110 protein-coding genes, 1 tRNA gene and 1 pseudogene (2 of these 112 cut by a window edge) are annotated in these 112996 nt (G+C 63.3%); 35 read left to right on the top strand and 77 right to left on the bottom strand.

Annotated elements, in window-relative coordinates:
* The 3 genes from leuA to WG900_RS04475 form a co-directional block, all read right to left on the bottom strand.
* Window positions 1–1591: the 5' portion of a 2-isopropylmalate synthase gene (leuA, locus tag WG900_RS04485; protein ID WP_339964992.1), read on the bottom strand. Its footprint begins 80 nt before the window's first position; the window shows 1591 of its 1671 coding nt (coding positions 1–1591); its start codon is at window positions 1589–1591; the stop codon falls past the left edge of the window.
* A 368-nt stretch (window positions 1592–1959) separates the two neighbouring features.
* Window positions 1960–2760, bottom strand: a complete 801-nt coding sequence (locus WG900_RS04480; RefSeq protein WP_339964989.1) for a sterol desaturase family protein — start codon at window positions 2758–2760, stop codon at window positions 1960–1962.
* Between the two features lie 94 nt (window positions 2761–2854).
* Window positions 2855–4105 (bottom strand): MFS transporter, encoded by a 1251-nt coding sequence (locus WG900_RS04475; protein WP_339964987.1) that lies wholly within the window; start codon window positions 4103–4105, stop codon window positions 2855–2857.
* Window positions 4106–4244: 139 nt separating this feature from the next.
* On the opposite strand from WG900_RS04475, the gene WG900_RS04470 reads away from it, so the two are divergent.
* Window positions 4245–5390: an epoxide hydrolase family protein gene (locus tag WG900_RS04470; RefSeq protein ID WP_339964984.1), complete on the top strand. Its 1146-nt coding sequence runs from the start codon at window positions 4245–4247 to the stop codon at window positions 5388–5390.
* Window positions 5391–5456: 66 nt separating this feature from the next.
* Here WG900_RS04470 and ilvC read toward each other — a convergent pair whose 3' ends face one another.
* The 4 genes from ilvC to miaA form a co-directional block, all read right to left on the bottom strand.
* The gene (gene ilvC, locus WG900_RS04465; RefSeq protein WP_339964982.1) at window positions 5457–6476 is read right to left on the bottom strand and encodes a ketol-acid reductoisomerase; all 1020 of its coding nucleotides are present in this window, start codon (window positions 6474–6476) and stop codon (window positions 5457–5459) included.
* Window positions 6477–6536: 60 nt separating this feature from the next.
* Entirely contained in the window at window positions 6537–7052 is a 516-nt protein-coding gene (gene ilvN / locus WG900_RS04460; protein ID WP_310530877.1) for an acetolactate synthase small subunit, read from the bottom strand.
* A 13-nt stretch (window positions 7053–7065) separates the two neighbouring features.
* On the bottom strand, window positions 7066–8808 hold the full coding sequence (gene ilvB / locus WG900_RS04455; RefSeq protein ID WP_339964980.1) for a biosynthetic-type acetolactate synthase large subunit: 1743 nt from the start codon (window positions 8806–8808) through the stop codon (window positions 7066–7068).
* A 150-nt stretch (window positions 8809–8958) separates the two neighbouring features.
* A complete protein-coding gene (gene miaA, locus WG900_RS04450) occupies window positions 8959–9918 on the bottom strand; it encodes a tRNA (adenosine(37)-N6)-dimethylallyltransferase MiaA (RefSeq protein ID WP_417596907.1) in 960 nt (319 codons plus the stop codon).
* A gap of 16 nt (window positions 9919–9934) precedes the next feature.
* Between miaA and serB the strand changes: the two genes are divergently transcribed.
* Together serB and WG900_RS04440 are read left to right on the top strand one after the other, a co-directional pair.
* Window positions 9935–10786: a phosphoserine phosphatase SerB gene (gene serB, locus WG900_RS04445; RefSeq protein WP_339964979.1), complete on the top strand. Its 852-nt coding sequence runs from the start codon at window positions 9935–9937 to the stop codon at window positions 10784–10786.
* A gap of 50 nt (window positions 10787–10836) precedes the next feature.
* Window positions 10837–11667: a Coq4 family protein gene (locus tag WG900_RS04440; protein WP_339964977.1), complete on the top strand. Its 831-nt coding sequence runs from the start codon at window positions 10837–10839 to the stop codon at window positions 11665–11667.
* Between the two features lie 274 nt (window positions 11668–11941).
* On the opposite strand, the gene purL is transcribed toward WG900_RS04440, so the two are convergent.
* Window positions 11942–14101 carry a phosphoribosylformylglycinamidine synthase subunit PurL gene (purL, locus tag WG900_RS04435; RefSeq protein ID WP_339964976.1) on the bottom strand — a complete coding sequence of 720 codons (2160 nt, stop codon included), beginning with the start codon at window positions 14099–14101 and terminating at the stop codon, window positions 11942–11944.
* 33 nt (window positions 14102–14134) lie between these two features.
* Complete coding sequence (locus WG900_RS04430; RefSeq protein WP_339964975.1) at window positions 14135–14533, bottom strand: DUF2177 family protein; 399 nt, start codon at window positions 14531–14533, stop codon at window positions 14135–14137.
* A 60-nt stretch (window positions 14534–14593) separates the two neighbouring features.
* Here WG900_RS04430 and WG900_RS04425 point away from each other — a divergent pair, with 60 nt between their 5' ends.
* From WG900_RS04425 to tgt, 6 genes are all read left to right on the top strand, one after another.
* Window positions 14594–14833 carry an exodeoxyribonuclease VII small subunit gene (locus WG900_RS04425; protein WP_339964973.1) on the top strand — a complete coding sequence of 80 codons (240 nt, stop codon included), beginning with the start codon at window positions 14594–14596 and terminating at the stop codon, window positions 14831–14833.
* 9 nt (window positions 14834–14842) lie between these two features.
* Window positions 14843–15739 carry a polyprenyl synthetase family protein gene (locus WG900_RS04420; RefSeq protein ID WP_339964972.1) on the top strand — a complete coding sequence of 299 codons (897 nt, stop codon included), beginning with the start codon at window positions 14843–14845 and terminating at the stop codon, window positions 15737–15739.
* Between the two features lies 1 nt (window position 15740).
* On the top strand, window positions 15741–16265 hold the full coding sequence (gene coaD / locus WG900_RS04415; protein WP_339964970.1) for a pantetheine-phosphate adenylyltransferase: 525 nt from the start codon (window positions 15741–15743) through the stop codon (window positions 16263–16265).
* Between the two features lie 122 nt (window positions 16266–16387).
* The gene (locus WG900_RS04410; RefSeq protein ID WP_417596847.1) at window positions 16388–17092 is read left to right on the top strand and encodes a peptidylprolyl isomerase; all 705 of its coding nucleotides are present in this window, start codon (window positions 16388–16390) and stop codon (window positions 17090–17092) included.
* Window positions 17093–17187: 95 nt separating this feature from the next.
* Window positions 17188–18216, top strand: a complete 1029-nt coding sequence (queA, locus tag WG900_RS04405) for a tRNA preQ1(34) S-adenosylmethionine ribosyltransferase-isomerase QueA (protein ID WP_339964966.1) — start codon at window positions 17188–17190, stop codon at window positions 18214–18216.
* An 8-nt stretch (window positions 18217–18224) separates the two neighbouring features.
* Window positions 18225–19352, top strand: a complete 1128-nt coding sequence (gene tgt, locus WG900_RS04400; protein WP_339964965.1) for a tRNA guanosine(34) transglycosylase Tgt — start codon at window positions 18225–18227, stop codon at window positions 19350–19352.
* Between the two features lie 43 nt (window positions 19353–19395).
* Here the strand turns inward: tgt and WG900_RS04395 are convergent, their stop codons facing one another.
* From WG900_RS04395 to rpiB, 7 genes are all read right to left on the bottom strand, one after another.
* Complete coding sequence (locus WG900_RS04395; protein WP_339964964.1) at window positions 19396–19563, bottom strand: hypothetical protein; 168 nt, start codon at window positions 19561–19563, stop codon at window positions 19396–19398.
* A gap of 167 nt (window positions 19564–19730) precedes the next feature.
* Window positions 19731–20345, bottom strand: coding sequence for a 30S ribosomal protein S4 (rpsD, locus tag WG900_RS04390; protein ID WP_339964962.1), 615 nt, complete (start codon window positions 20343–20345; stop codon window positions 19731–19733).
* Between the two features lie 153 nt (window positions 20346–20498).
* On the bottom strand, window positions 20499–21290 hold the full coding sequence (locus WG900_RS04385; protein ID WP_339964959.1) for an RNA methyltransferase: 792 nt from the start codon (window positions 21288–21290) through the stop codon (window positions 20499–20501).
* On the bottom strand, window positions 21274–21735 hold the full coding sequence (nrdR, locus tag WG900_RS04380; RefSeq protein ID WP_339964957.1) for a transcriptional regulator NrdR: 462 nt from the start codon (window positions 21733–21735) through the stop codon (window positions 21274–21276). The genes WG900_RS04385 and nrdR overlap by 17 nt, the downstream gene beginning before the upstream one ends.
* 6 nt (window positions 21736–21741) lie before the next feature.
* On the bottom strand, window positions 21742–21969 hold the full coding sequence (locus WG900_RS04375; protein ID WP_339964956.1) for a hypothetical protein: 228 nt from the start codon (window positions 21967–21969) through the stop codon (window positions 21742–21744).
* A 3-nt stretch (window positions 21970–21972) separates the two neighbouring features.
* A complete protein-coding gene (glyA, locus tag WG900_RS04370) occupies window positions 21973–23265 on the bottom strand; it encodes a serine hydroxymethyltransferase (RefSeq protein ID WP_339964955.1) in 1293 nt (430 codons plus the stop codon).
* A 13-nt stretch (window positions 23266–23278) separates the two neighbouring features.
* Window positions 23279–23716, bottom strand: a complete 438-nt coding sequence (gene rpiB / locus WG900_RS04365; RefSeq protein ID WP_339964954.1) for a ribose 5-phosphate isomerase B — start codon at window positions 23714–23716, stop codon at window positions 23279–23281.
* A 158-nt stretch (window positions 23717–23874) separates the two neighbouring features.
* On the opposite strand from rpiB, the gene WG900_RS04360 reads away from it, so the two are divergent.
* Window positions 23875–25587, top strand: coding sequence for a M20/M25/M40 family metallo-hydrolase (locus WG900_RS04360; protein ID WP_339964953.1), 1713 nt, complete (start codon window positions 23875–23877; stop codon window positions 25585–25587).
* Between the two features lie 132 nt (window positions 25588–25719).
* Here WG900_RS04360 and rpoD read toward each other — a convergent pair whose 3' ends face one another.
* The 3 genes from rpoD to WG900_RS04345 form a co-directional block, all read right to left on the bottom strand.
* On the bottom strand, window positions 25720–27735 hold the full coding sequence (gene rpoD / locus WG900_RS04355) for an RNA polymerase sigma factor RpoD (RefSeq protein WP_339964952.1): 2016 nt from the start codon (window positions 27733–27735) through the stop codon (window positions 25720–25722).
* Window positions 27736–27910: 175 nt separating this feature from the next.
* Window positions 27911–29740, bottom strand: coding sequence for a DNA primase (dnaG, locus tag WG900_RS04350; RefSeq protein WP_339965323.1), 1830 nt, complete (start codon window positions 29738–29740; stop codon window positions 27911–27913).
* A 5-nt stretch (window positions 29741–29745) separates the two neighbouring features.
* A complete protein-coding gene (locus WG900_RS04345; protein WP_339964950.1) occupies window positions 29746–30198 on the bottom strand; it encodes a GatB/YqeY domain-containing protein in 453 nt (150 codons plus the stop codon).
* A gap of 158 nt (window positions 30199–30356) precedes the next feature.
* Between WG900_RS04345 and carA the strand changes: the two genes are divergently transcribed.
* The 4 genes from carA (at window position 30357) to greA (ending at window position 35822) form a co-directional block, all read left to right on the top strand.
* On the top strand, window positions 30357–31523 hold the full coding sequence (gene carA / locus WG900_RS04340; protein ID WP_339964948.1) for a glutamine-hydrolyzing carbamoyl-phosphate synthase small subunit: 1167 nt from the start codon (window positions 30357–30359) through the stop codon (window positions 31521–31523).
* Window positions 31520–31900: a hypothetical protein gene (locus WG900_RS04335; RefSeq protein ID WP_339964946.1), complete on the top strand. Its 381-nt coding sequence runs from the start codon at window positions 31520–31522 to the stop codon at window positions 31898–31900. The genes carA and WG900_RS04335 overlap by 4 nt, the downstream gene beginning before the upstream one ends.
* Window positions 31901–31910: 10 nt before the next feature.
* A complete protein-coding gene (carB, locus tag WG900_RS04330; RefSeq protein ID WP_339964945.1) occupies window positions 31911–35237 on the top strand; it encodes a carbamoyl-phosphate synthase large subunit in 3327 nt (1108 codons plus the stop codon).
* A gap of 108 nt (window positions 35238–35345) precedes the next feature.
* A complete protein-coding gene (greA, locus tag WG900_RS04325) occupies window positions 35346–35822 on the top strand; it encodes a transcription elongation factor GreA (protein ID WP_339964944.1) in 477 nt (158 codons plus the stop codon).
* Window positions 35823–35917: 95 nt separating this feature from the next.
* On the opposite strand, the gene WG900_RS04320 is transcribed toward greA, so the two are convergent.
* The 5 genes from WG900_RS04320 to WG900_RS04300 all read right to left on the bottom strand — a co-directional run bounded on the left by WG900_RS04320 (window position 35918) and on the right by WG900_RS04300 (window position 37938).
* A complete protein-coding gene (locus WG900_RS04320) occupies window positions 35918–36133 on the bottom strand; it encodes a DUF4170 domain-containing protein (RefSeq protein WP_339964943.1) in 216 nt (71 codons plus the stop codon).
* Between the two features lie 91 nt (window positions 36134–36224).
* On the bottom strand, window positions 36225–36641 hold the full coding sequence (locus tag WG900_RS04315) for a tellurite resistance TerB family protein (protein WP_339964941.1): 417 nt from the start codon (window positions 36639–36641) through the stop codon (window positions 36225–36227).
* Between the two features lie 2 nt (window positions 36642–36643).
* The gene (locus tag WG900_RS04310) at window positions 36644–36955 is read right to left on the bottom strand and encodes a hypothetical protein (protein WP_339964940.1); all 312 of its coding nucleotides are present in this window, start codon (window positions 36953–36955) and stop codon (window positions 36644–36646) included.
* Entirely contained in the window at window positions 36952–37281 is a 330-nt protein-coding gene (locus tag WG900_RS04305) for a phage holin family protein (RefSeq protein WP_339965322.1), read from the bottom strand. Before WG900_RS04305 ends, WG900_RS04310 begins: the two co-directional genes overlap by 4 nt.
* Before the next feature lie 69 nt (window positions 37282–37350).
* The gene (locus WG900_RS04300; protein ID WP_339964938.1) at window positions 37351–37938 is read right to left on the bottom strand and encodes a hypothetical protein; all 588 of its coding nucleotides are present in this window, start codon (window positions 37936–37938) and stop codon (window positions 37351–37353) included.
* 180 nt (window positions 37939–38118) lie between these two features.
* Between WG900_RS04300 and eno the strand changes: the two genes are divergently transcribed.
* Window positions 38119–39405, top strand: a complete 1287-nt coding sequence (eno, locus tag WG900_RS04295) for a phosphopyruvate hydratase (RefSeq protein ID WP_339964935.1) — start codon at window positions 38119–38121, stop codon at window positions 39403–39405.
* On the opposite strand, the gene WG900_RS04290 is transcribed toward eno, so the two are convergent.
* Both WG900_RS04290 and WG900_RS04285 read right to left on the bottom strand, forming a co-directional pair.
* Entirely contained in the window at window positions 39406–39969 is a 564-nt protein-coding gene (locus WG900_RS04290; RefSeq protein ID WP_339964934.1) for a MarR family transcriptional regulator, read from the bottom strand.
* Between the two features lie 76 nt (window positions 39970–40045).
* Entirely contained in the window at window positions 40046–40285 is a 240-nt protein-coding gene (locus WG900_RS04285; RefSeq protein WP_339964932.1) for a hypothetical protein, read from the bottom strand.
* 195 nt (window positions 40286–40480) lie between these two features.
* Here WG900_RS04285 and WG900_RS04280 point away from each other — a divergent pair, with 195 nt between their 5' ends.
* A complete protein-coding gene (locus tag WG900_RS04280) occupies window positions 40481–42565 on the top strand; it encodes a M13 family metallopeptidase (protein WP_339964929.1) in 2085 nt (694 codons plus the stop codon).
* A 9-nt stretch (window positions 42566–42574) separates the two neighbouring features.
* Here WG900_RS04280 and WG900_RS04275 read toward each other — a convergent pair whose 3' ends face one another.
* From WG900_RS04275 to WG900_RS04180, 20 genes are all read right to left on the bottom strand, one after another.
* Window positions 42575–43528: an aldo/keto reductase gene (locus WG900_RS04275; protein WP_339964927.1), complete on the bottom strand. Its 954-nt coding sequence runs from the start codon at window positions 43526–43528 to the stop codon at window positions 42575–42577.
* A complete protein-coding gene (ribH, locus tag WG900_RS04270; RefSeq protein WP_310532065.1) occupies window positions 43521–43943 on the bottom strand; it encodes a 6,7-dimethyl-8-ribityllumazine synthase in 423 nt (140 codons plus the stop codon). The genes WG900_RS04275 and ribH overlap by 8 nt, the downstream gene beginning before the upstream one ends.
* Before the next feature lie 8 nt (window positions 43944–43951).
* Window positions 43952–44800, bottom strand: coding sequence for a DMT family transporter (locus WG900_RS04265; protein ID WP_339964924.1), 849 nt, complete (start codon window positions 44798–44800; stop codon window positions 43952–43954).
* Window positions 44800–45798 carry an acyltransferase family protein gene (locus WG900_RS04260; protein WP_339964923.1) on the bottom strand — a complete coding sequence of 333 codons (999 nt, stop codon included), beginning with the start codon at window positions 45796–45798 and terminating at the stop codon, window positions 44800–44802. The genes WG900_RS04265 and WG900_RS04260 overlap by 1 nt, the downstream gene beginning before the upstream one ends.
* A gap of 32 nt (window positions 45799–45830) precedes the next feature.
* A complete protein-coding gene (cobA, locus tag WG900_RS04255; RefSeq protein ID WP_339964921.1) occupies window positions 45831–46628 on the bottom strand; it encodes a uroporphyrinogen-III C-methyltransferase in 798 nt (265 codons plus the stop codon).
* Window positions 46625–49204, bottom strand: a complete 2580-nt coding sequence (locus tag WG900_RS04250) for a nitrate reductase (protein ID WP_339964919.1) — start codon at window positions 49202–49204, stop codon at window positions 46625–46627. The genes cobA and WG900_RS04250 overlap by 4 nt, the downstream gene beginning before the upstream one ends.
* 3 nt (window positions 49205–49207) lie before the next feature.
* A complete protein-coding gene (gene nirD / locus WG900_RS04245; protein WP_339964917.1) occupies window positions 49208–49549 on the bottom strand; it encodes a nitrite reductase small subunit NirD in 342 nt (113 codons plus the stop codon).
* The gene (gene nirB / locus WG900_RS04240) at window positions 49546–52044 is read right to left on the bottom strand and encodes a nitrite reductase large subunit NirB (RefSeq protein ID WP_339964915.1); all 2499 of its coding nucleotides are present in this window, start codon (window positions 52042–52044) and stop codon (window positions 49546–49548) included. Before nirB ends, nirD begins: the two co-directional genes overlap by 4 nt.
* A 244-nt stretch (window positions 52045–52288) precedes the next feature.
* Entirely contained in the window at window positions 52289–53542 is a 1254-nt protein-coding gene (locus WG900_RS04235; RefSeq protein WP_339964914.1) for an alginate export family protein, read from the bottom strand.
* A gap of 54 nt (window positions 53543–53596) precedes the next feature.
* On the bottom strand, window positions 53597–55279 hold the full coding sequence (locus tag WG900_RS04230) for an ABC transporter ATP-binding protein (protein WP_339964913.1): 1683 nt from the start codon (window positions 55277–55279) through the stop codon (window positions 53597–53599).
* A 2-nt stretch (window positions 55280–55281) separates the two neighbouring features.
* Complete coding sequence (locus tag WG900_RS04225; protein ID WP_339964911.1) at window positions 55282–56256, bottom strand: ABC transporter permease; 975 nt, start codon at window positions 56254–56256, stop codon at window positions 55282–55284.
* Window positions 56257–56324: 68 nt separating this feature from the next.
* Window positions 56325–57755 (bottom strand): CmpA/NrtA family ABC transporter substrate-binding protein, encoded by a 1431-nt coding sequence (locus tag WG900_RS04220; RefSeq protein WP_339964910.1) that lies wholly within the window; start codon window positions 57753–57755, stop codon window positions 56325–56327.
* A gap of 217 nt (window positions 57756–57972) precedes the next feature.
* Window positions 57973–59181 carry a CmpA/NrtA family ABC transporter substrate-binding protein gene (locus WG900_RS04215; RefSeq protein WP_339964908.1) on the bottom strand — a complete coding sequence of 403 codons (1209 nt, stop codon included), beginning with the start codon at window positions 59179–59181 and terminating at the stop codon, window positions 57973–57975.
* Entirely contained in the window at window positions 59181–59759 is a 579-nt protein-coding gene (locus WG900_RS04210) for an ANTAR domain-containing response regulator (protein ID WP_339964907.1), read from the bottom strand. Before WG900_RS04210 ends, WG900_RS04215 begins: the two co-directional genes overlap by 1 nt.
* Window positions 59760–59844: 85 nt before the next feature.
* A tRNA-Lys gene (locus WG900_RS04205) sits at window positions 59845–59920 on the bottom strand.
* 126 nt (window positions 59921–60046) lie between these two features.
* Window positions 60047–61162, bottom strand: coding sequence for a rod shape-determining protein RodA (gene rodA / locus WG900_RS04200; protein ID WP_339965320.1), 1116 nt, complete (start codon window positions 61160–61162; stop codon window positions 60047–60049).
* Window positions 61162–63270, bottom strand: coding sequence for a penicillin-binding protein 2 (mrdA, locus tag WG900_RS04195; RefSeq protein ID WP_339964906.1), 2109 nt, complete (start codon window positions 63268–63270; stop codon window positions 61162–61164). Before mrdA ends, rodA begins: the two co-directional genes overlap by 1 nt.
* A complete protein-coding gene (locus WG900_RS04190; RefSeq protein WP_339964904.1) occupies window positions 63270–63824 on the bottom strand; it encodes a rod shape-determining protein MreD in 555 nt (184 codons plus the stop codon). Before WG900_RS04190 ends, mrdA begins: the two co-directional genes overlap by 1 nt.
* Window positions 63824–64726, bottom strand: a complete 903-nt coding sequence (locus WG900_RS04185; protein WP_339964903.1) for a rod shape-determining protein MreC — start codon at window positions 64724–64726, stop codon at window positions 63824–63826. Before WG900_RS04185 ends, WG900_RS04190 begins: the two co-directional genes overlap by 1 nt.
* A 77-nt stretch (window positions 64727–64803) precedes the next feature.
* Entirely contained in the window at window positions 64804–65850 is a 1047-nt protein-coding gene (locus WG900_RS04180) for a rod shape-determining protein (RefSeq protein WP_310532056.1), read from the bottom strand.
* A 188-nt stretch (window positions 65851–66038) separates the two neighbouring features.
* Here WG900_RS04180 and mutL point away from each other — a divergent pair, with 188 nt between their 5' ends.
* Window positions 66039–67832: a DNA mismatch repair endonuclease MutL gene (mutL, locus tag WG900_RS04175; protein WP_339964901.1), complete on the top strand. Its 1794-nt coding sequence runs from the start codon at window positions 66039–66041 to the stop codon at window positions 67830–67832.
* Here mutL and WG900_RS04170 read toward each other — a convergent pair whose 3' ends face one another.
* The 12 genes from WG900_RS04170 to WG900_RS04115 all read right to left on the bottom strand — a co-directional run bounded on the left by WG900_RS04170 (window position 67833) and on the right by WG900_RS04115 (window position 76895).
* The gene (locus WG900_RS04170) at window positions 67833–68279 is read right to left on the bottom strand and encodes a MaoC family dehydratase (RefSeq protein ID WP_339964899.1); all 447 of its coding nucleotides are present in this window, start codon (window positions 68277–68279) and stop codon (window positions 67833–67835) included.
* A gap of 4 nt (window positions 68280–68283) precedes the next feature.
* Window positions 68284–69663 carry a hypothetical protein gene (locus tag WG900_RS04165; RefSeq protein WP_339964896.1) on the bottom strand — a complete coding sequence of 460 codons (1380 nt, stop codon included), beginning with the start codon at window positions 69661–69663 and terminating at the stop codon, window positions 68284–68286.
* A gap of 61 nt (window positions 69664–69724) precedes the next feature.
* Window positions 69725–70045 (bottom strand): hypothetical protein, encoded by a 321-nt coding sequence (locus WG900_RS04160; RefSeq protein WP_339964895.1) that lies wholly within the window; start codon window positions 70043–70045, stop codon window positions 69725–69727.
* Window positions 70046–70062: 17 nt separating this feature from the next.
* Window positions 70063–71163, bottom strand: a complete 1101-nt coding sequence (gene ychF, locus WG900_RS04155) for a redox-regulated ATPase YchF (RefSeq protein ID WP_339964894.1) — start codon at window positions 71161–71163, stop codon at window positions 70063–70065.
* A gap of 73 nt (window positions 71164–71236) precedes the next feature.
* Window positions 71237–72262: an SDR family NAD(P)-dependent oxidoreductase gene (locus WG900_RS04150; protein ID WP_339964893.1), complete on the bottom strand. Its 1026-nt coding sequence runs from the start codon at window positions 72260–72262 to the stop codon at window positions 71237–71239.
* A gap of 65 nt (window positions 72263–72327) precedes the next feature.
* On the bottom strand, window positions 72328–72834 hold the full coding sequence (locus WG900_RS04145) for a P-loop NTPase family protein (protein ID WP_339964892.1): 507 nt from the start codon (window positions 72832–72834) through the stop codon (window positions 72328–72330).
* A 5-nt stretch (window positions 72835–72839) separates the two neighbouring features.
* On the bottom strand, window positions 72840–73409 hold the full coding sequence (gene pth, locus WG900_RS04140) for an aminoacyl-tRNA hydrolase (RefSeq protein WP_339964891.1): 570 nt from the start codon (window positions 73407–73409) through the stop codon (window positions 72840–72842).
* 99 nt (window positions 73410–73508) lie between these two features.
* Window positions 73509–74114 carry a 50S ribosomal protein L25/general stress protein Ctc gene (locus tag WG900_RS04135; RefSeq protein ID WP_339964890.1) on the bottom strand — a complete coding sequence of 202 codons (606 nt, stop codon included), beginning with the start codon at window positions 74112–74114 and terminating at the stop codon, window positions 73509–73511.
* Window positions 74115–74258: 144 nt separating this feature from the next.
* Complete coding sequence (locus tag WG900_RS04130) at window positions 74259–75113, bottom strand: TraB/GumN family protein (protein ID WP_339964888.1); 855 nt, start codon at window positions 75111–75113, stop codon at window positions 74259–74261.
* A gap of 2 nt (window positions 75114–75115) precedes the next feature.
* Entirely contained in the window at window positions 75116–76024 is a 909-nt protein-coding gene (locus WG900_RS04125) for a TraB/GumN family protein (RefSeq protein WP_339964885.1), read from the bottom strand.
* A gap of 45 nt (window positions 76025–76069) precedes the next feature.
* Complete coding sequence (locus tag WG900_RS04120; RefSeq protein ID WP_339964883.1) at window positions 76070–76714, bottom strand: hypothetical protein; 645 nt, start codon at window positions 76712–76714, stop codon at window positions 76070–76072.
* Entirely contained in the window at window positions 76701–76895 is a 195-nt protein-coding gene (locus WG900_RS04115; RefSeq protein ID WP_310531695.1) for a helix-turn-helix transcriptional regulator, read from the bottom strand. Before WG900_RS04115 ends, WG900_RS04120 begins: the two co-directional genes overlap by 14 nt.
* A gap of 130 nt (window positions 76896–77025) precedes the next feature.
* Here WG900_RS04115 and WG900_RS04110 point away from each other — a divergent pair, with 130 nt between their 5' ends.
* The 3 genes from WG900_RS04110 to ppdK all read left to right on the top strand — a co-directional run bounded on the left by WG900_RS04110 (window position 77026) and on the right by ppdK (window position 83107).
* Window positions 77026–77928, top strand: a complete 903-nt coding sequence (locus WG900_RS04110) for a glycine--tRNA ligase subunit alpha (protein ID WP_310531694.1) — start codon at window positions 77026–77028, stop codon at window positions 77926–77928.
* Window positions 77925–80180 (top strand): glycine--tRNA ligase subunit beta, encoded by a 2256-nt coding sequence (glyS, locus tag WG900_RS04105; protein ID WP_339964881.1) that lies wholly within the window; start codon window positions 77925–77927, stop codon window positions 80178–80180. Before WG900_RS04110 ends, glyS begins: the two co-directional genes overlap by 4 nt.
* 257 nt (window positions 80181–80437) lie before the next feature.
* A complete protein-coding gene (gene ppdK / locus WG900_RS04100) occupies window positions 80438–83107 on the top strand; it encodes a pyruvate, phosphate dikinase (RefSeq protein WP_339964880.1) in 2670 nt (889 codons plus the stop codon).
* On the opposite strand, the gene WG900_RS04095 is transcribed toward ppdK, so the two are convergent.
* Window positions 83091–83825 carry a class I SAM-dependent methyltransferase gene (locus tag WG900_RS04095; RefSeq protein ID WP_339964879.1) on the bottom strand — a complete coding sequence of 245 codons (735 nt, stop codon included), beginning with the start codon at window positions 83823–83825 and terminating at the stop codon, window positions 83091–83093. The genes ppdK and WG900_RS04095 overlap by 17 nt on opposite strands.
* Between WG900_RS04095 and WG900_RS04090 the strand changes: the two genes are divergently transcribed.
* From WG900_RS04090 to WG900_RS04065, 6 genes are all read left to right on the top strand, one after another.
* Window positions 83824–84387, top strand: a complete 564-nt coding sequence (locus WG900_RS04090; protein ID WP_339964877.1) for a ComF family protein — start codon at window positions 83824–83826, stop codon at window positions 84385–84387. The genes WG900_RS04095 and WG900_RS04090 overlap by 2 nt on opposite strands.
* Complete coding sequence (locus tag WG900_RS04085; RefSeq protein ID WP_339964875.1) at window positions 84270–84641, top strand: ComF family protein; 372 nt, start codon at window positions 84270–84272, stop codon at window positions 84639–84641. Before WG900_RS04090 ends, WG900_RS04085 begins: the two co-directional genes overlap by 118 nt.
* A 289-nt stretch (window positions 84642–84930) precedes the next feature.
* The gene (gene hisI / locus WG900_RS04080; RefSeq protein WP_339964874.1) at window positions 84931–85302 is read left to right on the top strand and encodes a phosphoribosyl-AMP cyclohydrolase; all 372 of its coding nucleotides are present in this window, start codon (window positions 84931–84933) and stop codon (window positions 85300–85302) included.
* A gap of 36 nt (window positions 85303–85338) precedes the next feature.
* Window positions 85339–85782, top strand: a complete 444-nt coding sequence (locus WG900_RS04075; protein WP_339964873.1) for a MerR family transcriptional regulator — start codon at window positions 85339–85341, stop codon at window positions 85780–85782.
* 20 nt (window positions 85783–85802) lie between these two features.
* Window positions 85803–87605 (top strand): acyl-CoA dehydrogenase C-terminal domain-containing protein, encoded by a 1803-nt coding sequence (locus WG900_RS04070; RefSeq protein ID WP_339964871.1) that lies wholly within the window; start codon window positions 85803–85805, stop codon window positions 87603–87605.
* Window positions 87606–87705: 100 nt separating this feature from the next.
* Window positions 87706–88989 (top strand): cytochrome P450, encoded by a 1284-nt coding sequence (locus WG900_RS04065; protein WP_339964869.1) that lies wholly within the window; start codon window positions 87706–87708, stop codon window positions 88987–88989.
* Here the strand turns inward: WG900_RS04065 and WG900_RS04060 are convergent.
* The 5 genes from WG900_RS04060 to tyrS all read right to left on the bottom strand — a co-directional run bounded on the left by WG900_RS04060 (window position 88986) and on the right by tyrS (window position 93608).
* Entirely contained in the window at window positions 88986–89702 is a 717-nt protein-coding gene (locus WG900_RS04060) for a dienelactone hydrolase family protein (RefSeq protein WP_339964867.1), read from the bottom strand. The two genes, WG900_RS04065 and WG900_RS04060, sit on opposite strands and share 4 nt — an antisense overlap.
* Window positions 89699–90616, bottom strand: coding sequence for a cysteine synthase A (gene cysK / locus WG900_RS04055; RefSeq protein WP_339964866.1), 918 nt, complete (start codon window positions 90614–90616; stop codon window positions 89699–89701). Before cysK ends, WG900_RS04060 begins: the two co-directional genes overlap by 4 nt.
* Window positions 90613–91884 (bottom strand): MFS transporter, encoded by a 1272-nt coding sequence (locus tag WG900_RS04050; protein ID WP_339964864.1) that lies wholly within the window; start codon window positions 91882–91884, stop codon window positions 90613–90615. The genes cysK and WG900_RS04050 overlap by 4 nt, the downstream gene beginning before the upstream one ends.
* A gap of 68 nt (window positions 91885–91952) precedes the next feature.
* The gene (locus WG900_RS04045; protein WP_339964862.1) at window positions 91953–92291 is read right to left on the bottom strand and encodes a PilZ domain-containing protein; all 339 of its coding nucleotides are present in this window, start codon (window positions 92289–92291) and stop codon (window positions 91953–91955) included.
* A 90-nt stretch (window positions 92292–92381) separates the two neighbouring features.
* Window positions 92382–93608: a tyrosine--tRNA ligase gene (tyrS, locus tag WG900_RS04040; RefSeq protein WP_339964860.1), complete on the bottom strand. Its 1227-nt coding sequence runs from the start codon at window positions 93606–93608 to the stop codon at window positions 92382–92384.
* Window positions 93609–93653: 45 nt separating this feature from the next.
* On the opposite strand from tyrS, the gene WG900_RS04035 reads away from it, so the two are divergent.
* Complete coding sequence (locus WG900_RS04035; RefSeq protein WP_339964858.1) at window positions 93654–94196, top strand: DOMON-like domain-containing protein; 543 nt, start codon at window positions 93654–93656, stop codon at window positions 94194–94196.
* Window positions 94193–95389 carry an exo-beta-N-acetylmuramidase NamZ family protein gene (locus WG900_RS04030; RefSeq protein WP_339964856.1) on the top strand — a complete coding sequence of 399 codons (1197 nt, stop codon included), beginning with the start codon at window positions 94193–94195 and terminating at the stop codon, window positions 95387–95389. The genes WG900_RS04035 and WG900_RS04030 overlap by 4 nt, the downstream gene beginning before the upstream one ends.
* On the opposite strand, the gene ygiD is transcribed toward WG900_RS04030, so the two are convergent.
* From ygiD to WG900_RS04005, 5 genes are read right to left on the bottom strand one after another with little or no spacing between them, the layout of a single operon-like run.
* Window positions 95386–96189 carry a 4,5-DOPA-extradiol-dioxygenase gene (gene ygiD, locus WG900_RS04025; protein ID WP_339964854.1) on the bottom strand — a complete coding sequence of 268 codons (804 nt, stop codon included), beginning with the start codon at window positions 96187–96189 and terminating at the stop codon, window positions 95386–95388. The genes WG900_RS04030 and ygiD overlap by 4 nt on opposite strands.
* Window positions 96190–96245: 56 nt before the next feature.
* Window positions 96246–97427 carry a vWA domain-containing protein gene (locus WG900_RS04020; protein WP_339964852.1) on the bottom strand — a complete coding sequence of 394 codons (1182 nt, stop codon included), beginning with the start codon at window positions 97425–97427 and terminating at the stop codon, window positions 96246–96248.
* A 4-nt stretch (window positions 97428–97431) separates the two neighbouring features.
* Window positions 97432–98274, bottom strand: a complete 843-nt coding sequence (locus WG900_RS04015; protein ID WP_339964850.1) for a DUF817 domain-containing protein — start codon at window positions 98272–98274, stop codon at window positions 97432–97434.
* Between the two features lie 3 nt (window positions 98275–98277).
* A complete protein-coding gene (locus tag WG900_RS04010; protein WP_339964849.1) occupies window positions 98278–98706 on the bottom strand; it encodes a GFA family protein in 429 nt (142 codons plus the stop codon).
* Window positions 98706–99548, bottom strand: a complete 843-nt coding sequence (locus tag WG900_RS04005; protein WP_339964847.1) for an AAA family ATPase — start codon at window positions 99546–99548, stop codon at window positions 98706–98708. Before WG900_RS04005 ends, WG900_RS04010 begins: the two co-directional genes overlap by 1 nt.
* 86 nt (window positions 99549–99634) lie before the next feature.
* On the opposite strand from WG900_RS04005, the gene WG900_RS04000 reads away from it, so the two are divergent.
* A complete protein-coding gene (locus WG900_RS04000; protein ID WP_339964845.1) occupies window positions 99635–100072 on the top strand; it encodes a nuclear transport factor 2 family protein in 438 nt (145 codons plus the stop codon).
* On the opposite strand, the gene parE is transcribed toward WG900_RS04000, so the two are convergent.
* Together parE and WG900_RS03990 are read right to left on the bottom strand one after the other, a co-directional pair.
* Window positions 100069–102069, bottom strand: a complete 2001-nt coding sequence (parE, locus tag WG900_RS03995) for a DNA topoisomerase IV subunit B (protein WP_339964844.1) — start codon at window positions 102067–102069, stop codon at window positions 100069–100071. The genes WG900_RS04000 and parE overlap by 4 nt on opposite strands.
* A gap of 84 nt (window positions 102070–102153) precedes the next feature.
* Window positions 102154–103308, bottom strand: coding sequence for a penicillin-binding protein activator (locus WG900_RS03990; RefSeq protein WP_339964843.1), 1155 nt, complete (start codon window positions 103306–103308; stop codon window positions 102154–102156).
* Window positions 103309–103346: 38 nt separating this feature from the next.
* On the opposite strand from WG900_RS03990, the gene rsmI reads away from it, so the two are divergent.
* The 3 genes and pseudogenes from rsmI to gshB all read left to right on the top strand — a co-directional run bounded on the left by rsmI (window position 103347) and on the right by gshB (window position 105494).
* On the top strand, window positions 103347–104174 hold the full coding sequence (gene rsmI, locus WG900_RS03985) for a 16S rRNA (cytidine(1402)-2'-O)-methyltransferase (protein WP_339964842.1): 828 nt from the start codon (window positions 103347–103349) through the stop codon (window positions 104172–104174).
* Window positions 104171–104517, top strand: a pseudogene (locus tag WG900_RS03980) (YraN family protein). Before rsmI ends, WG900_RS03980 begins: the two are co-directional and overlap by 4 nt.
* A gap of 14 nt (window positions 104518–104531) precedes the next feature.
* Window positions 104532–105494, top strand: a complete 963-nt coding sequence (gene gshB / locus WG900_RS03975; protein WP_339964840.1) for a glutathione synthase — start codon at window positions 104532–104534, stop codon at window positions 105492–105494.
* On the opposite strand, the gene WG900_RS03970 is transcribed toward gshB, so the two are convergent.
* The 5 genes from WG900_RS03970 to rph all read right to left on the bottom strand — a co-directional run bounded on the left by WG900_RS03970 (window position 105491) and on the right by rph (window position 109505).
* A complete protein-coding gene (locus WG900_RS03970; RefSeq protein WP_339964839.1) occupies window positions 105491–106003 on the bottom strand; it encodes a glycine cleavage system transcriptional repressor in 513 nt (170 codons plus the stop codon). The two genes, gshB and WG900_RS03970, sit on opposite strands and share 4 nt — an antisense overlap.
* Window positions 106000–106896: a tyrosine recombinase XerC gene (locus WG900_RS03965; protein WP_339965319.1), complete on the bottom strand. Its 897-nt coding sequence runs from the start codon at window positions 106894–106896 to the stop codon at window positions 106000–106002. The genes WG900_RS03970 and WG900_RS03965 overlap by 4 nt, the downstream gene beginning before the upstream one ends.
* Before the next feature lies 1 nt (window position 106897).
* Window positions 106898–108061, bottom strand: coding sequence for a radical SAM family heme chaperone HemW (gene hemW, locus WG900_RS03960; protein WP_339964838.1), 1164 nt, complete (start codon window positions 108059–108061; stop codon window positions 106898–106900).
* A 9-nt stretch (window positions 108062–108070) separates the two neighbouring features.
* Complete coding sequence (gene rdgB / locus WG900_RS03955) at window positions 108071–108694, bottom strand: RdgB/HAM1 family non-canonical purine NTP pyrophosphatase (protein WP_339964837.1); 624 nt, start codon at window positions 108692–108694, stop codon at window positions 108071–108073.
* Window positions 108695–108788: 94 nt separating this feature from the next.
* Window positions 108789–109505: a ribonuclease PH gene (gene rph / locus WG900_RS03950; RefSeq protein WP_339964835.1), complete on the bottom strand. Its 717-nt coding sequence runs from the start codon at window positions 109503–109505 to the stop codon at window positions 108789–108791.
* An 85-nt stretch (window positions 109506–109590) separates the two neighbouring features.
* On the opposite strand from rph, the gene hrcA reads away from it, so the two are divergent.
* The 3 genes from hrcA to WG900_RS03935 all read left to right on the top strand — a co-directional run bounded on the left by hrcA (window position 109591) and on the right by WG900_RS03935 (window position 112127).
* Window positions 109591–110631 (top strand): heat-inducible transcriptional repressor HrcA, encoded by a 1041-nt coding sequence (gene hrcA, locus WG900_RS03945; protein ID WP_339964834.1) that lies wholly within the window; start codon window positions 109591–109593, stop codon window positions 110629–110631.
* A 39-nt stretch (window positions 110632–110670) separates the two neighbouring features.
* Complete coding sequence (locus WG900_RS03940; RefSeq protein WP_339964833.1) at window positions 110671–111243, top strand: nucleotide exchange factor GrpE; 573 nt, start codon at window positions 110671–110673, stop codon at window positions 111241–111243.
* A gap of 83 nt (window positions 111244–111326) precedes the next feature.
* Window positions 111327–112127 (top strand): SDR family oxidoreductase, encoded by an 801-nt coding sequence (locus WG900_RS03935; protein ID WP_339964832.1) that lies wholly within the window; start codon window positions 111327–111329, stop codon window positions 112125–112127.
* On the opposite strand, the gene WG900_RS03930 is transcribed toward WG900_RS03935, so the two are convergent.
* A protein-coding gene (locus WG900_RS03930) for a PrnB family protein (RefSeq protein WP_339964831.1) crosses the window boundary here: on the bottom strand, window positions 112124–112996 show its 3' portion. 294 nt of this gene lie beyond the right edge of the window; only the last 873 of its 1167 coding nucleotides appear in the window; the start codon falls outside the window, past its right edge; the stop codon is at window positions 112124–112126. The two genes, WG900_RS03935 and WG900_RS03930, sit on opposite strands and share 4 nt — an antisense overlap.

Genomic DNA, 112996 nt, shown 5'->3' with positions numbered 1-112996 from the left:
TCACCTGACCATCCGGTCCGACGCATTCGACATAGGCCGCAGCGCGCGCATCGGCACCTTTGCCCATCGCGTGTTCGGAATAGTCGCGCACTTCAAGCTGGATTCCAAAAGATTCGGCCAGCGTGGCGCAGACTGACGAGATCAGGCCGTTGCCACGCCCCGACACCGATTGTTCGCGGCCATCGACGCCAATCTTGCCAGCAAACAGCCGTGAGCCGTCGGCGGCCTTGGTTTCCTCGTAATCGACCAGCTGGAGGTGCTGCGGATCGTCAAGGCGATAGACCTTGCGGAACACATCCCAAATGTCCGGCGCCTGCAGCTCGCGGCCCAGTTCGTCGGCCAGATCCTGCACGTGGCGGCTGAAATGCGCCTGCATCCGCTTGGGCAGTTTCAGGCCCTGATCCTGCTCAAGTACCCAGGCGAAACCGCCCTTGCCGCTCTGCGAGTTCACGCGGATCACGGCTTCATAGGAACGGCCAAGATCCGCCGGATCGATCGGCAGGTAAGGCACCGACCACAGCGGATCGTTGCGCGTTTCCTGCGCCGCAAAGCCCTTCTTGATCGCGTCCTGATGGCTGCCGGAAAAGGCCGTGAAGACAAGTTCGCCGCCATAGGGATGGCGCTCGGGCACTTTGAGCTGGTTGCAGTATTCGACCGTCTGAATGACCTCGTCGATGTCTGAGAAGTCCAGTTCCGGATCGATGCCCTGCGTGTAAAGGTTGAGTGCGACAGTCACCAGGCAGCAGTTGCCAGTGCGCTCGCCGTTGCCGAACAGGCAGCCTTCAACACGGTCGCCGCCAGCCATCAGGCCCAGTTCCGCCGCCGCAACTCCGGTTCCCCGGTCGTTGTGGGTGTGCAGCGAAATCACGGCGCTCTCGCGGTTGGGCAAGTTGCGGCAGAAGTATTCGATCTGGTCGGCGTAGATGTTGGGAGTCGAAGCTTCCACGGTCGCCGGCAGGTTGAGGATGATCGGCTTTTCTGGCGTAGGCTGAAGAATGTTCATCACGGCCTCGCAGCACTCGATAGAGAAGTCGAGTTCAGCGGTGGAGAACGTCTCCGGAGAATATTCGAATTGCCAGTCGGTCTGCGGGAAGCGCGCGGCATTGTCGCGCAGGTACTTCGCGCCGTTCTCGGCGATGGCGCGGATATCGGCCTTTTCCATGCCGAACACGACCTGCCGCCACAACGGCGACACTGCGTTGTAGACATGGACGATGGCCGCCTTCGCACCAGCAAGGCTTTCGAATGACGTCCGGATGAGGTCTTCGCGCGACTGGGTCAGGACCTGGACCAATACGTCTCCCGGGATACGGCCGTTATCAACGAGGCCGCGAATGAAGTCATATTCCGTCGCGCCGGCGGCGGGGAAACCAACTTCGATTTCCTTGAGGCCCAACTTGATCAGCAGGTCAAAGAACCGCGTCTTCTTTTCCGCGCCCATCGGATCGATAAGCGACTGGTTGCCATCGCGAAGGTCAGTCGAAAGCCAGCGCGGAGCTTTCGTGATCGTGCGGGAAGGCCAATGCCGGTCAGGCAGGTGGATTTGCGGGAAGGGCCGATACTTGGCCGAAGGGTCTTTCAACATGGTCATGGCGTTACTCGGAAAAATCGGTTGCGATACTGTCGGCAATTTATCCCTTGAGCGCTGGCCGCGACGGGAGAGCCGACACAGCCGTTCACGCCCAAGGGCGTGTAAGTCGCAGGATTAGGCCGTTCTTCCGGGTCATGGCCAAGGCCTATGGGGAAGGGCGCGGAGCTTGTAAAGCCCCCGTTTCAGCAAGTTGCAAGGTTTGCAAGTTGATGAAACACACTCTGTTCGCCACGTGAGTATTTTCCATATGAAGCCGCCCGAATAGACGAAAGCCACGCGGGTGGCGCGGCTTGTGAAGCTGATAGCTGGCGAACTCCCGGTAACATGCGGGGAAGAGGATACACCCCGACCCCGCATGTAGGAAAGCATCACGCCTCGACCTTTTCCCGCTTCGGCCGGGCATGGACGACCTTGCCATAGCCTTTGCCGTAATCGAGCGTGCCGAACATCCAGTCATAAAGCAGGCTGATCGTCGCGAAGTTGCCGCCGGTGAAATGGGCGTGGTGGTTGTGGTGCATGACCGACATCGTGTTCAGGTATTTGTATGGGAACTTGTCGGTCGGCCACAGATCGTGGTTGTGCTGGTTGATCTCGGAAAAGGCGATCCAGGTGATGACGACGGTTGGCACTGAGAATGCGCCGAGCACGAAGGACAGACCAAGGATCGTCCCGACATAAAGGCCAAGACCGCCTGCCACTTCAATCGGATGGATGAAGCTGGAATCGCCGCGGCAAGGGTTGTGCTGGCGGTGGTGGACGGCATGGACCCACATCAGCGGGCCTTTGAAATAGCCGCTATCGTGAAACAGGAAGCGGTGCACGAGGTAGTAGAAGAAATCATAGACCAGCAGGATGATCACGCAGTCGCGCAGCACCCGGCCAATCGAATGCAGCTCTGTCGATATCGCGAACGGAACGATGGCGGCAAAGATCACCACCCAGAAAAACATGCCCCATTTGCGGTTCCAGGCCTGATTGGCGGCATAGGTCGGTCGCTGCATCTTTTCGATGTAGCTGGCCTTGTTGATCCGCGCCGATTCGCGGAACGTGGGGACCAAGGCGGTGCCCAGCGCGCGGAGCACCATGGTGATGGCGATGATGGCGACGGCGGCGATCAGCGATTGCTGCCAGTTGTAACTGGCAAGCAGGCTGGCAGGTATCTGGTCCATTGTCTTGTCCTTCGGATATTGCTGAGAACGCTGTTCTCATTCCACCGTCTAGACGAATTATGCCGGTGCCATCCTTGATCGAGCGCAAAAACAATCAGGCGATCGGCTCCGCCTCCATCGATGGCTTGGCCGCCCCCAGTCGGACAACAGGCACGAGCAGCAACATCATAACGGCAAGCGCCGCAAACAGACCGAAGATCACGTCATAGCTCCCTGTGATGTCATAGATCCTTCCAAACAGCGGCGGCGAGATCAGCAGGAACGAGAGGATAACCAGATTGAGCATGCCCCCAACGCGCCCGACGACTTCACGGCCCCATATGCGCGGGATAAGGAAACTTTCCATCGGCATCATCATTCCGCCAAAGAACCCCATCAGCATGACCCCCAGCGCAATCGCGGAAAAGCCGGCGTCGGCCCAGATCATTGCAACGCAGCCGACTGCATAGCCAATCAGGCTGACCGACATCAAATGGCGCGGGTTCATCCGGTCGGCCATGGCGGCAAAACCGAGCTTGGCGACGAAACCACTTGAGGCATAAATCGAGATGAGAAACGCCGCCGAACCCGCTGCGATGCCGACATCTGTCGCCAGCGAGACGAGGTTCGTCACCATGCCCTTGAGGCCGGCGGTGACCGTCGCCACCAGCACCGCAACCATCCAGAACGATGGATCGCGCAGCAGGGTACTTGCCGCGATCGTGCGCACCTTGTTGACCTCTACTGCGGCCTCGGGATCTACCGACGCACCATCCGGATGAAATCCGCGCTCGCCCGGATAATTCACCACGAAAGCGGCCGCGGCGAGGGTGATGGCGAGGACGATGAGCGACAGCAGTCGCAGCCCCATTCGCCATTCAAACTCCGTGAGAAGATACTGGATGATCGGCGGAAAGATGACACCCCCCAACGCAATACCGGCGATCGCCACACCTAACGCTGCACCACGCCGTTTGGCGAACCAGCGCGTCAGCAGCACGGTGCAGGCCAGCGGACCGATCAGCAGGTTGGCTGGGGCGACAAGCACGCCGTAAACGATCAGTACGTGGTTAAAGGTCTGGGCAAAGCTGATGGCAATGAATCCCAGCGCGAGAAGCACTCCGCCAAGAGCCATCGCGGCCTGCAGCGACACCCGGTCAAGCAACTTGCCGACGCTGGGAGATATGATTGCGGACACGCCGGACAGGACCGTCATCGAAAGCATGAGGACCATGCGGCTCGGCTGGAATTCCTTGCCCAGCGGAACGGCGAGCACGCTGTATGACGAGGTGATCATCGCCGTGACCGCCAACAGGACCATGCAGGCCCCAACTTGCCGCCAACCGACTGCGAATGATCGTTCCATGCCGTCTCCCTGTACTCAGGCGATGTTTGCCCGATTGCGGCTGATTATGAACGTCGCGGCGGGAAAGGAAAGATGACCAAGCGGGCGAAATGCCATGCAGGGCGTCGCGGAATATTCATCGCCGGGGCATGGTGCGGCGATGACAGCGATTCGGCCGTTCGCGCTCCTGGTTGGCCAGGGGGAACTTGACGATTTGGCGGATCGGCTTGCCCGCATACGCTGGCCAGAGCGCGAGTGCGTCGACGATTGGTCTCAGGGAGTACCGCTCGCGGCGCTGCAAGGCCTCGTTACCCACTGGCGCGAGCGGTATGACTGGCGGTTGTGTGAGGACCGGCTCAACGCCTTCGGGCAATTCGTCGCAGAGATCGACGGGCTCGACGTCCATTTCCTCCATGTCCGGTCGCGTTATGAAAATGCCCGTCCGCTGATCCTGACTCATGGCTGGCCCGGGTCGGTGATCGAATTCCTTGAGGCAATCCCGCGCCTCACCGATCCCGTGGCTCATGGCGGCAAGGCAAGTGATGCCTTCCATGTCGTCGTGCCATCGCTGCCGGGCTACGGCTGGTCGGGCAAACCAAAGAGCACTGGCTGGAACGTCCAGCGGATCGCCCGCGCCTGGGCAGAGCTCATGGCGCAGCTTGGTTATGATCGCTGGTTCGCGCAGGGCGGGGATTGGGGGGCGATCGTGACGGCAGCCCTTGGCGCGCAGGCTCCGGCAGGGCTGGCCGGGCTGCATCTCAATATGCCGATGGCACGACCGACTGCCGATGATCGGCTCGAAGATGACGCCGAGGTCAAGGAAGCGCTGCGGGCGGGGCGGCACTACATGGACTGGGATTCGGGTTATTCCAAGATCCAGTCCACCCGGCCGCAGACGATTGGCTATGGCCTTGTCGACAGCCCGGTCGCGCTGGCCGCGTGGATCTACGAGAAGATGTGGGCGTGGACGGACAATGCGGGCCGGCCCGAAGAAGCGCTGTCCTATGACACGATCCTCGACAACATCATGGTCTATTGGCTTAACGCGAGCGGCGCGTCGGCCGCGCGGCTCTATTGGGAGAGCTTCGACGCCATCGCCCAGACTGGCGAAGTAAATGTACCCGCTGCCTTCAGTCTATTCCCGCGCGAGATCACCAAGGCCCCGCGCAAATGGACCGAGCGGATGTTCCGCAATATCGTCTACTGGAACCCGGCGGAGAAGGGCGGACACTTTGCCGCCTGGGAGCAGCCGGATATCTTCGCCCGGGAACTGCGCGCCGCCTTTGCTTTGATCGACCCGCGCTGAGCCCCAACGCAAAACGCCCGGTCGTGATGACCGGGCGCCTGCATTATTGTCAGCGGTAAGGCTGGATCAGTTCTTCGACTTGTCGACCAGCGCGTTGGCACCGATCCACGGCATCATCGCACGCAGCTTGGAGCCGGTTTCCTCGATCTGGTGGCGCTTGGCGGCAATGCGCGAAGCCTTCAGTTCGGGCTGGCCGGCGCGGTTGTCGAGCACGAAGTCCTTTACGAAGCGGCCCGACTGGATGTCGGCGAGAACGCGCTTCATTTCCTTCTTGGTCTCTTCGGTGATGATGCGCGGGCCGGTCTTGATGTCGCCGTATTCGGCGGTGTTCGAGATCGAATAACGCATGTTGGCGATGCCGCCTTCATACATCAGGTCGACGATCAGCTTGAGCTCGTGCAGGCATTCGAAATAGGCCATTTCCGGCGCGTAACCGGCCTCGACCAGCGTTTCGAAACCAGCCTGGACCAGCGCGGTGGTGCCGCCGCAGAGCACGGCCTGCTCGCCGAACAGGTCGGTTTCGCATTCCTCACGAAAGTTGGTTTCGATGATGCCCGAACGGCCACCGCCAACGCCCGAGGCATAGGCGAGGGCGACGTCATGGGCGTTGCCGGTCTTGTCCTGATGGACGGCGACAAGGCAGGGAACGCCGCCGCCGCGCTGGTATTCGCTGCGCACGGTGTGGCCGGGGCCCTTCGGCGCGATCATGATCACGTCGATGTCATTGCGCGGCTCGATCAGGCCGAAATGGATGTTGAGGCCATGTGCGAAGGCCAGCGCCGCGCCGGGCTTCAGGTTGGCGTGCAGGTCTTCGGCATAAATCGCTGCCTGATGTTCATCGGGAGCGAGGATCATGATGATGTCGGCCCAGGCGGCGGCGTCCTTGTTCGACATCACCTTGAAGCCGGCGCCTTCGGCCTTCTTCGCCGTGGCCGAGCCTTCGCGCAGGGCAATGGCGACATCCTTGACGCCGCTGTCGCGCAGGTTCTGGGCGTGGGCGTGGCCTTGGCTGCCATAGCCGAGCACGGCGATCTTCTTGCCGGTGATCAGGTTGATATCGCAATCGGCGTCGTAATAGACCTTCATGTCACTTCCTCTTGAATATTGATGCAGATGAAGCCGTGCCCGGGGGCGCGGCGAAATGGATCAGGCCCCCTCCGGCCCCCTCGTCATGCCGACGATGCCGGTGCGTCCCACTTCGACCAGCCCCAGTTCGCGCATGATGGCGATGAAGCTGTCGATCTTTTCGGGCGTGCCGGTCAGTTCGAAAATGAAGCTGGCAGTCGTGGTGTCGACCACCTTGGCACGGAACACATCCGCTACGCGTAGCGCCTCAACCCGGCTGTCGCCCTTGCCGGCAACCTTGATCAGCGCCAGCTCCCGCTCAACGTGCGGTCCGTTCTCACTCAGGTCGACCACCTTGTGCACCGGCACCAGCCGTTCAAGCTGAGCGTGGATCTGGTCGATCACTGCGGGCGGGCCCTGTGTTACGATGGTGATCCGGCTGACTGCGTGGTTCTCCGAGATGTCGGCCACGGTCAGGCTGTCGATATTATAGCCGCGCGCGGTGAACAGTCCGGCGATCTTGGCGAGAATACCCGCCTCGTTATCAACGGTGATGGCGAGAACGTGGCGCTCGGATTCCTGTTGCTTGATCTTCATCATGAGGTCCCCCTTACACCAGCGCCTTGGCTTCATCGTCCATGGTCCCGGCGACGACATCGCCCTGCAGGATCATGTCCGTATGCGCCGCGCCCGAGGGGATCATCGGGAAGCAATTGGCCTGCTTGGCGACCATGCAATCGACGATCACCGGACCATCATGGTCGATCATCGCTTGAATGCCGGCGTCGAGCTGGTCCTCGCTCTCAATGCGGATGCCCTTCCAGCCATAGGCTTCACCCAGCTTCACGAAGTCGGGCAGGCTGTCCGAATAGGAGTTCGAATAGCGGCTTTCATAGGTCAGTTCCTGCCACTGGCGGACCATGCCCATGTATTCGTTGTTCAGGATGAATACCTTCACCGGCAGGCGGAACTGGCTCGCGGTGCCCAGCTCCTGGATGTTCATCTGGATCGAGGCTTCGCCGGCGATGTCGATGACGAGACTGTCCGGGTTGCCAAGCTGCGCTCCGATGGCGGCGGGCAGGCCATAACCCATTGTGCCGAGACCGCCCGAAGTGAGCCACTTGTTCGGGCCGAAGAAGTGGAAGTGCTGCGCCGCCCACATCTGGTGCTGTCCGACCTCGGTGGAGATGATCGGGTCCTTGTCCTTCGTCAGCTGGAACAGGCGTTCAATGGCCAGCTGCGGAGCGATTTCGCTCTGCGACTTGGTGTAGGACAGGCTCTTCTTGCCGCGCCATTCCTCAACCCGGGCCTTCCACGCGGTCAGGTCCTGAGCCTTGCGGCTGCCCCAGGCTTCGATCAGCTGGGCGAGGACTTCGGCGCAGTCGCCAACGATCGGCAGGTCGACCGCGACCGTCTTGTTGATCGAGCTGCGGTCGATATCGATGTGGATCTTCGTCGAATTGGGCGCGAAGGCATCGAGCCGTCCGGTAACGCGGTCGTCAAACCGCGCGCCAACGCAGACGATCAGGTCCGCCTGATTCATCGCCATGTTGGCTTCATAGGTGCCGTGCATACCCAGCATGCCCAGCCAGTCGGCATGGTCGGCCGGGAAGGCACCGAGGCCCATCAGCGTCGAAGTCAGCGGAGCGCCCGTCAGTGCCTGCAACTGGCGCAGCAGGTCGCTGGCGCGCGGACCGGAATTGATCACGCCGCCGCCCGTATAGAAGACGGGAGTCTTGGCATTGGCGAGCAGTTCGATCGCCTTGGCAATCTCGCCCTCGCTGGCCGCCATGCGCGGGTTGTAGCGGTTGCGGCGCTGCGGCGGGCCATCGGACATGGTCGCCGTGGCGATCTGGACGTCCTTGGGAATGTCGATGACGACTGGGCCGGGGCGGCCGGTGGTGGCGATCTGAAAAGCCTCGTCGATGACCGCGGCGAGTTCGCTCGGGTCCTTCACGAGGTAGTTGTGCTTGCAGCAATGCCGGGTGATGCCGATCGTATCGGCTTCCTGGAACGCGTCCGAGCCGATCAGCGAGCTGGGCACCTGACCGGTGATGACCACCAACGGGATCGAGTCGAGAAAGGCATCGGCGATGCCGGTGACGGCATTGGTCGCGCCGGGGCCGGAGGTAACGAGGACGACACCGGGCTTGCCGGTTGAGCGGGCATAGCCTTCAGCCGCATGGGCCGCGCCGGCTTCGTGACGGACGAGGATGTGGCGGACGCGCTGTTCGGCGAACAGCTCGTCGTAAATGGGCAGCACGGCGCCGCCGGGATAGCCGAACACGAATTCGACACCCTGCCGCACCAGGCTTTCGACCAGAATGCCTGCGCCGCTGCGCTCCTGGCTCACTGCACTCACTCCTCAATCTTTCAACGCTGTGCTGCTAAAAAGACAGACCCGGCACAGGTTACTGCGCCGGGTCACCTCTCCAGCTCGCTCGAACCACCGGGGTGGCTCGTTGTGCAGCGCGGTAGGCGACAGGAAATAACGTGTCAATAGCTAATCACGTAATAATGATGCGAATATATCACCCTCGTTAAAATGTTCTAACTCGAATCTTGGCCAATCGGTCGGCGGCTGGTGACGCAGCCAGGTGATCTGGCGCTTGACGTAATTGCGCGTCGACTGGCTACCGCGTGCCAACACATCCTCAAGAGTCGTAGTTCCACGAAGGAAATCGACGATTTCCGGCACGCCGATGGCCCGCATGACGGGAAGGTCGGGGGAAAGCTGCCGGGCCAGCAATGCCACAACTTCGTCAATTGCACCGCGTTGCAGCATGGTCGCAAAGCGGCGGTCGCAACGCCCATAGAGCCACGCACGGTCGGGAAGCAGGATCGCCGCGTGCAATGTGACGCTGTCGCCAATCCCGCCGCTCACTTGTTGCTGCCAATGCGACAACGATTGACCACTAGAACGCACGACTTCCAGAGCCCGGCGGATTCGCGCAGAATCTGTCGGGCCAAGCCGAGCCGCCCGCTGCGGGTCTTCTGCCTGCAAGGCGAGCGCGGCTTCGCCCAGCGGCATATCCCGCACGGCCTCGCGCACCTGCGGATCAATCGCCGGAATGGGTGCGATGCCGTCAAGCAAGGTGCGTACATAAAGCCCGGTTCCGCCAACAAGGATGGGAACCGAGCCGTGTTCGTGGGCAAGGGCGATCTCAGCGCGCGCGCGTTCAGCCCAGTCAGCGGCGGAACAGGCCTGGGCGCCATCCCATTCGCCAAAGAGCCGGTGCTCAACCCCTTGCATCTCATATACGGATGGCCGAGCGCTGAGAATCTCCAGGTCTGCATAGACCTGCGCGCTGTCGGCATTGATCACCACGCCCCGCCGGCCCTGCGCTTCGAGCGCCTTGGCGAGCCGAACCGCCAGATCGCTCTTGCCGCTCGCCGTCGGCCCTGCAATGAGCGCCAGCGGCGGCCTTTCAGGAGAATCTACGTTGCTCATCGCACGCGTCATAGCAGAACCGGACCAGATGTCGGCACATGTCGATGTGGCGATTGCCAGCATGACCGCGCGCGGCTGCAAGGTGGCGGGGGCGGCAATGCTCGATGCCTGCGCCAATGTCCTCGAATTCGATATCGTCGAAGGCGATCCGCAAGTGGTGCGCGAAGTGCTCGACGCGCAGTTCAAGCCCAGCGACCTGATCGTTGCCGATCACGTGCCGCGCGTGCCTTCGCTGTTCGTGTCGGACATGGATTCGACGATGATCATGGCCGAATGCATCGACGAACTGGCGGACTTTGCTGGCTTGAAGCCGCAGATTGCCGCGATTACCGAACGCGCGATGCAGGGTGAACTCGATTTCGAGGCGGCGCTGCGTGAGCGCGTGCTGCTGCTGCGCGGGCTGTCCGAAGGCGCGATAGCCGAATGCCTAGCTACGCGAATTTCGCCAATGCCCGGCGCACGGGTGCTGGTCGAAACGCTCAAGGCGCATGGCTGCAAGACGGTGCTCGTTACTGGCGGTTTCCATCAGTTTGCCGATCCCGTGGCGGAGCAGCTTGGGTTCGAGATGGTCGTCGGCAATCGGCTAGAGGTTTTGGGCGGCGAACTTTCAGGTGGATTGGTTGGATCGATCACCGACAGCAGCGTCAAGAAGGCCGTCCTGCTAGAAGAAGCCTCGCGGCTTGGTGGGGGGGGGGCAATTACGCTCGCTACGGGCGATGGCGCGAATGATATCCCGATGATTGAAGCGGCGACCTATGGCCTCGCTTACGCCGCCAAGCCAAAAGCGCGCGCAGCGGGGGACGGCTGGATCGATCGGGGCGACCTGACCAGCGTGCTTGAACTGCTCGGCATCCCGCGCGAACGCTGGGTGTGGGAATAAGCGCACGACGAACTATTGACATTAGTGTCAGTTAAACTTAGCTAGGCGGCATGGAAATGCCAGCCAGCCATGACGCATTCGATACCGCCGCGCAGCAATCGCGCGCCGAAACGCCGATCCTGATCCGCGGGCGCCCCGATTTCCGGTACGACTGGAAGCGCGCCTGGACCCATTTCCGCGCGCTGATACGCAACAAGGAAGACACCACCCAGGTCTTCCACATCTTCGAAGCCCTGCCGTGGAAAGGCATCTACAAGGAGGCAACCCGCTTTCTTGAGAGCGAGCAGGGCAAGGCGCTGTTCCTGTCCGAACCGTTCCTGCCATCGCTGCTCGACGACCATGCCACGCTGCGCCGGATGCCCGCCGGATCGCTAGCCCACGCCTATTGCGACTTCATGGAGCGCGAAGGGCTGACGGCGCAGGGGCTGGTTGAGGAATACGAAACCTTCCGCAGCGATCGCGTCCGCCTGAACGACCGCTTCGAATGGTATTTCGAACGCATGCGCGACACGCATGACCTGATGCACGTGCTGACCGGCTACAGCCGTGATGCTCTGGGCGAACTGTGCGTGCTGGCCTTCACGTACGGCCAGCAGCCAAGTCCGGCACACCTGTTCCTTGGCTATGCCGGCGGTGTCGAAATCCGCACCCGGCTCAAAAGCAAGGCGCCGGTGCTGGGCGCGGTGCGTGAAGGCCAGCGCCTCGGCAAGGCTTGCCCGCGTCTGGTCGAACAGTCGATCCATGAGCTGCTGCCGCTGCCGATTCAGGAAGTGCGCCGGCGGTTGAAGATCACGCCTGCGAGTAAATATGCTGAATGCCACGCAGAATGGCGCAAAATCGGCATCGATCCCTACGACATGATCGCACCGGTGGCAGCCTAAACCGTCGTCGTCCCGGGCTTGACCCGGGACCGCTGGCCTCACTGCCGCAAGCCCTGATCAATCCGACCAGCGATCCCGGGTCAAGCCCGGGATGACAGAGCTGGTTCACCAATTCCCGTCATCCTGAACTTGTTTCAGGATCCATTTAGCCGTTCGCGCGGCGCTTTGCCTAAACGCGCAACGGCGCCCCTGCGCACCCTCCGAAAATCCGAGCCATCATGCGCAATAGATCCTGAAACAAGTTCAGGATGACGAAGTGGGAGAGGGAGTGGCGTTACCCTTCCATCCAGTCGCGGAAGAAACTGTCGCTGGCTTCGCGCAGGTCGGCGAGCGATGCACCCGCAACCGCGTTGCCACCAACCCTGCCGATCAGTCGCGCTTCCTCAACCTGGGTGCCTGGCGCCGCTGTCACGATGTAGCGCGATTGGTCTTCGCCAAACGCGCCCGCCGTGCCGAGTTGGTCGGTGATTTCGCTGCCGATCCCGCCAGCCAGCGCCATTTCGGCGAGTGCGACAATTAGGCCGCCATCACTGATGTCGTGGACGGCAGTGATCTTGCCTTCGCCAATCAGTGCACGGACCTTTTCGCCATTGGCACGTTCGACCGATAGGTCGACTGGTGGCGCTTCACCCGCTTCACGCCCCGCGACCTCACGCAGCCACAGCGATTGGCCAAGGTGTGAGCCTGCGCCGCCGATAAGCCAGATGGCATCGCCTTCGTTCTTGAACCCAATCGTCGCCATCTTGGTGTGATCAGCCATCAGGCCAACCCCGCCAATCGCCGGCGTCGGCAGAATCGCCGATCCGCCGCCAGTCGCCTTGCTCTCGTTATAAAGCGACACGTTGCCGCTCACGATCGGGTAATCCAGCGCCCGGCAGGCATCGCCCATGCCCTGCAGGCAGCCGACGATCTGCGCCATGATTTCGGGTCGCTGCGGGTTTGCGAAGTTCAGGCAGTTGGTGATGGCGAGCGGCGTGGCGCCGACCGCGCTGATGTTGCGATAGGTCTCGGCCACGGCCTGCTTTCCGCCTTCGTAAGGATCGGCATAGCAATAGCGCGGCGTGCAATCGGTGCTCATGGCGAGCGCCTTCGTCGAGCCGTGGACGCGCACAACCGCCGCGTCGCCGCCGCTCTTCTGGAGCGTGTCCGCGCCAACCTGGCTGTCGTACTGCTCCCAGATCCAGCGCCGGCTGGCGAGATCGGGGGAGGCCATCAGTTTGAGCAGGTCCGCGCCGATATCCGTGCTTTCCGGCACATCGCCCAGCGGAGCAACATTTGCCCAGGCCTTGTATTCCTCGGGCGTGAGATAAGGCCGTTCGTATTCCGGCGCGTCTTCGGCCAGGGGCCCAAGCGGAATATCGCAGACCACTTCGCCTTGCCAGGTCAGCACCATGTGGCCGGTGTCGGTCACTTCGCCGATTACCGCGAAATCGAGCTCCCACTTGCGGAAGATCGCTTCGGCCATAGCTTCCTTGCCCGGCTTGAGCACCATGAGCATCCGCTCCTGGCTTTCGCTCAGCATCATTTCATAAGGCGTCATGCCTTCTTCGCGGCACGGCACCTTGTCCATGTCGAGCACGATCCCGGCCTTGCCGTTGGTTGCCATTTCGACGCTTGAGCTGGTCAGCCCCGCCGCGCCCATGTCCTGGATGGCGACGATGGCATCGGTCGCCATCAGTTCAAGGCAGGCCTCGATCAGCAGCTTTTCAACGAAGGGATCGCCGACCTGCACGGTCGGGCGCTTTTCATCGATATCATCGCCAAAATCGGCGCTGGCCATGGTCGCGCCGTGGATGCCGTCGCGCCCGGTCTTCGATCCGACATAGACGATCGGATTGCCTAGGCCGGTGGCGGCCGAATAGAAAATCTTGTCCTGATCGGCGATACCCACGGTCATGGCATTGACGAGGATGTTGCCGTCATAGGCCCGGTGGAAGTTGGTCTCGCCGCCAACAGTCGGCACGCCCACGCAGTTGCCATAGCCGCCGATGCCCGCAACCACGCCCTGGACGAGGTGCTTCATCTTGGGATGGTCAGGCCGGCCGAAGCGCAGTGCGTTCATGTTCGCCACCGGGCGCGCGCCCATGGTGAAGACGTCGCGCAGGATGCCGCCAACGCCAGTCGCTGCGCCCTGATAGGGCTCGATGTAGCTGGGGTGGTTGTGCGACTCCATCTTGAAGATCGCCGCCTGATTGTCACCGATGTCGATGATGCCGGCATTCTCACCCGGACCGCAAATCACCCACGGCGCTTTGGTCGGCAGCTTCTTCAGGTGGAAGCGGCTGGATTTGTACGAACAATGCTCCGACCACATGACCGAGAATATGCCGAGCTCGACAAGGTTCGGCTCGCGTCCGAGTGCATGGAGCACGCGCGCATATTCGTCTTCGGATAGCCCGTGGGCGGCGACAACATCGGCGGTAATGTCAGTCATGCGCGCGCCCATAGCCTCGGCGCGCGCCGATGGCTAGGCCGCGAAGCGCGTTGTCACCCAAGTAGCCACAGTCGCCGCCACGGCGGTTGCAAAGGCACCCCAGACGATATCGACCACCGTCACGTGCACCGGCCAGACCTTCATCGTCGCCTGATTGGTCAGGTCATAGGTCGCATAGGCCAACCCGCCGAGCAGCGCCCCGTTGAGCAAGGCCGCGCTTGTCCCGCCGGAGAGGCCGGGGCGCACGGCAAACCAGATGATCCCGGCGATGTAGATCGCATAGAACACCAGCGCCGGACCGCCGCGGAATGACGGCGCCAGAAGCTCGCCAATGGCCGGGCGATAAAAGTTCTTGCCAGCCCATCCGAGCCACAGGAAGTCCAGCACGCCAAAGCTGACGGCGGCGGATACGTAAGCAATTACCCATTTCATCTGCGGTTTCTCCCTGGAGGCAGCTTGACCGTGACGCGCGGCGCGGTCAATGGTTCCGGGATGTCTGAAATGACCCCCAAACTGACATTTGAACAGGCCCTTCGCGCGCTGGAAGATGTTGTCCGCAAGTTGGAGAGCGGGGAAGTGCCCCTCGACGATTCGATCACGCTCTATGAAGAGGGTGAGCGGCTCCGCAAATTGTGCCAGGCGCGGCTCGATGCGGCTTCGGCGCGGATCGAAAAGATCGTCAAAGGCGCAGACGGCCAGCCCGCCACCGCTCCTTTTGACGCTGACGCCTGAGGGGCAACCATGCCGGCCAAGCTTCTCCTCAGCGATGCGCTTGCCCGCATAGCCGCCGATGTCGATTCCATGTTCGACGCCATGCTGCCGGTGCCGGATGATGCCCGCGCACGGCTGATCGAGGCGATGCGCTATGCCGCGATCGGCGGCGGCAAGCGGCTGCGTCCGCTGCTGCTGACGGCGACAGCAGAACTCTACGGCGTCGATTTCTCGACCGCGCTGCGCGCCGGCGTCGCGATCGAGGCGATCCACGTCTATTCGCTGATCCACGATGACCTGCCGTGCATGGACGATGACGACATGCGCCACGGCAAGCCCACCGTGCACCGCGCCTTTGACGAAGCGACTGCGGTGCTGGCCGGCGATGCGCTCCATGCCTTTGCCTTCGAGATCATTGCCGATCCCGACCTGTTCCCCGATCCCTTCACCCGCGCCGAACTGGTGCTCGCGCTTGGCCGCGCTGCCGGGATGAACGGCATGGCCGGCGGGCAGATGATGGACATCGTTGCAGAAGACGAAAGCTTCGACCTGCGCACCGTCACCCGGCTCCAGCAGCTGAAGACCGGGGCGCTGCTGGGCGCGGCAGTGGAAATGGGCGCGATCCTTGGCCGCTTGCCGCCCGAAGGCCGCACGCTCCTGCGCGGTTACGCCCGCGACATCGGCCTTGCCTTTCAGATCACCGACGACCTTCTTGACCATGAAGGCGATGAAGCCGCCGCCGGCAAGGCACTTCGCAAGGATCAGGCCGCCGGCAAGCAGACCTTCGTCTCACTGTTCGGCCCCGAACGCGCCCGCCAGCAGGCGCAGATGCTGGTCGATCAGGCCATTGCGCATCTGGCGCAGCACGGGCAGGAAGCGGACTTGCTGCGGGCGCTGGCGCGCTACGTTGTCGAGAGGGATCACTGATATGGCAACGGCTCCCAAGGAACGCATCGGCGTCTATCCTGGCACCTTCGATCCGATGACGCTTGGCCATGCCGACATCATCCGGCGCGGGGCCAAGCTCGTCGATAAGCTGGTCATTGGCGTCACCACCAACATCGCCAAATCACCCATGTTCAACGATGATGAGCGCATTGCCATGGTCCGGCGCGAGGCTGAGGGCCTTGGCCTGTCGAACATCGAAGTCGTCGGCTTCAATTCACTGCTGATGGACTTTGCCGATGCGCAGGGTGCTTCGGTGGTGATCCGCGGCATTCGCGGGGTGACCGACTTCGAATACGAATATCAACTCACCGGCATGAACCGCCAGCTTAACAACAAGGTTGAGACCATCTTCCTGATGGCTGATGTCAGCCTGCAGCCGATCGCCTCGCGATTGGTCAAGGAAATCGCGCTTTACGGCGGCGATATCGCCAAGTTCGTCAGCCCAGCGGTCCGTGCCGATGTCCTTGCCCGCATCACCGAGACGGCGCGGCTTGCGCGGGACTGAATTTACGTGCCTTGCGCCTGTTCATTGCCATGACAGTTGACGGGCGCTATCGACACGCCACCCCCAAGGCACCAGCCACGAGAGTTGACCAGATGAAGCCGCGTAATCTTATCGTTTCCATCATGCTGGGCCTGTCCCTGGCGGCAACGCCCGCCATGGCGAAGAAGAAAAGCAAGGACATCGTCGCGGAAAAGCCGCAGGTCCTGCTGAACACGGCGGTCAATGCCGACATGAAGTTTGAGCCGGAAAACATCCTGCTGCTCGATCTGTCGAACGGAGGCCGAGTCGCGATCCGCCTGATGCCGACATGGGCACCCAACCACGTCGAGCGTATCAAGACCCTGGTCGGTCGCGGCTTCTACAACGGCGTGGTGTTCCACCGCGTGATCGATGGCTTCATGGCGCAGACCGGTGACCCCAAGGGCACGGGCGAGGGCGGTTCCGACCTTCCTGACCTGAAGGCCGAATTCAACATGGTGCCCCACATGCGCGGCACTGTCTCCATGGCCCGCACCAACGAGCCTGACACGGCGAACAGCCAGTTCTTCATCGTATTCTACCCGCGTTTCGCGCTCGACAAGCGCTACACAAACTTCGGCAAGGTCATTGCCGGGATGGAACAGGTTGACGCGATCGTCCGCGGCGAGCCGCCGGTGAACCCGACCAAGATCCTTCAGGCGTCTTTCGCCAGCGAAGGCAAGGCGCAGATGATGCCGCCGCCGCCCGCACCGCCGGTCGCCATTGTCGAACAGCCAGCCCCGGCACCCGTGGTCGCTCCGCCGGTGAAGGCAGCCCCTGTGGCGAAAGCAAAGCCGCGCACCAAGTAAGTAAGAAAGGTGCCGTCCCGGGCTTGACCCGGAACCGCTGGACTGTACCGCCCCGCCAGCGATCCCGGCTTTTACCGGGATGACGGAATGGTGCCATGAAGGTCGACCTCTTCGATTTCGAACTCCCGGCAGAGAACATCGCGCTGCGACCGGTGCGCCCGCGCGATTCGGCGCGGATGCTGCTCGTGGCTGGCGATGCACCATTCGAGGATCTGACCGTCCGCGATCTGCCGGCGCAATTGCGTGCTGGCGACGTTCTCGTGTTCAACGACACTCGCGTCATTCCCGCACAGCTTGAAGGCACGCGCGGTGAGGCCCGCATCGGGGCGACCCTGCACAAAAGGATCGACTTGCGCCGCTGGCAAGCCTTCGTCCGCAATGGCAAGCGACTGCACGAAGGCGATGTTATTGCCTTCCCGGCGGATGTTTCAGCCAAGGCCGAGCAGCGCCACGCCGACGGTAGCTGGACACTGGCCTTTGCCGGCTCTGAACCAGTAGAAGTCTTGCTCGAACGGGCAGGGCGGATGCCGCTGCCGCCGTACATCGCGGGGAAACGCCCGACTGATGCGGCTGATCTTGAAGACTACCAGACCATCTTTGCCAACGAGGCTGGTGCTGTCGCCGCCCCAACTGCTGCGCTGCATTTCACACCTGACCTACTCGCCGCGATTGATGCCGCTGGCATCGGACGGGAAATTCTGACGCTCCATGTCGGCGCAGGCACGTTCCTTCCGGTCAAGGCCGAGGACACCGACGACCATTCCATGCACGCCGAATGGGGCCGGATCGAACCGGACACCGCCGCCCGGCTCAACACAGCACGGGCCGGCGGCGGCCGGATCATCGCAGTCGGCACCACCAGTCTGCGCCTGCTGGAAAGCGCGGCGGATGCAGATGGCACGATCCGGCCTTTCGCTGGCGACACCGCAATCTTCATCACCCCCGGCTACCGCTTTCGCGCCATCGATGGCCTGATGACCAACTTCCACTTGCCCAAGAGCACCCTGTTCATGCTCGTCAGCGCTTTGATGGGGTGTGAGCGGATGCAGGCGGCCTATGCCCATGCCATCGCCGAGGGCTATCGGTTCTATTCATATGGCGATTCCTCGTTGCTGCTGCCATAGCGCGGGCGATGAGCAAGCCCCGTTTCGATTTCACCATTCACGCCGTTGACGGCAAGGCCCGCACCGGCACGATCCAAATGCAGCGCGGCGAGATCCGCACGCCGGCCTTCATGCCGGTGGGCACGGCGGCGACGGTCAAGGGCATAAAGCCCGAAGGCGTGAGAGCGGCGGGCGCCGACATCATTCTGGGCAATACCTATCACCTCATGCTCCGCCCCGGCGCTGAGCGTGTCGCGCGGCTTGGCGGGCTGCACAAGTTCATGAACTGGGACCGCCCGATCCTCACAGACAGCGGCGGCTATCAGGTGATGAGCCTCAGCGACCTGCGCAAGATTACCGAGGAAGGCGTGACCTTCGCCAGCCACCTCGATGGTTCGCGCCACCTGCTCAGCCCCGAACGGTCGATGGAAATCCAACGCCTGCTCGGCTCCGACATCGTCATGTGCTTCGACGAATGCCCCCGCGCCGACCAGCCCCGCGATGTGATTGCCCGATCGATGGAAATGTCGATGCGCTGGGCCAAGCGCAGCCGCGACGCCTTTGATGCCGGCGGCGAACACGCCGAGCGATCCGCCTTGTTCGGCATTCAGCAAGGCGCGCTCGATGAGGATCTGCGCCGCCAGAGCGCCGAGGCCTTGGCCGAAGTCGGCTTCGATGGCTACGCAATCGGCGGCCTTGCCGTGGGCGAGGGGCAAAATGCCATGTTCGCCACACTCGATTTCGCGCCCGGACAACTGCCGGCAGACCACCCGCGCTACCTGATGGGCGTCGGCAAGCCCGACGATCTCGTCGGCGCGGTCGAACGCGGGGTCGACATGTTCGACTGCGTTCTTCCCACACGTTCGGGCCGCAACGGGCAGGCCTTCACCTGGAACGGGCCGCTCAACTTGCGCAATGCCAAACATGCCGAGGACCTGGCGCCGCTCGATGAGGAATGCGGTTGCCCCGCCTGCCGCGACTACAGTCGCGCTTACCTGCATCACCTGATCAAGTCGGGCGAAATGCTCGGCGCAATGCTGATGACCGAGCACAACCTGTGGTTCTACCAGTCGCTGATGCAGGGCATGCGCGATGCCATCGCCGCCGGTCAGTTCGCCGGGTTCGCGAAACGGTTCCGGACTTCATACTTGAAATGATCTGGCAAAGGCTGGCAGCGACACATTACGCGTCGCAGGTGCTCTAATCCCGCTTGATCGTTTCAAGCTGCGTGCCGCGATAGGCGACGAAGAACCCAGATCTGGGATCGAGAAAGCCTGCGCCGATCGCGCAGGCGTGCTGCTGCGCGGTATGCAGATCGGAGTACCATTTCCCGGCGCGATGCGGGGTTACAAAGCGATAATTGAACATCTTGAACGCTCAAACGCAGGACAGTTTCACTCGTTCCCGCAGCTTATCGCATTTCCTGCCAACAGCTTGTGCGCTGATCTTAAGGCAGTTCCCATAATCCTGTGACCACAAATGCAAAGGGCGGCCCCGAAGGACCACCCTGCATTTTTCGGCAAGAGCCGGCTGGATCAGCGCGAATAGAATTCGACGACTAGGTTCGGTTCCATCTTCACCGGATAAGGCACTTCATCAAGCGTGGGAACGCGGACGAAGGTGACCTTGTCGTTGCCGTCGGGAGCGACGTACTCAGGGATTTCGCGTTCGGCGAGGCCCTGCGCTTCGATGATCAGCGCCATTTCCTTGGCCTTTTCGCCAAGGCTGATGATGTCACCGGGGCGGACGCGGCGGCTGGCGATGTTGCAGCGCACGCCGTTCACGCGAATGTGGCCGTGCGAAACAACCTGACGGGCAGCAAAGATGGTCGGTGCGAACTTGGCGCGGTACACGACCATGTCGAGGCGCTGTTCGAGTAGGCCGATCAGGTTCTGACCGGTATCGCCCTTCATCTTCGACGCTTCCTGATAGGTGCGCTTGAACTGCTTTTCCGTCACGTCGCCGTAGTAGCCCTTGAGCTTCTGCTTGGCGCGCAGCTGGATGCCGAAGTCCGAGATCTTGCTCTTGCGGCGCTGGCCGTGCTGGCCGGGGCCATAGGCGCGGCGGTTAACCGAGCTCTTGGGACGGCCCCAGATGTTTTCACCAAGACGGCGGTCAATCTTATGCTTTGAAGCCTTGCGCTTTGACACAGGCGTTCCTTTCAATTTGCGTGCTGCAGCGATGTGCTGAAGCTTCCAGCCCGGACACGCACCGTTTCAGCATAATCTGAAACGCGATCGCCGCTTCACCGGGGTGCGGGATCAATTGCGAAGGCGCGCGCTTAGCGGCGAGGGGCCAGAAGGTCAAGCTTCATCGGGCGGAGAGTCTGGATCGGGCGGGGTTTGGGGCTTGCCCCGCCGGTTGTCGCCCGGTTTGCTGCCCGGCAGGCGTTCCATGGCCGAAAGCACCCCGCGCATGGTCCGCACCTCAAGGTGGTTCCAGCCGGGCTTGGTCAGCATGGCGCGCAGGGTGAGGCGGGTCGGCATGGCCCGCGATGGCGGGTTGAAGTAGCCGCGCGGGGTCAGCAGCGCTTCCATCTGGTTGATCATGCCCTCAAGGTCTTCCTGCGGCGCCGGGGGCAGCAGTTCCTCGACCGTCGGCTGGGCCAGATCGACCAGTTTCGACCACTCATAAACGCACAGCATCACCGCCTGCGCAAGGTTGAGTGAGGCGAAGTCCGGGTTGATAGGTACGGTGATGATCGTGCGGGCCAGCGCGACGTCCTCGGTTTCCAGCCCCGAACGCTCCGGCCCGAAAACGATGGCCGAGCGGGCGACATCGCCGTGGATTGCCTGCGCCGCCTGTTCGGGGGTCATGACCGGTTTGGTCACGCCGCGCTTGCGGACGGTCGTCGCATAAACGTGCGAACAATCGTGCACCGCCTCGGCGAGGCTCTCGAAAACCTGCGCCTCGGCAAGAACGATGTCCGCCCCCGCCGTTGCCGGGCCGGCGCTGGGATTGGGCCAGCCATCGCGCGGCGAGACAAGGCGCATTTCGGTGAGCCCGAAATTGAGCATGGCGCGCGCGGCCTTGCCGATGTTCTCGGCCAGTTGCGGGCGGACGAGGACAATGACGGGTTTAGTGCTTGCCGACATCGCGCACCGTTCCGGCAAATTCCTCAAAGTCCTTGGCATCGCCGAAGTCCCGGTAAACCGAGGCGAAGCGGATGTAGGCCACCGAATCGAGCTGGCGCAGGCCTTCCATCACCATTTCGCCGATGGTCCGCGAAGGAACTTCGGTCTCGCCCATGGTCTCGATCTGGCGTTGTATGCCGGATACGAGCTGGTCGATCCGCTCCTGCGCAATGCCGCGCTTGCGGCAGGCGAGGGTAACGGACTGTTCGATCTTCAAGCGGTCAAACGGTTCGCGTGCATCGTTGCTTTTCAACACGGTAATCTCGCGCAACTGGACCCGTTCAAACGTCGTGAAACGTGCCCCGCAGCCCTCGCACTGGCGACGGCGGCGGATCGCGGTGTTGTCCTCGGTCGGACGCGAGTCCTTTACCTGGCTGTCGTCATGGGCGCAGAACGGGCAACGCATCGGCGGTTACGGACGGACCCGCTTGTAGAGCATGAAGCCGGCTCCCGCGAGCGCGCCGAGCGGCAGCGATACAACGGGAAGAATCCAGCCCGCCGCCGCGCCGATCGCCAATCCGGTCAGGACGGGCTTCGTCGAAGGATGGCGCGCGCCGTCTTTGGCCATGCCAACGACTTCAACCTTCAGATCCTCGATCAGGTCACCACCGTTGTTGTTTGGGTTCTTGCCTTCGGTCATCGGTCACATTCCTTCATAGATAGGGAATCGGGCGCAAAGCTCTTCTACGCGCGCCTTGACCGATTGTTCCACCTGCGCGTCACCGTCTTCGCCGTTCTTGCGCATTCCTTCGACGACTTCGGCAATAAGTCCGCCGATCTGCGTGAATTCCGCCACGCCGAACCCGCGTGTCGTGCCGGCCGGCGTGCCAAGGCGGATGCCTGAAGTCACGAAGGGCGAGCGTGAGTCGTTCGGGATGCCGTTCTTGTTGCAAGTGATGGCAGCGCGATCGAGGCCCTTTTCGGTGGCCTTGCCGGTGATGTCCTTCGACGTCAGGTCAACCAGCATCAGGTGGTTGTCCGTGCCACCCGAAACGATGTCGAGCCCGTTGGCCTGCAGCGAGGCGGCGAGCGTCTTGGCATTGTCTGCCACGGCCTGGGCATAGGCCTTGAACTCGGGCGTCATCGCTTCGGCAAAGGCCACGGCCTTGGCAGCGATGATGTGCATCAGGGGGCCGCCCTGCAGACCCGGGAAAATCGCCGTGTTGAGCTTCTTGGCGAGCGCCTCGTCGTTCGACAGGATGATGCCCGAACGGGGCCCGCGCAGGCTCTTGTGCGTCGTAGTGGTGGTGACGTGGGCGTGCGGGACGGGCGAGGGGTGGACACCGCCGGCGACGAGGCCGGAGAAGTGGCTCATGTCGGCAAGCAGGTAGGCACCCACTTCATCGGCGATTTCGCGGAAGCAGGGGAAGTCCCAGGTGCGCGAATAGGCGGTGCCGCCGCAGATGATCAGCTTCGGCTTGCACTCGCGTGCGATGCGGGCAACCTCGTCCATGTCGATGCGGTGATCGTCGGCGCGCACGGTGTAGGGCACCGGATTGAACCACTTGCCGCTCATGTTGACGGGGCTACCGTGGGTCAGGTGGCCACCGGCGTTGAGGTCGAGCCCCATGAACGTGTCGCCCGGCTGCAGCAGCGCGAGGAATACGGCCTGGTTCATCTGGCTGCCCGAATTGGGCTGAACGTTGGCGAAATTGGCGCCGAACAGCTTCTTCGCCCGTTCGATCGCCAGCGTCTCGATCTCGTCGACATATTCGCAGCCGCCGTAATAGCGCTTGCCCGGATAACCTTCGGCATACTTGTTGGTCAGGATCGAACCAGCGGCTTCGAGCACGGCCTTTGAACAGATGTTCTCGCTGGCGATCAGCTCGATCTTGTCGCGCTGGCGGCCGAGTTCCTTGCCGATCCAGCCGGCAATGTCGGGATCGGTAGCAGCGAGGCCGGCGGTGAAGAAGCCATTGGGGGTGACGGCGGTCATCTCAGATCCCTGTTCAGCAAGATGGGTTGGAAAGCTTGTCGACGCGGCCGGCGTGGCGGCCTCCGCCGAAATCAGTCGAAAGGAAAGCGTCGAGGCAGGCCTTGGCCATGTCCTCTCCGGTCAGCCGGGCGCCCATGGCGATGCAGTTGGCATCGTTGTGTTCGCGCGCCAGAGCTGCGGAAAGCGGTTCGGACACGAGCGCGCAGCGCAGCTTGGGGTTGCGGTTGACGGCGATCGATATGCCGATGCCCGATCCGCACAGGGCGACGCCGCGTTCGGCGGTGCCATCGGCAACCACGGCGGCGAGCTTGTAGCCATAGTCGGGATAATCGACCCGGTCGGCCGTTTCAGGGCCAAGGTCAGCAACCTCATGACCGAGGCCGATCAGGTATTCGCGCAAGGTCGCCTTCAGATCGACCGCGGCGTGATCGGATGCGATGGCAATTCTCATCGGCGCTGCTCGTCTCTTTGGTGGGAATCGGCTGGGCACCCCATAGGGGCAAGCCTGCCGCGATGCCACCCGCAATGCGCGAATCTGCACAGTCCGGGCGCGGTTTGACTCGGGCGTGCGCGGCGAGCATCAATCGCGCCGGGATTGGGAGGACAAGAATGAAGCTTTGGACAGGATTTGCCTTGGCTGTTGCTGCCGCGCTGGTGCTGGCGATTATCGGCACGACGCCTCCGGGGCCTCTCCCGGCGAACTCTGCGGCGCAGGACTTTTCCGCGGCTCGTGCGATGGCCGATGTCCGCGTGATTGCGGCGCGTCCGCACGCCACCGGCACGCCGGAGAATGCGGAGGTTCGCCGCCATATTGTCGAACGTCTACGCGCAATGGGGCTGGAAACGCGCGAAACCCTGCTGCCTCTGCCGCCGCGCGCGACCGAGCGGATGAAAGGCTGGTCGAAGGGCGTCCACGCGCCGACCGAGATGGTCAATATCGTCGGCGTGCTTCCCGGCAAGGATCGCTCCCTTCCAGCGGTCGCCCTGATGGCGCACCACGACACGGTTTGGGGATCGCCCGGTGCTTCCGACGACACGGCCGGCGTCGCGACGATCCTCGAGACGGTGCGCGCCGTTCGGCAGCGCGGGCTGGCAAAGCGTGACCTGATCGTGATCCTGACCGATGCTGAAGAAATTGGCCTGTCGGGCGCTGAGGCGTTCTTCGCCTCCGATCCGATCCGCGACCGCGTCGGCACAATCGTCAACATGGAAGCGCGCGGGGGCGGGGGACGGACGACATTGTTCGAAACATCGCCGGGGAACGGAGCGGCAGTTGCGCTCTATGCCGATGCGGTCAGCCGGCCGGGTGCCTCGTCGCTCGCGACTTTCATCTACAGCGTCCTGCCGAACGACACTGACCTGTCCGTCTCGCTGCGGGCAAGCAAGCCGGGCTACAACTTCGCCTTTATCGGCCGGCCGGGGCTGTACCATTCGCCCAAGGCCGCGCCGGATGCGCTTGATCAGGGGGCGTTGCAGGACATGGGCGGTCAGGTCCTGGCACTGACCGACGCCTTGCTGCGGGCAGATCAACTGCCCGAAAGCGCGCCTGATGTGGTTTTCTTCGATGTCTTCGGGCTGTTCCTCGTCAGCTATCCGGTCTGGATCGGCTGGCTGATGGTGGGAGTGATAGTGCTGGGTCTTGGCTACGCGGCACGCGGCCTGCGCGGCAAGCAGATGGCTGAGGGCGCGGCGCGAATGGTGCTGCTGATCCTTGGCGCGGCGCTGGCGCTGTTTCTGCTCAACCTGTTGTCAGGTGCGGGCAGGGGGGCGAACTATTACGACCGGCTGGCGGCGATTCCTTTGCTGGAAGGCATGACGGCGGCGGCTTGTATCGGCCTCTTCCTGCTGCTGTTCCGCATCCAGCAGATCAATGCGCGGCAGATCGGTGCGGCGCTGCCCCTGCTGCTCATCGGAGTAGGCGCGCAGGCCTTTGCGCCGACTGCGGCTTATGTCGTGTTGGTCCCGCTGGTGCTGGTGGTGCTGGCGATCAACCTGAAGGGGGCTGCGGCCAAGATTGCCGGCGCGTTCGTTGCCGCGCTGGTGCTCGGTTACGAGCTCTACCTCGGCCACTTCGTCTTGCAGGGCGTTGGTCCGACCATGCCGTTTGCCGCCGTGCTGCAACTGGCGCTCGCATCGCTGGCGGTGCTGTTGGCCTGGCCGGGGCTGGGCAAGCCGATTGGTCGGCAGTTGGCCCTGGCGGCGCTGGCTCTGGCCGTGGTCATATCGCTGTGGGTCCGCCTTGACCCCATAGCCGATACCATCGCCGTATATTCAAGCGACAAGGCGGTTGAGCCGATCCCGATCACCAAGCCAGCAGCTTGATGTGAGCCCAGAACGGGTAAACCCCGCTGCATTTCTGCAACGGGGTTTTCCTGGATCAACCGTTCCGAAGAACTATCGTCCTGGCTGCAAAACACTGCAGGCCGGGATTGGTTCCCGGCGCTGCAAATATTTTTACTGATCGAGGAACGAGCGCATCTTGCGCGACCGGCTCGGGTGCTTGAGCTTGCGCAGCGCCTTGGCTTCGATCTGGCGGATACGTTCGCGCGTGACCGAAAACTGCTGGCCGACTTCTTCCAGCGTGTGATCGGTGTTCATGCCGATGCCGAAGCGCATGCGCAGCACGCGCTCCTCGCGCGGGGTCAGGCTGGCAAGGACGCGGGTGACCGTTTCCTTGAGGTTGGCCTGGATGGCCGCGTCGACCGGGATGATCGCGTTCTTGTCCTCGATGAAATCACCCAGGTGCGAATCTTCCTCGTCGCCGATCGGCGTTTCGAGGGAGATCGGCTCCTTGGCGATCTTCATCACCTTGCGCACCTTTTCGAGCGGCATCGAAAGCCGTTCGGCCATTTCCTCGGGCGTGGGCTCTCGGCCCTGCTCGTGGAGGAACTGGCGGCTGGTGCGGACCAGCTTGTTGATTGTCTCGATCATGTGGACCGGGATGCGGATCGTGCGCGCCTGATCAGCAATGCTGCGGGTGATGGCCTGCCGGATCCACCAAGTCGCATAGGTCGAGAACTTGTAGCCGCGCCGGTACTCGAACTTGTCGACCGCCTTCATCAGGCCGATGTTGCCTTCCTGAATAAGGTCGAGGAACTGCAGGCCGCGGTTGGTGTACTTCTTGGCGATCGAGATCACTAGGCGCAGGTTCGCCTCGACCATTTCCTTCTTGGCAATGCGCGCTTCGCGTTCAGCCTTCTGGACCATGTTGACGATGCGGCGGAATTCCTGAAGCGCCATGCCGGTGGCAGAGGCGATGTCCGAAACCTCGGCGCGGATGCGCTCGACTGCGTCGACCTCGTTCTCGGCGAAGGCCGCCCACTTCTTGTCCTTGCTGGCCTGAGAAGCCAGCCACGCATCATCAAGCTCGTGGCCGATGTAGCTGTCAAGGAAGTCCTTGCGGTTGACCTTGTGGCGTTCGGCCAGACGCAGCATCTGGCCGCCAAGCGCAGTCAGCCTGCGGTTGAAGGCGTAGATGTTGTCGACCAGGAATTCGATCTTGGTCGCATGGAACTTGACGCTCTCAACGTGCGCGGTCAGCTCTTCACGCAGGGCGTGATACTGCTTTTCCTTGGCCGATGAGAAGGTGTCGCCCGCGTTCATCGCGGCGAGACGCTCGTTCTGGATCTTCTCGAACTTGCGGAAGACGCTGGTGATCAGCGCGAACTTTTCCAGAGCCTCAGGTTTAAGCTGGGCTTCCATCTGGGCGAGGCTGAGGGTGTTGTCCTCTTCCTCTTCCTCAGCCGGACGGCGGGCGCGGCGTTCGATACCTTCTTCGTCTTCTTCGTCGGCGGGTTCTTCCTCGACCTCTTCTTCTTCCTTGAAGGTCGGGCCGGCAGTCGCCTCGGTAATTTCGCCGCTGCCTTCTTCCTCACCGTCTTCGGTCAGGGCTTCGGGCGCGGGCTCCTTGGAAAGCATGGCGTCGAGATCGAGGATCTCGCGCAGCTGCATTTCTTCATTGTTGAGCGCTTCGGACCACTGGATGATTGCATGGAACGTGATCGGGCTTTCGCAGAGCCCGAGGATCATCGTGTCACGACCCGATTCGATGCGCTTGGCGATGGCAATTTCGCCCTCGCGGCTGAGAAGTTCGACCGCGCCCATTTCGCGCAGGTACATGCGCACGGGATCATCCGTGCGCTCGATCGTTTCCTTCTTCTTGATCAGGTCGGGACGTTCGGAGCCCCCGGAATCGACCTCGTCGACTTCCTCGTCCTGCTTGTCGTCCGGATCAACCGCGTCCTCGTCGCTCTCAACGATGTTGACGCCCATTTCCGAGATCGCGGACATGATGTCCTCGATCTGTTCGGAATTCATCTGATCCTGCGGCAGTGCCTCGTTCAGCTCGTCCATGGTGATCACGCCGCGCCGCTTGGCACGGGCGATCAGCTTCTTGATTGCCGAATCGTTGAGGTCGATGAGGGGGGCGTCGCCGCCTTCCTTTTCACCGCCGGTAAAGTCTTCGTCCATTTTCCCGCCGTGTTCCTGCGGGGGACTGCCGAAACCGGCGAGTCGCCCCTGATTCTGGGTATCTCGAGCCGGATTATACCGCGTGGTGGCCCCTTGGCACGGCCACCCGGCAAATTCCAGCCCTGTTTAGTGACTTCATGCGCAACTTGCCGAGCATTAACTGCGATGCTGCGCCTCAGCTGCGATTTTGGGCCTTCAATCGATTTTCAAGCTCTTGCTTGCGCTGACGCAGGCGGGACTGTTCCTCGAAATCGAACCGCTGTGTCGCAGCCTCGATCGCAGCTTCCAGTTCGGGACCTTCGACCAGCATCACCACAGCCGAATCGAGCGAAGCCAGAGCAGACTGTGCGTCGGCACCGGACCGGGCGAAAGGATATGGAATACCGGCGAAGGACTCATCGGAAGGAGACGTGAGGCCCTTGGCAGCCAATGTGGTGATGAGCGCCGAAGTTTCAAGCGCTTCGCCGTGATCGAGGTGTTCAAGCATGGCGCCCAGTACGCGGGCCTGCTCAGGGTCTGCTATCCGGGCGCGGGCAAGCGCCTCGGCGTGGCGTGCGAGAGCCTGCGGATAGAGCAGCAGCCCGGCGATGACCGCGGCGCCAAGACCATCGCGGCGGCCAACACCCGTCGCCCGCTCCATCCGCCGCGCCGTTTCGGGTGCGGGCGGCAATATAGCCGGCTTGCGATCGAAACGCCCCTGGCGCCCGGTAAACGGCTGGCGCGGAGGCGGCGGCTGGCGGGCAGGGAAGGCGAAGTCGGAAAAGCGCTCGCTCAATTCGCGGCGATAGAGCGCCTTGATATCCTGATCAGCAATCGTATCGACATGCGCCATCAGCCGCGCCTTGAGACCGGCCTTGTCTTCGGGCGTGGACAGCGGAACGGCATCGCGCTCGTTCTCCCACAGCGTTTCGACAAGGCTCCCGGCGCTCGCCAACACCCCTTCCAGCGCGCCAACGCCCTGTTTGCGGATCAGGTCATCGGGATCGAGGCCTGTCGGCAGACGGCAAATCCGCAAGGTGTGCGCAGGCCGCAGCATGGGCAGGGCGCGGGTGATCGCCCGCATCGCGGCGCGCTGACCGGCGGAATCGCCATCGAAACAGAGCACCGGAGCCTCGACCAGTCGCCACAGCATTTCCAGCTGGCGTTCTGTGAGCGCGGTGCCCATCGGAGCGACGGCATCGGCAATGCCCGCTGCCGCCAGAGCAACGACGTCCATCTGCCCCTCGACCACCACGATCCGCCCGCTCTGCCGCGAGGCCGGTCCGGCGCGGTGGAGGTTGAACAGGGTACGCCCCTTGTCGAACAAGGGCGTATCCGGCGAGTTGAGATACTTTGGCGCGTCCTTCTTATCGGCATCGAGGATGCGCGCCGCAAAGCCGATCACGCGCCCGCGCGCATCCTGAATCGGCATGGTCAGCCGGTCGCGGAAGCGATCATAGGGCTCCTTATCGTCTACCGCGATGCGCAGGCCCGCCTCGATCAGCATCGTTTCGTCAAACCGGCTCAGCGCTGCCTTGAGAGCCTGCCGACCGGCCGGGGCAAAACCAAAGCCGAAGCGCTCCATCGTATGAGAATCGAACCCGCGCGAATTCAGATAGTCACGCGCCTTGGTCCCCGCGGGCGTTTCCAGCTGCGCGCGGTACCAGTCCTGCGCGGCCTGCATCACGTCATGCAGACCGCTTTGTTGTTCGGCAATCTTGGCTGCGCGCGGATCGGGTGCAGGGACTTCCAGACCTGCCTCGGACGCCAGTTCCTTCACCGCATCCATAAACGAAAGCCCGCGCTGGTCGGTCATCCAGCGGATGGCATCGCCGTGCGCTCCGCAACCAAAGCAGTGATAGAACCCCTTCAGGTCATTGACCGTGAAGCTGGGGCTCTTTTCATTGTGGAACGGGCAGCAGGCCTTGAATTCATGCCCCGCCTTGGTGAGCCGCGTCGTCCGCCCGATCACCGCCGAAAGCGTGATCCGGGCGCGCAGTTCATCCAGCCATTGGGGGCTGAGCAACACTCTTACGCCAGCGCGGCTTTGACCAGCCCGCTGGCCTTGCCCATATCAAGCTGGGTGCCGTGCGCCGCCTTCAGCGCGGCGACGACCTTGCCCATGTCCTTCATGCCGGCAGCGCCGGTATCGGCGATGATCTTGGCAATCGCGGCCTTGGTATCGTCTTCGCTCATCTGCTGAGGCATGAATTCCTCGATGACGGCGAGTTCGGTCTTTTCCTGATCGGCAAGTTCCTGACGACCGCCCTGTTCGTACATGGTGATCGATTCGCGGCGCTGCTTGGCCATCTTCTGCAGCACGTCGACTACCAGCGCATCGTCATCGGGCAGATTGGCGGAAGTGCGCAGTTCGATGTCCTTGTCCTTCAATTTGGCAAGGATCAGGCGCACGGCGGCGAGGCGGGGCTTGTCGCCGGCCTTCATGGCGGTGACCTGCGCGGACTTGATCGAGTCGCGAAGCATTTTCGTGTGTTTCCTGTAATTACGGGGTTCGCACCGGGGATAGGAGGCCTCTAACCGGAATTTCGGTGCTTTCAAACCTTGACGCACCGCAACATGGGGTCTAGCCGCCGCTCCTTAGCACACATCGCCGGAAACCCACCCACGGAGCGCCTCCAATCATGGCCGACGCCGCCTCTTCGCACGTATCCAAGCCTGACGGCGCAACTGGCGTTCTCGTCCTTGCCGATGGCACCGTTCTCTGGGGCCGAGGCTTTGGCGCAGTGGGTCAGGCGGTGGGCGAAGTCTGCTTCAACACGGCGATGACCGGATATCAGGAGGTGATGACCGATCCCTCCTATGCTGCGCAGATCGTCACCTTCACTTTCCCGCACATCGGTAATGTCGGCGTCAACGACGAAGATCTTGAAAGCCATGTCGACGGCGCGGTCGGCTGCGTGGTCCGCGAAGATGTCACCGTGCCGAGCAATTTCCGCAGCCAGGGCACTTTCGGTGATTGGTTGGCGAGCAAGGGCAAGATCGGCCTGTCGGGCATCGATACCCGCGCGCTGACCCGCCGCATACGCATGGCCGGTGCGCCCAATGCCGTGCTTGCGCACGATCCCGATGGCCGGTTCGACATCCCCGCACTGATCAAGCGCGCGCTGGAATGGCCGGGTCTGGAAGGCATGGACCTCGCCAAGCTCGTCACCCGCAGCGCGGGCGAGGAATGGGAAGGCGGCGCATGGACGCTGGGCAAGGGCTATGCCCGTAGCCCACGCGATGCCCGCCCGCACGTCGTCGCGATCGATTACGGCGCGAAGGACATGATCTTCCGCAACCTCGTCAAGGCCGGCGCGCGGGTTTCCATCGTTGCGGCGACGACCTCGCTTTCCGACGTGCTGGCGATGAAGCCGGACGGCGTATTCCTCTCCAACGGCCCAGGCGATCCCGCGGCAACGGGCGAATACGCCGTGCCGGTGATCAAGGGTCTGCTCGATGCCGACATGCCGATCTTCGGCATCTGCCTTGGCCACCAGATGCTCGGCATCGCGGCTGGCGCGGCGACCACCAAGATGAACCAGGGCCACCGCGGCGCGAACCACCCGGTCAAGCGGCTGGAAGACGGCGTGGTCGAGATCACCTCGATGAACCACGGCTTTGCGGTGGACAACACCTCGCTGCCGGACACGGTCGAGGAGACCCACATATCGCTGTTCGACGGATCGAACTGCGGCATTTCGGTGAAGGGCAAGAAGGCATTCGGCGTGCAATACCACCCTGAAGCATCGCCGGGTCCCATGGACAGCTTTTACCTGTTTGAACGCTTTGTGGAGATGCTGAAATGAGCCTCACCGACCTTCAGGCCCACGTGCTGGCCTATTACACGTCCGGCCACGGCAAGGAGCTCAGCATCACCACTCGCTGGTATCCGCATGCCGAACTGATCATGATCATCGATGACAAGATCGGCGTTGCCGTGCGCAAGTTCGGCCGCAAGGCCGCGCGCGAGACGCGTGCGGCGGCGACGGAATTCGTTGATACGATGATCGCGCAGGGCGGCTGGTCTACGCAGACCAACGACTTTGGCGGCACGATGCACCAGTTTCAGGCGGACAAGTTCCCCGGGCTGCTCGCCGCGTTCAACGCCTCGAGCCCGATCGTGCAAGCCGCTGCGGCGGACGAAACTTACTGGGCGGAAAAATTCGCCGAACTGACAGCCTGACGGAACCCCCATGCCCAAGCGCACAGACATTTCGAAGATCCTGGTCATCGGCGCCGGCCCGATCATCATCGGGCAGGCCTGCGAGTTCGACTATTCGGGCACACAGGCGATCAAGGCGTTGCGCGAGGAGGGCTACAAGGTCGTCCTCGTCAATTCGAACCCCGCCACGATCATGACCGATCCCGACATGGCTGATGCGACCTATGTCGAGCCGATCACCCCCGAAATCGTCACGCGCATCATCGAAAAGGAACGCCCCGACGCGGTCCTTCCGACCATGGGCGGGCAAACCGCACTGAATACCGCGCTCTCGCTGTTCAACGACGGCACGCTGGAAAAGTACGGCGTCAAGATGATCGGCGCCGATGCCGATGCCATCGACAAGGCTGAGGATCGCCAGCGCTTCCGCGAGGCGATGGACAAGATCGGCCTCGAATCTGCACGTTCCGGCGTGGCCCATACGGTCGACGAAGCTTTCGCCTTGCTCGAACGCACTGGCCTGCCCTCGATCATCCGCCCCAGCTTCACACTCGGCGGCACGGGCGGCGGCGTGGCCTATAACAAGGCCGAGTTCGAAGCGATTGTACGCTCCGGCCTTGATGCCAGCCCGACCACCGAAGTCCTGATCGAGGAATCGCTGCTCGGCTGGAAAGAGTACGAGATGGAGGTTGTCCGCGACCGCAAGGACAACTGCATCATCATCTGTTCGATCGAGAACGTCGATCCGATGGGCGTCCATACGGGCGATTCGATCACCGTCGCCCCGGCGCTGACGCTGACCGACAAGGAATACCAGATCATGCGCAACGCATCGATCGCGGTCCTGCGGGAAATTGGCGTTGAAACAGGCGGTTCGAACGTACAGTTCGCAGTCAATCCCAAGGATGGCCGCCTGATCGTAATCGAGATGAACCCGCGCGTTTCGCGGTCGTCGGCTCTGGCATCGAAGGCCACTGGCTTCCCCATCGCCCGTGTCGCCGCCAAGCTCGCGGTCGGCTACACACTTGATGAGATCACCAACGAGATCACCGGCGCGACCCCGGCCAGTTTCGAGCCGACGATTGACTACGTCGTCACCAAGATTCCGCGCTTCGCCTTCGAAAAGTTCAAGGGCGCCGAACCGCTGCTGTCCACCGCGATGAAGTCGGTTGGCGAGGTTATGGCGATTGGCCGCAACTTCAAGGAATCGATGCAGAAGGCACTGCGCGGGCTCGAAACTGGGCTCGACGGCTTCAACCGCATGCCGCACCTTGAAGGCACGAGCCGAGACGTGATCACCGCCGCGCTGTCGCGCCAGACGCCGGACCGGCTGCTGGTTGTCGGACAGGCCTTCCGCGAAGGCTTCAGCCTTGAGGACATCCAGGCGATCACGCACTTCGATCCCTGGTTCCTGCGTCACATCGAAGAGATCATCGCCGAAGAAGCGGCGATCATGGAAAATGGCCTGCCGAACGACGCCGCGGGCCTGCGCCGTTTGAAAGCCATGGGCTTTTCCGACCACCGCCTTGCCACGCTGGCCGTGCGCTCGGTGCATATTGCTGGCGGGCTGGGCGAGACGATTGCCCCGCGCAAGGGCGGCCTGCTGCACGATGCCGTCAAGGCCATGGCGGGTGCCACCACCGCGCAGGAAGTCTGCCAGCTGCGCCACAAGCTGGGCGTGCTCCCGGTATTCAAGCGCATCGACAGCTGCGCCGCCGAATTCGAGGCGGTCACGCCTTACATGTACTCGACCTACGAGGCACCCAGCTTCGGCGAGCCGGAATGCGAATCCGCGCCGACCGATCGCAAGAAGATCGTCATCCTTGGCGGCGGCCCGAACCGCATCGGGCAGGGCATCGAGTTCGACTATTGCTGCGTCCACGCCTGCTTCGCGCTGGCCGAGGTCGGCTATGAAACGATCATGATCAACTGCAACCCGGAGACGGTCAGCACCGATTATGACACGTCCGACCGCCTCTATTTCGAGCCCCTGACCGCCGAGGACGTGCTGGAAATCCTGCATGTCGAGCAGAAGAACGGCACGCTGGTGGGCGTTATCGTCCAGTTTGGCGGGCAGACCCCGCTCAAGCTCGCGCAGTCGCTTGAAGACGCTGGCATCCCGATCCTCGGCACGTCACCGGATGCCATCGACCTTGCCGAAGATCGCGAGCGTTTTGCCAAGCTGGTCAACGATCTCGGCCTCAAGCAGCCGGCCAACGGCATTGCCCGCAGCCGCGACGAGGCCGTGGCCGTGGCCGAACGCATCGGTTTTCCCGTGCTCATGCGCCCGAGCTATGTGCTGGGTGGACGGGCTATGGAGATCGTTGATTCGGTCGCCCAGCTCGATGATTACATCACCACCGCCGTGCAGGTTTCGGGCGACAGCCCGGTGCTGATCGACCAGTACCTGCGCGATGCCATCGAATGCGATGTCGATGCGCTGTGCGACGGCGAGCAGGTGGTCGTCGCTGGCGTTCTGCAGCACATCGAGGAAGCGGGGATCCACTCGGGCGACAGCGCCTGCACCCTGCCGCCTTACAGCCTGTCCCCGGAAATTGTCACCGAAATGGAGCGGCAGGCCGAGCTGCTGGCACACGGCCTCAGTGTGCGGGGGCTGATGAACATCCAGTTCGCGGTCAAGGAAGGCGAGGTCTACCTGATCGAGGTCAACCCGCGTGCCTCGCGCACCGTTCCTTTCGTCGCAAAGGCCATCGGTCAGCCAGTCGCCAAGATCGCAGCGCGGGTGATGGCGGGCGAGAAGCTCTCGACCTTCCCGCCGTTCAAGCGCGATCTCGACTATATGGCGGTCAAGGAAGCGGTATTCCCGTTCGCGCGCTTCCCCGGAGTCGATCCGGTGCTCTCACCGGAAATGAAGTCCACCGGCGAAGTTATGGGAATTGATCGCGATTTTGCGACGGCTTTCGCCAAGAGCCAACTTGGCGCGGGCGTTTTGCTGCCTGACGGGGGCCTCGTCTTCGTCTCGGTCAAGGACAGCGACAAGCATGTCGTCCTGCCGGCCGTGCAGAAGATCATTTCTCTTGGTTTCCGCGTGATCGCCACGGGCGGGACGCAGCGCTACCTGGCCGAGGCCGGCCTGCCTGTCGAACTGGTCAACAAGGTGGCCGAGGGCCGCCCGCACATCGTCGACCGGATTGTCGACGGCGATGTCGCGCTGATCTTCAATACGACCGAGGGCTGGCAGAGCCTGAAGGACTCGCAATCGATCCGCCAGGCCGCGCTGAAGGGCAAGGTTCCCTACTTCACCACGGCCGCCGCATCAGTCGCCGCGGTGGAAGCAATCGAGGCATTGCGCGGCGCGCAACTTGAAGTCCGCTCATTGCAGGACTATTATAGCTGAAATCTCGCGCTTACCCCCAACATCGCGACCGCCCAGCCTGCTCCCTGCTTGGAGCGGGACGGCAGTCCAGTCCTTGGGTAAGCGCGGGCAACAGGAGGTAGTATACCAATGGCAAGTGTCGAAAAGCTGCCGATGCTGGCGGAGGGCTATGAAAGGCTCATCGTCGAGTTGAAGGCGCTGCGTGAGGAACGTCCCCGGATCGTCGACGCGATCGAGGAAGCCCGCGCCCATGGCGACTTGTCGGAAAACGCGGAATACCACGCCGCGAAGGAACGCCAGGGCCAGGTCGAAGCCAGCATCGGCGATCTCGAAGATCGCGTCAGCCGCGCCCAGATCATCGATCCGACAACGCTTTCGGGCGACCGGATCATTTTCGGCGCCACGGTCACGCTGCTCGACGATGATGACAAGCCGGTGCGCTATCAGATCGTCGGCCCCTATGAGGCGGACGCCAAGGTTGGCCGCATCAGCTACAATTCGCCGCTTGGCCGCGCCCTGATCGGCCGCCGCGTCGACGACGAAATCGAAGTCACGGTGCCTGCCGGTGACCGTTCGTATCTGGTGAAGAAGATCGAATTCATCTGACAGTTCGGCGGCGCAACGCGCTGCTCGCTGAAAGGCAAAAAGGGTGGCCGGGACAAACCGGCCACCCTTTTCTGTGTGTCAGACTGCGCTGCTGATCAGTTCAGGTCGGGCTGCAGCAGCCGATGCAGGTGAACGATGACATATTTCATTTCAGCATCGTCAACCGTGCGCTGAGCGCTGCCGCGCCAGGCTTCTTCAGCCTCGGCGTATGATTCGTAGATGCCGACGAGGTCCATCTTCTCAAGATCGGTGAATTCCAGACCTTGCGGGTCGCTAACCTTGCCGCCCATCACGAGGTGAAGTTTCTGCATGCGATTGTCTCTTTCCGGGGGAGCTGGCCGGAGGACTTGGCCAGGAAGTGGAAAGCGCGGCGCATACAGCCGAATTGGCGGAAAGCCAAGGTCAGCGGCGCAGTTTCCCTACCATTTTGATGGCTTCGCGTGCAGCTCTAATACCCAGATCACGCGAAGTGCTGGCTGCCTTGCGCGTGCCGGCCTGTGCGCGGGCTCCCAGCTCGACAACCCTCTCTCGCCCGTCACTGCTGACGTCGCCCAGTCTTTCCTTTGCCTGCGCCGAGTAGGACCTGCCCAGTTCGCCGGCCATCAGCGCGCCAGTGAGTATGCCTTTGCCGACCTTGCGACCAATCCCGCGCGGCAGAAGCGCGCCGGCCAGCAGGCCGATAACCACACCGCCGCCGATCAACGCAATGGGATAGTCACGGGCAAGATCGGTGTAGGTTTCAGGGGGATCACGATCAGGCACCTTGGCAAGGGCCGACGGGGCAACCGGTTCGTTCCTGCCTGCCGTGGATTCGTTCACGTTCAAAATTCCTTATCCATCCGCGCCTTCAGCTTCGACCACCAGCGCCCGCCGAGCGACAGAATCGGGCGTCGGGCCAGCCAAAGGCCGAGCAACGCACCCGCGCCGGCAATCACGCCCTTCGATTCGCTGGCGACTTCGCCGAGGCCATGAGCGACGCCCTTGACCTTGCCGGTAATCTGTTCGCCGACACGTTCGCCAACACCCTTTTCGGCATAGTCGCCTTTCAGCGAGCTGAACCTGCCAAGCAGCCGGTTGCGCGCCGAATTGCGAGCATCGCGCGCCTCATCGACCTTGGGCGGCAGTTCACTCACGGCCGGATTCCGTCATCATCGGAAATCGCCGCCAAAGTCCTCGTCCAGCGCGCCTTTGCCATCATGACGAGGATCAGCGCAATCAGGAACAGTCCGCCGGCAACGATAGCTGTGGCGCCCCAGGCAGTGACAATCGGGGCCAGCGCCATCAGCAAACCAATGACGAGCGCGCCGAGCCCGAAAACAGCGACTGTGAACGCAACCACCCCCAGCAGGGCGACGTCCTTCAGGCCCTTCGCGGCCACGCCGGCGCGGACTCGCTGGAAAGCGAATTCCGCTTCGGCATAGGCACGCGCATCACCGCCGAGCTGCTTGAGCTCGTCGATCAGGAACGGGTCTTCGGGTGGCGCGTCGTCCAGAAGGGAGTCCCTTGCGTCAGGTATCAGTGCTCGGCGTCAGCTATCGTTGTTCGACGAACCGCGGAACATGCGGGCGAAAAAGAAGCCGGCAACTGCGGCGATACCGACAGCAAGGCCCGGGCTTTTCTTGACGAATTCCTTGGCATCGGTGCCGAGTTCGCCAAGGTCCTTGGCTTCGAGCTTGGCTGCACCCTCCTGCATGGTGCGGGCGGCGGTGCGGGCATAGTCGCCGTACTTGGCACCCAGCTTTTCGTCGATCGTCGTCGCACTGTCAGCAACGATCTGGCCAAGGCCGGAAATGGCCTCGCTTGCCTTGCTCTTGCCTTCGCGGGCGAGTTCAGCGGCCTTTTCCTTGGCCTGAACGCCATATTCCTTGGCATCGCCAAGGAGCGCCTCGCTCTGAGTCGTGGCCTTCTGGCGGTATTCGCCAGCCTTGTCCTGCGCCTGACTGGTGAGCGCCTGAACGCCGGCCTTGGCTTCCTCGATGGCCTTGGCAAACTTTTCCTTGGCCTCGCTTCCGGCGGCTGCCGTCTTGGGTGCAGCCTTGGAAGCTGCCGGCTTCCTGGCAGCCGGCTTCTTCGGTGCGGCCGTGGTCTTGGCGCTGGTGGCAGGGGTCTTGGCCATGAATCAGGTTCCTTTGCCTCTAGGTGGCGTGTGTATCGATAAATGGGAACGTTTCATATGCAGTCAAGTTCCTTTGACGCGGGTTTGCTGCAATGCAACTTGCCTGCCGGACTGCTGGTGCTAAGGGGTCGGCAAAACAAGCCGCCACGGCCCCCGTCCCATGCAGGAGTTACTGACGCCATGACCGCCATCATTGACATTCACGGACGTGAAATTCTCGACAGCCGCGGCAACCCGACGGTGGAAGTCGATGTGCTCCTCGATGATGGCTCGTTCGGCCGCGCTGCCGTGCCTTCGGGCGCGTCGACCGGCGCGCATGAGGCGGTGGAATTGCGCGATGGCGACAAGGTTCGCTACCTCGGCAAGGGCGTGCTCAAGGCGGTGGATGCCGTGAACGGCGAGATCGCCGAAATGCTGCTCGGCCTCGATGCCGAAGACCAGCGCGACATCGATCTTGCCATGATCGACCTCGACGGCACCGAGAACAAGGCCCGCCTGGGTGCCAACGCTATCCTCGGCACCTCGCTCGCCGTGGCCAAGGCGGCTGCCAACGCGCGCGGCCTGCCCCTCTATTCCTACATTGGCGGCGTTTCGGCGCATGTCCTGCCGGTGCCGATGATGAACATCATCAACGGCGGCGAACATGCCGACAATCCGATCGACTTCCAGGAATTCATGATCATGCCGGTTGGAGCGGATTCGTTGGCCGAGGCGGTGCGCTGGGGCGCCGAAGTGTTCCACACGCTGAAGAAGGGACTCCACGAAAAGGGTCTTGCTACCGCAGTGGGCGACGAAGGCGGCTTTGCGCCGAACCTGGCCTCCACCCGTGATGCGCTCGACTTCATCATGGCCTCGATCGAGAAGGCGGGCTTCAAGGCCGGCACCGACATCATGCTGGCGCTCGACTGCGCGGCGACCGAGTTCTTCAAGAATGGCAAGTACGAGATTTCCGGCGAAGGCCTGAGCCTCAGCCCAGTGCAGATGGCGGACTATCTGGCCGACCTGACTACCTCTTATCCGATCATCTCGATCGAAGACGGCATGAGCGAGGACGATTTCGAAGGCTGGAAGGCGCTGACCGACAAGATCGGCAGCAAGGTCCAGCTGGTCGGCGACGATCTGTTCGTGACCAATCCGAAGCGCCTCGAAATGGGCATCGGCATGGGGCTGGCGAACTCTCTGCTGGTCAAGGTCAACCAGATCGGCTCGCTGACCGAAACGCTCGAAGCCGTGTCGATCGCCAACCGCAACGGCTACACCGCCGTCATGTCACACCGTTCGGGCGAGACCGAGGACGCGACCATCGCCGATCTCGCGGTCGCCACCAATTGCGGACAGATCAAGACGGGCTCGCTGGCGCGGTCGGACCGGCTGGCCAAGTACAACCAGCTTATCCGCATCGAGGAAGAGCTGGGCGCGGCTGCAGTCTATGCCGGTGCTTCGGCGTTCGGACGCATCTCGGTCTGATCAACTGCCGACGATCAGGGGACGGCGCGGCTCATTGCTGCGCGTATCCTGTGATGCACGCGCGAAATAGGCGGACATCGCCGTTTGCGCGCGCGGTGTGAGTCGCACGAAGATGCGGCGGGCGTCGCTGCTGTCAGCCTCGCGCTCAACCAGTTCGCGTGATTCGAGGATGGTCAGCCAGCGGAGCGCCGTGGTGGTGGGAACGGCGGCGCCAATGCAGGCGCTGGTAACCGGTACGCGTTTGCCTTCGCAGGCATTGATGAACAGGTCGAGCAGCAGATCCCACGCCGGCTCACCGAACAGATCGGTGCCGGAGAAATACTGGTTGCGAAGCCGCCGGGCGCGATAGGCATTTCTCGCCAGCTCTCCAAGTACGCGGCGATCCGTGGGCATGGCCGCTTCATCGTGTGAGCCATTGGTTGCGGCCGGGGCAGGGCGCCCTTCCAGTTCCCGGGCCAGAGCCAGCAGATCACCGGCCATCGTGATCAATCGCTGCGCGCGACTTCGCATTCCGGCGACTGTTTCGCCTTCGGCAAATTCAACGCGATGCAGCAACGTGCCCATGCTGGTGAAGGCCCCTGATAACCGCCTCTGCAACAGTGAAGTTGCGGGAAAGGCGGTATTTCCTTGAGCTGACCTATCAGGAACCCAGGGACATTAGTTCGAGAGCTTGCTCGGGATTGGACCTAGTTACATCCAAATCAAACATGTCCCGCAAAGCATCGATGGCGCGCGACACGTGGGCAGCGGCCAGATCGGCACTGGCACGATCCAGCAAAACCAACTTATGTTCGAGCTTTTCGAGCGCATGATGCCCGCTAAGCGCCTGTTCGAGCAGGGCCACGGGATCGACAGAATCAGGCAATGAATTTTGGTCCATCGTGGTGATATTTCCTTCCGATCAAGATCGGGCTGAACTTGGCAAAGCGTCTCCGGTCGAAATTCCTTTCGCTTAATGCCGCAAATCTCTCGACGAACGGTTGTAGCGCAGCCTCGCAACAATCCTTATTGAGCAGGGTTATGGATTAGCTGGCATCAAGCCGGACTTCAGGGACTGCCAAAGGGACTCAATGCCATGAACCGTACCGGATTTGCCGCGGCCCTGCTGCTGGGCGTTGCCAGCCTGTCATTGAGCGTGGCTGGCTGCACTTCTTCCGACAAGCAGGCCGCCGCCCGCTCGGCCGGCACGGCGCTGGGCATCGAAACGGCATCAATGGACAAGACGGTCAAGCCGGGCGACGATTTCTACGCCTATGCCAATGGCGGATGGATGAAGAGCGCGGTTATCCCGGACGACCGGTCAAACATCGGCGGCTTCACCATCGCGCGGGATGAGACCGAACGCCAGCTCGGCGAATTGATCCAGTCGATCGTCGCCGGCAGCCCTGCGCCCGATAGCGATGCCGGCCGGATCAAGTCGCTCTACAGCGCCTATCTCGATACCAAGACGATCGAGGTTGCCGGGCTGGAGCCGCTCAAGACGGATCTCGCCCGCTTTGCCGCGATCAGCGATGTTAACAGCTTGTCGCGGGTGCTGGGCGAGCAGGTGCGCGCCGATGTTGATCCACTGAATTCAACCGACTTCCAGACCACCAACCTTTTCGGCCTGTTCGTTACGCAGGCGCTGTACGGCAGCGAAGTCATGCCTTACCTTCTGCAGGGCGGCCTCGGCATGCCCGAGCGTGAGTATTATCTGTCGTCAGACGCCAAGATGGCAGACCTGCGGACCAAGTACCGTGCCTACATCGCCGGGGTGTTCGAACGCGCCGGAATGAGTGATGCGCAGGCGCGCGCGGACCGCGTGATGGCGCTCGAAATGAAGATCGCACAAGCCCATGCGAGCCGCGAACAGAGCGAGGATTTCCAGAATTCCGCCACCGAATGGGCGCGTGACGACTTTGCCCGCAAGGCGCCGGGCATCGATTGGGATGCCTTCATGACGGGCATGAACCTGCCGCAGCAGAAGCGCTTTTCTGCCTATCATGCCGCCGCGATCACGCGGCTTTCGGCGCTGGTGGCGAGCGAGCCGCTGGATGCGTGGAAGGACTGGCTGGCACTCCACCAGATCAGCACTCACGCCGATGTCCTGCCGGCGACGTTCGACAATTGGAACTTCGAGTTCTTCGGCAAGGCATTGCAGGGCACCAAGGTTCAGCGCACGCGTGAAAAGCGGGCGCTGGCGGCTGTGAACCTCCATCTCGGCGATGCGCTGGGCAAACTTTATGTCGAGAAGTACTTCCCGGCATCCGAGAAAGCCGAGATCGAAGGCATGGTCAGCGAGATCAAGAGTGCCTTCGCCCGCCGCATCGAATCGCTCGACTGGATGGCCGATTCCACCCGCAAGGAAGCGATCGAAAAGGTCCGCACCATCGAAGTCGGCGTGGGCTATCCCGAAACCTGGCGCAATTATGCCGGTTATGATCCCAAGCCCGGATCGGCCTATGCCAATGTCATCGCCGGTGAGAAACTGCGCACGGCCCAGGCATTGGCGAAGATCGGCAAGCCGATGGACCGCCGCGAATGGTGGATGAACGCGCAGCTGGTAAATGCGGTCAACCTGCCGGTGCAGAACGCGCTGAACTTCCCCGCTGCCATCCTGCAGCGCCCGTTCTTCGATCCCAAGGCCGATGCCGCCTACAATTACGGCGCGATAGGAGCCGTCATCGGGCACGAGATCAGCCACAGCTTTGACAACAACGGCGCGGCTTTTGATGCCACAGGCAAGCTGCGCAACTGGTGGACGCCCAAGGATCTTGCCCGCTTCGGACAGGCCGGCAAGGCGCTGGCCGACCAGTATGATACCTACAAGCCGTTCCCGGATCTGAGCATCAACGGCAAGCTGACGCTGGGTGAAAACATCGCCGACGTCGCCGGCCTTGCCGCTGCGCTCGATGCCTATCACGCCTCCTTGAAGGGCAAGCAGGCACCGGTGATCGAAGGCTATACCGGCGATCAGCGGTTCTTCATCGCCTATGCCCAGTCTTGGGCGACCAAGATGCGCGAAGAGGCACTGCGTGGCCGGGTTGCCACCGATGGCCACGCGCCGGGCCAGTACCGCGCACTGACCGTGCGGAATATCGACGCCTGGTACCGCGCTTTCGACGTGCAGCCGGGTGAGAAGCTTTACCTGCCGCCCGAAAAGCGCGTGAAGGTCTGGTAGGCGCGCCGGTCAGGCAGACAAAACACCGACGCTATCGATGCTGACGGCATGGAGGCGCGAGAGCTGCTCTTCGGTCGATTCAACCTGCGTGAAGACGCAAAGCTCGGCTACTTGAGCCGGACTGGTGGCGCTGGCGATCGGAGCCCATACACCGGGGCGGGTTGCCAGCCAGGCGAGCGCGACTTGCCCCATCGTCGCCTGCGCCTCGGCGGCGACCTCGCGAAGCACAGGCAGGGCCTGCCATCCCGCCGCGCTGGCGAACTGGCGGGCGTTCTCTCCGCGCATTCCGGTGAAGTCAGCGTCGGACGCATATTTGCCGGTGAGGAAGCCGGCACCGAGGCCGTAATAGGGCAGCACCGCGATGTCCTGTTCGACCGCTAGTCGTTCCAGATCAGCCGGATACTCGTTGCGCCAGACGAGGTTATAGCCCGGTTGGAGCACCGTGAAGCACGGCGTTCCGGCTGCATCAGCGGCGGCGTTGAACGCGGCCAGTCGGTCAGGCTCGGTGTTCGACAGACCCAGCTCGCGGATCTTTCCGGCTGCCGCCAGCGCCGCGTAAACGCCCGCCACGTCGTCAGGTGAGGTCACCAGATCATCGCGGTGGACGTAATAGAGGTCGATGTAATCACTGCGCAGCCGTTCCAGCGAAGCGTCGCAAGCCGCTGCCACCCGGTCGGGAGCCAGAGCTCCCGGGGCGCCGCCAAGACCGGTCTTCGTCGCGATCCGCATATCCCCGCGCACGCCGCGCAGTTCCATCCATTCACCGATGATGGTCTCGCTCTCACCGCCCTTGTTGCCCGGAACCCATGCGGAGTAGATCTCCGCAGTGTCGATGGACCTGCCGCCCGCTTCGAAAAAAGCATCAAGCACGGCAAAGCTGGCGTCGCGATCGATCGTCCAGCCAAAGGGATTGCCGCCGAGGACCAGCGGAATCCCGCCAAGGCCGGGATGTGCTTCAGGCACCGAACTTCTCGCGCAGGGCGAGCAGGGCCATGGCGGCCTCTGCGGCCTCTCCGCCCTTGTTCTTTTGCTTGGGGTCGGCGCGGACCAGCGCCTGCGCTTCGTTCTCTACCGTGAGGATGCCGTTGCCGATCGCCACGCCGTCCATGGTCAGCGCCATGATGCCGCGTGCGCTTTCGCCGGCGACGATTTCGAAGTGATAGGTCTCGCCGCGAATGACCACGCCGATGCCGACATAACCGTCATATTCGCCCGACTGGTCGGCGAGCGCGATCGCACCGGGAATTTCGAGCGCGCCGGGGACGGTGATGACGTCCGCCTTGTGCCCGGCGGCCTTGATTGCGGCGCGCGCACCTTCGACCAGCATATCGTTGAGGTGATCATAGAAACGGGCTTCGACGATGAGAAACTTGGCCATGACAACTCCTAGCTTGCCGTCCAGAGCGCCACCATGGCGCCACCGGCAAGGATCAGCAGCGCCCCGATGGCGCGGCGCATGTCGAGCGCTTCCTTGAGCATCGCGCCGCCAAGCACAAGTCCGATCAGCACGCTCGTCTCTCGTAGCGCGGCTACTGCGCCGACCGGAGCAAGGCGAAATGCGAACAGCGCGGGCACGAATGAGACGAGGGCGAGCACGCCGGCCTTGGTGCCGATGGCCGGCTCGCGGCGCAGGGCCGGCAGGATTCGCCCGCCGTCACGCATGGCCAGCAAGGCAGGCATGGTGAAACCATCGGCGACGTAGAACCATGCGATGAAGTGCAGGGCGCTCTCCGCCTCGCGTACGCCCTTGGCATCGATGATCGAATAGGCGGTGGTGAGCAGACCCGTTGCGGCCGCCACCAGCGCCCCACGCCGGCTGATCGATCCGTGCCGCACCAGAGTGAGGATACCCGCACAGAGGATCGCCACGCCGGCGACGACTTCCATTGCTGGCCGGTCCCGCAGCACGATCACCCCGAAAAGCAGCGTGAACAGCGGCGCGGTGCCGCGCGCCAGCGGATAGGCAATCGAGAAATCGCTCAGCCGGTAGGAGTGGATCAACGCCCACTGGTAAGTCGCATGGACCAGCGCCGCACCGACGATCCACGGCATCAGTGCGGCCGGCGGCGTGCCGAAATGGACGGCCAACGGCAGGAAGGCAGTGAGACCGATCAGGCGGATCCAGGCCTGAACCGCCAGCTTGTCCTCACCGACCTTGAGGTAGGCATGGGCAAAGGCCGTCGCGACGGCCGAGACGAGTGCGAGGGCGATCCCCAGCGGCGCGCCGGTGAGCATCAGGCCCGCCGCCTATGACGTTTCCACACCGCTGCGCAAATGACGACCATCGCCGCCCCGGCTACGCAGCCCGCAATCGCTATGACCGGCGGAGCACCTGCAGCCCTGAACCAGTAGAGCAACGGATAATGGATCGCATAGAGCGGGAATGACAGCTCACCCAAGGCCGCCGAGATCCTGTGACCTCCGCGCAAGGCGATACCGCCGATGAGGATCGGCACACAGAGCAATCCGACAAAAATCACGTCGTGCAGCCAGTTGTATCCGTCGCTACGGTCCGGGATTGCGAACCACAGCGGCATGGCGATCAGCGCGAAAATTCCGGCGACGGATGGCACCTTGCGCTCGCCCCACAGCCGCCAGATGACCACGCCCAGCGCATAGGCCGTCGCCACGCGGGCAAGGCCTTCGCCCATATCGCCATTGCGCGAACCGATGTCGAGGTGTCCGTGTACCAATGCGGCGCTGACCAGCCAGGCAAAGCTGATCGCAGCCAGCATCGCGATAAATACCGTCCGCACCCGCCACAGCAGCGCGTGCGCCGCGTTGGCGACCAGTTCGAAAAAGATCGACCATGCCGGCACGTTCAGCGCGAAATAGTTCCCCGACCACGGGCTTGGCAGCAGCAGCAGATTCACCAGAGCCACTTGCCACAGAACGAGGTCCTGCCCGCGCGTCCCTTCGGCAAGGAAGGGCAAGAACAGCACGCCGCCCAGTGCCATCGTCGGCCACAACCGCTTGTAGCGCGCGGCAAAGAACCTGAGCCCGGACATGCCGGCGCGCAGCCGCGGTTCATAGGTCCGCGCCATTACGTAGCCGGACAGCATGAAGAAGAAATCGACCGCCAGATAGCCGCGCGGAAAAACGTCGGGAAATTCCGGCATCAGCACGTGGGCGTGCATGATAACCACCGCCAGCGCCGCAATGCCGCGCAGGGCATCGAGCCCGTGCAGGCGCTCGCTGGCTGTTGTCGGGCGGGGAGCGGTCGCCGGGGTCACTTCCCGGCCATAAGGCGCTTTTCGATTGCGGACTAGTAGGCGAACCCTGCGCAATCCACTGACTTGGCGTGACCTTCGGCAGATGTCGGCTCTGTCCGCCGCGCGAGCGCCTTACCCACCAGCACGAGCGCCGGTCCGTTCCCCAGCGAGGTCTTCACGGCAAGGCCGAGTAGATCAAGCCGCGTGTAGAAGTGGCGCTCACTCGGCAAGCTGGCGTTTTCGATCAGCGCGACCGGCGTCGATGCCGGCAATCCGGCTTCCCGCAGACGGACAGAGAGTTCGCTCGCCGCGGCCTTGCCCATGTAGATCGCCAGCGTCGCTTCGGGATCGGCGAGGGCTTGCCAGTCAAGGTCAAGCGCTTCACCAGCGCGCGCATGGGCGGTGACGAAAGTCAGCTTGCGCGCAGTACCCCGCAGGGTCAGCGACATGCCGAGACCCGCCGCTGCCGCGCTCGCTGCGGTCACACCCGGGCACACCGCCACTTCGATGCCGCTGGCGTGGCAAGCGTCCAGTTCCTCGGTTGAGCGACCGAAGATGGAAGGGTCACCGCCCTTGAGCCGCACCACGCGGTCACCCTGCAGCGCTGCCTCGACGATCAGGCGATCAATGGTTTTCTGGTCTTTTGAATGGCGGCCTGACCGCTTGCCGACATGGACGCGGCGCACCCCCGGCGGGATCAGCGCAAGAACGCCGGGGCCGACGAGGGCATCGTGGAACACCACCGTCGCGCTGCGGATCAGCCGCTCGGCCTTGCGGGTGAGCAGTTCGGGATCGCCGGGGCCTGCGCCAACCAGCCACACCTTGCCCGCGGGGAAATCTTCATGCGTCATGCTGCTGCCTCCGCAGTTTCGAGCCGGAATTCCTGCAACAACCGGGCGATCGCCGGTCGGCACGATCCGCAATTGGTGCCGGCGCAGGTAGCCGCGCCGATGGCTTCGACCGTCTCCGCACCCGCGCAAGCGGCCTCGCGGATCGTGTTGGCACCGATGCCGTGGCACACGCAGACAATTGGCCCACGATCGGGAACGGGCGCGCTGGGCCTACCTGCAAGCAGTTCAAGCGCGGCGGCTGAAGATTGCCCCAGCTGATCCGCAACCCAATCGCGCGCTGGCAGCTCGCCTGACCGCGTCAGGAACAATGCCGCAACGAGCGAGCCATCGGCACCGCGCATGACGAAGCGCCGCATCCCGCGCGTCATATCGGCAGCCTCAAGCCGCTCTCCTGTGGGAAGCAAGGCATCGGGGCTGCAATCTGCGTCGCCGGCGAGTTCGTATAGCCAACCGCCCGGAACGCGTGATCGGCTCCACCACCGCATCCCGGTGATCTCCACCGCATCGCGGCTCGCCAGAAATGCGCGCCACTGGGTTCGCACCGGGTTGACGGCGGCTGGCGTATCCTTGAAGCCCGGCTGGCCGGACACCGGATCAGTATCCTGCGAAGGCAAGCGGTTGGCGCGCGCTTCACCGGAAAAGCTGTCGGTCCAATGCATCGGAACGAAGAGGTCGCCGGGGCGCTGGCTGTCGGTAACGGCCACGCGAAAGATTGCCTTGCCTGATGCTGTCGAGACTTCAGCAAGCCCGCCGTCCGCCAGTCCGTGCTGCAAGGCATCACGCGGATGGACTTCCAGCAATGCCTCACGCCGATGTTGCGAGAGCGTCGGCGAAAGGCCGGTGCGCGTCATCGTGTGCCACTGGTCACGGTAACGACCGGTATTGAGGCGCAGCGGGAAGGCAGGATCGAGCGCAGGGACGGCGGGGGCCGATACGGCGACGATACGCGCCTTTCCATCGGTGTGGCTGAACCGCTTGGCGAGCGGATGGCGGCCACCCCAGATAACCGGGTCTAGCGCATCGAATGCTGCATCATCCAGCAAAGCGAGGTCCGTGAGATCAAGGACCTTACCATGCTTCACGGCCAGCGACGTCATCTGCGCATATTCGCTGAAGATTGCTGCTGCCGAGGTAAAATCGAAGGCCTTGCCCCAGCCCATGCGCCCGGCGAAATCGCACAGGATTGCCCAGTCTGCGCGGGCCTCTCGCGGCGCGGCCAGAAGCGCGCGTTGGCGGCTGATACGGCGTTCCGAATTGGTTACGGTGCCGTCCTTCTCGCTCCAGCCAAGCGCAGGCAAGCGGATGTGGGCTAAGCGGCTGGTGTCGGTGTCGGCAAGCACGTCCGACACGACCACCGTTTCGCAGCGCGCCAGCGCCTCGCGTACGAAACCCGCGTCGGGCATCGAAACGGCGGGATTGGTAGCCATGACCCACAGGAACTTGATGCGGCCATCGTGCACCGCGCGGAACATATCGACCGCCTTCAGGCCCGGTCCCGAACAGATGTTTGGTGCATTCCAGAACAGCGCGACATCGGCGCGTTCTTCTGCCGAAAAACCGAGGTGGCAGGCGAGCATGTTGGCCAGCCCGCCCACTTCGCGCCCGCCCATGGCGTTGGGCTGGCCGGTGATCGAGAACGGTCCCATGCCGGGCTCGCTGATCAGGCCAGTTGCCAGATGCAGGTTGATGATCGCGTTGCCCTTGTCGGTGCCGCTGCGCGACTGGTTGGCACCCTGGCTGAACAGAGAGATCATGCGCGGATGCGCCGCGACGAGATCGGACAGCGCCTTGAACGTGTCCGGGTCAATGCCGTGGGCCGAAGCGATCAGGCCTTCGACATAGCCGGCGGGCGTATCGCACTTCTGATCAAGGAACGCAGCGTCTAGCAGACCCCGGTCGCGCATATCGGCAAGCAGAGCGCTGAAGAGCGCGACATCGCCATCGGGCGCCAAGGCCACATACAGGTCCGCCTGTTCCGCCGTTTCGGTCCGGCGCGGATCGATAACGACAAGCTTGGTACCGCGCTTCTGGCGTGCCGCCTCGATCCGCTGCCAGATCACCGGGTGGCACCAGGCGGTGTTCGATCCGACAAGCAGGATCAGGTCCGCTTCGTCTAGGTCGTCGTAAGTGCAGGGGACGACATCTTCGCCGAATGCGCGGTTGTGCGCAGCGACCGCGCTGGCCATGCACAGGCGGCTGTTGGTGTCGATATTGCCGCTGCCGATGAAGCCCTTCATCAGCTTGTTGGCGACGTAATAGTCCTCGGTCAGCAGCTGGCCCGAGACATAGAAGGCCACGCTATCCGGCCCGTGTTCGGCTATGCATTGGCGCATTTTGGTGGCGGCAAGGTCGAGCGCTTCATCCCAGCCTGCTTGCCTGTCACCAATCATCGGGGTGAGCAGGCGACCTTCGAGCCCGACCGTTTCGCCCAAATGCGTTCCCTTCGAGCACAGCTTCCCGAAGTTGGCCGGATGCTCGGTATCGCCCTTGATCGTGACGCTGCGCTCGCCGGTAACGGTTGCGCGGATGCCGCAGCCGACACCGCAGTAGGCGCAGGTTGTGCGGATCTCGCGCATCGATCAGGCCGCGCTGCGACGGATGACAGCTTCGCGAAGCAGGTAGATGCGCCCGGCATCGACCTTCAGCGGGATGGTCGGCACACAGCCCTTGTCCTCGCCCTGCGCTTCGCCGGTCTTCAGCGAGATGTTCCACGAATGGAGCGGGCAGGTGACCACCGAACCGTGGACGATCCCTTGACTGAGCGGGCCTTGCTTGTGCGGGCACTTGTTCACCAGCGCATAGAACTGGTTGTCGAGCGTGTGGAAGACCGCGATTTCCTCACCGCCGACGACGGGGAGGGTGCGCGCGTTGCCGGGCGAAATCTGGCCGACCGGGCCGATATCGAGCCATTCTCCGATCATGACGCAGTCTCCAGAATAAGGGGGCGCACTTCGGCAAGGTGCTGGTGCAGTTCGGACTCGTCACCGGCAGCGCGCGCGGCCCATGGATCGTCCTGCATGAATTGCTGCGAGTGGCGGAAGCGCGCGGCGAGACGCGCGACGGCATCAGGATCGTCGAACAGCGCGGACTTCACCGCTTCCAGTCCGACGCGCTCGATCCACGGGGCGGTACGTTCAAGATACCAGGCGTCCTCGCGGTAGTGCTGGATGAAGGCGGCACAGACTTCCATCGCCTCCTCCTCGGTCGCCACCTTCGAAAGTAGGTCGGTAACCCGGACCTTGATGCCGCCGTTGCCGCCGACGTGCAGCTCATAGCCGCTGTCAACGCAGACCACGCCGAAGTCCTTGATGGTCGCTTCGGCGCAATTGCGCGGGCAACCGCTGACCGCGATCTTGAACTTGTGCGGCATCCACGAACCCCAGGTCATCCGCTCCAGCTTGACGCCGAGGCCGGTCGAATCCTGCGTACCGAACCGGCACCATTCGCTGCCGACACAGGTCTTTACCGTGCGCAGTGATTTGCCATAGGCGTGACCTGAAACCATGCCAGCGGCGTTGAGATCGGCCCAGACGGCAGGCAGGTCTTCCTTCTTGATGCCGAAGATATCGAGCCGCTGGCCGCCGGTGACCTTGACCATCGGCGCGTTGAATTTCTCCACCACGTCGGCAATTGCGCGCAGTTCCTTGGGATTGGTCAGCCCGCCCCACATCCGGGGAACGACCGAATAGGTTCCGTCCTTCTGGATATTGGCGTGCATCCGTTCGTTGACGAAGCGGCTCTGCTGGTCATCGACATATTCGCCGGGCCAGGCGCAGAGCAGGTAGTAATTGAGCGCCGGCCGGCACGAGGCGCAGCCATCGGGCGTCGTCCAGTGCAGTTCCTGCATCGCCTGCGGGATTGCCTTGATCTGCTTCTCGATCAGCAGGCGGCGCACGTCGGAATGGGTGAACTTGGTGCACTTGCACAGCGTTTTCGGGCCGCTCTCAACCTCGCCGCCCAGTGTCAGGCTGAGCAGGCTTTCGACGAGACCGGTGCACGAACCGCAACTGGCGCTGGCCTTGCAGGCCGACCGCACCGCGTCGAGGCTGTGGGCCCCGCCTAGCACGCAGCCCACGACCTTGCCCTTGGACACACCGTTGCAGCCGCAGATTTCTGCGTCGTCCGAGAGCGCTGCAACGGCGGCATTAGGGTCCGCGAGGGCGCCCCCGGCGGCGAAGGCCTGGCCGAAGATCAATGCTTCGCGGATGCCGGAGACATCCTCGCCCTTTTTCAGCAGGTCGAAGTACCACGAGCCATCGGCGGTATCGCCATAAAGCACCGCGCCGACCAGCCGGTCGTCCCTGACGATAACGCGTTTGTAAACGCCGCGCGAGGCATCGCGCATGACGATGTCTTCGGCGCCGTCTCCGCCCGAGAAATCCCCGGCGGAGAACAGGTCTATGCCCGAAACCTTGAGCTTGGTTGACGTGACCGAGCCTTCGTAGCCGCTGGGTGATCCGGTGGCATGATCGGCGAGTGCGCGGCACATGTCCCACAGCGGCGCGACAAGGCCATAGCAGGCGCCGCGGTGCTGGATACATTCGCCAACGGCCATGATCGCAGGGTCGGAGGTGACCATGTGGTCGTCGACCATGATGCCGCGTTCGACATCGATTCCGGCAGCCTTGGCCAGTGCAGTGGCGGGACGGATGCCCACGGCCATGACGACGATGTCGGCAGCAAATTCGCGGCCATCCTTGAGGCGCACCGCCGAAACGTGGCCGTCCTTGCCGACGATTTCGGCCGTATCAGCGCTGGTGACAATCGTCTGGCCGCGCCGTTCGAGCTCGCTCTTGAGCAGGAAGCCGGCGGCCTCGTCGAGTTGGCGTTCCATCAGCGTCGGCATCAGGTGGATCACGCTGACGCTCATTCCGCGCAGGGAAAGGCCGTGCGCCGCCTCCAGCCCGAGCAGGCCGCCGCCGATGACCACTGCCGATCCGCCCTTTTCGGCTGCAGCCAGCATCCGGTCGACGTCATCGAGATCGCGGAAAGTGACCACGCCGGCCAGATCCTTGCCCGGAACCGGGATGATGAACGGGTCTGAACCCGTTGCGATCAGCAGGCGGTCATAGGCCTCGGTGCGACCCGATTGGGCTATGACGACTTGGCTGGCCCGGTCGATCGAGACGACTGGATCGCCGGAGACGAGCGTGATGCCGTTGTCGGCGTACCAGTCGTCCCCGTTGATGACGATGTCTTCGAAGGCCTTTTCGCCAGCGAGCACCGGTGAGAGCATGATGCGGTTGTAGTTCACGCGCGGTTCGGCCCCGAAGATGGTGACCGAATAGCGGGCCGGATCGCGGGCGAGGATTTCCTCTACCGCGCGGCAGCCGGCCATGCCGTTGCCGATGACGACAAGCCGCTCGGCCAAACCGCCGTTCAGGCTCTTCGTGTCGAATGTCACAGGCGCGTTCACCTTGGTCTCCTTCAAACGCGCACGCAAAAAAGCCGCCTCGAACCGGTCCAATGGAGCGGTACGGGCGGCTGCGTTGCCACGCGTGGTTAGATTGTCTGTCCGAAGCCGTTCATCCACCCTTCCTTGGGCGGCGTAATCTCCGAGTCAGGTGCAGATTATGGGAAACCTGCCCCTGCTGGCAAGCGTTATTTTGCAGTGCAGCAAAAATGGGAGCCGCGCAGATCCCGCGCGGCTCCCTCTCCCATCAGTAGGACATTTCCAGTTGCAGCCAGAACTTCCTGGTATCAACGCCAAATCCGGCTGCATCGTAGTCTGCGTACTTCGCCAGAATGCTCACGCGCTTGAGTTTGAAGCCCAGGCTGGCGTTCCATTCATCGCCGTAATGGACCGAACCGAAATCGCTGTTGTAGCGGTGGTAAGTCACCGCAGCGTTCAGCCCCGGCAGTGCCTTAACCTGCGCGAACTTGTAAGACACGCCGCCATACCAGTCCTCGATCCCCGCCGCCGGCGTGGTCAGGAACAGGTCGGCCCAGCCGTTGAACTTGTGCATCGTCGCCATTGGGGTCTGGACTGCACGCGTGCCGTTCGATCCCAGCTTTTCATAGCCGGCCATCACGCCAAACGAACCAAAGGCTAGGCCTGCCTCGGCGGCAATGTAATCGACGTCGTAGCTCGCCGGATTGTCCTGATAATCGGACTGCCGGGCATAGCTGGCAGCAAGGTTGAGCGTCGTCTTCGGCGCCAACTTGAATGCTCCCGTGGCGCGTGCGCCCCAGGTTTGCGTATCGGCATTCGTCGTGGCGAGGGCGCCGGCCTGCTCTTTGGCATCGAAGTCGAGCAGGTAGCTGAACGCCTTGACCTGCACTGGACCAACCTTTGCGGCAGCGCCGAGGAACACGAAGTCGCCTTCAAATTCTGTGCGCGGTCCGGCATCGACGCCGAAGATCGTGCGCTGGCTGATCGCATAGGTCGCATCGAGTGACACCGGGCCAAGCGCGGCTTCGGCGCGGACGGCATCAAAGGTCTGCTCGTTCTGGCGCCAGCCGACAGAGCCGACAAAGCGCTGGTCATCCAGGTTGATGCGTTGGCGGCCCACGGTGGCGGTGAAGGGCTTCGACTTGTACTGCAATTGCAGGCGGTTGAGCTCGACATTCATCGGATCAGCGACGACCGAGAAGGCGGGACGGCGCTGGCTGTCAACGATGGCGAACGGGAAGGCATTGTAGTCGTTCAGGACGCCAATCGTGCCCTCGGCCTCGGCCAGCAGCGACAGGCCCGACTTGTGCTTGAGCTCGGCCCCGGCGCGCACCCGCAGGGTCACGGCATCGGCGTCAGTCGCGGGCTGGTCGACCGCCTCATAGCGCAGGCGCATATCGACGATCGGATCGAGCGACAGCCCGCCGCCCAACTTCACCGGATCACCCGGAGCCGCGAGCGCAGGGTGTGCAAGGGCGATCGACGCCGCGAGTGCGGTCGCCGTCAACAGCAGTTTCTTCATCGAATTTCCCTCCTGAGAACCTTGGCGCTCTCAGGCATCCCCCCCGGGATTGCGTCAGGCCGCCTTTTCGTGCGGTCCGTGATCGTATTCGGCGAGGAAGTGCAGAACCTCCTGCCGGTAAGCATAGAACTGCGTGTCCTTGAGCAGCGCCTTGCGGTCACGCGGGCGCGGCAGGTCAACCTTGAGGATCTTGCCGATCGTCGCATTCGGACCGTTGGTCATCATCACGACGCGGTCGGCCAGCAAGATTGCCTCATCGACATCGTGAGTAACCATGACCGCGGTCACCTTGGTGCGGTTCCACACCTCAACCAGCACGTCCTGCAAGTCCCAGCGGGTCAGGCTGTCGAGCATACCGAAAGGCTCGTCGAGCAGCAGCAGGCGCGGGCTGAGGGCAAAGGCGCGGGCGATTCCGACACGTTGGCGCATGCCGTTCGACATTTCCGCTGCCAGCTTGTCCTTGGCATCGGCGAGGCCAACACGTTCGAGATAATAGTCAACGATTTCACGGCGCTCAGCCTTGGCGGCGTGCGGATAAACCCGCTCCACCCCCAGAGCGACGTTCTGCCGCGCGGTCAGCCATGGCATCAGGCTCGGCGCCTGGAACACCACGGCCTTGTCAGGTCCAGCAATGTCGACTTCGCGGTTATCGAGAATGATCGCACCCTTGCTGATCGGGTTGAGTCCCGCCGCCATGGTCAGCACGGTCGACTTGCCGCAGCCCGAGTGGCCGATCAGCGAAATGAACTCGCCCTTGTCCATCAGCAGGTTGAAATTCTCGACCACGGTCAGCGGCCCCTTGGGGGTCGGATAGACCTTGTGAAGGTTGTAGAATTCCAGATAGCGCCGGGCATTGCGGCCCTTGGCGGCCTCAAGATAGGCCTTGGGCAGCGGCGCCAGATCAAGCGGGGTTACGCTGGGAAGATTGCCGGAGTCGCTGCCCTGCGCCTGCTTGTCGGCCACCAGAGAGCCAAGATAGTTGACGATCTGAAGGCGCAACGCCTGGAAGGCAACGTCATCGTTCATCGCCTCGCGGTCGCGCGGGCGGGGGATCGTCACGTCGAAGATCTGGCCGATGCGGGCCGATGGAGCTGGGGTCAGCACGGCAACGCGGTCGGCCAGCAGCAGCGCCTCGTCGACGTCGTTGGTGACGAGGATGATCGTGCGCTTCTCTTCCTTGCGGATGCGCTCGATCTCGTCCTGCAGCTTTGCCCGGGTGAGGGCGTCGAGCGCCGAGAGCGGCTCGTCCATCAGCAGGATTTCCGGTTCCATGGCGAGCGCGCGGGCGACCGCCACACGCTGGCGCATACCGCCGGAAAGCTGCGCCGGCTTGCGGTCCATGGCGTGGCCAAGGCCGACCAGTTCGACCTTCTGCTTGACCAGCGCCGCGCGGTCGGCAGCAGAGCGGTCCTTGTGGACGGCGTCCACAGCCAGCGCGACGTTCTGTTCGACCGTGAGCCAGGGGAACAGCGAGTAGGATTGGAACACAAGCCCGCGATCCTTGCCCGGGCCGTCGATCGGTTCGCCGCGCAGCAGAATCTCGCCTTCATCGGCTTCGAGCAATCCGGCGATAGCGGAGACCAGCGTGGTCTTTCCGGCGCCAGAGAAACCCAGCACGGCGATGAATTCGCCTTCGCGGACATCGAGATCGATACCGCCGAGCACTTCGCTCGTGCCGCTCTTCGAGTGGTAGCGTTTGGTGAGGCCCTTCAGGGACAGGATGGGAGTCTGGGTCATGATCAGAACGTCCGGTTTCGGCTGACGAAGGACTGGAGCGCCATCATCACGCGGTCGAGGGCAAAGCCGATCAGGCCGATGACGACCACGGCGACCATGATGCGGGCAAGCGACTTTACGTTGCCGTTCTGGAACTCGTCCCAGACGAATTTGCCGAGGCCGGGGTTCTGGGCGAGCATTTCCGCGGCGATCAGCACCATCCAGCCGGTGCCGAGCGACAGGCGCATGCCGGTGAAGATGTAAGGCAGCGAGCTGGGCAGGACCAGCTTGGTCAGCCGTGCTGCCCAACCGAGCTTGAGCACGCGGCCGACATTGATCAGGTCCTTGTCGATGCTGGCGGTGCCTACCGCTGTGTTGATCAGCGTCGGCCACAGCGAGCAGAGCATGACCACCACTGCCGAGATGACGAAGCTCTTGGGCATCAGGCTTTCATCGCCGCCCGCCATCGAAGCGGAAACCACCATGGTGACGATCGGCAGCCAGGCCAGCGGGCTGACCGGGCGCATGATCTGCACGATCGGGTTGATCGCGGCATTGACCGTCTTCGACATGCCGGCAACCAGTCCCAGCGGCACGGCGACCAGAGAAGCGAGGATAAAGCCCAACGCGACGGTTTCGAGAGAGGTGAAGATCTGGTCGATGAAGCTGGGTGGGCCGGTGTAGCTCGATCCCGCGGCCTCAGCCACTGCGGCATCGGCACGGATCGCAGAGGCTTCGCCCATCAGGCCGATGAAGGCCGTCCAGACATCGCCGGGGCCGGGCAGCGCACCCAGCGAAGTCTTCACCGTCGGCGCCAGCACAGCCCAGAGTGCGAGGAAGATCAAGACGCCCGCAACCGGCGGCCATGCGGCATCATAAATGTCGCGGGCCGGGGGCAGTTTGGCGAGCAGCGCGCCCGCCCGGGTAGGAAGCTTTGTTTCGGCGGCCGTGGTGGCTGACGACTTTGCCTCGACCGGCGGGTCCACTTCGTCGGTCATGGCAAATTCTTCTTTCCTGAGCGGGGCGGCATTCATGTCTATCATTCCCTGTCTTCGGATGCTGCGCGTTACTTGACGCCGGCGGCGCTGACCTTCTGGCCATCCTTGAGCCCGATGGCGAAACCGGCGGCATAGGCAGCAGGCTTGCGCGGATCGAAGGTCACACCGTCAATCGCCTTGCGGGTGTAGGTGCGGTAACCGTCGGTCTTGGGGAAGGTATCGGCCGGGATCTTGCCTTCGGCGACAAGGCTGGCGGCAGCGGCATCGTATAGATCGGTGCGGTATGCGGCCTTGACCGTATCGAGATACCACTGGTCAGGCTTGGCCTCGGCGATCTGGCCCCAGCGGCGCATCTGGGTGAGGAACCAGATGCCGTCGGACCAGAACGGATAACTGGCCTGCTGGTCGAAGAAGAGGTTGAATTCCGGCGTATCGCGGGTGTCACCATCACCGAAGGTGAACTTGCCGGTCATCGATGCCATCAGCACCTTTTCGTCAGCCCCGACATATTTCGGCGAGGCGAGCAACTTGACCGCTTCAGGCCGGTTTTTGCCGCCCTCGGCATCGAGCCACATTGAAGCCTTGATCAGCGCGCGGACGAGGGCCTGTGTGGTCTTGGGGTTTTTGGTCGTGAATTCCTCGGTCAGGCCGAATACCTTGTCACCCGTGGTGCCGGCGATATCGGGATCGACGATGATCGGCACGCCGATCTTCTTGGCGACCGCAGCCTGGTTCCACGGTTCGCCGACCGAGAAGCCGTTGATCGTGCCGGCTTCGAGCGTTGCTGGCATCTGCGGCGGCGGGGTTACCGAAAGCTGGACCTCCGCGCCTGTGGTGCCAGCGGTGTCGCCAGGCAGGTAATAGCCGGGGTTCAGGCCGCCAGCGGCAAGCCAGTAGCGCAGCACGTAATTGTGCGTCGATACCGGGAAAACCATGCCCATCTTGAATGGCTTGCCGTCCCCCTTGAACTTGGCGACGACGGGCTTGAGTGCGGCGGCGGAAACCGGATGCGCTACCTTGCCATCGGCACCCTTGGGCAGGGTGGGGGCGATCAGGCCATAGACCTCGTTGGAGATCGTCACGGCCTTGCCATTGATGTCGAGGCTGAAAGGAGTGATCAACTTCTGCTTGGCACCGATGCCGGCGGCGGACGCCAGCACTTGTCCCGCAAGCATGTGCGCGCCGTCGAGCTGGCTGCCGGTCACGCCGTCTAGAAGCACCTTCCAGTTGGCCTGCGGTTCAAGTGTTACGTTGAGACCTTCTTCGGCAAAGAAGCCCTTTTCCTTGGCGACGACCAGCGGGGCAATGTCGGTCAGCTTGATGAAGCCGAGCTTGAGGTTCGACTTCTCGATCCCCTTTTCAGCGGCGACCTTGGCGACGTCGCTGGTGTCAACCGGAGCGCTTGAACCGCCGCCGCCGCATCCGGCCAGCGCCGCACTGGCGAGCAGCGCCGCGAACATTCCCCGCCGATCGAACCCGAACCTGTGAACCGTATTCATCGCGCCATTCCCCGTGACAGAAGCGCAAACAACAAAAAGCCGCCTCGAACTGGTCTCCTGAAGGGAGGCCAAATCGGGCGGCACCGTTGCCACGCATGTGAATGATACAGGGCGGATGAGTGCGACCCGGCTTTGGGTCACTCCACTCCTGTGCCCTTTGGGTAAGCGATTCGGCCGATCGGACGCAAGCGAAATTTATTGCGCTGCAGCAGAAAATTTACGGCAGGTGCGAAAGGTAAGCCTCAAGCGACGATGGATCGAACACGCCGCCATCGAAGAAAGCATTGCTTTCCAGTGTCATTTTGCCCTGCTGCGTGCCGACCGCGAGCTGGGTTTCAACACTGCCTTCAACCTTCGAACTTGCCCCCGGCAGCGGCTCCTGCGTGCCGAGCAGGGCGCTGCGGTATACGTCAGGGCGGAATACCCGGGCTGCGCGGGCAGCCTCACCAGCGTCGAACGGCGTGCCTTCCCAACGCACCATCTGGGTGTAGAGCCACTGGGCCTGACTGACCCAGGGAAAATTCGCAGCCTCGCGGTACTGAAACATGAAGTCGGGATAGTGCACCGGCTCGGTGCCCTTGGCGAGCAGCAGGCGATCGGCAATGGCGCGCTGGATCAGTTCGGCAGAGCCATCGAGATAGGCTGGCCGGGCAAGAATCGCGGCATTGGCCTCCCAGTTCTCCGGATCGATGAAGTGCCGGCCTGCCGCGATCAGCGCGCGGATCAGGGCCTCGACCTCCTCGCGGCGATCGGCCAGCACCGGTTCGCGCAGGGCGAGCACCTTTTCCGGACCGCGCCGCCAGATCTGCGCGGTCGCGAGCACGATGCGCCCGACGCCGCGTTCCACTGCCACGCTGTTCCACGGCTCACCCACGCAGATCGCATCGACCTCCCCAGCCTCGAGCGCGTCAGCGCAGAACGGCGGCGGCACGGTGGCAATCTCGACATCGCGATCCGGGCGAATCCCGCAGGCAGCTAGCCAGTAGCGCAGCATGTAGTTGTGGCTCGAATAGCGGTGCACCACGCCGAAGCGCAGCGGATGGCCAGCGGCCACGCGCTCTGCCGCGAGTTCGGCAAGCTTGCGCCCCACCTCTGCGGGATCGCCAAGGCCGGCACCGGGTGAAATCCTGTCGGCAATCGCGGTTGTGAAGGTCACGGCATTGCCGTTCAGCCCCAGCACGAACGGAGCGGACAGCGGCACTGCCGGCCGGCCCCGGCCCAGAGTCGTCGCAATGGCGAGCGGCGCGACCATGTGCGCGGCGTCGCTGTGGCCATAAAGCAGCCGGTCAAGCACTGTCGCCCAGCTGGTATCGCGGACCATGCGAATGGTCAGACCTTCGGCCTCGGCAAAGCCGTGTTCCTGCGCCAGGATCGGCAGCGCCGCATCGACCAGCGGAAGGAAGCCGATGGAGAATTCGCGGGCCATCATTTTCCTCCCAGCAAGCTGTGTGCGGTGACAACAGCCTCGGCAATGTCGATAATTCGTCGCCCCTGATCCATCGCCGCCTTGCGCAGTTCGGTATAGGCCTGAGGCTCCCCGCAGCCGCGGGTGTCCATCAGGATCCGCTTTGCGCGGTCGATCGTCTCGCGTTCGGCCAGCTTGCCCTTGGCTTCGGCCAGGTCCGACTGCAGGCGGGCGAAGGCGTTGAAGCGGCGCACGGCAAGATCGAGAATCGGGCGGATGCGGTGCGGTGCCAGTCCATCGACAACATAGGAGGAGACGCCGGCATCAATCGATGCGGCGATCGATTCCTCGTCGCTCTCATCAACGAACATGGCGATCGGCCGATCCAGCGCGCGGCTGACGGCGAAGTATTCTTCCAGCACGTCGCGTGAAGGATTGCCGAGGTCCATCAGCACGATGTCTGGCGCAATCTCGCCAATGCGGGCAACAAGTCCGCGCCTTTCCGTGACCACGAAAGTTTCACAATCGTCGAACGCGGCAAGGCCCTCGCGGATCACCGCAGCACGCGTTGCGCTTTCATCGACGATGGCTATCCGCATTGCCGCTTTGTGCAGTGCAGCACGGCGGCACGCAACGAAGTTTTGCTTTCAGCGCGGGAGCGAAGAGCGGAATGGAGAAGGGGGGTGGTGGACGCACTTGGGCTCGAACCAAGGACCCGCTGATTAAGAGTCAGCTGCTCTACCAACTGAGCTATGCGTCCACACGGGCGGTAAGTTCCGCGGGGTCCCGAATCTCGGGAGCGCCCCCTATAGCGCTTGATTCGAGCGATGGAAGGGGTTTTTTCGATCTAATTTTCCGAGCCGACAGGCCAGCCTGAATTCGCGGCTTAGTCTGCCCACCGCCCGCGGCTGCGGGTCCAGCGGTCGACTGCCATGATCGTGCCCAGACAGATCATGTTCGTCATCATCGAAGAACCGCCATGGCTGACGAAGGGCAGGGGGATGCCAACCACCGGAGCGAGGCCCATGACCATCATCAGGTTGATCGCCATGTAGAAGAACACCGTGCAGGTCATGCCCGCCGCAAGAAGCTGCGAGAACCGGTCCGGCGCCCGGTCTGCCACGCGCATTCCCCAGCGCAGGATGTGGATGAAGGTGCCGATTACAAACAACCCGCCCAGCAGGCCCCACTGCTCCGCCATCGTGGCGAAGACGAAGTCGGTATGCGCCTCGGGCAGGTAGCCGAGCATGGATTGTGAACCGTTGCCGAAACCCTTGCCGGTCAGGCCGCCCGAACCAATGGCGATCTTTGACTGTAGAATGTGATAGCCGGTGCCGCTGGGATCAGCCTCGGGATCGAGGAACACGAACACGCGCTTGCGCTGGTAATCGTGCAGCAGGAAGAAAAAGGCGATGGGCGCGGCAACAAGCGCGGCGGCGCCCCCGGCCACGAACCAGCGCATCGGCGGCCCGGCAAGGAAGATCACGACGATTGCACCAAAGCTGATGGCGAGGCCGGTGCCAAGGTCGGGCTGCAACATGACCAGCAGCGCCGGGATTGCCAGCAGGCCGAGCGCGGGGACCAGCGCCTTGAATTCAGCGGTCATTGAAGGCGGCAAGTCCGAATAAAAGCGCGCCATGACCAGCACGATCACCGGCTTCATCAGTTCCGAGGGCTGCAACGTCATGAAACCAAGGTTGAGCCAGCGCTGGCTACCACCACCGATCCCTCCGATCAGTTCGACGAGGATCAGGAGGACGACAACGGCACCGTAGATCGGATAGGCTCCGAACTTGAACAGGTCCTTGGGAATGGCCGCGATCACCAGCGCCATCACCAGAAACACCCCGAAGCGGATCAGATGGCTCGATGCCCAGGGCGCCATTGAGCCGCCCGCCGCCGTATAGAGCACCGAGGCTCCGAATAGGACGAGCGCGAACAGCGGGATCAGCACGCGCCATGGCTGGCGGGCGATCGGTTCGGGAATGGCGTTGCGCCACATCATTGCGGCGCCTCCGCTTGCGGGGCTGCAGCCGGTGAGGGCGAGGGCACCGTAGCCGGGACCGGCGTGCCCTTGGTCTCGTCAACCTCACTGCGCGGCACGATCACATCGTTGACGATCTTGTCCGGCGGGGTTGCGGCCTTCTCGGCCTTGTCCTTGGCTTCCTCGACCGCTTTGTCACCGCCGACCTTGGCCGCGGAAGTCCCGTAAGCGGCGGTATAGGCGCGGTACTTTGCCGACATGCGTTCCGATGGCGTGCCGCCCCAGCCCTTTTCCATTTCGAGAAGGATCGCCCATGCCTTGGCCGGATCGAACAGATAAGTGAACACGTCCTTGGCAATCGGCGCGGCGGCGCGCGCACCAAAGGTGCCGTGTTCGACCACGACCGAGATTGCATATTTCGGCCGGTCCGTCGGCGCATAGGCGATGAACAGCGAGTGATCGCGCGACTTCCAGTCACCCACGTGCCCGCGCGCGACCATGGCCCGCACCTGCGCTGTGCCGGTCTTGCCGGCCATCTGGATATTGTCGAAGGGCAGTTTGCTTCCCACCCCGGTGCCCGATCCGTTGACCACGCGGAACATGCCGTCATGCGCCACGGCGAGCTGTTCGGGCGTGAAGGGGAAGGCAGGCCCGAACGGCTTGGGGTGGCCATGGATCAGCGACGGCTGGAGGTTCTTGCCGCTGGCAATGCGCGACGTCATCACCGCCAGTTGGAGCGGCGAAACCGAGACATAGCCCTGGCCAATCGATGCATTGAGCGAATCCGCCGCGCTCCATTCCTGCTTGTAACGCCGCATCTTCCACGCCGCGTCCGGGATCGTGCCATAACGCTGCGAGGAAATCGGCAGATCGAATTCCTGCCCGAGACCAAGCATCTTGGCGACAGGCGCAATGGCATCATAGCCAACCCGGTGCGCCATCGACCAGAAATAGGTGTTGCAGCTGTGCTCGATCGATTCGCGCATGTTCACGGAACCGTGAACGGCATCACAGCGGAAAAAGCGGTTGCCGAGACGGTAGCCACCGGGGCAGCTAACGCGCTCTTCCGGATCGACCCCGTGCAATTGCAGCGCCAGCGTCGCCATTGGCTTCATCGTCGATCCCGGCGGATAGAGCCCGCGCAGCGCCTTGTTGAGCAAGGGGATGTGATCATCGTCGTTGAGCATTTTCCACTCAACGCGGCCGATCCCGCCAATGAAGCTGTTCGGATCGAAGGCGGGCATCGAGCAGAGCGCGAGGATACCCCCCGTGTCGCAATCGATCACCACGACCGCCGCCGATTCGAGGCCGATGCGCCGCGCGGCGAAGTCCTGAAGCGCGCCATCGATCGTCAGCTTGATCGGGTTGCCCTGCACATCGTCGCGCATTTCCAAGTCGCGCACGACGCGGCCATTGGCTGTAACTTCGGTGCGCCGCGCGCCCGGAACCCCGCGCAGGGTCTGCTCGAACTGCTTTTCCAGACCGTCCTTGCCGACCTTGTAGCCCGGCGTGATCAGCAGGGGATCGCGGTCTTTCTTGTATTCGTCTGCGGTTGCCGGCCCGACATAGCCGACCAGATGCGCCACTGAAGGCCCGGTCGGATAGAGCCGGGTAAAGCCGCGCTGCGGCAGAACGCCGGGCAATTCGGGCAAACGGACGTTGATCGCATCGAACTGCGAACGTTCGAGCCGGGCGCTGATCTCGACCGGCTGGAAGCCCTGCGATTCCTCGATCTTGTCCTTCAGGTCCTGCAGCTTTTCGGGCGTCAGGCTGAGGATCTGGCCCAACTGGCCCAGCGTCTCCTGAAGATTGGGCACGCGTTCAGGAATAAGATCGACACGGTAGTACTGCTGGTTCGCCGCGATAGTCTGGTTGTTGCGATCAAGGATCAGGCCGCGTCTCGGCGGTATCAGGCTGAGGTTGACTCGGTTGCTTTCGGACAGCGTCTTGAAATGCTCGTTCTCAGCTACGGCGATCCACGTCATCCGCGTGGCGAGCAGCACGCCCACGCCGGCCTGCAAGCCGCCGATGACGATTGCGCGCCGGTCGAACGAGTTGGCCAACTGGCCGCTCGTGATGTGCTTCTGGGTTCGCTGGCTGAAGCGATCCCTGAATCGCTTCCACATCACCGGATGCTCCGAAAGCGGATGAGCCGGAGCCGGTCGCACCAGGCGGCGAAGCGGCCGACCAGCGGAAACAGTAATATCGAGGCGAGAATCTGGAACAGCACCGGAGTAACAGCAATGGCCGGTGCGCCGTGTCCGCCGATCAGGCAGGTCAGCAGGATATAGCCGGTCGCAAGCACAGACCCGACCAGCCAGTCGACCAGCACGCCGCGCCAGGGATAGGTCGCCTCAAGCAATTCCATCGCGATCAGCGTCAACGACCACAGCAGGATGCCACTACCCAGCGGCAATCCCGAATAGAGATCGTCGAACAGGCCGAGCGGCAGGCCAGCCCAGACCGGCAGCACACCGGGGCGCACTTGCCGCCAGGCGACGAGCATCAGGTAGCCGAACGGCGGCAGCACCGGCGCGGAGAAGATCGACAGCCACTGCGGCACGACCGAGGCCAGCATGATCGACAGCCACGGCATGACATTCGCCAGCACCGGTGAATGCGAGCGGTTGATTTCCTTGCGGTACCGGCGCTGCGGAAAAAGCGGCGGACGACTGGCCATTACTTCTTCGCCGGAGCTGGCGGCGGGGCAGCGCTTACCGATGCGTCAGGCATTCCCAGCGCGGCAATGTAGACCGGCTCGACAACCACGAATTCGCTCGACGCGGGATCGCTCAGCACGCGGGCGGTGGCCCCGTCGCGGGTTACGGCCATGACCACGGCCACGGCAATTCCCGGCCGGTAAAGCCCGCCGGAACCCGAGGTCACAAAGATGTCGCCCGGTTTCAGCGGATTGATGCCAAGGCTGACCAGCTCGAGCTGCATCGTGCCATCGCCAACCCCGCGCGCCGTAGCGACGATGCCATCGGTAGAGCGCCGCACCGGAACCACGCTCTCGCTGTCGGTAATCAGCAGCACGCGTGAGGTGCCGCGCGACACTTCGAGCACGCGTCCGACAAGGCCAAGTGGCGATCGCACCGGCATTCCCGTCGCCACGCCGGCGCTTGATCCGGCGGACAGCGTGGCAAACCGGCGCAGGCTGGAGCCGGTGGAGGCAATAAGTTGCGCCTTGGCGACCGGGACCACGCCTTCGACCGGCATGTGCATCAACGCCTTCAGCCGGCGGTTCTCGTTGGCGAGGGCAGCAGCTTCGGCGAGACGAACGCGGTTGATCTCGGCCTCACGCTCTAGCCGGGCGACCCGGCTGCCGCGCGTGAAATAGCCGCCGATTGTATCGAAAAATCCGCTGCTTTCCGAGCGAACGGTGGCCGTGGCCGTGGCCATCGGGCGCGCTCCGTCAGAGGCCAGACCGCGCAGGCCGGAAAAGGCGTTGGGGTCGACGAAAGACACGATCAGCAGCGCGCCGCCCAGCAGCGCGCCGGCGATAGCGGCGATGTAGCCGAAGAAATTTGTATACTGCGCCCGTTTGGAAAAGCCGGTGCGCCGGTTGCTCGGCGGCGCCATGCGCCTCTCCTTCTATCCCGACGTTCGCGCTTCCAGCCCCTCCAGACGCTTGCGACCGCCGATATTCCTCAAGACGATCAGGCGGTCATCAGAACGCCGCGGTACATCGGTTCTTCCATCGCCCGCCCGGTGCCGAGAGCGACGCAGGACAGCGGATCCTCTGCGACCGAGACCGGCAGGCCGGTTTCCTCGCGCAGGAATTCGTCGAGTCCCTTGATCAGTGCGCCGCCGCCCGTAAGCACGATGCCCTGGTCGACGATGTCTGCAGCCAGTTCCGGCGCGGTGTTTTCGAGCGCGATGCGAACGCCTTCGACAATGGCGCTGATCGGTTCGTTAAGCGCCTCGGCCAGGTTGGCCTGCGTGATGGTGATTTCCTTGGGCACGCCGTTGACGAGGTCGCGGCCCTTGATGTGGATCGTCTCACCAATGCCGTCGAGCGGCGTGGTGGCAACGCCGTAGTCCTTCTTGATGCGCTCTGCCGTGGCTTCGCCGATCAGCAGGTTGTGATGGCGGCGGACATAGGAAACGATGGCTTCGTCCATCTTGTCACCGCCAACACGCACCGACGTGGTGTAAGCGAGGCCGCGCAGCGACAGCACGGCGACTTCGGTCGTGCCGCCGCCGATATCGACCACCATCGAGCCGATCGGTTCGGTCACCGGCATGTCAGCACCGATAGCGGCAGCCATCGGCTCAAGGATGAGAAACACTTCCGAAGCGCCGGCGTTCGATGCCGCGTCACGGATCGCGCGGCGTTCCACCGAGGTCGAGCCCGAGGGCACGCAGATCACGATTTCCTGCCGGCGGAATACCGAGCGGCCGCCATGCACCTTGCGAATGAAGTGCTTGATCATTTCTTCGGCGACTTCGATGTCGGCGATCACGCCATCGCGCAGCGGGCGGATGGCTTCGATGCTGTCCGGGGTCTTGCCCATCATCATCTTCGCGTCGTCGCCAACGGCCTTCACGCGCTTGACGCCATTGATCGTCTCAATCGCGACAACCGACGGTTCATTAAGGACAATTCCGCGATCCTGCACATAGACCAGCGTGTTCGCCGTCCCCAGATCGATTGCCATGTTCTGCGAGCCAAGTTTGAAGAATCGCGACAGGAAGGATGCCATTGAAAAATCCGTTTTATAACAAACTATTAACCGCATTTCCTGCGGTGGCTATAGGCCGGCCGGAAGGCGGGGGAGGCCGCCCATTAGCGCATGCCCCCGGGAAAGGCCAAAATTTTGTTGGGCTAGCCACAGATTCCGCCGCGCTCCGGCTCGAATTCGCATCGCTTCACCGCTAGGCTAACCGCGCAATGCCAGTGATCCGCCGCCTGCCCGAAAATCTTGTAAACCGCATCGCCGCCGGCGAGGTGGTCGAACGGCCTGCTGCTGCGCTGAAAGAGCTGGTCGAGAACGCCATTGATGCAGGTTCGACGAACATCGCCGTGCGCCTGTCAGCCGGCGGGCTCGACCTGATCGAAGTGACCGACGATGGCTGCGGCATGGACCCGGCGGAGATGGAACTGGCGCTGGAACGCCACGCGACGTCAAAGCTGCCGGATGAGGCGATCGAACTGGTCGCCACACTGGGCTTTCGCGGCGAGGCCCTGCCTTCGATCGCGTCGGTCGCCCGTCTCACCATCGAAAGCCGCGTGCGGGGCGAGGACAGCGGGTGGCAACGCGTGATCGATCACGGCAAGCTGGCCGAGGAAGGCCCGGCGGCGCTCCCGCCCGGCACCCGCATCCGGGTCGAGAACCTGTTCGCGCAGGTCCCGGCGCGGCGCAAATTCCTGCGCTCGGCGCGGTCTGAATACGCCGCCTGCCTTGATGTCGTGCGCCGGCTGGCCATGGCGCGGCCGGACATCGGCTTCACCTTGGAACACGACGGTCGCCGCGCACTCGCAGTCCAACCCGGCGAGGCGCTGGCCGAGCGCGTGGCGCGGATCATCGCGCGCGAACTGGCGGACAACGGCGTGGCCGTCTCGGTCGAGCGCGGTGACATGCGGCTGACCGGCGTGGCCGGCCTGCCGACCTACAACCGCGGTGTGGCCGATCACCAGTACCTGTTCGTCAATGGCCGCCCGGTGAAGGACCGGCTGCTGATCGGCGCTGTGCGCGGTGCCTATTCGGACATGCTGGCGCGCGACCGCCACGCGGTGCTGGCGCTGTTCCTCGACCTGCCGCCGCAGGATGTCGACGTGAATGTCCATCCGGCCAAGACCGAAGTCCGTTTCCGCGATCCCGGCTTTGTGCGCGGCTTCATCGTTGGTGGTCTGAGGCAAGCGCTCGACAGCGGCGACCGGCGCAGCGCGCAGGCTCCTGCCGCTTCCGCGATGGCGCAGTGGCAGGTTGAACCGGTGCGACCTGAACCGACGCTCGGCTCGTTGTTCGCGCGGGAATATTCCGCGCCGCTGTCGCGGGTAAGCGATGCCGGGCAGGCGTGGCGCGGCTATGAAGTGGCCGTGATGGCCCCGCCAATGGCCCGCGCCGAAATGGCGGAAGAGCAGCCGGCGGAGGCGCAGCAATTCCCGCTCGGGGTGGCGCGCGGACAGGTTGCGGGCACTTATATCGTCGCCGAGGCGGAGGACGGCCTGATCATCGTCGACCAGCACGCCGCGCACGAACGGCTGGTGCTGGAACGGCTCAAAGCCGCCGGGGCGGGCGACAAAATGACCAATGCGCAGGCGCTGCTAATCCCCGAAGTCGTCGAACTCGACGAACCGGTCTGCGACCGGCTTGAGGAACGTGCGGAAGACTTTGCCCGCTTCGGCCTCACGCTCGAACGCTTCGGCCCGGACGCGATGCTGGTCCGCTCGGTCCCCTCGGTACTAGGTCAGGGTGACGTCCAGGCCCTCGTCCGCGATATTGCCGACGACCTTGCCCAGAACGGCGATGCCCTGCTGCTCGGCGAACGGCTCGACCTCGTACTGGCGACGATGGCCTGCCACGGATCGGTGCGGGCAGGGCGCTCGCTGTCAGTTGCCGAGATGAACGCACTGCTCAGGGAAATGGAACGCACGCCGCGTTCGGGCCAGTGCAATCATGGGCGGCCGACGTGGGTTAAACTGGCGCTGGGTGATGTCGAGAAGCTGTTTGGGCGGAAGTGATCAGCCCGGCCGCACCTGCACAAACGCATTCGCCACATAACTCAGCACCGCCTCGCCATGCTGGTTCAGCGTCCGCACGCGCGTCCGGAAAATCCCCATGTCGGGCTTCGACGCGCTGACCCGCTTTTCCAGCACTTCGCGCTCGCAGGTGAGCGTGTCGCCGGGATAGACCGGCTTAAGGAAGCGCAGTTCGTCGATGCCGGGTGAGCCAAGCCCCTGATGGCCGCGCTCGTCTTGATATTTCACGATCATCGCCATGGTCATGCCGCAGGTGTGCCAACCGCTCGCCGCCACGCGCCCGAAGTGGGTCTGCGCGGCGGCGGCGTCATCGAGGTGGAACGGCTGGGGATCATATTTGCGCGCGAAATCGAGCACTTCCTCACGCGTGACCGCGTAAGAGCCGAAGCGTTCGACCTTGTCCAGTACCAGATCCTCGAACCATTCCATGCGTCTAGTGTCCCAACGAGAGTTTCGCGAAGAGCGTATAGCCCATCGGCGACTTCCCGTAATAGGGATCCAGCACATCCGGCTTGGCATAGGCGGCGACACTGCCGCCGAGTGCCAGCTGGAACGTGTCACCCAGCGGAATGCGCCGTGCGTATCCCGCCTGGAACTTGCTGACGCGGAACTTTTCGTCATGCAGGGGGTGGCTGTGATCGGGGAACAGCTCGTCATTCGCCACGTTCTCGAACCGTCCGAACAGCACGTTCTTGCTGTCGAGCTTCCAGTTCACTTCGCCCAGCCATGCCGAAAGGGTTTCGCCCGGAACACGCTTCTTGGCGCTGTAGGCGAGCATGGCGGAGACCGCCTCGCTGGCATAGTGCGCAGAGGCGGTGAAGCGATGCTCGTTCTCACCGGGGTGCACGGCCTCAGGCTCCTTGATCTCGCCGTAGCTGGCCTGAATCGCCCAGTTGGGCGTCGGGTTCAGCGTGCCGCGCACCGACCAGGAATCGAGCTTCGGCGTCTCGATATCCCAGCGGTCTTCGTCAGGCTCGCGCCCACGAAAAGCCGAGGCTTCGATCTGCCACGTGTTGCCGGCAAGGCCAGCCGTGACGACGCCATAGGTAATGTGCGTCGAATCGAACCAGTGGTGCGCGATGGGCGGCTCGGGATTATAGGCCGCCGACCCGCGATGCATGAAGGCCGAGGGTCCAAGCGCGGGTTCGCCGACCGGGCCGCCATAGAGGAACAGGCGCGTCTTATCGCCAATGTTGAAATCAACGCGCGCCGCAAGTTCCATGAACAGATCGTGCGGATGCTGGCGATCGACCAGCGGCAGGCCGCCTGCCGTCTCACCCGTCGCGAAAAGGTTGGGGTAGCCCTCGGCATCCATCGCCGGTTCAAGGCTGAGCATCGATTTCAGCTGCACGCGGCCCCATTCCGGCTCGGTCTGGGCGACGGCCATGAGCATTGAGGTGGAATAGAACTTGTCATCGCCGCGCGGGCCGGTGGCCTTGGTGTACTTGGCCGACACGTCGCCGTGGAGCATCACCATCCAGTTGCCCGAATTGATGTGCAGCCCACGCATCCCGCCTTCGAGTGCTGGGAGACGCGCGGTGCCGGAGCCCTCGGCAGGCTGGGTCGACACAGAGTGGTCCGCCTTGTGATCCATGCCCTTCATTTCGTGGCCGGTCATGTCGTGGCCGGACATATTGTGGCCAGCATGGGGATCTGCTGCGGGAGCAGAAACGGGCGCCGGAGCTGGGGCAGGGGCAGGCGCAGGCCCGGCAGCCGGCGCCTCTTCATGCGCGCCGTGATCATGTTTGTGGTTCTGCGCCAGCGCTGGACTGGCGATCGAAGCGGCGCAGGCAAGCGCCGCCAAGCGGGTCATTCTCATCGGAATAGGTCCTGTTCTGATTGCTGGAAATGCGCCGCATCACGCGGCGAAGCAATCAGGCTCGCGGCGGCGGCAGGGCGGGCTGGACGGCGAATCCGCTGAGTTGGTCGGTAATTGCCGCGACCGGCTCTGCGGCAAAGACGAAAGGCTGAGCGCTGAGGCGCAGGCCATCGGAATAGGGCGCGATGCAACCGATGCAGTCATGCGGCACCGCGCCGGCCTGCTTCTGGACGGGCGCTTCGGGCTGGTGATGGCCGTGATGCGCCTGAGTGTCGGTTTCGCTCACCTGTACCGGCTCGGCGCAATGCTGCGACACGGCCAGCGCCGGGGCCGCGAGGCAGAGGATCAGCAGACAGGCAAGCAGGCGGCGCACCATGATGGCAATATAGCCGATCAGACGTTGAACTTGAAGTGCATGACGTCACCGTCCTGCACGACGTATTCCTTGCCTTCCTGCCGCAGCTTGCCGGCATCCTTGGCGCCGGATTCGCCGCCGAGACCGATGAAATCATCGAAGGCGATGGTTTCGGCACGGATGAAGCCGCGCTGCATGTCGGAGTGGATCTCGCCTGCCGCGTCCGGGGCCTTGGCACCGCGGTGTACGGTCCATGCCCGCGCTTCCTTGGGGCCAACGGTGAAGAAGGTGATCAGGTGGAGCAGGTCATAGCCCGAGCGGATCACGCGGGCGAGACCGGTTTCGTGGAGGCCCATCTCTTCAAGGAAAACCATGCGCTCTTCCGGGTCCATGCCGACCAGTTCGCTCTCGATGGCGGCGGAGACGATCACGGCATTGGCGCCCTCGGCCTTGGCCTTTTCGAAGACCTTGGCGGAAAAGTCGTTACCATTGGCGGCGCTCTCTTCGTCCACGTTGCAGACGTAGAGTACCGGCTTGGCGGTGAGCAGCTGGGCCTGATTGAACACGCGCAGTTCGTCTTCACCATCAGGACGGGCGAGGCGGGCGGGCTTGCCTTCGCGCAGCAGTACGAGCGCGGGGGCGAGCACGGCGGCGATCAGCTTGTTTTCCTTGTCGCCCTGCGCGGCCTTTTTCTGTGCGGCGGGAACGCGCTTTTCGAGGCTCTCGAGGTCGGAAAGCATCAGTTCGGTTTCGACCGTATCGGCGTCGGACACCGGATCGACCTTGTTGTCGACGTGCTGAATGTCGTCATTCTCGAAGCAGCGCAGCACGTGGACGATGGCATCGACCTCGCGGATGTTGCCGAGGAACTGGTTGCCGAGGCCTTCGCCCTTGCTCGCCCCGCGCACGAGGCCCGCGATGTCAACGAAGCCGAGCTGGGTTGGAATGATCTTCTGGCTGCCGGCGATGGCGGCGAGCTGATCCAGCCGGGGATCGGGCACGCCGACATTGCCGACGTTCGGCTCGATCGTGCAGAACGGATAGTTCGCCGCCTGCGCCGCCTGCGTTTCAGTCAGCGCGTTGAACAGGGTAGACTTGCCGACATTCGGCAGGCCGACGATACCGCAGCGGAAACCCATTTTCTCTTGATCCTATAGATAAGCTGGCGCGCGCTTAGCGGTGTGTTGGCCTGAGCGCCACCCCTGTCGGACCTCAGTCGAGCACGGCTTTCACCCAGACACCGTTCGGGCTGCCCTCTGCCAGCTTGAGCTGAACCTGCCGCGATACCTCGTTGATCGGCTCCTGCGGGCGGCTGACCGGGTGGACTGCCCGGCGCAGCGGGCGAGACCCAGGCGTCATGGCGAGCACTTCGGCGATGGCATTGGGAATGTCGATCGGATCGCTGCGGCCCATGGGAGAAGCCGCCATAGCCGCCGCCACGCGCGCCGGATCCGGGGGCGGGGCCTTCAACCGGGCGACCTGCTCGGCATAGCCACTGGCGTGGCGTTCGGGAATGCGGGCGGCAAGTTCGTTCTGATAACGCGCGCGGTTGATGCCGACACTGGTCGGATAGCCGCCCGGTTCGATGATCAACACTTCGATCCCGTGCGGAGCGACTTCATAGGCAAGCTGCTCGCTCATGGCCTCGAGCGCAAACTTGGTCGGCGCATAGAGCCCGCCGCCGGCCATGACGAAACGCCCCTGCTGCGAGGAGATGTTGACGATCACGCCCGACTTGCGGGCTCGCATTGCAGGCAGGGCGGCGCGCATGGTGCGCAGGGGTCCGAAGACGTTGGTGTCGAAGGCGAATTGCGCCGCCTCCATGTCATGCACCTCGACCGGACCGCCGAAGACCACACCGGCATTGTTGACCAGTACGTCGAGCGCGCCGCCGGCCAGTTTCTCGGCCTGCGCAATGGTCGCATTGACCTGCGCCTCGCTCCGCACGTCGAGCGGCAGGACGGTGATATCGAGCTTTTCGTCCTTGGCGATCTTGCGCAGTTCGTCCGCTTCCGGTCGCGGCAGGTTCCGCATCGTCGCGAAGACCTGGGCCCCAAGCCGTGCATAGAGCAGCGCCCCCACGCGGCCAAAGCCCGACGAGGTGCCGGTGATAAGGATCGACTTGCCCTTGAGATCGGGTTTGGCAGCAGGACTGGCGGCATTGCCTGCCGATGCGGCAAATGCGGCAACAAGGGTACCGGTTCCGGCCAGCACGGTTCTTCTGGTCAGCTCTTCCATCGGAGTCTCCATCGGCCCTTCCCGAAGCGGAGACTATCGCAGCGCGCGCCGCTGTCGAGGTGAAATCAGGCGGGGGGTATAGTCGCCAGCCAGGCATCGGTTTCACGCTGGGATGACAGCTTGATCACTGTTCCCGGGAAGTTGCACAAGGCCTGCCCGTTGCGCTCATGCCAGCCACGGCGGAACGTGGCGACGAAATGGAGGAATTCCCAATTGATATTCTCGTTGCAGCCTTCGGTCATGTCCGGCCGGTTGGTGCCGCGATACTGCCACCAGCGGCGGAATACGCGCCACAGGCATTGCGCGGTGGGATAGTCGAGCCAGACCACGGTATCGGCGCGCTTGACCCGTTCGGGCAGGGTGGAGCCGTAATTGCCGTCGATGATCCAGCGTTCCTGCGCCTGCACCTCGCGCACTTCGCCAAATGCCTCGTCGCGGTCGCGCTCGATCCAGCCGGGCAGCCAGTGCAGCCGGTCCATGTGGTAAAGCGGCAGAGCGGTCCGCGCCGCCAGCGCCCGCGAAAGCGTCGATTTTCCCGCACCCGGCGATCCGATAATCAGGACGCGGCGCATTGGCCTCAGTCCTGCTGGCGCAGCGCGACATCGCTCATGAAACGCACGTCGTCGCCCTTGGTCAGCCATTCGGCCTCTGCCGCCACCGCGCCGAGCATGCTGGCGAGATCGTCCATTTCGGACTTGGCGTAATTGCCCAGCACATAACCGGTCACCCGGTCCTTGTGCCCCGGATGGCCGATGCCGAGCCGCACTCGGCGGAAGTCAGGACCGAGGTGCTGGTCGATCGAACGCAGGCCGTTATGACCCGCCGTGCCGCCGCCCTGCTTCACCTTGACCTTGAAGGGAGCGAGGTCGAGCTCGTCATGGAACACGGTCAGTGCGTCGGTGCCAAGTTTGTAGAAGCGCAGCGCCTCACCAACGGCGCGGCCAGATTCGTTCATGAAGGTCGCCGGTTTCAGCAGCAGCACCTTTTCAGTGCCGATGCGCCCCTCTTGCAGCCAGCCCTGGAACTTCTTCTGCACGGGGCCGAAGTCGTGAAAATCGGCGAGCGTATCGCAGACCATGAAGCCGACATTGTGCCGGTGCATGGCATATTGCGGACCGGGATTGCCTAGGCCGACCCAAAGCTGCACTGAAATTCTCCAAACAAAAACCGGGCCACATCGCTGTGGCCCGGTCTGTGATGGGGCAGGCCTGCCTTCCCCGTCAATGCAGCGGAAAACCGCAGGCGATTATTCGCCCTCGGCCGCTTCGCTCGCTTCGCTGCGCAGTCCCGAAGGGGCAACGATGGTGGCGATGGTGAAGTCACGGTCGGTAATGGCCGAAACCGCACCTGCCGGAAGCGTCACGTGGCTGATATGGATCGAAGCGCCAAGGTCGAAACCGGTCACGTCGATGGCCACTTCGTCAGGAATGCTTTCCGGGTCGCAGACCAGATCAAGCTCGTGACGAACGATGTTGAGCACGCCGCCACGCTTCAGGCCCGGCGAGGCTTCTTCATTGATGAAGTGCACCGGCACGTTGACGTGGACCTTGTGGTCCTTCGAAATGCGCAGGAAGTCCACATGCAGCGGACGATCGCTGACGGGGTGGAATGCAACGTCCTTCGGAAGCGTCCGCACGGTCGTTCCACCAACCGAAATCTCGACGATCGAGTTGAAGAAGTGCCCGGTGCCAAGCTGGCGGCGCAGTTCCTTTTCCTCGATGTGGATCGACTGGGGGTCTTCGTTGTTACCATAAACAACGGCAGGGACGCGGCCTTCACGACGCAGTGCACGGGAGGCTCCCTTGCCTGCCCGATCACGCGTCTCGGCCGGCAGGGTCAGAGTATCGCTCATATGACTAGCCTTTCGAAAAACGAAAAATTGTACAACTTCTCCGTCACGCCTCCAGGGATGACCATGACGGGAAGGGCGCGCCGTTAGCGGGGTTGCGCGGGAAATGCAAGGAATGACGGCGGCCGCAGGGTTGGCCGGCGTGGGCTATTGAACCCGCTTCACCTTCCAACCCCGCTTCTGCATCAGTGCGGGCAGGCCATCATCGGCGGCGAGATGTGCGGCGCCAACGGCGACGAACGGGCGATGCCCCTTGCGCAGCATGTCTTCGATCTGGACGATCCATGCGGCATTGCGGTCCGAATAGAGCGCCTGCCGCAGTTCCGGGTCGGCAAGGATGCCGGTCCGGGTTTCGCGGGCGATCAGCGCCATGTCCCCCTTGCGCCACGCCTCGGCCAGTTCCACCTCGCCGGCCTCGTCGCGGTCATCGCGCAGCGCTGCGTTGAGCAGGTCGCGCTGTTCCTTTTCGGGCAGGGTATCGAATATCCCCAGTTGCCGGCGCGTGCCTTCCAGTTCGCCGCGCGGCTTGCCGGGAACGGCCTTGACCAGCGCGAGGTCGATGCCGTGATCTGACTGCGCGGTCTTGTTGGCCAGTTGGGCCAAGGTAAGCGCGGCGGCCCAGGTTTCGACATTGGCAAAGGTTGCGTCCTGCGCCTTGGTTTCGGCGTAGAGCTTTTGCAGCGCCGGGCGAACCGTTGGATCAACCCGTTCGCTCAGCGGCGGCAGTCCGGGGCTATTGGCCAGTTCGGTAAAGACCGCGCCCATGCCGCCGGTGTCTTCGATATTGGCGATTTCCAGAACGATCATATCGGCGCTCGCCAGCGCCTGATCGATATCGCGCGATCGCCATTCCGCCGCGCGTGGCAGCATGTGGATCGTGCCGAACAGCCAGGCATGCTCGCCGCCCGGACCGGTGACTTCCCACATTGCCGGCTTCGCCTCGTCAGGGCGGGAGCAGGCGGCGAGGGCTGCCAAAGTCAGGGCGGCGAGCAGCTTGCGCATGATTACTGCACCCGGGTGATCTTGAAGCCCTGCTTCTTCAGCATCGACTGCACGCTGTCCTTACCGGCGAGGTGACCCGCACCGACCGCGATGAACACCGTGCCCGGCTGGTCGAGCCGCTGCTTGATCCAGCCGGTCCAGTTACGATTGCGGTTGGTCAGCAGCGCCTTCATCAGCGCCGGATCGGTCTGGTCAGCGTTCATCATCTGGCCCAGCTTCTCATGGTTGCCGACCGCCCAATAGCGCACCATGGAATCGATCTGGCCCTTCAGTTTGGGCATGCCTTTGACGACTTCGCGAAGGTAAGACACCTGCGACTTTTGCGGCAGGGCATCGAAGATGCCGAGCTGGAATTCAGCCGTTTCCAGGCCGATCTGCGGCACCTTCGCTGTCTTGGCGCGAGCCTGAAGCGCCGCTTCGACGCCGCTTTCAGGGGAATAGCCTTCCTTCAGCAGGGGCAGAGTGGACAGCGTCACCGCGACGAACCACGGCTCAAGCGGATCGAGCGCGCCGGCCGGAATGCCGTTATCGGTGAGCGCCTTGGTGACCAGCGTATAGTCCTTGGCCGGCAGCACGGTTTTCAGCGACTGGCCCTTGGGCAGCACCGCCAGCTTGCCGACCAGCGCCTGCATCGATGCCGGCTGGACCTCGGGAATCTCGGTCACCAGCGTATCCGAACGGTCAAGCGCCGTGGCGACCGGACCTTCGAGCCAGGTGATGCCCTTGGGCAGGACGTGGATAGTACCGAACAGATAGATCGTCGTGTCAGGGTCCGACAGCTTCCACAGCGCCGGCTTGGCCGTGGATGGCATGGGGGCGGCGGGCTTGGCCGTTTTGGCGAACGCAGGGGCGCCGGCGAAGGTGATGGCAAGCGCAGCGGCGCAGGCAAAAGATTTCGAGATAAATTTCATGGGGGACTCCTTAAGGCGAAACAGCTTTGAGAAAAGAGGACAAATTCAGCGGAAGCGATGCCAGATCCAGCCAATCGACCAGACGATGATCACCGCCCAGAAAATGGCGAGGCCGTCCGGCTCGAGCAGAATCCCGCCGCGCCAGGCGACCCACCAGCCGATCGAGGCGAAGAAATAGGTGTAGATGCCCAGCACCGCGCCAAAATTGTAGGCAGCCTGCTCGTGCTCATCGGCAGTCTTGTGCCAACGGTAATAGAGCCAGGCGAGCAGGGGTAGCGAGGCCAGCATGACTGCCGCCACGGCCGGGCTGATCGGCGCATTGTATGAAAACACGCTCAGGCCCGCATCGGCACCGTCGGGCGCACCCAGTTGCATCAGGCCGCCCAGTACCGCGCCAAGCAGGCAGGTGCCGAGCACGACCAACTGGTATTCGCGCATCTTCGGCGATCGGGAGAGCGTAAATTTCGTCGCGCCGCGGCGGATCATCCATAGCCCGCCTAGCACCACGGCTGCGGCGACCACATAAACCAGCAGTGACTTCCAGCCGAACGTACCGCCAGCAATCGCCGCCTTGGTATAGCCGACAATTACGCCCAGCGCGAAAACCGCGATCAGGACGCCGCCGATCACCAGCGCAGCGCGTTTGAATGGCGACATTCCCTCGCTGCGGATATCATCAGTGTTGGTCATCGAAGATCTCCTCGATCGAAAGTTCAAACAGCCGCGCAATGCGGAAAGCGAGCGGAAGTGAGGGATCGTGCTTGCCCGTCTCGATCGCGTTCACCGCCTGGCGGGACACGTCGAGGTGTTCGGCAAGATCCGCCTGACTCCAGTTTCGCATCGCGCGCAGGACCTTGAGCTTGTTGTTCATGTCATCAAGACCTGTCCTTATGTCAGGTATACATGACTATATGTCGTGATTCTCTGACAGTGTCAAGACAACCTGACACATCACCATCCGAAGGTTGATTTGCGCCCCTCCATCGGCCAAAGGGCCGCGCATGGCCGAGGTTTCTGCACCGCTTTCCTTCCAGGACATGATCCTGCGTCTCCATTCGTTCTGGAGCGCGCAAGGCTGCCTGATCCTGCAACCCTATGACATGCGCATGGGGGCAGGGACGTTCCATCCCGCCACCACGCTGCGCGCGTTGGGGCCGGAGCCGTGGAAGGCCGCCTATGTGCAGCCGAGCCGCCGCCCGACCGACGGCCGCTACGGTGAGAACCCGAACCGGCTGCAGCACTATTACCAGTATCAGGTGATCCTGAAGCCGAACCCGGAAAACCTGCAGGAACTCTACCTGCAATCGCTGGCCGAGATCGGCGTCGATCCGCTGGCGCACGACATCCGCTTTGTCGAGGACGACTGGGAAAGCCCGACGCTCGGCGCCTGGGGGCTGGGCTGGGAAGTCTGGTGTGACGGCATGGAGGTTACCCAGTTCACTTATTTCCAGCAGGTCGGCGGGTTCGATTGCAAGCCGGTGGCGGGCGAACTCACCTACGGCCTCGAACGTCTCGCCATGTACATCCAGGGCGTCGACAACGTCTATGACCTGCGCTTCAACAACGAAGGCGTGAGCTATGGCGACGTCTTCCTCGCCAACGAGCAGCAGCTGTCGAAGTACAACTTCGAGATTGCCGACACCGAGGCCCTGTTCAAGGGCTTCCAGCACGCCGAGGCCGAGTGCAAGCGCTGCATAGAGGCGGAAATCCCGCTCGCCGCCTATGACCAGGCCATCGAGGCGAGCCACCTGTTCAACCTGCTGCAGGCGCGCGGCGTCATCTCGGTGCAGGAACGCGCCAGCTACATCGGCCGGGTGCGCGATCTCGCCAAGGGATCGTGCCAGGCATGGATCGAAAAGAACCGCGCCCAGTGGGAAGCGAAGTATCCGGGGTGGACGGTATGAGCGATTTCCTCCTCGAACTGCGCTCGGAAGAAATTCCCGCCCGCATGCAGGCCGGCGCACGCGCTGACCTCGAAAAGCTGTTCCGCAAGGAAATGGGTGCCGCCGGCGTGGCTGTTGGCGAAGTCACCGTCTGGTCGACCCCGCGCCGCCTTACCCTGATCGCCCGCAACCTGCCGGAGGCGACAGCCGCCGTTTCGGAGGAAGTGAAGGGCCCGCGCGTGGGCGCTCCGCCGCAGGCGCTCGAAGGTTTCCTGCGCAAGACTGGCCTCACCGAAGACCAGCTGACCGAGCGTGACGGCGTGCTCTTCGCCATCAGCGAAAAGCCGGGCCGCGCCACGGCAGACGTGCTGGCTGAGGCGATCCCCGCCATCGTCCGCGCCTTCCCGTGGCCCAAGTCGCAGCGCTGGGGTGCCGCCTCGATCAGCACCGAATCCATGCGCTGGGTGCGCCCGCTTTCGGGCATTGTCGCGATCTTTGGCGAAGACCTCGTCGCCTGCGAAGTCGGCGGCATTGCGTCTGGCTATGCCACCCGGGGCCACCGGTTCCACTGCCCGGGCGAAATCACCATCGGGAGCGTTTCCGACTATCAGGAAAAGCTGCGCGCCTGCCACGTCATCGTCGATCACGCCGAGCGGCAGGACCTGATCCGCACGAAGGCCAAGGCGGCTGCCGAAGCTGCCGGGCTCACCCTCGTCGAAGACGAAGGGCTGGTGATCGAGAACGCCGGCCTCACCGAATGGCCGGTGCCGCTGCTGGGCCGTTTCGACGAGGAATACCTCGAAGTGCCGCCCGAAGTGATCCAGCTGACGGCGCGGACCAACCAGAAGTATTTCGTCTGCGAAAGCGATGGAAAGCTGGCCAATGCCTTCGTGTGCACCGCCAATATCGAAGCAACGGACGACGGCGCACGTATTGTGGCGGGCAACCGCAAGGTGCTCGCAGCACGGCTCAGCGATGCGCGGTTCTTCTGGCAGCAGGACCGCAAGACCAAGCTGGCGGAGCAGGCCAAGAAGCTCTCGCGGATTACCTTCCATGAGAAGCTTGGAACGGTTGCCGACAAGGTCGAGCGCGTTGCCAAGCTGGCGCGCTGGCTGGTTGAAGAAGGCGTGGTCAAGGGTGCCGACGCCGATCAGGCCGAACTCGCCGCGCGGCTGTGCAAGGCCGATCTCGTCACCGAAATGGTGGGCGAATTTCCTGAACTCCAAGGCCTCATGGGCGGCTACTACGCCCGCGCCGAAGGTCTGCCTGACGCCGTGGCCGATGCGATTGCCGATCACTACAAGCCCGTCGGGCAGGGCGATGACGTGCCGACCGCGCCGGTAACCGTGGCGGTGGCGCTGGCGGATAAGCTTGACACAATATCAAAATTTTTCGAAATCGGAGAATTGCCAACTGGATCCAAGGATCCCTTTGCGCTGCGGCGCGCTGCAATCGCAATTTGGCGGTTGTTGGAAGCCAATCAGATTAGATTAGCCCTTTGGCCCATCGTTGCGGGTCAAATCATGCTGCGCGGCGACGCTACGGTCATGGATGACGTCGTTAAGGAAAAGTTCTGGTCAAAGAGCCGTGACGCAATATGTGCGGAATACCGCTGGGACATTCCGCATAATCGTTTCCCTGATCCTCTTGAGACGCTTTCGGTCGTCGCTGACCAATTGCTCACCTTCTTCGCTGACCGCCTAAAGGTTCAGCAGAAGGAAGCCGGCGTCCGCCATGATCTGATCGACGCCGTGTTCGCGCTCGGCGGCGAGGACGATCTCGTCCGCCTGCTCGCCCGCGTCCACGCGCTTCAGGCCTTCGTCGGCACCGAAGACGGCACGAACCTGCTCGCCGGCTACAAGCGCGCGGCGAACATCCTCAAGAAGGAAGGCTTCGAAGCCGCCTCCACCCGCATTCCGCGCGATTGCGAGGAAGATCCCTTCGCTGCCGTGGACGATCCCGATGTCGCCTATGCCATGCGCGAGCGGGCGGCGGTGCAAAATACGCTGTCCTACACACCAGAACCAGCAGAAAAGGCACTGATCGACGCGCTCGACGCGGCCGGGCCAAAAGCTTCTGCGGCGGTCGCGGCAGAGGATTTTGCGGGGGCCATGGCGGCCCTCGCAAGCCTGCGCGGGCCGATCGATGCGTTTTTTGACCAGGTGACCGTCAACGATGCCGACCAAGCCAAGCGCGCCTATCGCCTCTCGCTGCTTGCGCGGCTGCGCGATGCCGTGCACGGCGTGGCCGATTTCTCACGCATCGAAGGGTAGCGCCGCCGGAATCAGTGTCAACCTGTCATTCAGGGGGCAAAGCATTGATTTTGGGTGCAATTCAGAGGCAACAGGCAGGGTGACACCCTGTCACCTCTGTCACCTCTGTCACCCTGCGCGGGCAAGGCGAGTGCGGCGCTCGCAAAGCAGGCATTTCATGCTGCATCGCAAAATTTCCCTGACTTACCGCCGGCCAGCGGTTAGGCCCGCGCTCACACCGGCATGTGATTCGTCGGTTCAGGAAATGGCGGTTTTCCATGGCTTCTAGCATCTATCCCTTCGGTGGTACGGTCCGCAGCGATGATCCGCGCAGCCGCGACAAGACGATTGTCGGTGGCAAGGGCGCGAACCTGGCGGAAATGGCGGGCATCGGCCTGCCGGTGCCTCCCGGTTTCACGATCACGACCGAGGAATGCGTCCGCTACCTCGCACACGGCGCGGACTTTTCGCCCGAGTTGAAGGACGAAGTCGCCGTAGCACTCCGCCATATCGAGCAGGCCGCCGGCAAGAAGTTCGGCGATGCCGCCGATCCACTGCTGGTCTCCGTCCGCTCCGGCGCGCGGGTTTCGATGCCCGGCATGATGGACACCGTGCTCAACCTCGGCCTCAATGACGAAACAGTGCAGGGCCTCGCCAGCGCCTCGGGCGATGCGCGTTTCGCCTGGGACAGCTACCGCCGCTTCATCCAGATGTATTCGGACGTAGTGCTTGGCCTTGACCACCACTTGTTCGAAGATGTTCTGGAGATCGCCAAGGAAGACAACGGCTTCTACGCGGATGTTGAGATGCAGGCCGAGAACTGGCAGGCCATCGTCGGCGAATACAAGGCCATCGTCCGCAGCGAACTCGGCCGCGATTTCCCGCAGGACCCGCATGAGCAGCTGTGGGGCGCGATCCGCGCGGTGTTCGATTCATGGGATTCGGACCGCGCCAAGGTCTATCGCCGCTTGAACGACATTCCCGGTGACTGGGGAACGGCCGTCAACGTGCAAGCCATGGTCTTCGGCAACATGGGCGACACCAGCGCAACCGGCGTCGCCTTCACCCGCGATCCGGCGACCGGCGAGCGCGCCTATTACGGCGAATGGCTGGTCAATGCCCAGGGCGAGGACGTCGTCGCCGGCATCCGCACGCCGCAGTACCTGACCCTCGCCGCGCGCGAGAAGGCAGGGGCCAAACCGCTGTCGATGGAAGAGGCGATGCCAGCTGCTTATGCCGAGCTGGCCGCCGTGTTCGACCTGCTCGAAAAGCATTACCGCGACATGCAGGACATCGAATTCACCGTCGAGCGCGGGCACTTGTGGATGCTCCAGACCCGTTCGGGCAAGCGCACGGCCAAGGCCGCGCTGCGCATGGCAGTGGAGATGGTCGAGGAAGGCCTGATCGACGAGAAGACGGCGATCTGCCGCATTGATCCGATGGCGCTCGACCAGCTGCTGCACCCGACGCTTGATCCCGACGCGCCGCGTGACGTGCTGGGTTCTGGCCTTCCGGCCAGCCCCGGCGCGGCTTCGGGAGCGATCGTGCTCGATGCCGATACGGCCGAAAAGCGCGCCGAACGCGGCGATGCGGTGATCCTTGTGCGCGTCGAGACCAGCCCCGAGGACATTCACGGCATGCACGCGGCGCGCGGCATCCTGACTGCACGCGGCGGCATGACAAGCCACGCCGCCGTGGTGGCGCGCGGCATGGGCCGCCCCTGTGTTTCAGGCGCCAGCTGTGTGTCGATCGACATGGCATCGCGAACGCTCAAGATCGGTTCCCGCGAACTGGCCGAGGGCGACGTCATCACGCTCGACGGCTCCACCGGCCAGATCATGGCGGGCAAGGTGCCGACCATCGAACCCGAGCTTGTCGGCCACTTCGGCGTGCTGATGGAATGGGCGGACCGCCACCGCCGCATGAAAGTGCGGACCAATGCCGAAACGCCCGACGATTGCCGCACCGCGCGGGGCTTTGGCGCGGAAGGCGTCGGCCTGTGCCGCACCGAACACATGTTCTTCGAGGAAAGCCGCATTTCCGCCGTGCGCCAGATGATCCTCGCCGAGGACGAGGCTGGCCGCCGCGCCGCGCTGGCAAAGCTGCTGCCCGAACAGCGCGCCGACTTCCACTCGATCTTCGAGGTCATGGCCGGCCTGCCGGTCACCGTGCGCCTGCTCGATCCGCCGCTGCACGAATTCCTGCCCCACGCCGATGCCGAATTCGAGGAATTGTCCGAAGCCATCGGCATCGGTGTTCCCACGCTGAAACGCCGCGCCGGGGAATTGCATGAGTTCAACCCCATGCTCGGTCATCGCGGCTGCCGGTTGGGAATTACCTTCCCCGAAATCTATGAAATGCAGGTCCGCGCGCTGTTCGAAGCGGCTTGCGATGTCGCGCAAACTGGTGATGCACCGGTGCCCGAAGTGATGATCCCGCTGGTCGCCACGCGCAAGGAGCTGGAAATCCTGAAGGCGCTGGTCGACCGCACCGCCGCGCAGGTGTTCGAGGAGAAGGGCCGCACGATCTCGTACCAAGTCGGCACGATGATCGAACTGCCCCGCGCCGCGCTGATGGCGGGCGAGATTGCGGAGGTGGGCGAGTTCTTCTCGTTCGGCACCAACGATCTGACGCAGACGACGCTCGGCCTGAGCCGCGACGATTCGGCAAAGTTCCTCTCGGCCTATGTCGAACAGGGCATCTTCGCGCGCGATCCGTTTGTGAGCCTCGACATTGAGGGTGTTGGCCAACTGGTCGGCCTCGCCGCCGAGCGCGGCCGGGAAACGCGCCCGGACATCAAGCTCGGCATCTGCGGCGAACATGGCGGCGATCCGGCGAGCATTGCGTTCTGCGAAGGGCAGGGTTTGGACTACGTCTCCGCTTCTCCTTACCGCGTGCCGATTGCCCGCCTTGCGGCGGCGCAGGCGGCGATCAGCGCCAACCGCTGAAGGTCAGGATTTCAAAGGTCTCGGTAACGCGGCCTTCGCTGTCCGCCAGTGCGGCGAAGGCTTCGCGGGCCCGTGACAGGGCGGCGCGGTTCAGAGACGGGCCGCGATCAACGAGGACATTGCCTAGGCCCTGCGCCCGCAGGTCTGCGACAAGGCTTTCAAACCGGCCGTAGCGAACGTTCAGGCTGCGGCTGTCGACGACCGGGTTGGCATAACCGGCGCGCTGTAGGAGCTGGCCGCCGGCACGGACATCGACCTGCGGATGGAGCCGGGGGGCAGGGCGGTCACCATCGGCGGCAAGCATGACCTCGCGCAGCACCGGCAGCGAACCAGCGCCGAGCATGGTGACGAAAGCCAGGCCTCCGGGTGACAGCGCGCAGCGCGCATGGATCAGCGCCCCGGGCAGGTCGTTGACGGTATCGAGAACGAACGGCAGGACGATCAGGTCGTGGCTTTCGACCGGCCAAGGTTGCTCAAGATCGAAGCAGCCGGCGGCGGAAGCTCCCGGCAGAGTCTGGGCCAGCACACCGGCGCGGTCACCGATCACCAGCGACCGCTGGGGGGCGTGGCGCAGGAAGGACAGGCGGTCCGCCAGATCGTCCGCAACGTCTTCGACCAGGAATCGGGCGGCGTCTGACATTGACTGCATCCGGTCCGCCCGCAGCTGCGCCATTGCACGTCGGTTCGGGGAAAAGATCGCGGGAGGAGCGCCAGACATGCGCGGCTCCTGCCTTGCGTACGAGGGAATCGCAAGCGATAGTCGGCAGTTCATGCAGGTGCCCGCCGCCATCGCTCCGATCGTCAATCTGGTGTTCCCGCCACGCTGCCCGCTGTGCGGTAAAGGCCTGTCAGAGCAGCAGTGCCTGTGCACCGCCTGCTGGAGTGAACTGGCGATGCCCGGCGTACCGTGCTGTAGCCTGTGCCAGCGACAGTTCCCGAATGGCATGCCCGACGGAACCGTCTGCGCGCCGTGCCTCGCCGATCCGCCAAAGCACGACGGGATTGCGGCGGGGACCTTGTACAACGAGGGCAGCCGGCGGCTGGTTCTCACATTCAAGCACGGCCACCGGATTGCACTGGCACCACTGCTGTCGCGCCTGATGATCGCGCGGCTCGGAGACATCGGCCCGAACTGGATCTTGGTCCCGGTCCCGCTGCATTGTTGGCCCACGAAATTGCCCGGGCGAGTGGGGCTACACTGCTCGTCGATGCGATCGAGCGCTATCGCCAGACGCCGAGTCTCGGCGGGCTCGGCCGAAAGGGCTGCGCACGGGCGCTGAGCGGTGCAATCAGGATTAATGCCCGCCGTGCAGCAAGGGTGAAAGGAGCGAAGATCCTGCTGCTTGACGACGTGCTGACCAGCGGCGTGACCAGTTCTGCCTGCGTCTCTGTCGTGCGCCTCGCCGATGCCGAAAGCGTACGGATTGCCTGCTTCGCCCGCGTCCTCGACGAAGCGCTTTCGCACGCCAACGATGCCGCACAAACGAAAACGCCCGGAACCGAAGCTCCGAGCGTTCTCGTGACGAAACTCTAAAGCGCCGGTTTCCCGGTAACGACAAGCGCCCCCACGCTCGCCTCGCCCTAAACCCTCATGCGGTCCGACCTGCCTGACTTTCGGCGGTCGATACCTTTCCCCTGTACCTTGGCGTCTTGGAGACGCCGCCAGTCCCGGCGGGGCAGCCTCCCAGCTGCGCAGCCTGTTTCTTCGACAACGCGCCGAAAGGAAAGAGACAAGCGGTGGCGCGATGGATTTTGCCTCGTAGATGTGGTTATCGTGCAACAAGCATTGCGCGCCCGCACTGAATTTCGACAGAAAGTTCCCGATGACCGATCCTGTGACTGAAGACCGCGAGCAGGGCCAAACCTTCATGCCAAAGTTCGATGCAGCAGGGCTGCTGACCGCGGTCGCCGTCGATTCAGCGGACGGGTCCGTGCTCATGCTTGCCCACATGGATGCAGAGGCGCTCGCCAAGACGCAGGAAACCGGCTTTGCGCATTTCCATTCGCGGTCGCGCGGGCGGCTATGGATGAAGGGAGAGAGTTCGGGCCATGTTCTCCAAGTTCAGGCGATCCTTGTCGACTGCGACCAGGATGCAATCGTCCTGCAATGCGTCCCCGCGGGCCCTGCATGCCATACGCTCGCACCGAGCTGCTTCTATCGGCGGCTGGAGGGTGGCAAGCTCATCCGCATCTAGTTGACGCTTACGTAAAGGGAAGCTACAAGGCGAGGCATGGCCAGTCTCGCAACGCTCCCGCACGCCGGTGCCCACCTCGATCGACCCGATGCGCTCGACCGTGAACATTTCACCATTTCCGACCTGACCGCCGAATTCGGCGTCACCGCCCGCGCGCTTCGCTTCTACGAGGATGAAGGCCTGATCTCGCCGAGTCGGCAGGGACTCTCGCGGATCTACTCGAAGCGCGACCGCGCCCGGCTCGCCTGGATCCTGCGCGCCAAGAATGTTGGCTTCAGCCTGACTGAAGTCCGCGAGATGATCGATCTTTACGATCTTGGTGATGGCCGTGTCGAACAGCGCCGCGTTACGACGGAGAAATGCCGCGCCCGCATCGAACAGATGGAGCGCCAGCGCGCCGACCTCGATGCTGCGATCGCCGAACTTTCCGCCTTCGTCGAACAGATCGAATCGCTCGAACTTCCCCTCAAGAAAAACTGATAAGAGAGAGGTCCACCCCCATGCCCATCTTCAAGGCTCCGACGCGCGATTCGCGTTTTATCATCAACGAGGTCCTGAAGCTCGAAAGCTATGGCAACCTGCCGGGCTTCGAGAATGCGACCGCCGACGTGGTCGACACCGTCGTCGAGGAACTCGGCAAATTTGTCAGCGAAGTCGTCGCGCCGATCAATCTTTCCGGTGATCAGGAAGGCTGCAAGCGGCACCCCGATGGCACGGTGACCACGCCGGCGGGCTTCAAGGAAGCCTATGCCGCTTTTGTCGATTCGGGCTGGGGCACGCTGGCGCAGCCGGAAGATCTAGGCGGACAAGGAATGCCGCACGTGCTGGGGATGCTGCTTGAGGAATACCTCGTCTCGGCTAACCAGTCGTTCGCCATGTATTCGGGCCTGACCAGCGGCGCAGTCGCGGCGGTGAAGGCCAAGGGCACTCCCGAGCAGCAGCAGACCTATCTTCCAAAGATGATCTCCGGCCAGTGGTCGGGCACGATGAACCTGACCGAGCCGCATTGCGGTACCGATCTGGGCATGATCCGCACCAAGGCGGTGCCGCAGGCCGATGGTTCCTATGCGATCACCGGAACCAAGATCTTCATCTCGGCTGGTGAGCATGACCTGACCGAGAACATCATCCACCTCGTCCTCGCCAAGACGCCTGACGCGCCTGATTCGGTGAAGGGTATATCGCTGTTCATCGTGCCGAAGTTCCTGCTTGATGCAGACGGCAACCCCGGTACACGCAATCCCGTCACCTGCGGCTCGATCGAGCACAAGATGGGCATCCACGGCAATGCGACTTGCGTGCTCAACTATGACGGCGCCAAGGGCTGGATGGTCGGCGAGGAAAACAACGGTCTCGCCGCTATGTTCATCATGATGAACGCAGCGCGCATCGGCGTGGGCATCCAGGGTCTGGGCCAGGCGGAAGCTGCCTACCAGAACGCCGTCGCCTATGCCGGTGATCGCCGTCAGGGCCGGGCGCTCACCGGACCGGTTGATCCGGAGCAGAAGGCCGACCTGCTGTTCGTTCATCCCGACGTGCGCCGGATGCTGATGGATGCCAAGGCCTTCACAGAAGGCATGCGTATGCTGGCGATGTGGGGCGGCTTGCTTGTCGACCTCGCACACAAGTCTGCGAGCGAGCAAGAGCGCGCCGATGCCGATGCGCTGATCAGCCTGCTCACCCCGGTGATCAAGGGTTACGGCACGGACAAGGGCTTCGACGTTGCCGTCAACATGCAGCAGGTCTTCGGCGGCCACGGCTATATCGAGGAACATGGCATGAGCCAGTTCGTCCGCGATGCCCGTATCGCGATGATCTATGAAGGCGCGAACGGCGTACAAGCGATGGACCTTGTCGGCCGCAAGCTGGCAATGAACGGCGGCAAGGCGGTTCAGGCCTTCTTTGCCATGGTCGATGCCGAATGCGCTGAGGCCAAGGGCGACGAACGCCTCGCAGACCTCGCCGGACGGGTCGAGAAGGCCAACGGCGAGCTCAAGGCTGCAACCATGTGGCTGATGCAGAACGCCATGACCAACCCCAACAACGCCGGCGCGGGCGCGCATCACTACATGCACATCATGGGCATCGTGACGCTGGGGCTGATGTGGCTGCGGATGGGCAAGGTTGCCTCGGCGGCACTGGCCTCCGGCAGCGGCGACACGGCGTTCTACGAAACCAAGCTGGTCACCGCCAAATACTACGGCGAACGCTACACGCCGGATGCAGGAGCCCTGCGCCGCAAGATGGAAGCGGGTAGCGAAACGATGATGACCCTGCCGCTGGAAGCCTTCGCCACGGCTTGAGGCCTGCCTCCGGCGATATCCTCCCGGTGATCAGGCGGGCAGGTGCATTGCGCGCCTGCTCGCCTGCTGGCAGCTTTCCCTCGCAAGGGAGAGAACGCGCATGTATCCGAAGACCATCGCCGAAATGCGGGTGGACTGGCCAACGCCGGATCACATTCCCGATCATCTTAAGGTCGACCTTGGCTGGGCATCGGGAATGACGCCCAACGATCTGGTCGATCCCTATGAGCCGTGCGCCTGGCTATCCGGGGCTGACGTGCCGCCGCTGCTCTATCAACCAGCGTCACCGAACAACCTGCAGGTCGGCGCGTCCGGCGGAGCGGGCGGCGGGCGCGGAACCTGGGTTGTCACCCATTACGCCGACATCAACCGCGTCTATTCCGACAACGAGGTTTTCTCGAACAAGGGAACGGCCGAATTTCAGCGCATGATCGGCGAGACGTTCCGCTCGATCCCGCTGGCAATCGATCCGCCCGAACATCAGAAGTACCGCCTGTTCCTCATGCCGCACTTCTCGCCGGCGCGGGTCAACCGGATGCAGGACGATATCCGCGCTGTCGTGGTCGAGATGATCGAGGAGTTCCAGCACAAGGGCGAAGTCGACATCGCCCATGACTTCGGCCGCGTCTTTCCGGTGCGCATCTTCATGGGCCTGATGGGTTTCCCTGCCGCCATGTTCGAGGAATTCCTCGAGTGGGAGTGGAACATCCTCCACGGCGGCACGCATGAAAAGATGGCCTGGGCTCTGCGCTCAGTCCTCGATTTCCTGGGTGGTTTCATCGCTGAAAAGGAGGCCAACCCCGATGACGGGCTGGTCTCATCGATTGTTCACGGCACGATCGAAGGCAAACCGCTGACCGATGACGAAAAGATCGGCATGGTCTGGTTCCTCTGGCTCGGCGGGTTGGATACGGTGGCCGCAACGATCAGCCAGATGTTCCGCCGCATGGCGCTGCAGCCGGAAATTCAGGAGCAGCTTCGCGCCGATCCCTCTCTGATACCGACCGCAGTCGAGGAATTCCTGCGCACCCAGCCGATTCTCAGTTCGACCCGCTCCGCCAAGTGCGATTTCGAATGGCACGGTCAGCAGATCAAGGCCGGCGACACCTTCCAGTGCCTCAACCCGTCAGGCAACTTCGACCCCGCCCAGTTTGACGACCCGCGCACATTCGACCCGGCGCGCAAGGCGAACCGGCACTTTACCTTCGTCGGCGGCGTTCACTTGTGCCTTGGCGCGCCGCTCGCCCGGCGCGAATTGCGCATCCTGCTCGACGAATGGTTCAAGCGGATCGGGCCGTTCAAGGTGAAGGAAGGGACGGACACGACCGTCTTCCCGTTCCTGCTCTCGATCCGCAACCTGCCGATTGTCTGGGACGTAGCCTAGTCGGACTGCGGGCCGAAAACCTCGTCACACAGGTTCATCAGCGCAGCCCATGACTGGCGGTCCGCGCTGGCGTCATAGCCGATAGACGCCATGCCACGGGCATCGCTGCCCGGATCGGTGAAGCCGTGCTTAACGCCGCTATAGGCGTGGAAGTGCCAGTCGGCAGCCACGGCATCCATTTCCTCCCAGAATTCCGCCACCTGTTCGCGCGGGACCAGCGGATCAGCATCACCGTGACAAACGAGTATGCGCGGGCGGATCGGCTGATCTGCCTTGCGCCCGGTGGAAAGAATGCCGTGAAAGCTGGCGACCAGTGCAAGGGCCTCACCGGCACGCGCCAGTTCAAGGACGGCCTGTCCGCCCATGCAATAGCCCACTGCGCCGATTGGCAGGCCGCCAACTCCGGGAAGCTCACGCAGCACTGCCAACGCTGCGGAAAGTCGCTGCCGATAGTGATCGACATCGGCGCGCAGTTTTTCCGCCAGCGGCTTCGAGGCCTCGAAATCCGCAACCGGCTCGCCGTAGAAGTCAGCAATCAGCGCGAGAAACCCCGCCTCGGCAAGCATGGTCGCGCGCCGCTCGATGAGCGCGGTAACGTTGGCAATGGTAGGATAGACCACCAAGGCACCGCGCGCCGGTCCTGACGGACGGGCCAGCCAACCCGTCAGCCCGCTGTCACCATCACGGTAATCGATCCGCTGCAGCCCGCTCATTCGGGCAGGAAGTCCGGAACCGAAAGGTAGCGCTCGCCCGTATCATAGTTGAACCCGAGCACGCGGCTGCCGGCGGTCAGGTCAGCCAGCTTCTGCGAAATCGCTGCCAGCGTCGCGCCCGAGCTGATGCCGACGAGCATGCCTTCCTTGGTCGCGCACTGGCGCGCCCATTCCTTGGCATCGGCAGGATCGACCTGGATCGCGCCATCGATCGACTGGGTGTGCAGGTTGCCGGGAATAAACCCCGCGCCGATGCCTTGGATCGGGTGGGGGGCCGGCTGACCGCCAGAAATGACCGGCGACAGCGTCGGCTCAACGGCATAGGCTTTCATGTCTGGCCAAGCCTTCTTGAGCGTTTCCGCGCAGCCCGTCAGGTGCCCGCCGGTGCCGACGCCAGTGATCAAGGCATCGATCGGCGTCTCGGCAAAATCGGCGAGGATCTCCTGCGAGGTCGTGCGCACGTGGACTTCGATATTCGCCGGGTTCTCGAACTGCTGCGGCATCCAGCTGCCCGGGATTTCGGCCAGCAGTTCCTGCGCGCGGGCGATCGCGCCCTTCATGCCCTTTTCACGCGGCGTCAGGTCAAAGGTCGCACCGTAAGCGAGCATCAGGCGGCGGCGTTCGATCGACATGGAATCCGGCATGACGAGGATCAACTTGTAGCCCTTAACGGCGGATACCATGGCCAGACCGATGCCGGTGTTGCCGCTGGTAGGCTCGACGATGGTGCCCCCCGGCTTCAGGCTGCCGTCGGCTTCGGCGGCCTCTATCATGGCGAGGCCGATGCGGTCCTTGATCGAACCGCCGGGATTGGCGCGCTCGCACTTGATCCAGACCTCATGGTCGGGGAACAGCCGCGAGAGGCGGACGTGCGGGGTATTGCCGATGGTTTCGAGGATCGAATCGACCTTCATGGCGCTTGCTCCTTTTCGCGATATTGCGGTGCGAATGTCCGTGCGTTCTTGAGTTCCGGGAAAATGAATGCCCAGGCGACGGTGACCAATATGGCTCCGACGCCGCCAAACACAACCGCTGCGACCGCGCTGTGCAGCAGGGCCGCCACCGTCCCGGACTGCATCTCGCCCAGTTCGTTCGATGCCGAGATGAACAGCCCGGAAATCGCGCCGACCCGGCCGCGCATTTCGTCAGGCGTGCTCAATTGCTCCAGCGCCGAGCGGATATAGACCGAAACCATGTCCGCCGCGCCAAGTGCCGCCAGGCAACCTAGCGAGAATACGAAATTGGTCGAAAGGCCAAAGCCCACGGTGGCGAGACCATAGGCCCCAACGCCCACCAGCATCTTGGTGCCGACCTCCCTTTCGATCGGCTTCCACGACAGGATGAACGCCACGACCGCAGCTCCGGCTCCCGGCATGGCGCGCATCAGGCCCAGGCCTTCGGAACCCACGTGGAGGATGTCGCGGGCGAAGACGGGAAGCAAAGCGGTCGCGCCGCCCATCAGCACCGCAAACAGGTCGAGCGTGACGCATCCAAGGAGGAAGCGGTTACGCCGCAAGAAGCGGAAGCCTTCGATATATTGACGGATCGGATGAGTTTCACGGTCGCTTGCAGCTTGTGGCACAGGTCCGATCGTCAGCAACGAAACCGCCGACAATCCCAGCAGAACCGTCGCCAGCGCATGGGGCGACCAGGCAAGCACGGCAAAGAGTAGGCCGGCAACCGTGGGCCCGATCAGCGACCCGAACTGCCATGCGGTTGAGCTTATGGCGATGGCGCGCGGCATCAGCGGGGCGGGGACGACATTGGGCACCATCGCACTCAGCGACGGGCCAAGAAACACCCGCGCCGCACCGTGCGCGGCCGCAAGGGCAAAAAGCACGGGCAGGGAATGAGTCCCGATCGCCGTGACATAGGTCAGCGCCCCGGCAATCAGCAGGTCGAGCAAGGTAGCAAACAGGGCAATGCGCCGGCGATCGAACTGGTCAGCAAAGACGCCGGAAACAGGGCTCAGCAGCGCATAAGGCACGAACTGCGCCAGCCCCAGCAGGCCGAGCAGGAACGAGGCATCGACAATGGACATGGCATAGTCGCTGCGCGCCACGTCATAGATCTGGTAGCCAAGGATGACGACCATGCCGGTGGTTGCGACCACCGCGCAGAAGCGGGAAAGCCAGATGCGCCGGAAAGCCGCAATCTGGAACGGGCTGGTCGGTTCAGTCACCGCCGATCAATGGCAGCAGGAATCGCCCCTGCCAAGCAGAGGCTTGGTTGCTTGCCGGATAGCTGTACTTAACGCGTACGGCGCAGGCGCGGGTTCGGTTGGAGCGTGTCGATCAAGGCAAAGAAATCGTCCGGCCGCACGATGCGTTCGAACTGGAACCCGCCGCGTCCTTCGGTCACCCAGATCAGGTGTGCTTCAATCCGGCCGACATGGGGCAAACGGATGACAACCCGTTCACCGCGGGTCAGGGGCAGGTCGCCATCGACCATGAATCCATGCGCCGAGATGTTGACGATATGCATGTGCAAGTCACCGAGCCGGCGATGTTCGCCGATGACCTTGTGGTCCACCGGATGACGCGCAGCGCGGCGCATATCGGTGACCGTAAGTTGTGCTCCGACTGACATTGCCTTTGGCGACTCCTTGTTCGCGACTTACGGCAAGTCTTTGCCGCAAAATGGCGAAAAAAGAGTAAAACGAGGAAACAATTTGCCGGGTCAGGCAGGTCGCAAGACGCCGTGTTTCTTCTTGCCCGAGGAGATGCGATGTTCGCAACCACCGGGAATGTGGTGGTTTTCATCGGTCACCGCTTCGCCTTCGATCCTCGCGCCGCCGCCTGAAATTAATCGCTTGGCCTCGCCCCGGCTGGCCGCGAATCCGATTCCCACCAGCGCATCGATGATTCCCATGCCCTCTGCGGGCAGGGCCAGCACCGGAAGATCCTGCCCAACGCCGCCGCCCGCAAAGGTGGCGGAAGCCGTGGCCTGAGCTGCATTGGCGGCATCGGCGCCTCGGCACAGCGCGGTCACTTCGTTGGCGAGCACGACCTTGGCCGCATTGATCTCGCTACCTTCAAGCGATTCGAGTCGCGCAATCTCGTCGAGCGGCAGGTCGGTGAACAGGCGCAGGAACTTGCCGACGTCACGGTCATCGACGTTCCGCCAGTATTGCCAGAAATCGTAAGCCGGCAGCTGCTCCTCATTGAGCCAGACCGCGCCGGCGGCCGTTTTGCCCATCTTGGCACCATCCGCCGTGGTCAGCAGCGGCGTAGTGAGGCCGAACTGTTCCTTGCCTTCCATCCGGCGCGTCAGTTCGATGCCGTTGATGATGTTGCCCCATTGGTCCGATCCGCCCATCTGCAAGCGACAACCGTGGCGCAGCGCCAGTTCGCGGAAGTCGTAGGCCTGCAGGATCATGTAGTTGAATTCGAGGAACGTCAGCGGCTGCTCGCGGTCAAGGCGCAGCTTCACCGAATCAAAGGTCAACATGCGGTTGATCGTGAAATGCGGGCCAACGGTGCGCAGCAGTTCGATATAACCGAGCTGCGAAAGCCACTCGTCGTTGTCGACCATGATCGCGTCGGTCGGACCATCCCCGAACGTCAACAGCCGCTCGAACACCGTGCGGATAGAGGCGATGTTGGCCTGGATGCCCTCGGAGGTGAGCATCTTGCGGCTCTCGTCCTTGCCGGATGGATCGCCCACCTTGGTGGTTCCGCCGCCCATCACGACAATCGGCTTGTGACCGGTCTGCTGCAGGCGGCGCAGCATCATGATCTGCACCAGACTGCCGACATGGAGCGATGGCGCCGTGGCATCGAAGCCGATATAGCCGGGCACCACAGCCTCGTTCGCAAGCTTGTCGAGCCCATGGGCATCGGTCAGCTGGTGAATATAGCCGCGCTCGTCGAGCAGGCGGAGCAGGGAGGATGTGTAGCTGGTCATGGCGTCTTCCGGTTTCGGGCGCGCGCCTAGCATGGAGAAGCGCGCTTGCAAACGTATCGCCTGATTTGCCACCCCGAAACACCTGCGCTGAAGGTGCGCTCGGTTGACGCCTATGTTGTGCGAAACCGCGATAACTATCTGCATTTCCGCTGGCGGATAAAAGGCACGGGCGCGCTGATTGTGCCGGAATTTGTCGGACCGGGGCGAGAAGATGGCCTGTGGCAGACCACCTGTTTTGAGCTGTTTCTCGGGGCACCGGACAACGATTCCTACCATGAGTTCAACTTCTCGCCCTCCGGGCGCTGGGCGGCCTACGACTTCACCGGATACCGCGAAGGCATGGCCGAGCGGGCAATGGTTGCGCCGCCGCAAACCCAGGAACGCCGCCACGCCCATATCCTCACATTTGATATGCAATTGCGCGCCAGCGTGCTGCCGCCGCGCCCCTTGCGACTCGGTCTCACTGCCGTGATCGAAGAGGAAGGTGGGGTGAAAAGCTATTGGGCCATCGCCTACCCGCCCGGCGCACCCGATTTCCACGCGCCCACTTGCTTCGCCGCAACACTTCCGCCACCGGAGCAGACATGAAATTCGGCATCGATCGCCTGCTGGCAGACCCCGCTCTTCGCAAACCGCTTGAGGGCAAACGCGTTGCGCTGATCGCCCATCCCGCGAGCGTGACCGAGGACCTGACTCACTCGCTCGACGCGTTGATCGCGGCTGGGATCAATGTCACCAGCGCCTTTGGCCCGCAGCATGGGCTCAAGGGCGACAAGCAGGACAACATGGTCGAAACGGCGGACGAAACCGATCCGCTTTACGGCATCCCGGTGTTCAGCCTGTACGGCGAGGTCCGCCGCCCCTCTGGCCAGATGATGAGCCCTGCGGACGTGTTCCTGTTTGACCTGCAGGACCTTGGCTGCCGGATATATACCTTCGTCACCACGCTACTCTACCTGCTTGAGGCCGCTGCCGAGCATGGCAAGGAAGTCTGGGTGCTCGATCGCCCCAATCCGGCCGGCCGGCCGGTCGAGGGGACCTTGCTTGTTCCGGGGCAGGAAAGCTTCGTCGGGGCGGGGCCAATGCCGATGCGCCACGGGCTGACCATGGGCGAGATGGGGCATTGGTTCATCGCGCATTTCGGCCTCAAGGTTCCTTACCGCGTGATTGAGATGGACGGCTGGCAGCCCGAAGGCCCCGGCTTCGGCTGGCCCACCGACCGCGTCTGGATCAACCCGAGCCCCAATGCCGCCAACATCAACATGGCCCGCGCCTATGCCGGCACCGTGATGATCGAAGGTGCCACGGTCAGCGAGGGCAGGGGCACCACCCGCCCGCTCGAAGTGCTGTTCGGCGCGCCCGATCTCGATGCCAAGGCGGTACTGGCCGAAATGCGGCGCTATGCTCCCGACTGGCTGGCGGCCTGCGCGATCCGCGAGTGCTGGTTCGAACCGACCTTCCACAAGCACGCCAAGACCCTGTGCAGGGGGCTGATGATCCATGCCGAAGGGCCATTTTACGATCACCATGCCTTCCGCCCGTGGCGCTTGCAGGCGCTGGCCTTCAAGGCGATCCGTAACCTTTATCCCACCTATGATCTGTGGCGCGATTTCCCTTACGAGTACGAATTCGAACGACTGGCGATCGATGTGATCAACGGCGGACCGGCGCTTCGTGAGTGGGTGGACAACCCGGCTGCATCCCCGGCTGACCTTGAACAGATTGCCGGCAGCGACGAAGCCAAGTGGCGCGAGGCCATCGCGCCTCACCTGCTTTACTAGGCGATACCTTCCAACAGGCCGGGATCGCCGACGAGGAACGAAGTCATCGATAGCGCTCCGTCGACATCGTCATTGAACACCGCGACTTCGTCGCCGGGCAGCCTTGCGCCGATGACATAGAGCAGCGGCAGGTAATGCTCGGCAGAGTTGATTGCCATGGCCGCCGCGCGGTCGTCGGGCGCAAAGTAAGCAAGCGCCGCATCATCCCCCGCCTGTGCCGCCGCGACGACCCGCCGGCCGATATCGAGCGCCCATTCCGGCTGCGTGCCCTGCGATTGCCGCCACAGCGACAGGTTGTGAACGACATTGCCGCTGCCGACGATCAGCACGCCTTCATCGCGCAGCGGAGCCAGCGCTCGGCCGATCTCGATATGGGCAACGGCATCGAGCGGGCGATCAAGACCTAGCTGGACGGTCGGAATGTCCGTCGCCGGATACATCGGCTGGAGCACGCCCCAGGTGCCGTGGTCGAAACCCCAGCTTTCGTCGCGGACAATGCGCTCTTCGCCCAGCAGTGCCGCCACCCGGTCCACCAGGTCGTCCGACCCCGGCGCAGGGTATTGCATGGCGAACAGTTCGGGCGGAAAGCCCCGGAAATCGTGGATTGTGCGTGGTGCGGCACCGGCGGTCAGATGCACCCTTCCATCTTGCGTTTCCCAGTGCGCACTGATCGCAAGGATAGCCTTGGGCCGGGGCAGGACCTTGCCGAGCGCGACAAAACTGGCGCGGTAGGGATTGTCGGTGATCACGGTCATCGGCGAGCCGTGACCGAGGAACAGGGCGGGCATGCGTGTCGTCATGGGTACAATCTTTGTCCTTGCCACGCTGCTTCAACCAAGGATCGCTTGGGCCGTACCTAGTGCTTCTTCCTCGTCAGTTCACGCATGGCGGCATCGAGGCCATCGAGCGTGAGCGGGTACATGTTGTCCGACAGGATCTCGCGCATCAACTTGGTTGATCCGGAATAGTCCCACTGCCGCTCAGGCACCGGGTTCAGCCAGACGGTCGCCGGATAGGTATTGCACACGCGCTGCATCCACACTGCACCGGCCTCGGGATTGAAATGCTCGACCGAACCGCCCGGATGGGTGATCTCGTAAGGGCTCATCGCCGCATCGCCGACGAAAATCACCTTGTAGTCGTGACCGTATTTGTGGAGCACATCCCAGGTCGGCGTGCGCTCTGACCGGCGGCGCGAATTATCCTTCCACACGCCTTCATAGAGGCAGTTATGGAAGTAGAAAAACTCAAGGTTCTTGAACTCGGTCGTCGCGGCGCTGAACAGTTCCTCGACCAGCTTGATGAACGGATCCATCGATCCGCCGACGTCGAGGAACAACAGCACCTTCACCGCGTTGCGGCGCTCGGCGCGCATCTGGATATCGAGGAAGCCCTGACGCGCCGTGCCTCGGATCGTCTCTTCCAGATCAAGCTCTTCCGCCGCCCCTTCGCGGGCGAACCGGCGCAGGCGGCGCAGCGCGATCTTGATGTTGCGGGTGCCGAGTTCCTTGGTGTTATCAAGGTTCTTGAAGTCGCGCTGTTCCCAGACCTTGATCGCGCGGCCATGTTTGCCTTCGCCGCCGATGCGCACGCCTTCAGGGTTGTAGCCGGAGTGGCCGAAAGGCGATGTGCCGCCAGTGCCGATCCACTTGTTGCCGCCCTGATGCCGGCCTTCCTGCTCCTCAAGCCGCTTTTTCAGCGTCTCCATGATCTCGTCCCAGGAACCAAGCGCGTTGATCTTTTCCATTTCCTCGGGCGTGAAAAAGCGCTCCGCCACGGCGCGCAGCCAATCCTCGGGAATGTCGACCGGCTGTTGGCCATAGTCGGTGAGAATGCCCTTGAAGACCTTGGCAAAGACCTGATCGAAGCGGTCAAGCAGGCCCTCGTCTTTCACATAAGTCGTGCGGGCAAGGTAGTAGAATGCCTCGGGCGTCTGCTCGATCACCTCGCGGTCGAGCGCTTCGAGCAGCACGAGGTGCTCCTTGATGGAGGCCGGGATGCCGGCGAGGCGCAGTTCGTCGAGGAAATTGAGGAGCATGGGTTCAATCCGGTTTGCGTGTGCCGTGGACCGTCGCCACCAGCACGAACGAGATATACATCAGCAGGTACCACGCGCCCAGCTTTGCCGGCGAGACCATTTGCCAGCCGTGTTTCTGGTCCGGGTAAATCCAGGCGTTGGAAAAGGTCGCGATGTTCTCCGCCGCCCAGATGAACAGCGCGACGAGGAACCAGCCGAGCAGCAGCGGCATCCAGCGATGCGTCCGCCAGTTGAGGAAGTGGACACGGGTGCGCCAGAACAGCAGGCCGATGGCAGCGAACAATACCAGCCGTACATCGGGCAGCCAGTGGTGGGCGAAGAAATTGATGTAGATCGCGACGGCCAGCACCTGCGTCTGCCACTTAACCGGATAGGCCGAGTAGCGGAAATCGAAGATCCGCCAGACACGCGCGATATAGCTGCCGACAGCGGCATACATGAAGCCGGAGAACAGCGGCACGCCGCCGATCCGCAGCAGGCTCGGTTCCGGGTAGACCCATGAGCCGAAGGCGGTCTTGAACAGCTCCATGACCGTGCCGACAATGTGAAAGGCCAGGATCACCTTGGCCTCCTCCATTGTCTCAAGCCGGAAAGCGAGCATCCCCGCCTGAATCGCCAGCGCCGCGAGCGTCAGGAAATCATACCGCGCCAACGCCGCATCGTCCGGATAGAAGAGGTGGGTCGCCAGCAGCAGTCCGAGCATCAATGCCCCGAACAGGCAGGCCCACGCCTGCTTGAAACCGAACAGCAGGAATTCGTAGATCCACGAATGCCAGCCGGGGCGCGGCTCGAAAGCCTCCAGCCGCCCGCGGATCGCGGCGAAACGGGTGTGGCGCTGGCCAGCCAAGGCTCAGTCGGCCGGTGGCGGGATGGGCGGCTGTTCCTGGTGCTGATCGATTGCCGGATCGACGACGGCCCAGTCCGGCGCTTCCGACAACCAGATCGAAATGGTCGGCTTCAGCCCGTGACCCTCGTCAAGGAACCCCAGCCGGAACGTCCGCGCGTTGGGCCGCCCTGATGTCTTCGCCATGACCGGGTTGCCGCAACTTGGACAGAACATCTGCGTATAGGCATTGCCGCTGGCCGCAGTGTAGCCGTACGAGGCCAGTTCACCGGTTATCTCGACATCGCCAAGGTCGAAACGCGCGTTGACCGTGGCCGCGCCGCCAGCCAGCTTCTGGCACTGACGGCACCAGCATTGCGCCACGGCGAGCGGCTCGCCCTTGATCGTCGCGGTAACGGCGCCGCAAACGCAGCGCCCGGTGTAAGGCGCCGCCATCAGCTCTGCCGCCGCGCCATGAAGGCCAGCCGTTCGAACAGCATCACATCCTGCTCGTTCTTGAGCAGCGCACCGTGGAGAGGCGGGATAGCCTTGGTCGGGTCGCGGTTCTGCAGGACGTCGAGCGGCATATCCTCGTTGAGCAGCAGCTTCAGCCAGTCGAGCAGCTCGCTTGTCGACGGCTTCTTCTTCAGGCCCGGCACTTCGCGGACTTCGTAGAAGATCTCCATCGCCTTGCTCACCAGCGTCTTCTGGATGCCCGGGAAGTGAACGTCGATGATCGCCTGCATCGTGTCACGATCAGGGAACTTGATGTAGTGGAAGAAGCAGCGGCGCAGGAACGCGTCGGGCAGTTCCTTCTCGTTGTTCGAGGTGATGACCACGACCGGGCGTTCCTTGGCGGCAACGCGCTCGCCGGTTTCGTAAACGTCAAAGCTCATCCGGTCGAGTTCCTGCAACAGGTCGTTCGGAAACTCGATGTCGGCCTTGTCGATCTCGTCGATCAGCAGGACGGGAAGCTCGGGCGCGGTGAAGGCTTCCCAAAGCTTGCCCTTGCGGATGTAGTTGTTGATGTCGTGGACGCGCTCATCGCCCAGCTGGCCGTCACGCAGGCGGGCAACGGCATCGTATTCGTAAAGGCCCTGGTGCGCCTTGGTGGTCGACTTGACGTGCCATTCAATCAGCGGGGCATCGATAGCCTTGGCGATTTCATGCGCGAGGACCGTCTTGCCGGTGCCGGGCTCGCCCTTCACCAACAGCGGGCGCCGCAGCAGGACAGCGGCGTTGACGGCGACCTTAAGGTCATCGGTGGCGACGTAATTGCTCGTACCTTCGAAACGCATTGGCGATCAGTCCTGTCATGGCTCTTTGCGAGTGCCGGTAAGCTGTGCTTTGCAGTGCGGCAAGAGGCAATGCAGGGAGAGAAGCGATGCCCGGTTTCGAGGACTGGCAGGCGATTTGCGAAACCAAGGCGCGCTATTGCCGCTGCATGGACACCAAGGACTGGGAGGGATGGGTCGATGTCTTCACCGAAGACCTTGTGCTCGATACCACGCCCGCCGGCGGCTACCGGATCGAAGGGTGTGACGAGGTGGTCGCAATGGTGCGCAGCTCAATAGGCGACGCGAAAACCTCGCATCAGGTGCACAACCCGGAAGTTGTGTTTGACGGGGACGATGCAGCCGACGTCATCTGGGCCATGCAGGACCGCGTTGAAATGAGCGCCGAAAGGGCGGCGGCTTCAGGTCATCTGGGCCATACTGGCTATGGCCACTATCACGAACGCTATGTTCGCTGCCCGGATGGCAAGTGGCGAATCAGGGAAACTCGACTGTCCTACCTGCATTTCGACGCGCGGCGGGCCTAGGCGTCGATCATTTCCGGATCGAGTTCACCCGCGCGGTTCTGAATGAACATGAAGCGCTGGGCGGGATCGCGGCCCATCAACCGGTCGACTAGGTCCTTCACCGCCGCGCGGCCCTCGTATTCGGGCGGCAGCGTGATACGCAACAGCGAGCGCTTGGCCGGGTCCATCGTGGTTTCGCGCAGCTGCTGCGGGTTCATCTCGCCAAGGCCCTTGAATCGTCCGACTTCTACCTTCTTGCCCTTGAATCGGCCGTTTTCCAGCTCGGTACGGTGCGCCTCGTCGCGGGCGTAGGCGCTCTCTTTGCCGCAGGTCAGCCGGTAGAGCGGTGGCTGGGCGAGGTAGAGGTGCCCGCGCCGCACCAAATCCGGCATTTCCTGGAAGAAGAACGTCATCAGCAGCGTGGCGATATGCGCCCCGTCGACATCGGCGTCGGTCATGATGATCACGCGGTCATAACGCAGGTTGTCCGGGTTGCAGTCCTTGCGGAAGCCGCAGCCCAGCGCGAGGCCAAGGTCGGCGATTTCGGCATTGGCGCGGATCTTGTCCGCCGTGGCGCTGGCGACGTTGAGGATCTTGCCGCGGATCGGCAGGATCGCTTGGCTCTTGCGGTCGCGCGCCTGCTTGGCCGAACCACCGGCGCTATCGCCTTCGACGATGAACAGTTCAGTCTCGGCATCGCCCTCACCGGTGCAATCCGTGAGCTTGCCGGGAAGACGCAGCTTGCGAGCATTGGTCGCGGTCTTGCGCTTGACCTCGCGCTCCGCCTTGCGGCGCAGGCGTTCGTCCATGCGTTCGAGGACATGGCCGAGCAGTGCCTTACCGCGCTCCATGTTGTCGGTGAGGAAATGGTCGAAATGATCGCGCACCGCGTTCTCGACGAGGCGGGCGGCCTCAGGGCTGGTCAGGCGGTCCTTGGTCTGGCTTTGAAACTGGGGATCGCGGATGAAGACCGAGAGCATGATTTCGCTACCGGTGACGACGTCCTCGGGCGCAATGTCCTTGGCCTTCTTCTGCCCGACAAGATCGGCAAAGGCGCGGATGCCCTTGGTCAGCGCGGCACGAAGCCCCGCTTCATGGGTGCCGCCATCGGGCGTGGGGATGGTGTTGCAGTACCAGGAATAGGCCCCGTCCGACCACAGCGGCCAGGCCACGGCCCATTCGGCGCGGCCCTGCTCGTCACCGGGGAAATCCTGCGTTCCCGAGAAGAACTGCGTGGTCACGCATTCGCGGGCGCCGATCTGTTCCATGAGGTGATCGGCCAGCCCGCCGGGGAACTGGAACACAGCCTCTGCAGGAACCTCGTCCGACACCAGCGACGGCGCACATTTCCAGCGGATTTCCACGCCGGCAAAAAGGTAGGCCTTCGACCGCACCAGCTTGAACAAGCGCGCCGGTTTGAACTTGGCATCATCGCCGAAAATCTCGGTATCGGGTATGAAGGTCACCGATGTGCCGCGCCGGTTCGGGGTGCCGCCAAGCCGATGCAGAGGCCCGGTGGGCAGCCCGCGGGAGAATTCCTGCGCGTAGAGTTCCTTGTTGCGGGCTACCTCGATACGGGTCAGCGAGGACAGGGCGTTGACCACCGAGACGCCGACCCCGTGCAGGCCGCCCGACGTGGCATAGGCTTTCCCTGAGAACTTGCCGCCCGAATGGAGTGTGGTGAGGATCACTTCGAGCGCTGACTTGCCCGGATATTTCGGATGCTCGTCCACCGGGATGCCGCGCCCGTTGTCGATGATCGTCAGCTTGCCTGCCGCGCCGGGGGCTTCTTCCAGCAGGACCTCGATACGGTTGGCATGGCCCGCCACTGCCTCGTCCATCGCATTGTCGAGCACTTCGGCCGCGAGGTGGTGCAGCGCGCGTTCGTCAATGCCACCGATGTACATGCCGGGGCGCCGGCGGACGGGCTCAAGCCCTTCGAGCACTTCGATCGCAGAGCCGTCATAGCTTTCGCCAGCGGCGGATTTGGGCAGGGCTTCGAAAAGATCGTCGGACATGGGCAAAGCTTTAGAACGCGAGGAATTCCGCGCGCAAGGAGGGGCCGGGACTTATCGTCAGTCGTCCCGCTGCGCAGGCAGGCCTCAGTTCGGCAAGCGTGCCGGGGCAGGGCTCACCACGGTGACACCGCCTTGTCGGATCTCGACCACTTCGAGTGCGCGTTCGACCACGCCGTTCGCGCCAAAGCGGAACACGCCGTCGAGCCCGAGGAAGCCGTCGGGGTCTTGCAGCTTGGCGGTCGGGAAGGTCGTCCCCGGCTTCCACGTCCGCGACACGCGCAGGGTGAGCAACACGGCATCATAGCCCATCGTCGCCATGCGGTGCGGCTGGGCGCCGAAGCGATTGCGATAGCTTTCCGAGAACTGGAGGAAACGGCCATCAGACGCCGCAGCATACCATGCCCCGCGCAGCGACGGGCTGGTCAGTGCGCCATTGTCACCGCTCCACAATTCCGTTCCCAGCAGGCGAGGTCCAACGCCGCGGGGGCGCAGTTGCGGCGCGGCGAGCACGGCAAAGCGGCTGCCATCGGCGATCAGCACGGCATCGAGCGGACCCTTGGCCTTGAGGCGCTTGGCGGCGCTGATGATCGAGGGATTGCTGCGGGCAAAGACCTCGCTGGCAACGACCGTGCCCCCGGCTTCCATCACCGCCGTGTTCAGCGCGGCATTGGCGCGCAGGCCGTAGTCACCCTCGGGCAGCAGCGCACCAAAGCGCCGCGCGCCCTTCGAGCGCGCCCAACCGATAGTCCGTTCGATCGACTGGTTGGGAAGGCTGCCCATGATGAAGACATCGCGGCCGGCAACCGACGCGTCATTCGAGAACGCGATGATTGGTACCCGTGCGGGCCTGGCGATGCGGGCCACGGCGGCGACCTCATCGCCCATGAGCGGCCCGAGGATCAGCTTGTTGCCATCAGCAATCGCGCGGGTGGCGGCATCAGCCGTGCCGCTCGACGTGTCGTAAGTCGTGATGCGCAGGTTCGTCGCATTGGTATCGAGCACGGCCATGTTCGCGGCATTGGCCAGGGCCTGCCCCACACCGGCATTCGGTCCGCTAGTCGGCAGCAGGATCGCCACGCGGTGGCGCTGCTGATCGGCGGGAAGGATATGGGCATTGGGCACCTGCGTGGTTGGTCCGCTGCTCTGCGGAGCGCCCTTTGGCACGATCTGGCACCCGGCGAGCAGGACCAGCCCCGTTGCCGCGATTAGCCCCCGTCTGGAAAACTTGCCTTCGATCATGCCTTGATGCTCCCCGCTGGCCGGTCCATTAAATCCCGATGGACACAGCGCTTGCCCCCGGGCTCTACATTGTCGCGACGCCAATTGGCAATCTGGGTGACATAACCCTGCGGGCTGTAGAGACGCTCCGTGGCGTATCAGCGATAGCCTGCGAGGATACGCGGGTCACTGGAAAGCTTCTGCACCACCTCGGCATCAAGCAGCGGTTGGTGAGATATGACGACCATGCCAGCGAGGAAACCCGCGAATATCTGCTGCGGCTGGCAGGCGAGGGGCCGCTGGCGCTGGTAAGCGATGCCGGCACGCCGCTGATCTCCGACCCCGGTTTCAAACTGGTCCGCATGGCGCGCGAGCGCGGCATTGCCGTGACCAGCCTGCCGGGTGCGAGCGCGGCGATCATGGCGATCACATTGTCGGGCATCCCCAGCGACCGCTTCCTATTTGCCGGTTTCCTGCCTTCGAAGGACAAAGCGCGGCGCGATGCGCTGGCCGAACTGGCCTCGGTTCCGGCCACGCTGGTGTTTTACGAAACCTCGCCGCGGCTGACCGATGCGCTAGCGGCAATCGACGATGTCCTGCCGGGCCGAGAAGTAGCGGTTGCTCGGGAACTGACCAAGAAGTTTGAGGAATGCCGCAGTGGCACCGCGCAAGACCTCATCGCGCATTACACCGCCCATCCGCCCAAGGGAGAGATAGCGCTGGTGATCGCGCCGCCCCTGCCGGCTGAGCCCGAAGACCATGACATCGATGCAATGCTGCGCGAGGCCCTCGCCGGAGCCAAGGCGAGCCAGGCGGCGGGTCAAGTGGCCAAGGCGACCGGGCTTGACCGCAAGATGCTTTATGCGCGGGCGATGGAACTCAAGTGAAGCGCGAAGAAGCCGAACGGCGGGCCAGGCGCGGCGAAACGCTCGCAGCATGGTACTTGCGGCTCAAGGGCTTGCGGGTTCTGGCACAGCGCGCGAAACCCATCGCGGCGAGATCGACCTGATCGCCCGGCGCGGCAATCTGGTGGCCTTCATCGAGGTCAAGTGGCGCGCCAATCACGCCGATCTCGACTACGCGATTGACGAATGGCGCTTGCGGCGCGTCCGCGCGGCGGTAGAGGCTGTGGCGCATCGCTGGATGAAGGCAGGGGACGACATGCGGATCGACGTCCTCCTGCTTGCACCCGGTCGCTGGCCGCGCCACATCGTCAACGCATCAATGTAATCGGGAATCCAAACATGACCCTTCGCGTCGCCGTCCAGATGGACCCGATCGAGACGATCAACATCACCGGCGATTCCAGCTTCGCGCTGATGCTGAGCGCGCAGGCGCGCGGGCATGAGGTGTGGCATTATGACGTAAAGAGTCTCGCGCTCGATGAAGGCCGGTTGACCGCATGGGCCAGCCCGGTCACCGTCCAGCGCGTCCCCGGCGACCATTTCCAGAAGGGCGAAGCGCGCAAGATCGATCTGGCCAAGGATGTCGACGTCATCCTGATGCGGCAGGATCCGCCGTTCGACCTGGGCTACATCACCGCCACCTTCCTGCTCGAACGGCTGGCCGGGCAGACGCTGGTGGTCAACGACCCGGCCAGCGTTCGCAATGCACCCGAAAAGGTTTTCGTGCTGGATTACGCGCGCTTCATGCCGCCGACGCTGGTCGCCCGCCGGATCGAGGATATCCGCGACTTCCATGCGCGCCATCCCGACGATCTGGTGATGAAGCCGCTCCACGGCAACGGCGGCAAGGCCGTTGTCCGCATCCCGGCCGACGGCAGCAACATGGCCGCGCTCAGCGAACTGTTCGACGCTGCATGGGTCGAACCGCACATGGTCCAGCCGTTCCTCCCCGACATTTCTGAAGGCGACAAGCGCATCGTTCTGGTCGACGGCGTGTTTGCCGGAGCTATCAACCGCCGCCCCGGCGAAGGCGAATTCCGCTCCAACCTCGCAGTAGGCGGCTATGCCGAGGCGACAACACTGACGGCGCGCGAAGAAGAAATTTGCGCGGTCCTCGCCCCTGAACTCAAGGCGCGCGGGCTGGTCTTCGTCGGCATCGATGTGATCGGCGGCAAGTGGCTGACCGAGATCAACGTGACCTCACCCACCGGCATCGTCGCCATCGACCGGTTCAATGGCACCGATACGCCGGCGATGATCTGGGACGCGATTGAGATTCGCTACGCCGCGATGCTGGGTTAGTCGAAACTGAAGTCCACCATGATCTCGCCGGAAATCGCCTCAAGTGCGTCCTGAACCTCGCCGGGAGTAGAGGCGGCGGGGATGGTCAGTTCGATCCTCGCCTTGAACAGCAGTTCGCCAGTCTGGGCGCCCGGAACCGCATCGGATTCAAACCCGTCGATATTCGCGCCGACCGCTTCCAGCACCTTGGTGACTTCGCGCACGATCCCCGGGCGGTCTTGCCCCACCAGCTCGATCACCAGTGCCTTGCCGGTGTCAGCAGGATCGCTCCCGGCCGGCACCATCGCCACTTGCAGCCCGCTGGCATCGATGCCCAGCACTTCGTCGGACAACAGCGGCAGGTTGGCCGCGTCGACCTCAACTAGCACCGAGCCGACATATTTGCCGCCAAGCCGGGCGAGGTGACTTTCGAGCCAGTTTCCGCCCGCCCCGTGGACCGCCTCGGCCAGTTCGCGGGTGAGGCCCCGCCGATCGCTGCCGAGCACGGTGAGAATAATGCGCGCTTTCATTCCTGCTCCCTCGGGTGTGCATTGCGGTAAACGTCGAGCAGAACCGCTGCGTCCACCTTGGTATAGATCTGCGTCGAGCCCAGACTGGCGTGGCCGAGCAATTCCTGCAAGCTGCGAAGATCGGCGCCGGCGCCCAACAGGTGCGTAGCAAAGGAATGGCGCAGCGCGTGCGGCGTGGCACTGGCCGGCAGCCCAAGCGCAATCCGCGCCCGCGCCATCGCCTTTTGAACCATGCCCGGAGCCAGCGGCCCACCCCGAGAGCCCCGGAACAGCGGCTGGTCGCGCTCCGCAGGGAAGGGGCACTTGCCAAGATAATCCAACACCGCATCGCGCACGATCGGCAGCAGGGGCACGACGCGCTGCTTGCTGCCCTTGCCGGTGACGGTGATTGCATCGCCCAGCGGCAGGGCTGCGCCGGTTAGCGACAGCGCCTCGGCAATGCGCATTCCTGCGCCGTAGAGCAGCAACAGCACCGCCCGGTCGCGCGCACCGATCCATTCCTCCGCGCCGCTCTCACCGACCATGGCGGCGAGGTTTACCGCCTCGTCGGGCGTGACAGGGCGGGGCAGGCCCTTCTTGATCCGTGGTCCACGCAGACGCGGCGGTGAAGGATCCGGCTGGCCTGAACGTTCGCGGGCGAAGCGGATGAAGGCTTTCAGCGCCGACAGTTCACGTGCGGCGGAAACGTTGCCGATGCCCTCGGCCCGCCGCAAGGCAAGCTGGCCTCGCAGCGCTGCTGCATCCAGCCGGGCGAGGGCGGACCAATCGGTCTCGCCTAATTCCTCCAGCAGCCGCCCCGCCGTGCCGACATAGGCGCGCACCGTATGCGGTGAGCGGCGGCGATCATCGCTCAGATGCCCTCGCCACGCCTCGAGGATTTCCGAGGCGCGCATGTCAGGCAGGCTCTTCCGCATCGAACAGCGCATCGGGAACGATTTCGCCAAGCAGGCCATCGAGCAGCGCGAACCCTCTCTCGGTCACCCCGATGCGGCTGCCCCGCTGCCAGGTAAGGCCCTGCCGCTCATAGAAGGCGAGCCTGTCAGCATCGAAGAGGTCTTCGACGGGCAAGCCGAGACGCGCCGAAAGCTGCGCAAGATCCAGTCCCTCCGTCAGCCGAAGCCCCATCAGCATCGCCTCGGACGCCATTTCGCGGCTGCCGAGCTGGCGCGATTCCGCGATGCCATGGCCATTGCGCGCCATCGCCTCAAGCCAGTTCTCCGGCTTGCGGTGCCGCACCGTTGTCTCGCCCATGCGCCGCCCATGCGCGCCCGGGCCGATGCCCAGCGTGTCGCGGTAGTGCCAATAGGCAAGGTTATGCCGGCTGCGCTCGCCCGGCTTGGCGTGGTTGCTGATCTCATAGGCTGGCAGGCCGAAGGCGGCAGTCATGGCGCGGGTCTGCGCGAACATATTTGCTGCGGTATCCTCGTCCAGCGGCGCGAACTGGTTCTGCCGCACCATAGTTTCGAACTTCGTGCCGGGTTCGATGGTAAGCTGGTAGAGCGACAGGTGCCCGGTGCCGAAAGATATTGCGCGGGAAAGTTCTGATTCCCATGCCTTTTCGCTCTGGCCGGGAAGGGCGTAGATCAGGTCGAAACTGACGCGTTTGAAGAATTGTTGCGCAACATCGAGCGCAGCAAGTCCCTCTTCGACCGAGTGCAAACGGCCCAAGAATTGCAGCGCCGCATCATCAAGCGATTGCAAGCCCAGCGACACCCGGTTGACCCCGGCGCCTGCCAGAGCGGCATAGTTCGCTGCCTCTACCGACGAGGGATTCCCCTCGAGCGTGATCTCTATTTCAGGAGCAAAACCCCACAGTCGCTCAGCCTCTGCCAGAAGCGCCGCGACCACGGCAGGCGGCATCAGGCTGGGGGTGCCACCGCCGAAGAAAATGCTCTCCAGTGCCTCACCGCCAGCGACTTCGGCTTCGTGGCGCATGTCGGCGATCAACGCCGCTTGCCACCGCGCTGCATCCACCGAATCGCGGACGTGGCTGTTGAAGTCGCAATAGGGGCACTTCTTCTGGCAGAACGGCCAATGGATATAGAGCGCGCGGGCCATGGGTGCAGTCTAGCTGCCGAACTGGTCTTTCACCAGCTTCGCAAAGGCATCGGCGCGGTGGCTGATGGCGTGTTTTTCTTCGGGATCGTGCTCGGCAAAGGTGCGCGTATCGCCCAGCGGCACGAACACCGGATCATAGCCAAAGCCCATCGTCCCGCGCGGGGGCCAGGTCAGCGTGCCGTTGGCGCGGCCTTCGTAGACTGCGCTCTCTCCATCGGGCCATGCAATCGCCAGGACGCAGGAGAACCAGCAGGATCGATCCACATCCGGCCCCAGTTCGGCGAGCATGCCTTCGACCTTACCCATCGCCATGTACCAGTCACGGCCAGGTGAACCCTCAAACCACTGACGCTCGGCCCAGTCGGCGGTATAAACGCCCGGCCTTCCGCCCAGCGCAGTTACCGACAGGCCGGAATCGTCGGCCAGTGAGACGATCCCGCTGGCCTCAGCGGCAGCGCGCGCCTTGATCAGCGCGTTCTCGACAAAGGTCGTGCCGGTTTCCGCCGGTTCGGGCAGGCCGAGCGCTCCGGCGGAAATGCAGTCCACGCCGTAAGGCGCAAGCAGGGCGGAAATCTCTTTCAGCTTGCCCGCGTTGTGCGTGGCGATGACGAGTTTTCCGAAGAGATTGGTCATGAATCGTCGTCCCGGCGAAAGCCGGGACCGCTGGCCGTCCGGCGCAAACTAGGTTTGATGCGGCCAGCGGTCCCGGGTCAAGCCCGGGACGACATTACTTCGCTACCGCCTCAGCCTGCGCGGCAAAAATCCGGTCGCAACCGATGCGGGCGAGACGCAGAAGGCGCAGCAGGCCTTCCTCGTCATAGGTCGCGCCTTCGGCCGTGGCCTGGACCTCGGCGATGTGGCCACCTTCGATCAGAACGAAGTTTGCGTCGGCATCGGCCGAGCTATCCTCGATGTAATCAAGATCGAGCACTGGCACGCCATCGCAGATGCCGCAGGAAACGGCGGCGACTCGGCGCGGCATCGGGTCTTCGGTGATCAGGCCCTTCGCCATCAGTCCGTCGATGGCAAGGCGCAGCGCCACCCATGCGCCCGATATCGAGGCAGTGCGGGTGCCGCCATCGGCCTGGATCACGTCGCAATCGAGCACGATCTGGCGTTCGCCCAGCTTCTTCATGTCGACCACCGAGCGCAGCGAACGGCCGATCAGCCGCTGGATTTCCTGCGTGCGGCCCGATTGCTTGCCCTTGGCCGCTTCACGGCTGCCGCGCGTGTGCGTGGCGCGGGGGAGCATCGAATATTCGCCTGTTACCCAGCCTTCGCCCTTGCCGCGCAGGAACGGCGGGACCTTTTCCTCGACCGAGGCAGTGCACAGCACCTTGGTATTGCCAAAGCTCACCAGCACCGAACCTTCGGCGTGGATGGTGAACTTGGTCTCGAACGAGAGGGCGCGCATTTCGTCAGGCGCACGGCCGGAAGGTCGCATGTACAGGTCCTTTGTCGATTGATCGGGGGAGCCATTGGCGCAACGGGCTTGAGGCTGCAAGCCTAGTGCGTACATAGGGTCCATAATGTCCGGCCCGCCCATCACCGAACTGACCACCCGCGCACGCGACATCTTTCGTCTCGTGGTCGAGGGATACCTGTCCACTGGCCAGCCGGTGGGATCGAAGACGCTTGCTGTTTCGGGGCTAAACCTGTCGCCGGCATCGATCAGGTCGGTGCTGCACGATTTGGAGCATCTCGGCTTGCTCGCCGCGCCGCATACCTCGGCAGGGCGCATGCCGACCGAGGTGGGGTTGCGGCTGTTCGTTGACGGGATGATGCAGGTGGCCGAGCCGACCCAGGCCGAGCGCACCGCCATCGAACGCCAGCTTGCCGCACCAGGACCGATCGAAGCGGCGCTGGCGGCGGCGAGCAGTGTTCTGTCCGATCTCTCCGCCTGCGCCGGCGTCGTCATGGTGCCGCGCCGCGAGCCGCGTTTGCAGCACTTGCAGCTTGTCGCGCTGTCGCCCGGCAAGGCATTGGCGGTGCTGGTGGGCGAGGATGGCGGGATCGAAAACCGCGTGGTCGATGTGCCCGCGCACCTGCCACCATCAGCGCTTGAGGCTGCATCAAATTACCTCTCCGCCCAACTCGTTGGACGTACTCTGAGCGAGGCAGTGCGCGCGATCCGCGCCGAGATCGCCTCGGGCAAGAGCGCGCTCGATGCCGCGAGCCGCGATCTGGTCGAACGCGGGCTGGCCTTGTGGAGCGAAGATGCCCTCAAGCGCCCGGTGCTGATCGTGCGCGGCGCATCCAACCTGCTCGACGATGCCGCGATCACCGACCTCGAACGCGTGCGGCAATTGCTTGACGATCTCGAAAGCAAGCAGTCGGTCGCCGAATTGCTCGACGCCGCGCGCGAGGCTGATGCCACAAGGATTTTCATCGGCGCGGAGAACCGGTTGTTCGCGCTTTCCGGCTCTTCAGTGATCGCTTCGCCCTATCGAGACCGCGAGGGCCGGGTCGTCGGAGTCGTGGGTGTAATCGGCCCGACTCGGTTGAATTATGCGCGCGTCGTCCCCATGGTGGATTTCACGGCCCATTCACTGGGCAAACTGATCGGCTAGATCAGTTCTTTGGTACATAAACACAGGGTTTTTGAAGACATGAGCGAAGATACCAAGCCGCAGGAAGACCCCGCGGTGGCAGCAGAATTGAACGGCGTACCCGAAGATCTGCTTGATCTCGACAAGGCGAGCGATTCGCTCGACGATGCGTTGTCGCACCTTCGCAGCGACCTTGACGCTGCCAAGCAGGAAATCCTCTACGCCAAGGCCGAGACCCAGAACGTGCGCCGCCGGCTGGAAAAGGACGTGGCCGACGCGCGCACTTATGCCGCGACCGGGTTTGCCCGCGACATCCTCTCAGTGTCCGACAACCTCAGCCGCGCACTCGATGCGATTGGCGCGGATCTGCGCGAGGATGACAAGGCCAAGAGCTTTATCGCCGGCATCGAAGCCACCGCGCGCGAGATCGAGAAGGTCTTCGGCCTCCACGGCATCAGTCGCATCGCCGCCGTCGGCCTGCCGCTCGACCCCAACCAGCACCAGGCCATGCTTGAAGTGCCCTCCGCCGATGCCGAACCCGGCACCGTTCTGCAGGAATTGCAGGCCGGCTACATGATCAAGGACCGCCTGCTGCGGCCCGCGATGGTGGCGGTTTCCAAGAAGCCGGATTGATATCGGCCGGGCGACACTACGCCTCTTCCCATTGACCAGCAGATTTGCGACACTCCTGTCGATATTTCGACAGGAGTTTTCGCATGGACGTTTCAGGCAAGGTAGTCCTCGTAACCGGCGGCGGCGGCGGGATTGGAGCTGGCATTACCGAGGCTTTTGCCGAGGCCGGTGCGAAAGTAGCGATCACCGATATCAATGGCGACTGGGCGCAGGCCGAGGCGACGCGGATCGGGCGCGGGGCTATTGCTTTCCAGCATGATGTGACGTCGCCCGAAAGCTGGGCGCAGATGAAGACCGGCGTCGAAGCGGCGTTCGGGCCGGTCGACGTGCTGTGCAACAACGCTGGAATTTCGCTGCCGTTCAAGCCGATGGAGGACATCACCCTCGACCAGTTCGACCGGGTCATGGCGATCAACGTGCGCGGCGTGTTCCTGGGCTGCCACCTGTTCATGGGCGAGATGAAGGCGCGGGGCAGCGGCCACATCGTCAACACCAGTTCGGTCAACGGCCAGCTGCCGCACGGCACTTTCGCCTGCTATTCGGCGAGCAAATTTGCCGTGTCGGGGCTTTCGGAATCGATCGGGCAGGAGCTGGCGCCGTTCGGCGTCGGCGTCTCGATCCTTTACCCCGGACTGACCCGCAGTCGCATGTCCGAGGGCCAGATGCACGACCTGCCTGACGACATCAAAGCGGCGATCGCCGGCAAGATGATGGAGCCGGTCTGGCTAGGCCGCGCGGTCGTTCGCGCGGTTCAGGAAAACCAGCTCCATATCATTACCCACCCGGACCACCTCGATGCGCTGAAGGCACGGGTCGATGCGCTTTACGCGGCGTTCGGTGAACCGGCGCAGCCTGATTTTGCGGGCGGGCGGATCGATGTCTAGACCAGCTGCGCGGCGTTCTCGTCGCGGTGCTTCTTGAGGTACTTCATGAATGGCGTACCGCCGGTACCGACATCGGGATCGTTGCCCGGCTCGTTCGACGCCTGCTTGTTGATGTAGCTCGCGGCATATTCGAGGTGCCGCGTGCGGAAGCGGACGACCTGTTCAAGATTGGCGTTGAAGGCGTCCTTCAGACTCTGCGAACCTGATCCGACAACGAAGCCGCGCAAGTTCGACTTTGCGCCAAGGTCCTCGATGAAACGGCGGTGCGGGACGGGGCGGTAGAAGTGCAGCTCGTCAAGAAAGGCTTTCAACGGATCGTCGCTGTGGCGAACGCCAAACAGCGCGTCCATCGACGGCACGATCGAGCTTTGCGATCCAGTCTGTCCCCGCAGCGCCTGCGGCTTCCCCTCAAACAGCCCGTCATAGACCAGCCCGCCGCCCAGCGCCGGGTTGTTCGCCCAGCCATGGATCCACGGGCGCACGCGGTGGAAATAGACGTAGGGATCGCAGCGCTCGGGCATCCGCTTGAACACGTCGTAGATCCGCTCCCAAGCTGCGTTGTTTTCCAGCAGCAGCGCCTCGCAAGTTGCCACATCGCCGGCATCGGAGGCGGCGATCAGCTTGACCGCGTTGTCGAGCAGGACGCCGGCTTCCAGTTCGATGCCGATGTGGACCAGCACGAACCAGTTCTCGTCATCGCCGCCAGCAAAATTCTGCACCATGCGGACGTTGTCGAGCGCGAGCGGCGCGGCCTTGTCAATCCGCGCCCAATTATCGAGCACATAGCCCGAATAGGGCAGGAGCGGCGCCTGGTCGAGCCGGTCAGCCACGGCAACCATCGGACGGGCGAGGTTCGCGGGAAGGTGGGC

Origin of the sequence: Novosphingobium aquae, from assembly GCF_037572715.1 — a bacterium.
Lineage (GTDB): Bacteria > Pseudomonadota > Alphaproteobacteria > Sphingomonadales > Sphingomonadaceae > Novosphingobium > Novosphingobium aquae.
Note: the sequence above shows the minus strand (reverse complement) of the source record. Positions and strands in the feature narration are given on the sequence as shown.

What these genes read in the sequence shown, in the direction of transcription:
- WG900_RS04185 (WP_339964903.1), bottom strand. Translation starts at nt 64,726, where the DNA reads ATGGCGCCGCCGAGCAACCGGCGCACCGGCTTTTCCAAACGGGCGCAG.
- WG900_RS04060 (WP_339964867.1), bottom strand. Translation starts at nt 89,702, where the DNA reads ATGAGCGGGCTGCAGCGGATCGATTACCGTGATGGTGACAGCGGGCTG.
- WG900_RS04220 (WP_339964910.1), bottom strand. Translation starts at nt 57,755, where the DNA reads ATGAATACGGTTCACAGGTTCGGGTTCGATCGGCGGGGAATGTTCGCG.
- WG900_RS04235 (WP_339964914.1), bottom strand. Translation starts at nt 53,542, where the DNA reads ATGAAGAAACTGCTGTTGACGGCGACCGCACTCGCGGCGTCGATCGCC.
- WG900_RS04285 (WP_339964932.1), bottom strand. Translation starts at nt 40,285, where the DNA reads ATGGACCAAAATTCATTGCCTGATTCTGTCGATCCCGTGGCCCTGCTC.
- hisI (WP_339964874.1), top strand. Translation starts at nt 84,931, where the DNA reads ATGACCGATCCTGTGACTGAAGACCGCGAGCAGGGCCAAACCTTCATG.
- WG900_RS03965 (WP_339965319.1), bottom strand. Translation starts at nt 106,896, where the DNA reads ATGCGCGCCTCGGAAATCCTCGAGGCGTGGCGAGGGCATCTGAGCGAT.
- rodA (WP_339965320.1), bottom strand. Translation starts at nt 61,162, where the DNA reads ATGTGGCGCAACGCCATTCCCGAACCGATCGCCCGCCAGCCATGGCGC.
- rpoD (WP_339964952.1), bottom strand. Translation starts at nt 27,735, where the DNA reads ATGGACGAAGACTTTACCGGCGGTGAAAAGGAAGGCGGCGACGCCCCC.
- WG900_RS04425 (WP_339964973.1), top strand. Translation starts at nt 14,594, where the DNA reads ATGTCTGAAATGACCCCCAAACTGACATTTGAACAGGCCCTTCGCGCG.
- WG900_RS04290 (WP_339964934.1), bottom strand. Translation starts at nt 39,969, where the DNA reads ATGGGCACGTTGCTGCATCGCGTTGAATTTGCCGAAGGCGAAACAGTC.
- WG900_RS04265 (WP_339964924.1), bottom strand. Translation starts at nt 44,800, where the DNA reads ATGCTCACCGGCGCGCCGCTGGGGATCGCCCTCGCACTCGTCTCGGCC.
- WG900_RS04230 (WP_339964913.1), bottom strand. Translation starts at nt 55,279, where the DNA reads ATGACCCAGACTCCCATCCTGTCCCTGAAGGGCCTCACCAAACGCTAC.
- ribH (WP_310532065.1), bottom strand. Translation starts at nt 43,943, where the DNA reads ATGGCCAAGTTTCTCATCGTCGAAGCCCGTTTCTATGATCACCTCAAC.
- WG900_RS04145 (WP_339964892.1), bottom strand. Translation starts at nt 72,834, where the DNA reads ATGCGCCGCGTCCTGATTATCGGATCGCCGGGTGCGGGAAAATCGACG.
- rdgB (WP_339964837.1), bottom strand. Translation starts at nt 108,694, where the DNA reads ATGACCAATCTCTTCGGAAAACTCGTCATCGCCACGCACAACGCGGGC.
- WG900_RS04215 (WP_339964908.1), bottom strand. Translation starts at nt 59,181, where the DNA reads ATGGCCCGCGAATTCTCCATCGGCTTCCTTCCGCTGGTCGATGCGGCG.
- cysK (WP_339964866.1), bottom strand. Translation starts at nt 90,616, where the DNA reads ATGAAGGTCGATTCGATCCTCGAAACCATCGGCAATACCCCGCACGTC.
- ychF (WP_339964894.1), bottom strand. Translation starts at nt 71,163, where the DNA reads ATGGGTTTCCGCTGCGGTATCGTCGGCCTGCCGAATGTCGGCAAGTCT.
- WG900_RS04430 (WP_339964975.1), bottom strand. Translation starts at nt 14,533, where the DNA reads ATGAAATGGGTAATTGCTTACGTATCCGCCGCCGTCAGCTTTGGCGTG.
- WG900_RS04065 (WP_339964869.1), top strand. Translation starts at nt 87,706, where the DNA reads ATGTATCCGAAGACCATCGCCGAAATGCGGGTGGACTGGCCAACGCCG.
- WG900_RS04115 (WP_310531695.1), bottom strand. Translation starts at nt 76,895, where the DNA reads ATGAACAACAAGCTCAAGGTCCTGCGCGCGATGCGAAACTGGAGTCAG.
- glyA (WP_339964955.1), bottom strand. Translation starts at nt 23,265, where the DNA reads ATGACCGCCGTCACCCCCAATGGCTTCTTCACCGCCGGCCTCGCTGCT.
- WG900_RS04160 (WP_339964895.1), bottom strand. Translation starts at nt 70,045, where the DNA reads ATGGTGCGCCGCCTGCTTGCCTGTCTGCTGATCCTCTGCCTCGCGGCC.
- hemW (WP_339964838.1), bottom strand. Translation starts at nt 108,061, where the DNA reads ATGGCCCGCGCGCTCTATATCCATTGGCCGTTCTGCCAGAAGAAGTGC.
- queA (WP_339964966.1), top strand. Translation starts at nt 17,188, where the DNA reads ATGAAGGTCGACCTCTTCGATTTCGAACTCCCGGCAGAGAACATCGCG.
- WG900_RS04470 (WP_339964984.1), top strand. Translation starts at nt 4,245, where the DNA reads ATGACAGCGATTCGGCCGTTCGCGCTCCTGGTTGGCCAGGGGGAACTT.
- WG900_RS04150 (WP_339964893.1), bottom strand. Translation starts at nt 72,262, where the DNA reads ATGGAAGAGCTGACCAGAAGAACCGTGCTGGCCGGAACCGGTACCCTT.
- WG900_RS03940 (WP_339964833.1), top strand. Translation starts at nt 110,671, where the DNA reads ATGAGCGAAGATACCAAGCCGCAGGAAGACCCCGCGGTGGCAGCAGAA.
- WG900_RS04335 (WP_339964946.1), top strand. Translation starts at nt 31,520, where the DNA reads ATGAGCCTCACCGACCTTCAGGCCCACGTGCTGGCCTATTACACGTCC.
- carA (WP_339964948.1), top strand. Translation starts at nt 30,357, where the DNA reads ATGGCCGACGCCGCCTCTTCGCACGTATCCAAGCCTGACGGCGCAACT.
- WG900_RS04210 (WP_339964907.1), bottom strand. Translation starts at nt 59,759, where the DNA reads ATGCGGATAGCCATCGTCGATGAAAGCGCAACGCGTGCTGCGGTGATC.
- ppdK (WP_339964880.1), top strand. Translation starts at nt 80,438, where the DNA reads ATGGCTTCTAGCATCTATCCCTTCGGTGGTACGGTCCGCAGCGATGAT.
- tgt (WP_339964965.1), top strand. Translation starts at nt 18,225, where the DNA reads ATGAGCAAGCCCCGTTTCGATTTCACCATTCACGCCGTTGACGGCAAG.
- carB (WP_339964945.1), top strand. Translation starts at nt 31,911, where the DNA reads ATGCCCAAGCGCACAGACATTTCGAAGATCCTGGTCATCGGCGCCGGC.
- rsmI (WP_339964842.1), top strand. Translation starts at nt 103,347, where the DNA reads ATGGACACAGCGCTTGCCCCCGGGCTCTACATTGTCGCGACGCCAATT.
- WG900_RS04360 (WP_339964953.1), top strand. Translation starts at nt 23,875, where the DNA reads ATGAAGCTTTGGACAGGATTTGCCTTGGCTGTTGCTGCCGCGCTGGTG.
- WG900_RS04010 (WP_339964849.1), bottom strand. Translation starts at nt 98,706, where the DNA reads ATGGCGGCGCCTTACACCGGGCGCTGCGTTTGCGGCGCCGTTACCGCG.
- WG900_RS04225 (WP_339964911.1), bottom strand. Translation starts at nt 56,256, where the DNA reads ATGACCGACGAAGTGGACCCGCCGGTCGAGGCAAAGTCGTCAGCCACC.
- gshB (WP_339964840.1), top strand. Translation starts at nt 104,532, where the DNA reads ATGACCCTTCGCGTCGCCGTCCAGATGGACCCGATCGAGACGATCAAC.
- miaA (WP_417596907.1), bottom strand. Translation starts at nt 9,918, where the DNA reads ATGACGCGTGCGATGAGCAACGTAGATTCTCCTGAAAGGCCGCCGCTG.
- eno (WP_339964935.1), top strand. Translation starts at nt 38,119, where the DNA reads ATGACCGCCATCATTGACATTCACGGACGTGAAATTCTCGACAGCCGC.
- WG900_RS04480 (WP_339964989.1), bottom strand. Translation starts at nt 2,760, where the DNA reads ATGGACCAGATACCTGCCAGCCTGCTTGCCAGTTACAACTGGCAGCAA.
- WG900_RS04440 (WP_339964977.1), top strand. Translation starts at nt 10,837, where the DNA reads ATGGAAATGCCAGCCAGCCATGACGCATTCGATACCGCCGCGCAGCAA.
- nirD (WP_339964917.1), bottom strand. Translation starts at nt 49,549, where the DNA reads ATGATCGGAGAATGGCTCGATATCGGCCCGGTCGGCCAGATTTCGCCC.
- WG900_RS04410 (WP_417596847.1), top strand. Translation starts at nt 16,388, where the DNA reads ATGCTGGGCCTGTCCCTGGCGGCAACGCCCGCCATGGCGAAGAAGAAA.
- WG900_RS04420 (WP_339964972.1), top strand. Translation starts at nt 14,843, where the DNA reads ATGCCGGCCAAGCTTCTCCTCAGCGATGCGCTTGCCCGCATAGCCGCC.
- WG900_RS04075 (WP_339964873.1), top strand. Translation starts at nt 85,339, where the DNA reads ATGGCCAGTCTCGCAACGCTCCCGCACGCCGGTGCCCACCTCGATCGA.
- tyrS (WP_339964860.1), bottom strand. Translation starts at nt 93,608, where the DNA reads ATGACCAGCTACACATCCTCCCTGCTCCGCCTGCTCGACGAGCGCGGC.
- WG900_RS04130 (WP_339964888.1), bottom strand. Translation starts at nt 75,113, where the DNA reads ATGCGCAAGCTGCTCGCCGCCCTGACTTTGGCAGCCCTCGCCGCCTGC.
- WG900_RS04165 (WP_339964896.1), bottom strand. Translation starts at nt 69,663, where the DNA reads ATGACCCGCTTGGCGGCGCTTGCCTGCGCCGCTTCGATCGCCAGTCCA.
- WG900_RS04170 (WP_339964899.1), bottom strand. Translation starts at nt 68,279, where the DNA reads ATGGAATGGTTCGAGGATCTGGTACTGGACAAGGTCGAACGCTTCGGC.
- WG900_RS04020 (WP_339964852.1), bottom strand. Translation starts at nt 97,427, where the DNA reads ATGCTCCTCAATTTCCTCGACGAACTGCGCCTCGCCGGCATCCCGGCC.
- cobA (WP_339964921.1), bottom strand. Translation starts at nt 46,628, where the DNA reads ATGACGCATGAAGATTTCCCCGCGGGCAAGGTGTGGCTGGTTGGCGCA.
- WG900_RS04000 (WP_339964845.1), top strand. Translation starts at nt 99,635, where the DNA reads ATGCCCGGTTTCGAGGACTGGCAGGCGATTTGCGAAACCAAGGCGCGC.
- WG900_RS04030 (WP_339964856.1), top strand. Translation starts at nt 94,193, where the DNA reads ATGAAATTCGGCATCGATCGCCTGCTGGCAGACCCCGCTCTTCGCAAA.
- WG900_RS04120 (WP_339964883.1), bottom strand. Translation starts at nt 76,714, where the DNA reads ATGACCAACACTGATGATATCCGCAGCGAGGGAATGTCGCCATTCAAA.
- WG900_RS04300 (WP_339964938.1), bottom strand. Translation starts at nt 37,938, where the DNA reads ATGGCCAAGACCCCTGCCACCAGCGCCAAGACCACGGCCGCACCGAAG.
- greA (WP_339964944.1), top strand. Translation starts at nt 35,346, where the DNA reads ATGGCAAGTGTCGAAAAGCTGCCGATGCTGGCGGAGGGCTATGAAAGG.
- parE (WP_339964844.1), bottom strand. Translation starts at nt 102,069, where the DNA reads ATGTCCGACGATCTTTTCGAAGCCCTGCCCAAATCCGCCGCTGGCGAA.
- purL (WP_339964976.1), bottom strand. Translation starts at nt 14,101, where the DNA reads ATGACTGACATTACCGCCGATGTTGTCGCCGCCCACGGGCTATCCGAA.
- mrdA (WP_339964906.1), bottom strand. Translation starts at nt 63,270, where the DNA reads ATGTGGAAGCGATTCAGGGATCGCTTCAGCCAGCGAACCCAGAAGCAC.
- glyS (WP_339964881.1), top strand. Translation starts at nt 77,925, where the DNA reads ATGAGCGATTTCCTCCTCGAACTGCGCTCGGAAGAAATTCCCGCCCGC.
- WG900_RS04395 (WP_339964964.1), bottom strand. Translation starts at nt 19,563, where the DNA reads ATGTTCAATTATCGCTTTGTAACCCCGCATCGCGCCGGGAAATGGTAC.
- WG900_RS04005 (WP_339964847.1), bottom strand. Translation starts at nt 99,548, where the DNA reads ATGCGTTTCGAAGGTACGAGCAATTACGTCGCCACCGATGACCTTAAG.
- WG900_RS04125 (WP_339964885.1), bottom strand. Translation starts at nt 76,024, where the DNA reads ATGAAATTTATCTCGAAATCTTTTGCCTGCGCCGCTGCGCTTGCCATC.
- ygiD (WP_339964854.1), bottom strand. Translation starts at nt 96,189, where the DNA reads ATGACGACACGCATGCCCGCCCTGTTCCTCGGTCACGGCTCGCCGATG.
- serB (WP_339964979.1), top strand. Translation starts at nt 9,935, where the DNA reads ATGTCGGCACATGTCGATGTGGCGATTGCCAGCATGACCGCGCGCGGC.
- WG900_RS03990 (WP_339964843.1), bottom strand. Translation starts at nt 103,308, where the DNA reads ATGATCGAAGGCAAGTTTTCCAGACGGGGGCTAATCGCGGCAACGGGG.
- WG900_RS04045 (WP_339964862.1), bottom strand. Translation starts at nt 92,291, where the DNA reads ATGTCAGTCGGAGCACAACTTACGGTCACCGATATGCGCCGCGCTGCG.
- WG900_RS04475 (WP_339964987.1), bottom strand. Translation starts at nt 4,105, where the DNA reads ATGGAACGATCATTCGCAGTCGGTTGGCGGCAAGTTGGGGCCTGCATG.
- WG900_RS04180 (WP_310532056.1), bottom strand. Translation starts at nt 65,850, where the DNA reads ATGGCATCCTTCCTGTCGCGATTCTTCAAACTTGGCTCGCAGAACATG.
- rph (WP_339964835.1), bottom strand. Translation starts at nt 109,505, where the DNA reads ATGCGACCTTCCGGCCGTGCGCCTGACGAAATGCGCGCCCTCTCGTTC.
- WG900_RS04135 (WP_339964890.1), bottom strand. Translation starts at nt 74,114, where the DNA reads ATGAGCGATACTCTGACCCTGCCGGCCGAGACGCGTGATCGGGCAGGC.
- ilvN (WP_310530877.1), bottom strand. Translation starts at nt 7,052, where the DNA reads ATGAAGATCAAGCAACAGGAATCCGAGCGCCACGTTCTCGCCATCACC.
- WG900_RS04110 (WP_310531694.1), top strand. Translation starts at nt 77,026, where the DNA reads ATGGCCGAGGTTTCTGCACCGCTTTCCTTCCAGGACATGATCCTGCGT.
- WG900_RS04375 (WP_339964956.1), bottom strand. Translation starts at nt 21,969, where the DNA reads ATGACCGAAGGCAAGAACCCAAACAACAACGGTGGTGACCTGATCGAG.
- WG900_RS03935 (WP_339964832.1), top strand. Translation starts at nt 111,327, where the DNA reads ATGGACGTTTCAGGCAAGGTAGTCCTCGTAACCGGCGGCGGCGGCGGG.
- nrdR (WP_339964957.1), bottom strand. Translation starts at nt 21,735, where the DNA reads ATGCGTTGCCCGTTCTGCGCCCATGACGACAGCCAGGTAAAGGACTCG.
- WG900_RS04090 (WP_339964877.1), top strand. Translation starts at nt 83,824, where the DNA reads ATGCGCGGCTCCTGCCTTGCGTACGAGGGAATCGCAAGCGATAGTCGG.
- ilvC (WP_339964982.1), bottom strand. Translation starts at nt 6,476, where the DNA reads ATGAAGGTCTATTACGACGCCGATTGCGATATCAACCTGATCACCGGC.
- rpiB (WP_339964954.1), bottom strand. Translation starts at nt 23,716, where the DNA reads ATGAGAATTGCCATCGCATCCGATCACGCCGCGGTCGATCTGAAGGCG.
- hrcA (WP_339964834.1), top strand. Translation starts at nt 109,591, where the DNA reads ATGTCCGGCCCGCCCATCACCGAACTGACCACCCGCGCACGCGACATC.
- mutL (WP_339964901.1), top strand. Translation starts at nt 66,039, where the DNA reads ATGCCAGTGATCCGCCGCCTGCCCGAAAATCTTGTAAACCGCATCGCC.
- WG900_RS04250 (WP_339964919.1), bottom strand. Translation starts at nt 49,204, where the DNA reads ATGCGCGAGATCCGCACAACCTGCGCCTACTGCGGTGTCGGCTGCGGC.
- WG900_RS04280 (WP_339964929.1), top strand. Translation starts at nt 40,481, where the DNA reads ATGAACCGTACCGGATTTGCCGCGGCCCTGCTGCTGGGCGTTGCCAGC.
- WG900_RS04095 (WP_339964879.1), bottom strand. Translation starts at nt 83,825, where the DNA reads ATGTCTGGCGCTCCTCCCGCGATCTTTTCCCCGAACCGACGTGCAATG.
- WG900_RS04070 (WP_339964871.1), top strand. Translation starts at nt 85,803, where the DNA reads ATGCCCATCTTCAAGGCTCCGACGCGCGATTCGCGTTTTATCATCAAC.
- WG900_RS04320 (WP_339964943.1), bottom strand. Translation starts at nt 36,133, where the DNA reads ATGCAGAAACTTCACCTCGTGATGGGCGGCAAGGTTAGCGACCCGCAA.
- coaD (WP_339964970.1), top strand. Translation starts at nt 15,741, where the DNA reads ATGGCAACGGCTCCCAAGGAACGCATCGGCGTCTATCCTGGCACCTTC.
- WG900_RS04345 (WP_339964950.1), bottom strand. Translation starts at nt 30,198, where the DNA reads ATGCTTCGCGACTCGATCAAGTCCGCGCAGGTCACCGCCATGAAGGCC.
- WG900_RS03970 (WP_339964839.1), bottom strand. Translation starts at nt 106,003, where the DNA reads ATGAAAGCGCGCATTATTCTCACCGTGCTCGGCAGCGATCGGCGGGGC.
- WG900_RS04190 (WP_339964904.1), bottom strand. Translation starts at nt 63,824, where the DNA reads ATGGCCAGTCGTCCGCCGCTTTTTCCGCAGCGCCGGTACCGCAAGGAA.
- WG900_RS04385 (WP_339964959.1), bottom strand. Translation starts at nt 21,290, where the DNA reads ATGTCGGCAAGCACTAAACCCGTCATTGTCCTCGTCCGCCCGCAACTG.